100 protein-coding genes and 2 pseudogenes (1 of these 102 cut by a window edge) are annotated in these 109,836 nt (G+C 60.4%); 50 read left to right on the plus strand and 52 right to left on the minus strand.

Going from position 1 to position 109,836, the window contains the following annotated elements; translation table 11 throughout:
• Positions 1-450: the end of an acyl-CoA dehydrogenase gene (locus tag CAF65_RS22760; protein WP_085718289.1), read on the plus strand. 780 nt of this gene lie to the left of the window's left edge; the window shows 450 of its 1,230 coding nt (coding positions 781-1,230); its start codon lies off the left edge, out of view; the stop codon is at positions 448-450.
• Between the two features lie 117 nt (positions 451-567).
• On the opposite strand, the gene CAF65_RS22765 is transcribed toward CAF65_RS22760, so the two are convergent.
• Entirely contained in the window at positions 568-1,908 is a 1,341-nt protein-coding gene (locus CAF65_RS22765; RefSeq protein WP_085718290.1) for a phosphate ABC transporter substrate-binding/OmpA family protein, read from the minus strand.
• Positions 1,909-2,100: 192 nt separating this feature from the next.
• A complete protein-coding gene (xthA, locus tag CAF65_RS22770) occupies positions 2,101-2,913 on the minus strand; it encodes an exodeoxyribonuclease III (RefSeq protein WP_085718291.1) in 813 nt (270 codons plus the stop codon).
• A gap of 297 nt (positions 2,914-3,210) precedes the next feature.
• Here xthA and CAF65_RS22775 point away from each other — a divergent pair, with 297 nt between their 5' ends.
• From CAF65_RS22775 to CAF65_RS22805, 7 genes are all read left to right on the plus strand, one after another.
• Positions 3,211-3,861, plus strand: coding sequence for an N-acetyltransferase (locus tag CAF65_RS22775; protein WP_085718292.1), 651 nt, complete (start codon positions 3,211-3,213; stop codon positions 3,859-3,861).
• Between the two features lie 78 nt (positions 3,862-3,939).
• Positions 3,940-5,667, plus strand: coding sequence for an autotransporter assembly complex family protein (locus CAF65_RS22780; protein ID WP_085718293.1), 1,728 nt, complete (start codon positions 3,940-3,942; stop codon positions 5,665-5,667).
• The gene (locus CAF65_RS22785) at positions 5,664-9,335 is read left to right on the plus strand and encodes a translocation/assembly module TamB domain-containing protein (protein ID WP_085718294.1); all 3,672 of its coding nucleotides are present in this window, start codon (positions 5,664-5,666) and stop codon (positions 9,333-9,335) included. The genes CAF65_RS22780 and CAF65_RS22785 overlap by 4 nt, the downstream gene beginning before the upstream one ends.
• A 745-nt stretch (positions 9,336-10,080) precedes the next feature.
• Positions 10,081-10,554, plus strand: a complete 474-nt coding sequence (locus CAF65_RS22790; protein WP_008020670.1) for a MarR family winged helix-turn-helix transcriptional regulator — start codon at positions 10,081-10,083, stop codon at positions 10,552-10,554.
• Complete coding sequence (locus CAF65_RS22795) at positions 10,551-12,020, plus strand: efflux transporter outer membrane subunit (RefSeq protein ID WP_085718295.1); 1,470 nt, start codon at positions 10,551-10,553, stop codon at positions 12,018-12,020. Before CAF65_RS22790 ends, CAF65_RS22795 begins: the two co-directional genes overlap by 4 nt.
• 15 nt (positions 12,021-12,035) lie before the next feature.
• A complete protein-coding gene (locus tag CAF65_RS22800; protein WP_085718296.1) occupies positions 12,036-13,238 on the plus strand; it encodes an HlyD family efflux transporter periplasmic adaptor subunit in 1,203 nt (400 codons plus the stop codon).
• A gap of 127 nt (positions 13,239-13,365) precedes the next feature.
• On the plus strand, positions 13,366-14,898 hold the full coding sequence (locus tag CAF65_RS22805; protein ID WP_085718297.1) for a DHA2 family efflux MFS transporter permease subunit: 1,533 nt from the start codon (positions 13,366-13,368) through the stop codon (positions 14,896-14,898).
• A 117-nt stretch (positions 14,899-15,015) separates the two neighbouring features.
• Here the strand turns inward: CAF65_RS22805 and lpxH are convergent, their stop codons facing one another.
• A complete protein-coding gene (gene lpxH / locus CAF65_RS22810; protein ID WP_085718298.1) occupies positions 15,016-15,768 on the minus strand; it encodes a UDP-2,3-diacylglucosamine diphosphatase in 753 nt (250 codons plus the stop codon).
• Positions 15,765-16,268 carry a peptidylprolyl isomerase gene (locus CAF65_RS22815; RefSeq protein WP_085718299.1) on the minus strand — a complete coding sequence of 168 codons (504 nt, stop codon included), beginning with the start codon at positions 16,266-16,268 and terminating at the stop codon, positions 15,765-15,767. Before CAF65_RS22815 ends, lpxH begins: the two co-directional genes overlap by 4 nt.
• Positions 16,269-16,520: 252 nt before the next feature.
• On the opposite strand from CAF65_RS22815, the gene CAF65_RS22820 reads away from it, so the two are divergent.
• Positions 16,521-18,221 (plus strand): glutamine--tRNA ligase/YqeY domain fusion protein, encoded by a 1,701-nt coding sequence (locus CAF65_RS22820; protein WP_085718300.1) that lies wholly within the window; start codon positions 16,521-16,523, stop codon positions 18,219-18,221.
• Between the two features lie 15 nt (positions 18,222-18,236).
• Positions 18,237-19,619, plus strand: a complete 1,383-nt coding sequence (cysS, locus tag CAF65_RS22825) for a cysteine--tRNA ligase (protein ID WP_085718301.1) — start codon at positions 18,237-18,239, stop codon at positions 19,617-19,619.
• A gap of 217 nt (positions 19,620-19,836) precedes the next feature.
• Here cysS and CAF65_RS22830 read toward each other — a convergent pair whose 3' ends face one another.
• Positions 19,837-21,675 (minus strand): sigma-54-dependent Fis family transcriptional regulator, encoded by a 1,839-nt coding sequence (locus tag CAF65_RS22830; RefSeq protein ID WP_085718302.1) that lies wholly within the window; start codon positions 21,673-21,675, stop codon positions 19,837-19,839.
• A 387-nt stretch (positions 21,676-22,062) separates the two neighbouring features.
• Between CAF65_RS22830 and CAF65_RS22835 the strand changes: the two genes are divergently transcribed.
• The 9 genes and pseudogenes from CAF65_RS22835 (at position 22,063) to CAF65_RS22875 (ending at position 29,560) form a co-directional block, all read left to right on the plus strand.
• Positions 22,063-23,157 (plus strand): ABC transporter ATP-binding protein, encoded by a 1,095-nt coding sequence (locus CAF65_RS22835; RefSeq protein ID WP_085718303.1) that lies wholly within the window; start codon positions 22,063-22,065, stop codon positions 23,155-23,157.
• A complete protein-coding gene (locus CAF65_RS22840; RefSeq protein WP_085718304.1) occupies positions 23,157-24,293 on the plus strand; it encodes an ABC transporter ATP-binding protein in 1,137 nt (378 codons plus the stop codon). Before CAF65_RS22835 ends, CAF65_RS22840 begins: the two co-directional genes overlap by 1 nt.
• On the plus strand, positions 24,290-25,156 hold the full coding sequence (locus CAF65_RS22845; RefSeq protein ID WP_008020692.1) for a carbohydrate ABC transporter permease: 867 nt from the start codon (positions 24,290-24,292) through the stop codon (positions 25,154-25,156). The genes CAF65_RS22840 and CAF65_RS22845 overlap by 4 nt, the downstream gene beginning before the upstream one ends.
• Before the next feature lie 8 nt (positions 25,157-25,164).
• Positions 25,165-25,965 carry a carbohydrate ABC transporter permease gene (locus CAF65_RS22850; protein ID WP_085718305.1) on the plus strand — a complete coding sequence of 267 codons (801 nt, stop codon included), beginning with the start codon at positions 25,165-25,167 and terminating at the stop codon, positions 25,963-25,965.
• 10 nt (positions 25,966-25,975) lie between these two features.
• Positions 25,976-26,248 carry a DUF2160 domain-containing protein gene (locus CAF65_RS22855; protein WP_085718374.1) on the plus strand — a complete coding sequence of 91 codons (273 nt, stop codon included), beginning with the start codon at positions 25,976-25,978 and terminating at the stop codon, positions 26,246-26,248.
• A 48-nt stretch (positions 26,249-26,296) separates the two neighbouring features.
• On the plus strand, positions 26,297-28,039 hold the full coding sequence (locus CAF65_RS22860; RefSeq protein WP_085718306.1) for an ABC transporter substrate-binding protein: 1,743 nt from the start codon (positions 26,297-26,299) through the stop codon (positions 28,037-28,039).
• 216 nt (positions 28,040-28,255) lie between these two features.
• Positions 28,256-28,456 (plus strand): co-regulatory protein PtrA N-terminal domain-containing protein, encoded by a 201-nt coding sequence (locus tag CAF65_RS22865; protein ID WP_085718307.1) that lies wholly within the window; start codon positions 28,256-28,258, stop codon positions 28,454-28,456.
• A 79-nt stretch (positions 28,457-28,535) separates the two neighbouring features.
• Positions 28,536-28,799: pseudogene (locus CAF65_RS22870) on the plus strand (co-regulatory protein PtrA N-terminal domain-containing protein); the annotation flags it as partial.
• A 296-nt stretch (positions 28,800-29,095) separates the two neighbouring features.
• Positions 29,096-29,560, plus strand: a complete 465-nt coding sequence (locus CAF65_RS22875; protein ID WP_085718308.1) for a GNAT family N-acetyltransferase — start codon at positions 29,096-29,098, stop codon at positions 29,558-29,560.
• A 120-nt stretch (positions 29,561-29,680) separates the two neighbouring features.
• On the opposite strand, the gene nuoN is transcribed toward CAF65_RS22875, so the two are convergent.
• The 23 genes from nuoN to CAF65_RS28520 form a co-directional block, all read right to left on the minus strand.
• The gene (gene nuoN, locus CAF65_RS22880; protein ID WP_085718309.1) at positions 29,681-31,144 is read right to left on the minus strand and encodes an NADH-quinone oxidoreductase subunit NuoN; all 1,464 of its coding nucleotides are present in this window, start codon (positions 31,142-31,144) and stop codon (positions 29,681-29,683) included.
• A gap of 7 nt (positions 31,145-31,151) precedes the next feature.
• The gene (gene nuoM, locus CAF65_RS22885) at positions 31,152-32,684 is read right to left on the minus strand and encodes an NADH-quinone oxidoreductase subunit M (RefSeq protein WP_085718310.1); all 1,533 of its coding nucleotides are present in this window, start codon (positions 32,682-32,684) and stop codon (positions 31,152-31,154) included.
• Positions 32,685-32,723: 39 nt separating this feature from the next.
• The gene (gene nuoL, locus CAF65_RS22890; protein ID WP_085718311.1) at positions 32,724-34,577 is read right to left on the minus strand and encodes an NADH-quinone oxidoreductase subunit L; all 1,854 of its coding nucleotides are present in this window, start codon (positions 34,575-34,577) and stop codon (positions 32,724-32,726) included.
• Positions 34,574-34,882 (minus strand): NADH-quinone oxidoreductase subunit NuoK, encoded by a 309-nt coding sequence (gene nuoK, locus CAF65_RS22895; protein ID WP_007946416.1) that lies wholly within the window; start codon positions 34,880-34,882, stop codon positions 34,574-34,576. The genes nuoL and nuoK overlap by 4 nt, the downstream gene beginning before the upstream one ends.
• 2 nt (positions 34,883-34,884) lie before the next feature.
• Complete coding sequence (gene nuoJ / locus CAF65_RS22900) at positions 34,885-35,388, minus strand: NADH-quinone oxidoreductase subunit J (protein WP_085718312.1); 504 nt, start codon at positions 35,386-35,388, stop codon at positions 34,885-34,887.
• Between the two features lie 9 nt (positions 35,389-35,397).
• Positions 35,398-35,943, minus strand: coding sequence for an NADH-quinone oxidoreductase subunit NuoI (nuoI, locus tag CAF65_RS22905; RefSeq protein ID WP_218191728.1), 546 nt, complete (start codon positions 35,941-35,943; stop codon positions 35,398-35,400).
• A gap of 12 nt (positions 35,944-35,955) precedes the next feature.
• Positions 35,956-36,963 carry an NADH-quinone oxidoreductase subunit NuoH gene (gene nuoH / locus CAF65_RS22910; RefSeq protein ID WP_085718314.1) on the minus strand — a complete coding sequence of 336 codons (1,008 nt, stop codon included), beginning with the start codon at positions 36,961-36,963 and terminating at the stop codon, positions 35,956-35,958.
• Positions 36,960-39,674: an NADH-quinone oxidoreductase subunit NuoG gene (gene nuoG, locus CAF65_RS22915; protein WP_085718315.1), complete on the minus strand. Its 2,715-nt coding sequence runs from the start codon at positions 39,672-39,674 to the stop codon at positions 36,960-36,962. Before nuoG ends, nuoH begins: the two co-directional genes overlap by 4 nt.
• A gap of 136 nt (positions 39,675-39,810) precedes the next feature.
• Positions 39,811-41,166, minus strand: a complete 1,356-nt coding sequence (nuoF, locus tag CAF65_RS22920; protein WP_085718316.1) for an NADH-quinone oxidoreductase subunit NuoF — start codon at positions 41,164-41,166, stop codon at positions 39,811-39,813.
• Positions 41,163-41,660, minus strand: coding sequence for an NADH-quinone oxidoreductase subunit NuoE (nuoE, locus tag CAF65_RS22925; protein ID WP_007970445.1), 498 nt, complete (start codon positions 41,658-41,660; stop codon positions 41,163-41,165). Before nuoE ends, nuoF begins: the two co-directional genes overlap by 4 nt.
• A 2-nt stretch (positions 41,661-41,662) precedes the next feature.
• Complete coding sequence (gene nuoC / locus CAF65_RS22930; RefSeq protein WP_085718376.1) at positions 41,663-43,447, minus strand: NADH-quinone oxidoreductase subunit C/D; 1,785 nt, start codon at positions 43,445-43,447, stop codon at positions 41,663-41,665.
• Between the two features lie 73 nt (positions 43,448-43,520).
• On the minus strand, positions 43,521-44,195 hold the full coding sequence (locus CAF65_RS22935; protein WP_007970441.1) for an NADH-quinone oxidoreductase subunit B family protein: 675 nt from the start codon (positions 44,193-44,195) through the stop codon (positions 43,521-43,523).
• A gap of 10 nt (positions 44,196-44,205) precedes the next feature.
• The gene (locus CAF65_RS22940; RefSeq protein ID WP_003223812.1) at positions 44,206-44,619 is read right to left on the minus strand and encodes an NADH-quinone oxidoreductase subunit A; all 414 of its coding nucleotides are present in this window, start codon (positions 44,617-44,619) and stop codon (positions 44,206-44,208) included.
• A gap of 573 nt (positions 44,620-45,192) precedes the next feature.
• Positions 45,193-46,518, minus strand: a complete 1,326-nt coding sequence (aceA, locus tag CAF65_RS22945; protein ID WP_085718317.1) for an isocitrate lyase — start codon at positions 46,516-46,518, stop codon at positions 45,193-45,195.
• Between the two features lie 476 nt (positions 46,519-46,994).
• Positions 46,995-47,756 (minus strand): secretin N-terminal domain-containing protein, encoded by a 762-nt coding sequence (locus CAF65_RS22950; protein ID WP_085718377.1) that lies wholly within the window; start codon positions 47,754-47,756, stop codon positions 46,995-46,997.
• A gap of 224 nt (positions 47,757-47,980) precedes the next feature.
• Positions 47,981-48,406 carry a GNAT family N-acetyltransferase gene (locus CAF65_RS22955; RefSeq protein ID WP_085718318.1) on the minus strand — a complete coding sequence of 142 codons (426 nt, stop codon included), beginning with the start codon at positions 48,404-48,406 and terminating at the stop codon, positions 47,981-47,983.
• A complete protein-coding gene (locus CAF65_RS22960) occupies positions 48,399-49,568 on the minus strand; it encodes a cupin domain-containing protein (RefSeq protein ID WP_085718319.1) in 1,170 nt (389 codons plus the stop codon). The genes CAF65_RS22955 and CAF65_RS22960 overlap by 8 nt, the downstream gene beginning before the upstream one ends.
• An 86-nt stretch (positions 49,569-49,654) precedes the next feature.
• Positions 49,655-51,025 carry an adenylosuccinate lyase gene (gene purB / locus CAF65_RS22965; protein WP_007940861.1) on the minus strand — a complete coding sequence of 457 codons (1,371 nt, stop codon included), beginning with the start codon at positions 51,023-51,025 and terminating at the stop codon, positions 49,655-49,657.
• Positions 51,026-51,149: 124 nt separating this feature from the next.
• Positions 51,150-51,773, minus strand: coding sequence for a high frequency lysogenization protein HflD (hflD, locus tag CAF65_RS22970; protein WP_085718320.1), 624 nt, complete (start codon positions 51,771-51,773; stop codon positions 51,150-51,152).
• A complete protein-coding gene (gene mnmA / locus CAF65_RS22975) occupies positions 51,770-52,915 on the minus strand; it encodes a tRNA 2-thiouridine(34) synthase MnmA (RefSeq protein ID WP_085718321.1) in 1,146 nt (381 codons plus the stop codon). The genes hflD and mnmA overlap by 4 nt, the downstream gene beginning before the upstream one ends.
• A 59-nt stretch (positions 52,916-52,974) precedes the next feature.
• Positions 52,975-53,421: an NUDIX hydrolase gene (locus tag CAF65_RS22980; protein WP_085718322.1), complete on the minus strand. Its 447-nt coding sequence runs from the start codon at positions 53,419-53,421 to the stop codon at positions 52,975-52,977.
• Between the two features lie 213 nt (positions 53,422-53,634).
• Entirely contained in the window at positions 53,635-55,860 is a 2,226-nt protein-coding gene (locus CAF65_RS22985) for an NADP-dependent isocitrate dehydrogenase (protein WP_085718323.1), read from the minus strand.
• A gap of 327 nt (positions 55,861-56,187) precedes the next feature.
• Complete coding sequence (locus CAF65_RS28520) at positions 56,188-56,355, minus strand: hypothetical protein (RefSeq protein ID WP_178076736.1); 168 nt, start codon at positions 56,353-56,355, stop codon at positions 56,188-56,190.
• Here CAF65_RS28520 and icd point away from each other — a divergent pair.
• Positions 56,354-57,610, plus strand: a complete 1,257-nt coding sequence (gene icd, locus CAF65_RS22990) for an NADP-dependent isocitrate dehydrogenase (protein ID WP_057399856.1) — start codon at positions 56,354-56,356, stop codon at positions 57,608-57,610. The two genes, CAF65_RS28520 and icd, sit on opposite strands and share 2 nt — an antisense overlap.
• An 80-nt stretch (positions 57,611-57,690) precedes the next feature.
• On the opposite strand, the gene cspD is transcribed toward icd, so the two are convergent.
• Positions 57,691-57,957, minus strand: coding sequence for a cold shock domain-containing protein CspD (gene cspD, locus CAF65_RS22995; RefSeq protein ID WP_256578701.1), 267 nt, complete (start codon positions 57,955-57,957; stop codon positions 57,691-57,693).
• A gap of 223 nt (positions 57,958-58,180) precedes the next feature.
• On the opposite strand from cspD, the gene clpS reads away from it, so the two are divergent.
• Positions 58,181-58,543, plus strand: a complete 363-nt coding sequence (gene clpS / locus CAF65_RS23000; RefSeq protein ID WP_033052565.1) for an ATP-dependent Clp protease adapter ClpS — start codon at positions 58,181-58,183, stop codon at positions 58,541-58,543.
• 30 nt (positions 58,544-58,573) lie between these two features.
• On the plus strand, positions 58,574-60,844 hold the full coding sequence (gene clpA, locus CAF65_RS23005) for an ATP-dependent Clp protease ATP-binding subunit ClpA (RefSeq protein ID WP_085718325.1): 2,271 nt from the start codon (positions 58,574-58,576) through the stop codon (positions 60,842-60,844).
• 371 nt (positions 60,845-61,215) lie between these two features.
• Here clpA and infA read toward each other — a convergent pair whose 3' ends face one another.
• The 4 genes from infA to trxB form a co-directional block, all read right to left on the minus strand.
• Positions 61,216-61,434: a translation initiation factor IF-1 gene (gene infA / locus CAF65_RS23010; protein WP_002553999.1), complete on the minus strand. Its 219-nt coding sequence runs from the start codon at positions 61,432-61,434 to the stop codon at positions 61,216-61,218.
• Positions 61,435-61,545: 111 nt separating this feature from the next.
• Positions 61,546-62,253, minus strand: coding sequence for an arginyltransferase (locus CAF65_RS23015; protein ID WP_008015549.1), 708 nt, complete (start codon positions 62,251-62,253; stop codon positions 61,546-61,548).
• Between the two features lie 325 nt (positions 62,254-62,578).
• Positions 62,579-63,259: a leucyl/phenylalanyl-tRNA--protein transferase gene (gene aat, locus CAF65_RS23020; protein WP_085718326.1), complete on the minus strand. Its 681-nt coding sequence runs from the start codon at positions 63,257-63,259 to the stop codon at positions 62,579-62,581.
• 62 nt (positions 63,260-63,321) lie between these two features.
• Positions 63,322-64,281 carry a thioredoxin-disulfide reductase gene (gene trxB, locus CAF65_RS23025; protein WP_085718327.1) on the minus strand — a complete coding sequence of 320 codons (960 nt, stop codon included), beginning with the start codon at positions 64,279-64,281 and terminating at the stop codon, positions 63,322-63,324.
• 305 nt (positions 64,282-64,586) lie between these two features.
• Between trxB and CAF65_RS23030 the strand changes: the two genes are divergently transcribed.
• From CAF65_RS23030 to cysG, 6 genes are all read left to right on the plus strand, one after another.
• Entirely contained in the window at positions 64,587-66,998 is a 2,412-nt protein-coding gene (locus CAF65_RS23030) for a DNA translocase FtsK (RefSeq protein WP_085718328.1), read from the plus strand.
• A gap of 66 nt (positions 66,999-67,064) precedes the next feature.
• The gene (gene lolA / locus CAF65_RS23035) at positions 67,065-67,688 is read left to right on the plus strand and encodes an outer membrane lipoprotein chaperone LolA (protein ID WP_085718329.1); all 624 of its coding nucleotides are present in this window, start codon (positions 67,065-67,067) and stop codon (positions 67,686-67,688) included.
• Between the two features lie 153 nt (positions 67,689-67,841).
• On the plus strand, positions 67,842-69,164 hold the full coding sequence (locus CAF65_RS23040; protein WP_085718330.1) for a replication-associated recombination protein A: 1,323 nt from the start codon (positions 67,842-67,844) through the stop codon (positions 69,162-69,164).
• Complete coding sequence (crcB, locus tag CAF65_RS23045; RefSeq protein ID WP_085718331.1) at positions 69,164-69,538, plus strand: fluoride efflux transporter CrcB; 375 nt, start codon at positions 69,164-69,166, stop codon at positions 69,536-69,538. The genes CAF65_RS23040 and crcB overlap by 1 nt, the downstream gene beginning before the upstream one ends.
• Positions 69,539-69,554: 16 nt before the next feature.
• Positions 69,555-70,835, plus strand: coding sequence for a serine--tRNA ligase (gene serS / locus CAF65_RS23050; RefSeq protein WP_085718332.1), 1,281 nt, complete (start codon positions 69,555-69,557; stop codon positions 70,833-70,835).
• Positions 70,836-72,230, plus strand: a complete 1,395-nt coding sequence (gene cysG, locus CAF65_RS23055) for a siroheme synthase CysG (protein WP_085718333.1) — start codon at positions 70,836-70,838, stop codon at positions 72,228-72,230. It begins immediately after the preceding gene.
• A gap of 106 nt (positions 72,231-72,336) precedes the next feature.
• Here the strand turns inward: cysG and CAF65_RS23060 are convergent, their stop codons facing one another.
• The 7 genes from CAF65_RS23060 to CAF65_RS23090 all read right to left on the minus strand — a co-directional run bounded on the left by CAF65_RS23060 (position 72,337) and on the right by CAF65_RS23090 (position 76,313).
• Entirely contained in the window at positions 72,337-73,338 is a 1,002-nt protein-coding gene (locus CAF65_RS23060; RefSeq protein ID WP_085718334.1) for a glutathione S-transferase family protein, read from the minus strand.
• A 91-nt stretch (positions 73,339-73,429) separates the two neighbouring features.
• The gene (locus tag CAF65_RS23065; RefSeq protein WP_085718335.1) at positions 73,430-74,431 is read right to left on the minus strand and encodes a glycosyl transferase family protein; all 1,002 of its coding nucleotides are present in this window, start codon (positions 74,429-74,431) and stop codon (positions 73,430-73,432) included.
• Positions 74,428-74,763, minus strand: a complete 336-nt coding sequence (locus CAF65_RS23070; protein WP_085718336.1) for a TusE/DsrC/DsvC family sulfur relay protein — start codon at positions 74,761-74,763, stop codon at positions 74,428-74,430. The genes CAF65_RS23065 and CAF65_RS23070 overlap by 4 nt, the downstream gene beginning before the upstream one ends.
• The gene (tusB, locus tag CAF65_RS23075; RefSeq protein ID WP_085718337.1) at positions 74,760-75,053 is read right to left on the minus strand and encodes a sulfurtransferase complex subunit TusB; all 294 of its coding nucleotides are present in this window, start codon (positions 75,051-75,053) and stop codon (positions 74,760-74,762) included. Before tusB ends, CAF65_RS23070 begins: the two co-directional genes overlap by 4 nt.
• Complete coding sequence (gene tusC / locus CAF65_RS23080) at positions 75,053-75,415, minus strand: sulfurtransferase complex subunit TusC (RefSeq protein WP_085718338.1); 363 nt, start codon at positions 75,413-75,415, stop codon at positions 75,053-75,055. Before tusC ends, tusB begins: the two co-directional genes overlap by 1 nt.
• A gap of 1 nt (position 75,416) precedes the next feature.
• Positions 75,417-75,809, minus strand: coding sequence for a sulfurtransferase complex subunit TusD (gene tusD, locus CAF65_RS23085; protein WP_085718378.1), 393 nt, complete (start codon positions 75,807-75,809; stop codon positions 75,417-75,419).
• Between the two features lie 174 nt (positions 75,810-75,983).
• A complete protein-coding gene (locus CAF65_RS23090) occupies positions 75,984-76,313 on the minus strand; it encodes a DUF6388 family protein (RefSeq protein ID WP_085718339.1) in 330 nt (109 codons plus the stop codon).
• A gap of 92 nt (positions 76,314-76,405) precedes the next feature.
• On the opposite strand from CAF65_RS23090, the gene CAF65_RS23095 reads away from it, so the two are divergent.
• The gene (locus CAF65_RS23095) at positions 76,406-76,756 is read left to right on the plus strand and encodes a hypothetical protein (RefSeq protein ID WP_085718340.1); all 351 of its coding nucleotides are present in this window, start codon (positions 76,406-76,408) and stop codon (positions 76,754-76,756) included.
• Between the two features lie 145 nt (positions 76,757-76,901).
• On the opposite strand, the gene CAF65_RS23100 is transcribed toward CAF65_RS23095, so the two are convergent.
• On the minus strand, positions 76,902-77,327 hold the full coding sequence (locus CAF65_RS23100; RefSeq protein WP_085718341.1) for a GNAT family N-acetyltransferase: 426 nt from the start codon (positions 77,325-77,327) through the stop codon (positions 76,902-76,904).
• Positions 77,328-77,473: 146 nt separating this feature from the next.
• Between CAF65_RS23100 and CAF65_RS23105 the strand changes: the two genes are divergently transcribed.
• Together CAF65_RS23105 and CAF65_RS23110 are read left to right on the plus strand one after the other, a co-directional pair.
• Positions 77,474-77,911: a hemerythrin domain-containing protein gene (locus CAF65_RS23105; protein ID WP_085718342.1), complete on the plus strand. Its 438-nt coding sequence runs from the start codon at positions 77,474-77,476 to the stop codon at positions 77,909-77,911.
• Positions 77,912-77,977: 66 nt separating this feature from the next.
• The gene (locus CAF65_RS23110) at positions 77,978-78,571 is read left to right on the plus strand and encodes an NUDIX domain-containing protein (RefSeq protein WP_085718343.1); all 594 of its coding nucleotides are present in this window, start codon (positions 77,978-77,980) and stop codon (positions 78,569-78,571) included.
• Here CAF65_RS23110 and CAF65_RS23115 read toward each other — a convergent pair whose 3' ends face one another.
• Complete coding sequence (locus CAF65_RS23115; RefSeq protein ID WP_085718344.1) at positions 78,572-79,084, minus strand: methylated-DNA--[protein]-cysteine S-methyltransferase; 513 nt, start codon at positions 79,082-79,084, stop codon at positions 78,572-78,574. It abuts the gene before it with no gap.
• 136 nt (positions 79,085-79,220) lie between these two features.
• Between CAF65_RS23115 and ggt the strand changes: the two genes are divergently transcribed.
• Positions 79,221-80,948: a gamma-glutamyltransferase gene (gene ggt, locus CAF65_RS23120; RefSeq protein ID WP_085718345.1), complete on the plus strand. Its 1,728-nt coding sequence runs from the start codon at positions 79,221-79,223 to the stop codon at positions 80,946-80,948.
• A 69-nt stretch (positions 80,949-81,017) separates the two neighbouring features.
• A complete protein-coding gene (locus CAF65_RS23125; protein WP_085718346.1) occupies positions 81,018-81,551 on the plus strand; it encodes a cysteine hydrolase family protein in 534 nt (177 codons plus the stop codon).
• A gap of 43 nt (positions 81,552-81,594) precedes the next feature.
• On the opposite strand, the gene CAF65_RS23130 is transcribed toward CAF65_RS23125, so the two are convergent.
• Entirely contained in the window at positions 81,595-82,500 is a 906-nt protein-coding gene (locus CAF65_RS23130) for a LysR family transcriptional regulator (RefSeq protein WP_085718347.1), read from the minus strand.
• A 199-nt stretch (positions 82,501-82,699) separates the two neighbouring features.
• Between CAF65_RS23130 and CAF65_RS23135 the strand changes: the two genes are divergently transcribed.
• The 6 genes from CAF65_RS23135 (at position 82,700) to CAF65_RS23160 (ending at position 90,754) form a co-directional block, all read left to right on the plus strand.
• Positions 82,700-84,199, plus strand: coding sequence for a cytosine permease (locus CAF65_RS23135; protein ID WP_085718348.1), 1,500 nt, complete (start codon positions 82,700-82,702; stop codon positions 84,197-84,199).
• A complete protein-coding gene (locus tag CAF65_RS23140) occupies positions 84,196-85,023 on the plus strand; it encodes a nitrilase family protein (RefSeq protein ID WP_085718349.1) in 828 nt (275 codons plus the stop codon). The genes CAF65_RS23135 and CAF65_RS23140 overlap by 4 nt, the downstream gene beginning before the upstream one ends.
• 101 nt (positions 85,024-85,124) lie before the next feature.
• Positions 85,125-86,147, plus strand: coding sequence for a helix-turn-helix transcriptional regulator (locus CAF65_RS23145; RefSeq protein ID WP_085718350.1), 1,023 nt, complete (start codon positions 85,125-85,127; stop codon positions 86,145-86,147).
• A 202-nt stretch (positions 86,148-86,349) separates the two neighbouring features.
• Positions 86,350-88,146 (plus strand): amidohydrolase, encoded by a 1,797-nt coding sequence (locus CAF65_RS23150; protein WP_143492155.1) that lies wholly within the window; start codon positions 86,350-86,352, stop codon positions 88,144-88,146.
• Between the two features lie 18 nt (positions 88,147-88,164).
• The gene (locus CAF65_RS23155) at positions 88,165-89,904 is read left to right on the plus strand and encodes an amidohydrolase (protein ID WP_085718352.1); all 1,740 of its coding nucleotides are present in this window, start codon (positions 88,165-88,167) and stop codon (positions 89,902-89,904) included.
• A gap of 109 nt (positions 89,905-90,013) precedes the next feature.
• Entirely contained in the window at positions 90,014-90,754 is a 741-nt protein-coding gene (locus tag CAF65_RS23160) for a TorF family putative porin (RefSeq protein ID WP_085718353.1), read from the plus strand.
• A 228-nt stretch (positions 90,755-90,982) separates the two neighbouring features.
• On the opposite strand, the gene CAF65_RS23165 is transcribed toward CAF65_RS23160, so the two are convergent.
• The 7 genes from CAF65_RS23165 to CAF65_RS23195 all read right to left on the minus strand — a co-directional run bounded on the left by CAF65_RS23165 (position 90,983) and on the right by CAF65_RS23195 (position 98,107).
• Positions 90,983-91,699 carry a L,D-transpeptidase gene (locus CAF65_RS23165; protein WP_085718354.1) on the minus strand — a complete coding sequence of 239 codons (717 nt, stop codon included), beginning with the start codon at positions 91,697-91,699 and terminating at the stop codon, positions 90,983-90,985.
• The gene (locus CAF65_RS23170; protein ID WP_085718355.1) at positions 91,696-92,454 is read right to left on the minus strand and encodes a M15 family metallopeptidase; all 759 of its coding nucleotides are present in this window, start codon (positions 92,452-92,454) and stop codon (positions 91,696-91,698) included. The genes CAF65_RS23165 and CAF65_RS23170 overlap by 4 nt, the downstream gene beginning before the upstream one ends.
• Before the next feature lie 30 nt (positions 92,455-92,484).
• On the minus strand, positions 92,485-93,477 hold the full coding sequence (lipA, locus tag CAF65_RS23175; RefSeq protein ID WP_085718356.1) for a lipoyl synthase: 993 nt from the start codon (positions 93,475-93,477) through the stop codon (positions 92,485-92,487).
• 141 nt (positions 93,478-93,618) lie between these two features.
• Positions 93,619-94,875 (minus strand): serine hydroxymethyltransferase, encoded by a 1,257-nt coding sequence (glyA, locus tag CAF65_RS23180; RefSeq protein WP_085718357.1) that lies wholly within the window; start codon positions 94,873-94,875, stop codon positions 93,619-93,621.
• Positions 94,876-94,904: 29 nt separating this feature from the next.
• A complete protein-coding gene (gene gcvH / locus CAF65_RS23185; protein WP_085718358.1) occupies positions 94,905-95,288 on the minus strand; it encodes a glycine cleavage system protein GcvH in 384 nt (127 codons plus the stop codon).
• 327 nt (positions 95,289-95,615) lie between these two features.
• A complete protein-coding gene (locus CAF65_RS23190) occupies positions 95,616-97,124 on the minus strand; it encodes a sigma-54-dependent transcriptional regulator (RefSeq protein ID WP_085718359.1) in 1,509 nt (502 codons plus the stop codon).
• Between the two features lie 68 nt (positions 97,125-97,192).
• A complete protein-coding gene (locus tag CAF65_RS23195) occupies positions 97,193-98,107 on the minus strand; it encodes a LysR family transcriptional regulator (protein ID WP_085718360.1) in 915 nt (304 codons plus the stop codon).
• Positions 98,108-98,258: 151 nt separating this feature from the next.
• Here CAF65_RS23195 and speB point away from each other — a divergent pair, with 151 nt between their 5' ends.
• The 5 genes from speB (at position 98,259) to CAF65_RS23225 (ending at position 105,001) form a co-directional block, all read left to right on the plus strand.
• Positions 98,259-99,257, plus strand: a complete 999-nt coding sequence (gene speB / locus CAF65_RS23200) for an agmatinase (RefSeq protein ID WP_085718361.1) — start codon at positions 98,259-98,261, stop codon at positions 99,255-99,257.
• 66 nt (positions 99,258-99,323) lie between these two features.
• Positions 99,324-100,835 (plus strand): aldehyde dehydrogenase, encoded by a 1,512-nt coding sequence (locus CAF65_RS23205; protein WP_085718362.1) that lies wholly within the window; start codon positions 99,324-99,326, stop codon positions 100,833-100,835.
• Positions 100,836-101,060: 225 nt separating this feature from the next.
• Positions 101,061-102,635, plus strand: coding sequence for a cytosine permease (locus CAF65_RS23215; protein ID WP_085718364.1), 1,575 nt, complete (start codon positions 101,061-101,063; stop codon positions 102,633-102,635).
• Between the two features lie 2 nt (positions 102,636-102,637).
• On the plus strand, positions 102,638-104,326 hold the full coding sequence (gene betA, locus CAF65_RS23220; RefSeq protein WP_085718365.1) for a choline dehydrogenase: 1,689 nt from the start codon (positions 102,638-102,640) through the stop codon (positions 104,324-104,326).
• 216 nt (positions 104,327-104,542) lie between these two features.
• Complete coding sequence (locus CAF65_RS23225) at positions 104,543-105,001, plus strand: GNAT family N-acetyltransferase (RefSeq protein WP_085718366.1); 459 nt, start codon at positions 104,543-104,545, stop codon at positions 104,999-105,001.
• A gap of 1 nt (position 105,002) precedes the next feature.
• On the opposite strand, the gene CAF65_RS23230 is transcribed toward CAF65_RS23225, so the two are convergent.
• Complete coding sequence (locus tag CAF65_RS23230; protein ID WP_085718367.1) at positions 105,003-105,320, minus strand: NIPSNAP family protein; 318 nt, start codon at positions 105,318-105,320, stop codon at positions 105,003-105,005.
• A 217-nt stretch (positions 105,321-105,537) separates the two neighbouring features.
• Between CAF65_RS23230 and CAF65_RS23235 the strand changes: the two genes are divergently transcribed.
• The 3 genes from CAF65_RS23235 (at position 105,538) to CAF65_RS23245 (ending at position 107,130) form a co-directional block, all read left to right on the plus strand.
• The gene (locus CAF65_RS23235) at positions 105,538-105,873 is read left to right on the plus strand and encodes a hypothetical protein (protein ID WP_085718368.1); all 336 of its coding nucleotides are present in this window, start codon (positions 105,538-105,540) and stop codon (positions 105,871-105,873) included.
• 188 nt (positions 105,874-106,061) lie between these two features.
• Complete coding sequence (locus tag CAF65_RS23240; RefSeq protein ID WP_085718369.1) at positions 106,062-106,724, plus strand: ATPase; 663 nt, start codon at positions 106,062-106,064, stop codon at positions 106,722-106,724.
• Between the two features lie 67 nt (positions 106,725-106,791).
• Complete coding sequence (locus tag CAF65_RS23245) at positions 106,792-107,130, plus strand: hypothetical protein (protein WP_085718370.1); 339 nt, start codon at positions 106,792-106,794, stop codon at positions 107,128-107,130.
• Positions 107,131-107,384: 254 nt separating this feature from the next.
• On the opposite strand, the pseudogene CAF65_RS23250 reads toward CAF65_RS23245, so the two are convergent.
• Positions 107,385-107,621: pseudogene (locus CAF65_RS23250) on the minus strand (polyphosphate kinase 2); the annotation flags it as partial.
• 177 nt (positions 107,622-107,798) lie between these two features.
• On the opposite strand from CAF65_RS23250, the gene CAF65_RS23255 reads away from it, so the two are divergent.
• The 3 genes from CAF65_RS23255 (at position 107,799) to CAF65_RS23265 (ending at position 109,654) form a co-directional block, all read left to right on the plus strand.
• Positions 107,799-108,728 (plus strand): Ppx/GppA family phosphatase, encoded by a 930-nt coding sequence (locus CAF65_RS23255; RefSeq protein WP_085718371.1) that lies wholly within the window; start codon positions 107,799-107,801, stop codon positions 108,726-108,728.
• A gap of 24 nt (positions 108,729-108,752) precedes the next feature.
• Positions 108,753-109,196 (plus strand): arsenate reductase ArsC, encoded by a 444-nt coding sequence (locus CAF65_RS23260; protein ID WP_085718372.1) that lies wholly within the window; start codon positions 108,753-108,755, stop codon positions 109,194-109,196.
• A 62-nt stretch (positions 109,197-109,258) separates the two neighbouring features.
• Positions 109,259-109,654 carry a DUF1801 domain-containing protein gene (locus CAF65_RS23265; protein ID WP_085718373.1) on the plus strand — a complete coding sequence of 132 codons (396 nt, stop codon included), beginning with the start codon at positions 109,259-109,261 and terminating at the stop codon, positions 109,652-109,654.
• The last annotated feature ends 182 nt before the right edge of the window (positions 109,655-109,836 follow it).

The following is a 109,836-nucleotide window of genomic DNA, read 5'->3' on the forward strand; positions in this document are numbered from 1 at the left end:
CATCACTGCATGCGTTCGATCGGCATGGCCGAGCGTGCGCTGGAACTGATGTGCAAACGCTCGGTGAGCCGCACGGCATTCGGCAAACCCCTGGCGCGGCTGGGCGGTAACGTCGACAAGATCGCCGACTCGCGGATGGAAATCGACATGGCACGCCTGCTGACACTGAAGGCGGCGTACATGATGGACACTGTTGGCAACAAAGTGGCCCGCAGCGAGATTGCGCAGATCAAGGTCGTCGCGCCAAACGTTGCGTTGCGCGTGATCGACCGGGCAATCCAGATCCATGGCGGGGCAGGGGTTTCCAACGATTTCCCGCTGGCCTACATGTATGCGATGCAGCGCACCCTGCGCCTGGCCGACGGCCCGGACGAAGTGCACCGTGCGGCGATTGGCAAGTTCGAGATCGGCAAGTATGTACCAAAGGAAATGATGCGTAGCGGGCAGTAACAGAAACCGCGTTATCGTTCATCGCGAGCAGGCTCGCTCCCACAGGTTTAGTGCGACCTATGTAGGAGCGAGCCTGCTCGCGATGGCGTCAGCCGGTTCAACACAGCAACATCTGGCTCAATACACCCAAACCTCAACCCGCCGATTCCTGATCCTTCCCTCATCGGCGCTATTGGCCGCCACCGGCATTTCGGCACCGAATCCACGAATCTCGCGAAACACCACGCCGCTCTTCACCAATTCCCGTCGTACTGCCATGGCTCGCAGTTTCGACAACAGATCGGCGCGCGCCGGGTCGCTCTTGGCGTCGCCAAACCCCACCAGCGTGACCTGTCCATCGGTCTTGCCGTGCTGCTTTATATAGTCGAGCACCCGCCGCAGGTCCTGTCGGGCCTTGTTGTCCAGGGTGGCGCTACCTTCCTCGAAACGGAAGTTCACCGACAGCCGTTGAGCATGTCGACTCAGTGCCTGATAACCCTCGGGCATCAACGCATTGGGTGTCACGGCCATGGCCTGGACGGTTTGGGCAATAAAGCCGTTGGCGGCCACAATGGCTTGACCTTCAGTGCTTTGGGCAAAGGCCACCAGGGCGTTGGCCCAGGGGTTTTTTACGTTGGGTGGCAGGTAGAAGAACAATCGGCGGGACAGCGGATAGTCTTCCGTGGCAATCAGGCTGTTGAGCGGCAGCATGGCTTGCGATTGACCATCGATAATGGCCACGGCCCTGGCCTGGCGCACGTAGGGTAAACCGATGAAACCGATGCCTTGTGGATCTGCGCTGACTGCATCGGACAGTTGTTCGCTGGACTCGAAGCGTTTCGCCGCGCTGCCGAGGGTTTTCCCACGACCACTGAGGACCAGTTGCTTGAAGGTGTCGTAGGTCCCGGACTGATCATCCCGCGCATACAGATGAATCGGCCCGCCACGGCCGCCGATGTCTTCCCAGGTCTTCACCTCGCCACTGAAGATGCGCGCCAGTTGCACAGTGTCGAGTTGGTTCAGCGGATTGTCCGGGTGAAGGATGATCGCCAGGCCGTCGATGGCGATGACCTGTTCGGCGCTTGGGCTTTTCAGGTCACCGAGGGACTGCAGGCTGGCCAGTTCGCTGTCCTTGATCGGTCGCGATGAGGCGGCCAGATCGGCACTGGCTGCTTTTAACGCGGCGAAACCGGTGCTGGAACCATGGGCTGCCACCTCCACCACGATCCGGCGGCCCTGGACGGTTTCGCCGACAATGCGCAGTTCATTGGCGGTGTCCGGGGTTTCGCGGTGAATCCTGCGCAGGCCCTGTGCGCTCAGCAACCCCTCGACCAGTGCCGGGCCCAATGCTGCGCCGATGGTGTTGGAACCCTGAATGCGCAGCACCGGGCCGTGTTCGGGTGTCGGCAAGTCGCCGGCCGAGGCCGCCTGCGGCAAGCCCATGCACAGCATCAACAGGAACAACACGCGCAGCATCATGCCGGCACCTTGCATAGCCAAAGGAGGTGTCGGGAGATTAAGTCAGAAAGGTTTCCGAAAAATGACACTTTGCAAATGTGGGAGCGAGCCTGCTCGCGAAGAGGACATGTCAGTCGACATCATTGTTGAATGACACACCGCTTTCGCGAGCAGGCTCGCTCCCACAATGGTTACATGCGGATGGTTAGGAAATCAGCTCAACTCAAGCCATATCGGCGCATGGTCCGAAGGTTTTTCCATGCCACGCAGTTCGTAGTCCACCCCGGCGGCCTTCACCCGCGGCAGCAAGCCGTGGGAGGCGAGGATCAGGTCGATACGCAGGCCACGCTTGGGCTCGTCTTCGAAGCCACGGCTACGGTAGTCGAACCAGCTGAAGGTGTCGGTCACGTCCGGGTTCAAGTGACGGAAACTGTCGACCAGACCCCAGTTTTTCAGGCGTGCCATCCACTCGCGCTCTTCCGGCAGGAAGCTGCATTTGCCGGTTTTCAGCCAGCGCTTCATGTTGTCCGGGCCGATGCCGATGTCGCAGTCTTCCGGGGAAATGTTCACATCGCCCATCACCACCAGTGGCTGGTCATTCTTGAACTGGCTTTCCAGCAATTGCTGCAAATCGCTGTAGAAGCGTTCCTTGGCCGGGAATTTGGTCGGGTGGTCGCGGTTTTCGCCCTGTGGGAAATAACCGTTCATGATGGTCACCGGCACGCCATTGGCATCGGCGAAGGTGCCCCAGATGAAGCGCCGCTGGGCGTCCTCTTCGTCGGTGGCGAAACCTTTATGCAGGGCCAGCGGCTCCTGGCGCGAGAGCAGGGCGACGCCGTAGTGGCCTTTTTGCCCATGGAAATACACGTGATAGCCCAGCGCCTTGACTTCATCAAGGGGGAACTGGTCGTCGTGGACCTTGGTTTCCTGCAAACCGATCACGTCGGGCTGGTGCTTGTCGATCAGCGCCGCCAGCTGATGGGGACGGGCGCGCAGCCCGTTGATGTTGAAGGAGACGATCTTCATGGTCGGCAGTCCTGGCAAAAGGGCGATGCTAGCTGACATGTGGGAATCGGGCCAGTGTGGGGTGAGGGGATTCGGCTTTGCCTGTCAGCTTTATGTGGGCAGTGATGGCCCCTTCGCGAGCAGGCTCGCTCCCACAGGAAATAGATGTGGTTTGTACCTTTGTGGGAGCGAGCCTGCTCGCGAAGGCGATTTCATTGCCTACACTGATTGCGAATCTGTAAGGAACTGTGTCGGTGCCAATCAGCTTGTAACAACAAGAGCGCAGCCATCCGAGCTGTGCCGGGGAGATCAACCGTCATGCCCGAAACTTCGACCGTCATCGCCGATGTTCACATGCTCGGCAGCGGCTACGCCCGCGAAGCGCGTTCGCTGCTGTACCAGGCTTATCGACACGAGCCGACCTTCGGCTATTTGTTCGAAGCTGAACGCCCCGGCTACGAACAGCGGGTTCGCGCCACCGTGCGCGAACTGGTGACCCAGCATTTTCTCCAGGACCTGCCGGCGATCGGCCTGCTGGTTAACGACCGCCTGATCGGCATCGCCCTGATCGCACCGCCACAACGTCGTCTTGGCATCACCGAAAGTTGGGCCTGGCGCCTGCGGATGGTGCTCAGCACAGGATTTCGCTGTACTCGTCGCTACCTCGAATATCACGCTGCCGTGGAGGCCTGCGTGCCGAACGACTCGATGCACGTCCTGCCATTGCTGGGGGTACATCCGCAGTTCCAGGGCAAACACTTCGGCGAGCAGTTGCTGCAGGCCGTGCACAACTGGTGCGCGGTGGATGAAAACTCTCAGGGCGTGATTCTCGATACCGGCAATCCACGTTATCTGGAGTTCTACAAGCGTCAGGGCTATGAGGAAATCGGCGAGGTCGCCGTAGGACCGGTTCGCGAGCATGTGTTTTTTCACCCCAATCCCCAAGTGTTACACAGCGCATCGGCCTGAGCCGCGAACTTTCTTTGCATGCCAGGCTCTATCACGCTTCCATGTTCATGATCCATGCTCGTGATAGCATCCGCGCCTATGAAGTTTCCAGGAAGAAATACCAGCGGTGTGCTGATGCTGATGATCAGCTGCGCGGCGCTGGCACAAAGTGAATTGGATGTGCGGGTCAAACCGTCCAATGATGAGCTCAAGGCCAATATAGAAGGCTATATCGGCAGCCTCGGCGATCGCGATGAGCAGGCATTGCTGCGCTTCAGCCGTGGCGCCGAAGAGCAGGCGCGCAAGGCCGCCCAGGCCTTGGGTTATTACCAGCCAGACATCGACAGCGAGGTGAAGGGTGGCGACACGCCGCGCCTGGTATTGAAGGTCGACCCCGGCGAGCCGGTGCACCTGCGCAATGTTACGGTGCGTGTCGACGGTCCGGCAGCCTCCCTCAAATCCTTTCGAGTCCCCAAAAGCGACGCGCTCAAGCCCGGTGCCGTGCTCAATCATGGTCACTACGAGGACGCCAAGCGCCTGATCCAGAATCAGGCTTCGCGCTATGGCTTTTTCAGCGGCCACTTCACCCGTTCAAAACTGTCGGTCGACCCGCGGGCCGGCGTTGCCGACATCGAATTGATCTATGAAAGTGGTCCGCGCTATACCCTGGGCAAGGTCAGCTTCGAAGGTGATACGCCGTTCGATGACGAGCTGCTGCAGCGCATGGTGCCTTTCAAGGCCGGCACGCCCTATGACTCGGAATTGATCGCCGAACTCAATCAGAACCTGCAATCGAGCGGCTACTTCGAAGGCGTGCGTGTGGACGCGGCACCCACGGCGTCCAGGGACGATGCGATCCCGGTGGACGTCAAGCTCGAAACCCGCAAGCCACGGACCATGGGCCTGGGCCTGGGTTTCTCCACCGACGTCGGCCCACGGGCCAAGGCCAACTGGACCCGGCACTGGGTCAACGCGCAAGGGCACAGTTACGGCTGGGAGGCCGAAGTTTCGGCACCACGGCAAAACGTCGGGCTGTTCTACGACATTCCGCTGGACCCGCCGCTGACGGACAAACTGCGTTTTGCCGGCGGCTATCAGAATGAAGATCTCGCGGGCACCGACACCCACAGTAAGTTGCTGACTCTCGGCCCCGAGTGGCACAGCAAATTGCCCAGCGGCTGGCAGCGGGTGGTGTCGCTGAAGTGGCAGCGCGAGGATTACCAACTGGGTGACGACTCGGGGCTCAGTAACTTGCTGATGCCCGGCGTGAGCTATTCGTACCTCAAAAGCGACAACCGCATCGACCCGCACAACGGTTATCGCCTGGCATTCGAAAGTAAAGTTGCCAAGGAAGGTCTGGGTTCCGACAGCAACCTGATCTACGGCACGGCGCTGGTCAAAGGCTTGACCACTGTGTTCGACAACCATCGCTTCCTCGGACGGGTACAGGTCGGCGGCAGTGCCACCAACGGTTTCAAATCGATACCGCCGTCGTTGCGCTTCTTCGCCGGTGGCGACCAGAGTGTGCGCGGTTACGACTATCAGAGCCTGTCCCCGGAAAACTCCGACGGTGACCGCATCGGTGGCCGCTACATGGTGGCCGCCAGCGCGGAATATCAGTATTCCATCGCCGAAAAATGGCGGATCGCGACCTTTGTCGATCAGGGCAACTCCTTCAATACACTCGAACTGCCGAACCTCAAGACCGGGGTCGGTATCGGCGTACGCTGGGTATCGCCGGTGGGGCCGATCCGCCTCGACCTGGCCCATGCGCTGGACGACGATGGCGGCATTCGACTGCACTTTTCCATGGGGCCTGAGCTGTGAAGCGTGGTTTGAAAGTAACGCTGCTGGCGATCGCGGCGCTGTTGATGCTGGTTGTCCTGACACTGGCCACGGTGTTGGGCACGGCGATGGGCAGCCGCTGGGCATTGGGCTTCGTCCCGGGCTTGACCCTGGAAAACTTCCAGGGCCGGCTGGGCGGGCAATGGAGTGCCGACCGGGTGTTGTGGCAACAGGACAGCAACCGGGTCGAGTTGAGCCAGGTGATTTTTGCCTGGTCGCCGTTGTGCCTGGCCCGCAGGACCTTGTGCATCGAGCAAGTGCAGGCCGGTCAGGTCAGCCTGACCTTCCCGCCGGGTGCAGAAGAGCCGAGCAGCGGCCCGATCACGCTCCCGGAGCTGAAGTTGCCATTGGCCATCGAGCTTGGAGAGATCAAGGTCGGCCGCCTGCTGTTCAACGGCAGCGAAGAACTCAAGGGGTTACAGCTGGCGGCGCACTGGACGGCGGCCGGTTTGAAGATCGACGCGGTATCGTTACAGCGCGAAGACCTGAGCCTGAACCTGTCCGGCCTGCTGCAACCGAGCGGTAACTGGCCGCTCAGCGCCGAAGGCAAACTGACCCTGCTGTCGACGCCTGAGCCCCTGGCGCTGGCGTTGAAGATCGACGGCGACCTGCTGAAAACCCTGAACCTGAAAGCCGACAGTAGCGGTTACCTCAACGGGCAACTGACAGGCGAACTGCAACCGCTGGTGGAAAACCTGCCAGCCAAGGTGCGAATCACCGCCGATGGCTTCAAGCCCAGTGCCGATCTGCCGGACACCCTGCAACTCAATCAGCTTGAGCTCACGGGTGCCGGTGACTTGAAGAACGGTTACGCGCTGCTCGGCAAAGCCACGTTACCCGCCGAGCAAGGGCCAGTCGCATTGGCGCTGCAAGGCAGGGTCGACGCCAGCGGCGCGCAGATCGCCGCGCTGGACCTGACCGCCAACGACAAGCAAAGCCTCAGGCTCACAGGGCAGCTGGATTGGAGCAAAGGCCTGAGCGCCGAGGCGAAGATCGACTGGCTGGACTTCCCGTGGCACCGTCTCTATCCGTTGATCGACGAGCCGGAGGTGACGTTGCGCCGCTTCAACGGCGAGGTGTCCTACACCGACGGCAAGTACCTCGGTCATTTTGACGCCGCGGCGGATGGTCCGGCCGGCGCCTTCACCCTGGCCAGTCCGTTCGCGGGTGACCTGACGAAAATCTACCTGCAACAGATTCAACTCCAGGCCGGGCAGGGCAAGGCTGAAGGTCACCTGAACCTGCAATTCGCCGACGGCATTGCCTGGGATACCGCGCTGGACTTGTCGGCGATCAACCCGGCGTACTGGGTTGCGGAGCTGCCGGGCACGTTGGCCGGGCCGTTGCGCAGCCAGGGCGAGATGAAGAACGAAACGCTCAGCCTCAATGCCGACCTGGACCTCAAGGGCAAACTGCGCGGTCAACCGGCGGTGATCCAGGCCAAGGCCGATGGCCGTGGTGAGCAATGGAGCCTCAGCGCCCTGCAAGTTCGCCTCGGCGATAACAGCATCAGCGGCAAAGGCAGCCTGCAACAGAAACTCGCCGGGCAGATCGATCTCAAGCTGCCGCATCTGGCCCAGCTCTGGCCGCAATTGCGCGGCCAACTCAATGGCCGCGTGGATGTCGCCGGCACACTCAAGGCGCCCCAAGGCAAGCTTGACCTGCTAGGCTCACAACTGGCCTTCCAGGACCATCGCCTGCAAAGCCTGAACCTCGACGCCACGCTGGACAGTGCGCAACGGGCGAAAGTCGACCTCAAGGGCAGCGGCATCCGGGCCGGCGACACCGCGCTGGGAACGCTGACCGCCGGCGGCCAGGGCGACATCAAAAACCAGAAGCTGAGCCTCGACCTGCAAGGGCCGAAGCTGAAACTGGCCCTGGGCCTGGACGGTACGCAGGACAAAGGCAATTGGCGCGGACGTCTGGCCAGCGGGGATATCCAGGCCGGTGGCCAGGACTGGAAGCTGCAAGGGCCGGCGAAACTCGAACGCCTGGCGGACGGCAAAATCAACTTTGGCGCCCATTGCTGGGCATCCGGCCAGGCCAGCCTGTGCGGTGAAGACTCGCGCCTGATGCCCGACCCTAAACTGCGTTATCACCTCAAGCAATTCCCGATCGACAGCCTCGCGCAGTGGTTGCCGAAGGATTTCGCCTGGCAGGGCCGGCTCAATGCCGACCTGCAACTGGACCTGCCGGCCAGTGGCCCGAACGGTCAGATCAGCGTCGATGCCGGTGGCGGCACGTTGCGTATCAAGGAAAAGGACCAATGGCTGGACTTTCCGTACCAGACCCTGAAACTCACCAGCAAACTCACGCCTAAACGCATCGACACCGAACTCGATTTCGTCGGTGGCAAACTCGGTGAACTGATGGCCCAGGCGCAGCTCAATCCGTTGCCTAAAAACAAGCCGCTAAGCGGCTCGTTCCGCTTGAGCGGGCTGGACCTGTCGGTGGCGCGGCCGTTTGTGCCCATGGTCGAAAAGCTGGCCGGGCGCCTGAATGGCAGTGGCACGATTTCCGGTGGGCTGTTGGCGCCACAGGTCAATGGCAGCCTGCAACTCAGCGACGGCGTGGTGGCAGGGCCCGAGTTGCCGATGGAGCTGCAAAATCTGCACGTTCAAGCGCTGATCGCCGGTGAAAGCGTACAGCTCAATGGCGGCTGGAGCAGCGGCAAGGCCGGGCAGGGCAGCCTGAACGGCAACATCGCCTGGGGCCAGGCACTGGTGGTGGATCTGGCGCTCAAGGGGGCGCAGTTGCCGGTCACCGTCGAGCCTTACGCCAAGCTAGAAGTCGCACCGGACCTGAAGATTTCGATGAAGGGCGACGAACTGGCCATCGCCGGCAAAGTGCTGGTGCCCAAAGGTGAGATCACCATTCGCGAGTTGCCGCCGTCGACAGTCAAGGTCTCCGATGACACGGTGATCGTTGGCCAGCAAACCGAGCAAGGCAAGCCGCCGCTGGCCATGAAGATGGACATCGAAGTGCTGGTCGGCGAGGACAAGCTGAGCTTTGCCGGGTTTGGCCTGATGGCCAATGTGCAGGGGCATGTGCACATCGGCGACAACATGGACACCCGTGGCGAGCTGTGGCTCAACGACGGCCGCTATCGCGCCTACGGCCAGCGGCTTTCGGTGCGTCGGGCACGCTTGCTGTTTGCAGGTCCCATCGACCAGCCGTACCTGGACATTGAGGCCATTCGCAAGACCGACGACATCATCGCCGGCATTCGTTTGAGTGGCAGCGCCGAGCAGCCGACCACACAGATCTTCTCCGAACCGGCCATGAGTCAGGAGCAGGCCCTGTCTTATCTGGTGCTCGGGCGTCCGCTGAGCAGCAACGGCGAAGACAACAACATGCTCGCCCAGGCGGCTCTCGGTCTGGGCCTGATGGGCAGTGCCGGGGTGACTGGCGATCTGGCGAAGAACCTGGGGATCCAGGACTTCCAGCTCGACACCCAAGGCAGCGGCACCACCACCAGTGTGGTGGCCAGCGGCAACCTGTCCGAGAAGCTCAGCCTGCGCTATGGCGTTGGTGTGTTCGAACCGGCCAATACCATTGCCTTGCGCTACAAGCTGAGCAAAAAGGTCTACCTCGAAGCCGCCAGCGGCGTGGCCAGTTCGTTGGACATCTTCTACAAGCGGGATTTCTAATTCTCAATCAAGCGGCGGTTCGGCAATCCGGTTTGCCTGCTCAGGCGGCCTGATAGCCGGCCTTTGCTTTGTTGACTGAGTACATATCCGTTTCTTCGGTAACGGCCACTTAGGGTTTCGCCCTTACGGCGAGTCCCTTTTGTCAAACGCCCGGTGTGCCGGCCCAGCCAAAAGGAACCAAAAGGTCTCGCCCCTTACGTACGGCCCCTCGCTTGGGCTCGGGGTTCCTTCGCTGCGGTATTCATCCAGGGGCATTGCCCTCCGGTCGGCTTCGCGCGACCTACATGCAATGAGTTCGGCTGCGCCGAACGGCGCTGCGCGCCCATCCCCGGATGAACACCTCCACTCAGCCTGCCGAGGGGGCGGGTGGATCAAGATCAAGAGCGGCAGGCGAGCTAACGCTCGGCCTGTTGAGTGGTGAGAAGCGTGGGTGTACGCCGATCTGCTTTTGATCTTCTTGCCCCCTCGATACACCGAACGTCAGGGGCAAGAGCCCTTGGTTACTTGGGGCTTTTCCAAGTAACCCGCTGTAAGAGCGGAACCAATAGTCGCCGTTACCGCAGCAATGGATATGTACACCATCAACAATAAGGTCAGAAAAGCGGTGACATCCGTCTATGACCACAAAACCCGACACCACCGGTCAACTACTTACCAAGCCTGCTAACTATTACGTTGACATTCGCTGCCTAGGCAGTAATATCTCGACACACATTCACTGCCTAGGCAGCTAACTGGTGGTCAGATGAAACATTTCTCTCCAGACGATTTCCACAATTGCCATCTCGGCCTGCTGCTCGGACGTGCTGCGCTGCTCAAGGACCGGATCCTCGACACCCGCATGGAACCCCACGGCATCACCGCCGCGCAGTTCAAGGTGTTGATCATCATGGCCCAGTACGGCGTCGATTCGCCGGGCGAGTTGTGCCGTCACCTGTCCCTCGACAGCGGTTCGATGACACGCATGCTCGATCGTCTGGAACAGAAAGGTTTCCTTGCCCGCCAACGCTCCGATGCGGATCGCCGTCAGGTGCAGCTTGTACTCACGGAAGAAGGCCAGAAGCTCGCCGGGCTGCTGCCACACATCGGCGCCGAAGCCATGAATGAACTGGCCGGTGCCATCACTCCGGAAGAGTTGAAAACCCTGGAGCTGATCCTGAAGAAAATTTTGCTGGCAGCCGGTGACCCGATCACCCTGCTGCGGGTAGGTGACAAATGAGCAGTAAACCCTTGCGTACCGGCCTTGGCCTGGTGTTGTTGGCCATGAGTCTGGCCGGTTGCGCCAGCTACAGCGGCCTGAAGACCGAAGGTGTCAGCCTCGACGCGAAGAGCCTCAAGACCGGGCAATCCCTTGGCGGCGTGACCCTGTCGCCGGCCGCCTGGCCGAAAAGCGACTGGTGGAAAAGCCTCGGCGACCCGCAACTCGATGGGTTGATCCGCGAGGCCTTGCGCGACAGCCCGGACATGCAAATTGCCGACGCCCGTGCCCATCAGGCCAGTGCCGCTGCCTACGCCGCCGACGCCGCACGGATGCCGACCCTGGATGCCAGCGCCGGTGTCAGCCGCTCGCGCCTGGCCCGGGACCAGGACCCGCTCGGGCAGGGTGATGCCTACGCCACCATTCGCAACATCAGCGCCGGTTTCAACTACAACTTCGACCTGTGGGGCGGTCAGCGCGATGCCTGGGAAGCCGCCCTCGGCCAGGCCCGTGCCGCCGAAGTCGACCAGCAGGCTGCGCAACTGACGCTGGCCGCCGATGTCGCCCGGGCCTATAGCGATCTCGGTCAGGCGCACATCGTCTACGACCTGTCCGACGCAGACCTCAAGCGCACCCGGCAAATGCTCGAGCTGAGCCAGCGGCGCCTGACTGCCGGGATCGACAGCCAGTACCAGTTCCAGCAGACCGAAAGCCTGGAAGCCACCGCCCAGGCCAACCTGATCGACGCGCAAAAGCGCCTGAACAGCGCGAAAATCGCCCTCGCGGTGCTGCTCGGCAAAGGCCCTGACCGCGGCAATGAAATTGCCCGCCCCAACATTCTTCAGCCGAGCGCGGTAGCGCTACCTTCGGTGCTGCCGGCCGAACTGCTCGGGCGTCGCCCGGACCTGGTGGCCGCGCGCTGGCGGGTCGAGGCGGCGAGCAAGAGCATCGACGCCGGCAAGACCCGGTTCTATCCCAACTTGAACCTCAGCGCCGCCGCCGGTGCCGAATCCTTGCTGGGAGATGCGATGTTTGGTTCGGCCAGCCGCTTCTTCAACATTGCACCGACGATCTCTGTGCCGATCTTCGACGGTGGCCGTTTGCGCGCCGACCTCGATTCGCGTGACGCCGATTACGACCTCGCCGTGGCGCAGTACAACAAAAGCCTGGTGAAGGCGCTGGGCGATGTCAGTGACAGCATCAACCAGTTGCGCGATATCGGCCGACAAATCGCTGCCCAGCAGCACGCCACCGACATCGCCCAGGATTCCTACAACACCGTGGTCCAGCGTTACGGTTCCGGCATCGGCAACTACCTGGACGTGCTCAGCATCGAGCAGCAATTGCTCCAGGCCCAGCGTGAGCTGGCCAACCTTAATGCCGAGCAGATTGACCTGTCGATCCAACTGATGCAGGCGCTGGGCGGCGGTTTCCAGCCTGAGGTCATAGCCTCGGCCGATGCCACTCCAGCCACGCTGACTCACTAATTCAAGGTACTTGTCATGGCCACTGCCGATACAACTCAACCTCCGGAAAACACCCAGGGCAACCCCAACTCGGGCAAGCGCAAGTTCATGCTGTTGGTGCTGGCTGTCGCCGTCGCGCTCAGCGGCGCGGGCGTCTGGGCCTACCACGAGTTTTACGGGCGCTGGAGCGAAAGCACCGACGACGCCTATGTGAATGGCAACGTGGTGGAAATCACGCCGCTGGTCACCGGCACCGTGGTCAGCATCGGCGCCGATGACGGCGATCTGGTGCATGAAGGCCAGGTGCTGGTGAACTTCGACCCGAACGACGCCGAAATCGGCCTGGAAAATGCCCAGGCCAATCTGGCTCGTACCGTGCGTCAGGTGCGTGGTCTGTACAGTGACGTGGATGGCATGAAAGCCCAGGTCAACGCCCAGAAAGCCGAAGTGCAAAAGGCCCAGGACAACTTCAGCCGGCGCAAGAATCTCGCCGCCGGCGGGGCGATTTCCCAAGAGGAACTGTCCCATGCCCGCGACGACCTGACCTCGGCGCAAAACGCCCTGGCCAACGCTGAACAAAAGCTCAAGACCACCAGCGCGCTGGTCGATGACACCGTGGTTTCATCGCATCCGGACGTGATGGCCGCCGCTGCGCAACTGCGCCAGGCTTACCTGAACAACTCACGCAGTGTCCTGATCGCACCAGTCACCGGTTATGTGGCCAAGCGTTCTGTACAACTGGGTCAACGCGTTCAACCGGGTACCGCGCTGATGGCGGTGATTCCGCTGGATCAGCTGTGGATCGACGCCAACTTCAAGGAAACCCAGTTGCGTGACATGCGCATTGGCCAGCCGGTTGAGATCGAAACCGACCTTTATGGCAGCGACGTCAAATACAGCGGCACCATCGACAGCCTCGGCGCCGGGACCGGCAGCGCTTTTGCCCTGCTGCCGGCGCAGAACGCCACCGGCAACTGGATCAAGATCGTTCAGCGCGTGCCGGTGCGGATCCACGTCAACGCCGAAGAGCTGGCCAAGCACCCGTTGCGGGTCGGCCTGTCGACCATGGTCGATGTGAATCTGCGCGACCAGAGCGGACCGGTATTGGCGCAACAGCCGCCGCAGAAGGCTTCGTTCAGCACCAACGTCTACGACCGTCAGTTGGCCGAGGCCGACGCGATGATCACCCAATTGATCCACGACAACAGCGCCGCGGTCAGCAAAACCGCGCAACGCTGATATGCCATCACATCGACCCTGTGGGAGCGAGCCTGCTCGCGAAGGTGTTGTATCTGACACTCCGCATTCGCGAGCAGGCTCGCTCCCACAGGGTTAGCGGCGCTAGCCGAGTTTCAAAGGATTCGCGATGAGCAATAACGCGTCTTTCACACCGCCCAGCCTGTTGCTCAGCACCATTGGCCTGTCGCTGGCGACCTTCATGCAAGTGCTCGACACCACCATCGCCAACGTGGCGTTGCCAACAATCTCCGGCAACCTGGGCGTGAGTTCGGAGCAGGGCACCTGGGTGATCACCTCGTTTGCGGTGAGCAACGCCATCGCCTTGCCGCTGACCGGTTGGCTCAGTCGGCGTTTTGGCGAGGTGAAGCTGTTTATCTGGGCGACACTGCTGTTCGTGCTGGCCTCGTTTTTGTGCGGGATTTCCACGTCGATGCCCGAGCTGGTGGGCTTCCGGGTGCTGCAAGGGGTTGTAGCCGGGCCGCTGTACCCAATGACCCAGACCCTGCTGATCGCGGTTTATCCCCCGGCGAAACGGGGGATGGCCCTGGCGTTGCTGGCGATGGTCACGGTGGTCGCGCCGATTGCCGGGCCGATCCTTGGCGGCTGGATCACCGATAGTTACAGCTGGCCATGGATTTTCTTCATCAACGTGCCGATCGGCCTGTTCGCGGCCTGGGTGGTGACGCAACAGATGAAAAAGCGCCCGGTGGTCACCAGCCGTCAACCGATGGATTACGTCGGTTTGATCGCGCTGGTCATCGGCGTCGGGGCCCTGCAGATCGTGCTCGACAAGGGCAACGATGCCGACTGGTTCGAATCGAGTTTCATCGTGATCGGTTCGGTGATTTCGGTGGTGGCCCTGGCGTTCTTCGTGATCTGGGAAATGACCGACGAGCATCCAGTGGTCAACCTGCGCCTGTTCGCCCACCGCAACTTCCGTTACGGCACCATCGTGCTGATTCTGGGGTATGCCGGGTTCTTCGGGATCAACCTGATCCTGCCGCAATGGTTGCAGACCCGACTAGGCTACACCGCGACCTGGGCCGGTTTTGCCGTTGCGCCGCTGGGGATCCTGCCGGTACTGCTGTCGCCGTTTGTCGGCAAGTACGCACCGCGCTTCGACATGCGCATGCTGGCGGGCGGGGCGTTCCTCGCCATCGGCTTGAGCTGTTTCATGCGCGCCGGGTTCACCAATGAAGTGGACTTCCAGCACATCGCGCTGGTGCAGTTGTTCATGGGCATCGGCGTGGCGCTGTTCTTCATGCCGACCCTGACGATCCTGTTGTCGGACCTGCCACCGAGCCAGATTGCCGATGGTTCCGGGCTGGCGACGTTTTTGCGGACCCTGGGCGGCAGTTTCGCGGCGTCGTTGACCACCTGGATCTGGATTCGCCGGGCCGATCAACACCATGCCTACCTGACCGAAAGCATCACCCCGTTCGATCCGGCGACTCGCGAAGCGCTGACCCAGTTGGGCGGGGCAGGGGCCAAGGCATACACGCAGCTGGAGCAGACAGTGATCAGCCAAGCGTACATCCTGTCCACGGTGGATTACTTCACCTTGCTGGGCTGGATGTTCCTGGGACTGATCCTGATCGTCTGGCTGGCCAAGCCGCCGTTTACTGCCAAGGCCGGGCCTGCGGCTTCTGCCGGGCACTAAGCACCGCAAAACCATTGTGGGAGCGAGCCTGCTCGCGAATGCGGACTGACATTCAACATTGGTGTTGACTGACACGACGCTTTCGGGCTCGCTCCCACAGGTTTTTGTGTTCGGCTGTCAGTTGGCAGGTGCGGCGAGTTGCGGCGGCGGAGTGAAATCAAACGGCGCCAGTGCAAACCCTTGTTCGTCGACCTGCAATGCCCAGCCCTGACGATCCCAATCCCCCAGCACAATGCGCCGGGCCGCCTGCTCGCCAAGCTGCAACTTGTGAATCGCGGGACGGTGGGTATGCCCGTGGATCAGGGTTTTCACCCCGAATTCCTGCATGATCCGCGGAATCTCTTCGGGCGTGACATCGACGATGTCATTGGCCTTCATCCGTGTTTGCACGCGGCTTTCACTGCGCAGCTTGCGCGCCAGCTTGTGCCGGGTGCGCAGCGGTAGATTGCGCAGGATGAACAGGGTGATCGGGTTGCGCAGGTAGCGGCGCAGCTTCATATAGCTTTCGTCGCGGGTGCAGAGGCTGTCGCCGTGCATCAGCAGCACCGGCTCGCCGTTGAGTTGCACGACACTCGGATCCTTCAACAATGTGCAGCCGGCTTCTTTGCAGAACGCCTTGCCGAGCAGGAAGTCGCGATTGCCGTGCATCAGGAAAATGGCCGTGCCACTGTCGCTGAGGTCGCGCAGGGCCTGGCAGATGGAACGCTGGAAGGGCGTCATGGCGTCGTCGCCAATCCACACCTCGAAGAAGTCGCCCAGAATGTACAACGCACTCGCCGAGCGGGCGCGTCCGGCGAGCAAATCCAGAAACGCCCGGGTGATGTCCGGGCGCTCCTCTTCCAGATGCAAGTCTGAAATCAGCAGTATCACTCAATGATCTCGGCTTTCTCGATGATCACGTCGTCTGCCGGTACGTCCTGGTGGCCGGCCTTGGAAGTGGTGGCCACGCCTTTGATCTTGTCGACAACGTCGGTGCCGGCAGTCACTTTACCGAATACCGCGTAGCCCCAGCCTTGAACGTTCTTGCCGCTGTGGTTCAGGAAGCTGTTGTCCGTCACGTTGATGAAGAACTGTGCCGAAGCCGAATGCGGCTCCATGGTGCGGGCCATGGCGATGGTGTATTTGTCGTTGGAAAGACCGTTGTCGGCTTCGTTCTGGATGCTTGGACGCTTGTCTTTCTTTTCTTTCATGCCTGGCTCGAAACCGCCGCCCTGGATCATGAAGTTACCGATGACACGGTGGAAAATGGTGTTTTCGTAGTGACCGGCTTTGACGTACTCGACGAAGTTGGCCACGGTGATCGGGGCTTTTTCGGCGTTCAGTTCCAGAACGATTTCGCCAAAGTTGGTAGTCAGTTTGACTTGGGTCATGATCGGTACTCTTTATAGGGAATTCGTGGGTATTGGAGCATTTTGCTCCGCTACCGGTTCAGCCTGATCGGCCAAGGTGCGCAGTTTAGCGTGACAGGCACGAATTTCGAGGCTGTTTTTTCATTTACGGCCTATTAAATGCGACGGTTTACAGAGCACGCTCTGTCAGGCACTTGACAGCATCGGCTATGATAGCGGCTTTGTTTTGTCCGGCCTTCATTACGGCCATGCACTTGTACGTTCAAGGATCCTATGAGCAAGCCCACTGTCGACCCTACCTCGAATGCCAAGACCGGCCCTGCCGTGCCGGTCAACTTCCTGCGGCCGATCATCCAGGCAGACCTGGACTCGGGCAAGCACACGCAAATCGTTACCCGTTTCCCGCCTGAACCCAACGGCTACCTGCACATCGGTCACGCCAAGTCGATCTGCGTGAACTTCGGTCTCGCCCAGGAGTTCGGTGGCGTCACGCACCTGCGTTTCGACGACACCAACCCGGCCAAGGAAGACCAGGAATACATCGACGCGATTGAAAGCGACGTCAAATGGCTGGGCTTCGAGTGGTCCGGTGAAGTGCGCTACGCCTCGCAGTATTTCGACCAACTGCACGACTGGGCCGTCGAACTGATCAAGTCCGGCAAGGCCTACGTCGATGACCTGACCCCTGAACAGGCCAGGGAATACCGTGGCACCCTGACCGAACCGGGCAAGAACAGCCCGTTCCGCGACCGTTCGGTGGAAGAGAACCTCGACCTGTTCGCCCGCATGAAGGCCGGTGAGTTCAAGGACGGCGCACGCGTGCTGCGGGCCAAGATCGACATGGCCTCGCCGAACATGAACCTGCGCGACCCGATCATGTATCGCATCCGCCACGCTCACCACCACCAGACCGGCGACAAGTGGTGCATCTACCCGAACTATGACTTCACCCACGGTCAGTCGGACGCCATCGAAGGCATCACTCACTCGATCTGCACCCTGGAATTCGAAAGCCACCGTCCGCTGTACGAGTGGTTCCTCGACAACCTGCCGGTACCGGCCCACCCGCGCCAGTACGAGTTCAGTCGCCTGAACCTGAACTACACCATCACCAGCAAGCGCAAGCTCAAGCAGCTTGTGGACGAGGGCCACGTCAACGGCTGGGACGACCCGCGCATGTCCACGCTGTCGGGCTTCCGCCGCCGTGGCTACACACCGGCGTCGATCCGCAACTTCTGCGACATGATCGGCACCAACCGTTCCGACGGCGTGGTCGACTTCGGCATGCTCGAGTTCAGCATCCGTCAGGACCTGGACGCGAACGCCCCGCGCGCCATGTGCGTGTTGCGTCCGTTGAAAGTCGTGATCACCAACTACCCGGAAGACCAGGTCGAAAACCTCGAACTGCCGCGTCATCCACAGAAAGAAGAACTCGGCGTGCGCAAGCTGCCGTTCGCCCGTGAAATCTATATCGACCGCGATGACTTCATGGAAGAGCCGCCAAAGGGCTACAAGCGCCTGGAGCCAAACGGCGAAGTACGTCTGCGCGGCAGCTACGTGATCCGTGCCGACGAAGCGATCAAGGACGCCGATGGCAACATCGTCGAACTGCGCTGCTCGTACGATCCGGACACCTTGGGCAAGAACCCGGAAGGCCGCAAGGTCAAAGGCGTGATCCACTGGGTGCCGGCCGCTGCCAGCGTCGAGTGCGAAGTGCGCCTGTACGATCGTCTGTTCCGTTCTCCGAACCCGGAGAAGGCCGAAGACAGCGCCAGTTTCCTGGACAACATCAACCCTGACTCACTGCAGGTACTCACTGGTTGTCGTGCCGAGCCTTCGCTGGGCAACGCACAGCCGGAAGACCGTTTCCAGTTCGAGCGCGAAGGTTACTTCGTCGCGGATCTCAAGGACTCGAAACCAGGTCAGCCGGTATTCAACCGTACCGTGACCCTGCGTGATTCGTGGGGCCAGTGATTCAAGGAAGTTAACGTGCTTACGATTTACAACACGCTCACCAAGAGCAAAGAAGTCTTCAAGCCGCTCGATGGCAACAAGGTGCGCATGTACGTGTGCGGCATGACCGTGTACGACTACTGCCACCTCGGCCACGGCCGCAGCATGGTCGCCTTCGACCTGGTGACGCGCTGGCTGCGCTTTAGCGGCTACGATCTGACTTATGTGCGCAACATCACCGACATTGACGACAAGATCATCAACCGGGCCAACGAGAACGGCGAGTCGTTCGAAGCCTTGACCGAGCGCATGATCGCGGCGATGCACGAAGATGAGGCGCGCCTGAACATCAAGAAGCCGGACATGGAGCCGCGTGCCACTGACCACATCCCGGGCATGCACGCGATGATCCAGACCCTGATCGACAAGGGCTACGCCTACGCCCCGGGCAATGGCGACGTGTACTACCGCGTCGGCAAGTTCATGGGCTACGGCAAGCTGTCGCGCAAGAAGATCGAAGACCTGCGTATCGGCGCCCGCATCGAAGTCGACGAGTCGAAACAGGACCCGCTGGACTTCGTGCTGTGGAAAGCCGCCAAGCCGGGCGAGCCGAGCTGGGAATCGCCGTGGGGCGCCGGGCGTCCGGGCTGGCACATCGAATGCTCGGTGATGTCCACCTGCTGCCTGGGCGAGACCTTCGACATTCATGGCGGCGGCAGCGACCTTGAGTTTCCGCACCACGAAAACGAAATCGCCCAGAGCGAAGCGGCCACCGGCAAGACCTACGCCAACGCGTGGATGCATTGCGGCATGATCCGGATCAATGGCGAGAAGATGTCCAAGTCCTTGAACAACTTCTTCACCATCCGTGACGTGCTCGACAAGTACCACCCGGAAGTCGTGCGTTACCTGCTGGTGTCGAGCCACTATCGCAGCGCCATCAACTACTCGGAAGACAACCTCAAGGACGCCAAGGGCGCCCTGGAGCGTTTCTACCACGCGTTGAAAGGCCTGCCGAACGTGGCTCCGGCTGGCGGCGAAGCCTTCGTCGAGCGCTTCACCCAGGTGATGAACGACGACTTCGGTACGCCGGAAGCCTGCTCGGTGCTGTTCGAGATGGTCCGCGAGATCAACCGCCTGCGCGAGAGCGATCTGGACGCGGCGGCCGGTCTGGCAGCCCGTTTGAAAGAACTGGCCAGCGTGCTGGGTGTGTTGCAACTGGAGGCCGATGACTTCCTGCAGGCCGGCGCCGAAGGGCGGGTGGATGCCGCGCAAGTCGAGGCGCTGATTGCAGCGCGCCTGGCGGCACGTGCCGGCAAGGACTGGGCCGAATCCGACCGCATCCGCGACCAGCTCACCGCCATGGGCGTGGTGCTGGAAGACGGCAAGGGCGGCACGACCTGGCGTCTGGCTGACTGACAGCTGTAGTGCTTAAAAACAAAACCCGCCTTGTGCGGGTTTTTGTTTTTAGGTGGGGTGTAAGTATGACAGCGCCCCAGTTGGCGCTTTCGCGAGCAGGCTCGCTCCCACATTGGATCATTGTGATGTTTGAATTTTATACGCGACGCAGATCCCCTGTGGGAGCGAGCCTGCTCGCGAAGGTCTCAAACCGAACATCGCCTGTGCGGAACGCTCGTCATTCCGCCTGGCGCAACCGCTTGTAAAGGGTATTACGGCTTACTCCGAGCCTGCGCGCCAAATGGGAAATATTCCCCCCGACCGCCTGTAACTGCCGATTCAACTCCTCGGCATCATCAAGATCAACCGCCAGTGGCTCCTGCGACTCCACCGGTTCCATCTCCAGATCGACAAAAAAATCATCCGGCAAATGCTCCGGCCGTACCGGCTGTTCCTCGGCCATGGCCAGGGCCACCTGAATCACGCTGCTGACCTGACGCAGGTTGCCCGGCCAGGGGTGGCGGTCGAACAACTCCAGCACCTCCCGGCTCAAACCGGCCCACTGGCTCGGTTCGCGGTGTTGCTCCCACAATCGCTTGAACAGCGCCTGCTTGTCGCTGCGCTCGCGTAGCGCTGGCAGCTCCAGGGTCAAGCCGCCGATGCGGTAGTACAAATCTTCGCGGAAACGTCCCAGTTGTACCTGTTCGCGCAAGGAGCGGTTGGTCGCGGAAATGATGCGGATGTCCACCGGGAACAACTCACTGCTGCCCACCGGTTGCACGCAACGCTCCTGTAACACGCGCAGCAGGCGGGCCTGGGTCGGCAACGGCATGTCACCGATTTCGTCGAGAAACAGCGTGCCTCTGTCAGCCTTGCGGATCAGGCCGATGCTGCCTTTCTGGTTGGCCCCGGTGAACGCGCCTTTCTCGTAGCCGAACAGCTCGGATTCCACCAGTTCGGCGGGGATCGCTGCACAGTTTACGGCGATCAGCGCCTGTTTGTTTCGTGAACTGGCGTGGTGCAAGGCTTTGACAAATACTTCCTTGCCGACCCCGGTTTCGCCGTGGATCAACAGCGGGATGTCTTTTTCCAGCAGGCGTTCGGCCTGGCGCACGGCTTTTTCCACGCGGCTGTCGCCAAAGTGCAGGGTGTTGAGGCTGATCGCCGCTGGTGTCGGGTGCGTCACGGCAGGTTCGACGAACAGTCGCGGCTGGATCGGAACCTGCTTCGGCCTTTTCAGCAGGCACTGGAAGCGATTGCGTCCCGAGGCTTGCAGGGAGAAGGGCAGGCCTTCGGGTTGATTCAACAATTCCAGCAACGAGACCTTGAACAGGCTCTCGACACTGACCCGGGACAGACGCACCCCCAGCAGATTGTCGGCGCGGCGGTTGGCCGACAGCACCTGACCGGTTTCATCGAAAATCAGCAAGCCAGCCCATTGGCTGTCGAGGTTGTTCAGGCCGGTGTTGAACGTCAGTTGGAAATGTTGGCCATGGAACAGATTGAGGATCAGCCGATTCTCCACGGTCTGGCTCATCATCTTGACCATGCCCAGGGTGTGGGATGGCGGCAGATAGCTGTCACTGGACACGTCCAGCACCGCGATCACCTTGCGCTCGGCATCGAAAATCGGCGCGGCGGAACCGGTCATGAAGCGGTTGGCCTTGAGGAAGTGTTCGTCGTGCTCAATGTGCACGGCTTGTTCGCAGGCCAGGGCAGTGCCTATGGCGTTGGTCCCGGTGCAGCGTTCCATCCAGCTGGCGCCGGCGCTGAAACCCCGGGCCAGTTTGGGTTCGATGAAGCGCTGTGTTCCCCATGACGTGAGCACCTGGCCCTGATGGTCGGCGAGCATGATCAGGCAATTGGAATTGCTCAGGATATTCTCGTAGTAGGGCAGCACTTCCTGATGGGTGGTTTGCACCAGTGAATGCTGGCTTTCCAGCAGTTGCGCGATGCCCGCGGTCGGCAATTGGTCGAAGGCCGGCGTGCTCTGATGACTGAGGCCGAACGCGCGACAACGGGACCAGGAGTCCTGGATGATGGCGTCGTGGGATAACGTGGGGGCAGGTGCGGCCATTCAAGTCAGCCTCTGAAAAACACATTTATTGTTGTTATAGGTATTTCCCTGTGGGAGCGAGCCTGCTCGCGAAGCGGTGGGTCAGGCAACTTAATGTTGACTGACACTCAATCTTCGCGAGCAGGCTCGCTCCCACAGGTTTTGCAATTCAGGCTTTGCTCCAATGGAGGCAAAAAGCATCCGTAGAGTGTTGTTCACTAATGTTCATTGTCAACCGTTCGAGTGTTCAGTTGTTCAATCCCGATTGTTCATTTGTGTTCAGCAATGAACGTGACTCCCTAGTCATTTTCAGGAATTTCAAACTGAATCAATCGTTTGCAATTTCTGGCACAAATGTCGCTATACAGCTCCGGTCGCTTGATTCCAAAAATAAAAAAAGGCCGAGCCATGTCATTAACCCTGGAGCATGTCAGCCGCACCGTCGAGGGCCAGACCTGGATCGACGATGCCAACCTGAGTTTTGAACCCGGTTCCTTCAACGTTTTGCTCGGGCGCACGCTGTCTGGAAAAACCAGCCTGATGCGCTTGATGGCCGGGCTGGACAAGCCCGACAGTGGTCGCATTCTGATGAATGGCGTCGACGTCACCCAGCGCCCGGTGCGCTTGCGCAACGTGTCGATGGTGTATCAGCAGTTCATCAACTACCCGACCATGACCGTTTTCGAGAATATCGCCTCGCCGCTGCGCCAGGCCGGTGTGTCCAGCGAGCTGATCCAGAGCAAGGTGCTGGAAACCGCGAAGATGCTGCGCATCGAGAAGTTCCTCCAGCGCCATCCCCTCGAACTCTCCGGCGGCCAGCAACAACGCACGGCCATGGCCCGGGCGCTGGTCAAGGATGCCGAGCTGATCCTGTTCGACGAGCCGCTGGTCAATCTCGACTACAAGCTGCGCGAAGAGCTGCGTCAGGAAATGCGCGAGCTGTTCAAGGCGCGCCATACCATCGCGATCTATGCCACCACCGAGCCCAACGAGGCCCTGGCCCTGGGCGGCACCACGACCATTCTTCACGAAGGCCGGGTGATCCAGAGTGGCCAGTCTTCCTCGGTCTATCACCAGCCGCAATCGGTGCTGGCGGCGGAGCTGTTCTCCGAACCACCGATCAACCTGATGCCGGGGCGCATCGCCGGCAACGAAGTGAGTTTCGCCAATTTCGTGCACTTTCCGCTGAACGTGGATCTGCACCCGGTGGGTGAGGGCGAGTTCCGTTTCGGCGTGCGCCCGAGCCACATCTCGCTGGTGCCGAGCAACGATGACGACCTGGAACTGGCGGTGACCGTCGAGGTGGCGGAGATCAGCGGTTCGGAAACCTTCCTGCACGTACGCAACGAGCATTTCCTGCTGGTGCTGCACTTGCCGGGCGTTCACGAATACGACGTCGATGCGCCAATCCGCATCTACATCCCGACCCATAAACTGTTTGTGTTCGATACGCTGGGGCGGCTGGTGCAGGCGCCGGGCCGGCGTGTCGCGAGGGTTGCCTGATGGCCGAAATCCGTTTGCAGAGCCTCGCCCACAGCTACACCAGGACCCCGGTGGGACCTGAGGACTATGCGATTCGCGAGATGGACCACATTTGGGAGCAGGGTGGCGCCTACGCGTTGCTCGGTCCATCGGGCTGCGGTAAGTCGACCTTGCTCAACATTATTTCCGGGTTGCTCAGCCCGTCCCAGGGTCATGTGCTGTTCGACGGCAAAGCAGTCAACAACCTGACCCCGGAGAAGCGCAACATTGCCCAGGTTTTCCAGTTTCCGGTGGTCTACGACACCATGACGGTGTTCGATAATCTGGCCTTTCCGTTGCGTAACCAGGGCATGGCCGAGGCGAAGATTCACACCAAGGTGCAGGAAATTGCCGAAGTCCTCGACCTTCAGAATCTGCTGAGCAAAAAGGCTCGCAACCTCACCGCCGACGAAAAGCAGAAAGTCTCCATGGGCCGTGGACTGGTGCGAGATGACGTGTCGGCGATCCTGTTCGACGAACCGCTGACGGTGATCGACCCGCACCTGAAGTGGAAACTGCGGCGCAAGCTCAAGCAGATTCACGAGCAGTTCAACATCACCATGGTCTACGTCACCCACGATCAACTGGAGGCCTCGACCTTCGCCGACAAGATCGCGGTGATGTATGGCGGGCAGATCGTGCAGTTCGGCACGCCAAGGGAATTGTTCGAGCGGCCGAGCCACACCTTTGTCGGCTACTTCATTGGCAGTCCGGGGATGAATCTGATCGAAGTGCAGCCGCAACCGGGGGGCGTCGGGTTCGCCTCGACCCACCTGCCGCTGTCCGAGGCCATGCAACAGTGTATCGCCGAATCCGAATGGAAAACCCTGAAGGTCGGCATTCGCCCGGAGTTCGTCCATGTGTGGGACGAAGCCTTCGATGACGCGCTGCGGGCACAGGTCGTACACGTCGAAGACCTGGGCACCTACAAGATCATGACCCTCAACCTCGACGGCGTGCCGCTGAAGGTGCGCCTGGCCGAAGACAAACCGGTGCCGAAAGGCACGGCCTTCATCAGTTTTCCGGCGCAATGGCTGATGGTCTACGCCGACGAATTCCTTTTGGAAACCCAAAGCATTAATGAAGCGTCTGCCAACAAAAAAGAGGCACAGCCATGAACAAGGTGCAGAACAACAAGGCCTGGTGGCTGGTGCTGCCGGTGTTCCTGCTGGTGGCGTTCAGTGCGGTGATCCCGATGATGACCGTGGTCAACTATTCGGTGCAGGACATTTTCGACCAGTCCAGCCGCTATTTCGTTGGCGCCGACTGGTACAAGCAGGTACTGCTCGACCCGAGGCTGCATGACTCACTGCTGCGTCAGTTCATCTATTCCGCCTGTGTGCTGCTGATCGAAATTCCTTTGGGCATCGCCATAGCCCTGACCATGCCGACCAAGGGTCGCTGGTCTTCGGTGGTGTTGATCGTGCTGGCGATCCCGTTGCTGATCCCGTGGAACGTGGTGGGTACCATCTGGCAGATCTTCGGCCGTGCCGATATCGGCCTGCTAGGTTCGAGCCTCAATGCCATGGGCATCAGCTACAACTATGCGGCAAGCACCATGGACGCCTGGGTCACCGTGCTGGTGATGGACGTCTGGCACTGGACCTCGCTGGTGGCGCTGCTGTGTTTCTCCGGGTTGCGGGCGATTCCGGATGTGTATTACCAGGCGGCGCGGATCGACCGTGCTTCGGCCTGGGCGGTGTTCCGGCATATCCAGTTGCCCAAGCTCAAGAGTGTGCTGCTGATCGCCGTGATGCTGCGGTTCATGGACAGTTTCATGATCTACACCGAGCCGTTCGTACTCACGGGCGGCGGTCCGGGCAATGCCACCACCTTCCTCAGCCAGACCCTGACCCAGATGGCCGTAGGGCAATTCGACCTGGGGCCGGCAGCGGCATTCTCGCTGGTGTACTTCCTGATCATCCTGTTGGTGTCCTGGCTGTTCTACACCGCCATGACTCACTCTGACGCCAACCGCTGAGGCCCGCCATGAGCAAGAGAAAGCTGGTTCCGTTGCTGCTCTATATCCTGTTCCTGCTGGTTCCCATCTACTGGCTGCTGAACATGTCTTTCAAGAGCAATACCGAAATCCTTGGCGGCCTGACGCTGTTTCCGCAGGATTTCACCTTCCACAACTACAAGGTGATCTTCACCGACCCGAGCTGGTACACCGGCTACCTCAACTCGCTGTACTACGTGAGCCTGAACACGATCATTTCCCTGAGCGTGGCACTGCCGGCGGCCTATGCGTTCTCGCGTTATCGCTTCCTCGGTGACAAGCACCTGTTCTTCTGGCTGCTGACCAACCGCATGGCGCCGCCGGCGGTGTTCCTGTTGCCGTTCTTCCAGTTGTATTCATCGATCGGGTTGTTCGACACCCACATTGCCGTGGCCCTGGCCCACTGCCTGTTCAACGTTCCGCTGGCGGTGTGGATTCTCGAAGGCTTCATGTCCGGCGTGCCCAAGGAAATCGACGAAACCGCCTACATCGATGGCTACAGTTTTCCCAAGTTCTTCGTGAAGATTTTCATCCCGCTGATCGGCTCCGGCATCGGCGTCACGGCGTTCTTCTGCTTCATGTTTTCCTGGGTCGAACTGCTGTTGGCGCGCACCCTCACTTCGGTGAACGCCAAACCGATCGCAGCGGTGATGACCCGCACTGTCTCGGCATCCGGTATCGACTGGGGCGTACTGGCGGCGGCGGGGGTGTTGACCATCCTGCCGGGCATGCTGGTGATCTGGTTTGTTCGCAACCACGTGGCCAAGGGCTTTGCCCTGGGCCGGGTATGAGGAACTGATGATGGAATGGATGAGTTGGACCGTCCCCACGATGGCGTTCTTCGGCGTCATTGCCTTGATCCTGGTGGGCATGACCACCTGGGAGTTGCGTTCGCCGAGTGTGCTTCGGCGAGGTTTCCTGCCGATTGCCACCACCCGTGGCGATCGCTTGTTTATCGGTCTTCTCGGCAGCGCCTACCTGCATTTGCTGGTAATCGGCGTCACCGACTGGAGCATCTGGGTCGCTTTCGCGTTGTCCCTGGTGTGGCTGTTGGCTGTGATGCGTTGGGGCTAGTCGAGTCGCTCGGCAATGTTGCTCCGAAATCCCATACAGGAGGTCTCTATGTTCGACAAAAACAATAAGCTGCGACATAGCATTTCATTGGCAGCCATGCTGGCACTCAGTGGGTTGAGCGCAGCGGCCTGGGCCGATGCCTATGAAGACGCTGCGAAGAAATGGATTGGCAGCGAGTTCAAGCCATCCACCCTGACGGCCGATCAGCAACTGGCGGAATTGAAGTGGTTCATCAAGACCGCCGAGCCGTTTCGCGGGATGGACATCAAGGTCGTCTCGGAAACCATCGCCACCCACGAGTACGAGTCCAAGGTGCTGGCCAAGGCCTTCACCGAGATCACCGGGATCAAAGTCACCCACGACCTGCTGCAGGAAGGCGATGTGGTGGAAAAGCTGCAGACCGTGATGCAATCGGACAAGAGCATCTATGACGGCTGGGTCAACGACTCGGACCTGATCGGTACGCACTTTCGCTACGGCAAGACCGAAGCGATCACCGACCTGATGGCCAATGAAGGCAAGGACTTCACCTCGCCGACCCTGGACCTCAAGGACTTCATCGGCATTTCCTTCACCACCGCACCGGACGGCAAGATCTACCAGTTGCCCGACCAGCAGTTCGCCAACCTGTACTGGTTCCGCGCCGACTGGTTCGAACGCGCGGACCTCAAGGCCAAGTTCAAGGAAAAGTACGGCTATGAGTTGGGCGTGCCGGTGAACTGGTCGGCCTATGAAGACATCGCGAAATTTTTCAGCGAAGACGTCAAGGAAATCGACGGCAAGCGCGTCTACGGGCACATGGACTACGGCAAGAAAGATCCGTCCCTGGGCTGGCGCTTCACCGATGCCTGGTTCTCCATGGCCGGTGGCGGCGACAAGGGTATTCCCAACGGCTTGCCGGTGGACGAGTGGGGCATTCGAGTCGAGGACTGCCACCCGGTGGGTTCCAGCGTGACCCGCGGCGGCGACACCAACGGTCCGGCGGCGGTGTTCGCCACCACCAAGTACGTCGACTGGCTGAAGAAGTACGCGCCACCGGAAGCGGCGGGCATGACCTTCTCCGAATCGGGTCCGGTGCCATCCCAGGGCAGCATCGCCCAGCAGATTTTCTGGTACACCGCCTTTACCGCCGACATGACCAAACCGGGCCTGGCGGTGATGAACGCCGACGGCACGCCGAAATGGCGCATGGCGCCGTCGCCGCGTGGTCCGTACTGGGAAGATGGCATGAAACTGGGCTATCAGGACGTGGGCTCCTGGACCTTCATGAAGTCTACGCCTGAGAAGCAGAAACTGGCGGCCTGGCTGTACGCGCAGTTCGTGACCTCGAAAACCGTCTCGCTGAAGAAAACCATCGTCGGCCTGACCCCGATCCGCGAGTCGGACATCAACTCGCAGGCGATGACCGACCTGGCACCGAAACTTGGTGGTCTGGTGGAGTTCTACCGCAGCCCGGCCCGTGTGCAATGGACCCCGACCGGGACCAACGTGCCGGACTATCCTCGCCTCGCGCAGTTGTGGTGGAGCCACATCGCCGAAGCCGCCAGCGGCGACAAGACCCCGCAACAGGCACTGGACGGGCTGGCCAAGGATCAGGATGCAATCATGACCCGACTGGAGCGTTCGAAGGCGCAAGCCACCTGCGCACCGAAAATGAACCCCGAGCGCGACGCGCAGTACTGGTTCGATCAGCCGGGCGCACCGAAGCCGAAACTGGCGAACGAGAAACCGAAAGGCGAAACCGTGAGCTACAACGAACTGCTGAAATCGTGGGCGGATGCGCGTAAGTAAGTATTTGGGACTGTGAAAGGCGAACGGCACCGGAAGGTGCCGTTTTTATTTGTGCCTGATGGACCGCTTTCGTGAGCAAGCGACCCCGCGGGAGCAAGCTCCCTCGCCACAGATTCCTTTCAGGCTACATAACGGATATGTAATTTGCGCGCCACTGTCATGAAAGGTTCGGATTGTTACCTTGACCTCGTTAGTAAATTAAACGAGGAATCAAACATGAAACTTGCAGAACTGAGTGCGTTTGTAGCGGCGTTGGTGATGTCTTCTGTTGTTTTGGCAGAAGGTGGCGGTGACAAGGCGTTCGAAAAAATGATGGCGGCCAATGACCGCTCGGTGGAGATGTTTGTCGCGAAGGAACAGACGCGTACTCCCGTTGTATTGAATGAAAAAAAGGACGACAAGACCAAAGACTTGTAAGCGTGTCGCGCTGGAACTAGCCCGTCATCGAATGCCGATGGTGGGCTTTTTTTTGAGCCTGGATTTGAAAGTATTGGATATGAAAGTTTTTAAGTTGATGGCGTTCGTCGGTGTGATGGCGATGTCGTTGAATGCGCTGGCAGAAGGCGGCGGTGACAGGACGTTTGAGAAGGCGTTCAGTGCCAATGGCAAAGCCATGGAGCAATACGCGGCCGACCAAGGCAAACCTGCGCCAGTGTCGAAAGACTACGAATACGGGATGAAACTGGATGTGGTTAAAGTGGTGAGCGTTGTGCGGCCGCAAGTTGCTTGTGCCGTGGTGCCTACTGCCATGACCTATGAAGCGTAGAAGGTCGCAAATTCTCGCGCATGTGCAGGTATAGGATGACGCGACCAGTCCGGCAAGAATTTTCGAGTAATGCAAGGGGAGGGGACTTCGCAATTGACTCATCGGCTCACCCGCAGCACTATCTACCGATGAATGATCAATGCCGAATGAACATGATGTGTTCCTCTATGACCGCTTTCGGCGGGCCATAAGGTCATACGTGCTCGGCATTTGACGTGTTACCCAAAGCCCCGCCAGAGATGGACGGGGCTTTTTGATTCTCCGTCTGCACATGGCTGATGGAGAGTGAAATGTTCGAAATTGGAAAAGCCACCCAAAGCGACGCTCAGACTGCATTCGACATACGGCTGCTAGCCATTCGACATCAATGCATCGGTGCCTATACCGAAAAGCAAATGCTGACCTGGACATCGGGACCAGCTGAGGACGGTTACTGCGCACTGATGGAAAAGTGTTTCTATCTGGGCAGCGTTCGGAGTGAGCCCGTCGCGACAGGCATGCTGGATCTGGAGAACCGCGAAATCGGTGCGATCTTTATACATCCTGACTTTATGCAACGAGGCTTGGGCAAGCGCATTGTGAGCTTTCTTGAAGATCTGGCGCGGGATCTTGGCCTGATGGAAGTTCGTCTGGATGCGACTTTGAATGCCGCCGACTTTTATCGACGCTGTGGTTACATTGGGGAGGAGCCTGCGGTTTACCATTCCCCCTCCGGTCTTCAACTGGCCTGCGTTCCTATGGTGAAGAAACTGTGATGGCTTCGGGGCCGGCCTGAGTAGCACCGCATAATTCGGCGCCTGAAAGCTCCGATCTAAAAACGCAAAAACGGCACCCGAAGGTGCCGTTTTTGTTTACTACCGGGTATCGCTAAGCGATCAACCCGCCAGGCCCGACTGTTGAACCAGGTTCAGCAGCGGTTGTGGGTACAGGCCGAGGAAGAAAGCCAGTACCGCGATGGCCAGCAGCATCACGCCGCCCGCACGCTGTTCCCAGTGCAGTTGAGCATCGACGCGGCGCAGGTTCGGTTCGATCAGGTACAGGGTGACCATCACGCGCAGGTAGTAGAACACGCCGATGGCGCTGCCCAGAACCAGCGAGCCGACCAGCCACCATTGGTGCGATTCGACACCGGTGGCGATGATATAGAACTTGCCGATGAAGCCCGCGGTCAGCGGGATACCGGCCAGGGACAGCATCATCACGGTCAGCACGGCGGTCAGGTACGGACGGCGCCAGAACAGGCCGCGGTATTCGTACAGGGCGTCTGCGTCACGGCCTTTGTATGGCGAGGACATCAGGGTGATCACGCCGAAGGCGCCGAGGCTGGTGATCACGTAGGTGACCAGGTACACGCCGATGGCTTCCACGGCCAGACCCTTGCTCGCCACCAGGGCGATCAGCAGGTAACCGAAGTGGGCGATGGACGAGTAACCCAGCAGACGCTTGAGGTTGCTCTGGGTCAGGGCCAGCAGGTTACCGAACAGGATCGACGCGATGGCGATGATGGTCAGCACGTTGCTCAGCACGCCGCTGCTCGCCGCTGGCGAGATCTGGAACAGACGCACCATCACCGCGAACACGGCAACCTTGGAAGCAGTCGCCAGGAACGCTGCGACTGGCGCCGGAGCACCTTCGTAGACGTCCGGAGTCCAGAGGTGGAAGGGTACCAGCGACAGCTTGAACGCCAGGCCGATCAGCATCATGCCCAGGCCCAGTTGTGCCAGCGAGCTTGGCAGACCGGTAGCCGCCAGCGCTTGGCCGATGCCGACGAAGCTCAGGGAGCCGGCGTCAGCGTAGAGCAGGGCCATACCGAACAACAGGAACGCGGAACCGGCCGCCGACAGCACCATGTACTTGATACCGGCTTCCAGCGAGCGCTTGTTGAAGAAGGCATAGGCCACCAGACCGTAGACCGGCACCGACAGCAGTTCCAGACCGACGAACAACCCGGCCAGGTGCTGTGCGCTGACCAGCACCAGGCCACCGGCGGCGGACATCAGGATCAGCAGGTACAGTTCTTCACGGTTGCCCGGGTAACCTGTGCCACCATCGCCGAGGTAGGCGTGGGCGAGGGTGACACAAGCGAGGGTGGCGACCAGGATCAGCGCCATGTACAAGCAAGCGAAGCTATCGATTTGCAGCAGTGGGGTCACAGCCAATGGCGCGACCTTCAAGGCTGGCAGGATCGACAGCAACGCCAGGTTCAGACCTGCCACCGAAATCAGGAAGGTCTGCGAGTGGTTGCGGCGCCAGGCGATCGCCAGCATCACCACGATGATCGTGGCGCTGGTAATCAACAGCGGCGCTAGCGCGATAAAGTGTTGAGTCGTGAATTCCATAGCGCTCTTACCGGGCCGAAGCGAGTTGAGTGAAGGCGGTGCCGAGCCATTGCTGCACGCCATGCATCGTAGCGGCAGAGGTATCGAGGAACGGTTGCGGGTAGATGCCGATGTAGGCCAGCAACGCGGCCAGACCGACCACCATGATCATTTCGCGACCGTCCATGCCATGCATCACCGCGTCCGACCTGGCCGGGCCGAAGTAGGCACGATGGATCATGATCAGCGAGTAGACCGAACCGAACACCAGACCGGACGTCGCGATGATGGTGACCCATGGGGCGATCGGGAAAGTGCCGATCAGGATCAGGAACTCACCGACGAAGTTGCCGGTACCCGGCAAGCCCAGCGACGCGGCGGCGAAGAACAGGCTGAGGGCCGGCAGGTAAGCGATCTTCGACCACAGGCCACCCATCTCGCGCATGTCGCGGGTATGGGTGCGTTCGTACAGTTGGCCACTCAGGATAAAGAGTGCCGCCGCCGACAGGCCGTGCGCCAGCATCTGCATCACCGCGCCCTGCAGTGCCAATTGGCTGCCGGAGTAGATGCCGATCAGTACGAAGCCCATGTGGGAAACGGACGAGAAGGCAATCAGACGCTTGATGTCGGTTTGCGCGAACGCCAGGAATGCACCGTAGAAAATCCCGATCAGACCCAGGGTCATGGCGAACGGCGCGAACTCGGCCGAGGCATTCGGGAACAGCGGCAGGGCGAAACGCAGCAGACCGTAGGCCGCTGTCTTCAGCAAGATACCGGCGAGGTCGACGGAACCTGCGGTCGGCGCCTGGGCGTGAGCGTCAGGCAACCAGGAGTGGAACGGCACCACGGGCAGTTTCACCGCGAAGGCGATGAAGAAGCCGAGCATCAGGATGTACTCGGTGGTGGTCGACATCTTGGTCTTCAACAGGTCGGCGTAGTTGAAGGTAATCACGCCGGTGTCGTTGAAGTTGACCAGTACCAGACCCAGGATCGCCACCAGCATGATCAGGCCGGAAGCCTGAGTGAAGATGAAGAACTTGGTCGCCGCGTAGATCCGGGTTTTCTTGCCGTCCGAAGAACTGTGACCCCAGAGCGCGATGAGGAAGTACATCGGCACCAGCATCATTTCCCAGAAGAAGAAGAACATGAACAGGTCGAGGGCGAGGAACACGCCGACGACGCCGCCCAGGATCCACATCAGGTTCAGGTGGAAGAAGCCAACGTGACGCTGGATCTCTTTCCACGAGCAGAGTACCGAGAGGACACCCAGCAGGCCGGTCAGCATGATCATCAACAGCGACAGGCCGTCGAGGGCCAGGTGTACGTTGATGCCAAAGCGCTGGATCCAGACGTGCTTGAACTCAAGCGCCCAGGTCGGATCGGCACCCGGTGCCGGAGCAAACGAATAGTCACCGTTGGCCCACAGCCAGAGGCCGAGGGAGAGCAGCAGGGACATGGTGATCAGCGCAATCCAGCGGGGGAGGGTGGCGCCGAAGCGCTCACCCATCCAGCACAGCAGGCCGCCGATGAAGGGGATCAGGATTAGCCAAGGCAGAATCATGACGGGCTCAATTCCTTTCGCAAGTTCGCAAGGTTCATATCAGACCGCTACCAGCACGACGGCGCCGATAACCAGTACGGCACCAGCAGCCATCGAGGCGGCGTACCAACGCAGTTGACCGGTCTCGGTACGGCTCAGGGCGGTGTGACCGCCTTTGGCCATACGCGGGATCAGACCGATGGTCTGGTCCAGCGGGTCTTTGCGCAGGATGTGGTTGATCGCCAGGTATGGCTTGACGAACAGTTTGTCGTAGATCCAGTCGAAGCCCCAGGCAGCGAACCACCAGGCCGACAGGATACGGCCGATGCCGCTGTTGGCGATGGCGGTGACGAAGCGACGCTTGCCGAGGAACAGCAGTGCGGCCAGCAGGATGCCGGAAAGGGCGATGGCGCCCGAGGCGATTTCCAGGCTGTGCTTGGCTTCGCCGCCGGCATGGCCGACGCTTTCCGGCAGTACGCCGTGAAGTGGTGGAACGATCATCGCGCCGATGGCGGTGGACAATACGATCAGCACCGACAGTGGCAGCCAGTGGGCGATGCCGTGACCGGCGTGGGCTTCGGTCTTCGCTTCACCGTGGAACGCGATGAAGATCAGGCGGAAGGTGTACAGCGAGGTCATGAACGCGCCGACCAGGCCCGCATACAGCAGACCGTGGTTGCCGCTGGCGAACGCTTCCCAGAGGATTTCGTCCTTGGAGTAGAAGCCTGCGGTTACAAGAGGCAGGGCCGCGAGGGCCGCGCCGCCGACGATGAAGCTGGCGTAGGCCAGTGGCAGTTTCTTCCACAGACCGCCCATCTTGAAGATGTCCTGCTCGTGGTGGCAGGCAACGATCACCGCACCGGAAGCAAGGAACAACAGGGCCTTGAAGAAGGCGTGGGTCATCAGGTGGAAGATCGCGCCATCCCAGGCACCGACGCCCAGGGCCAGGAACATGTAGCCGATCTGGCTCATGGTCGAGTAGGCGAGGATACGCTTGATGTCGGTCTGAACCAGAGCCGCGAAGCCGGCCAGAACCAGGGTCACGCCACCGACGATGCCGACCAGATGCAGGATTTCCGGCGCCAGGGTGAACAGGCCGTGGGTACGGGCGATCAGGTAGACACCCGCGGTCACCATGGTTGCAGCGTGGATCAGTGCCGAAACCGGAGTAGGGCCGGCCATCGCGTCCGCCAGCCAGGTTTGCAGCGGCAGTTGCGCGGATTTACCGACAGCGCCGCCCAGCAGCATCAGGGTGGCCAGGACCATCCAGATATTGCCGGCCTGGAATTTCTGCGGTGCCAGCACCAGCAGTTCCTGAACGTTCAGCGTGCCCAGTTGGGCAAACAGGATGAACAGGCCGATGGCCATGAACACGTCACCGATACGGGTCACGATGAAGGCCTTGAGTGCCGCGTTACCGTTGTTGCGGTTGCTGTAGTAGAAACCGATCAACAGGTACGAGCACAGGCCCACGCCTTCCCAGCCGAAGTACAGGAACAACAGGTTATCGCCCAGCACCAGGAACAGCATGCTGGCGATAAACAGGTTGGTGTACGCGAAGAAACGCGAGTAGCCGTCTTCACCGCGCATGTACCAGGAAGCGAACAGGTGGATCAGGAAGCCGACGCCGACCACCACACCAAGCATGGTCAGGGACAGACCATCCAGGTACAGCGCGAAGTTCGGCGTGAAGCCTTCCACCGCCATCCACTGCCACAACACCAGGGTGTAGTGACCGCCTTCCGGTGGTGCGACGTTGAATTGCCAGATCACGTAAGCCGCGACGATGGCAGACAAGCCGACGGAACCGACGCCGATCAGCGCCGACAGGTTTTCCGAGAGGCGGCCGCGAGAAAACGCCAGCAGCAGGAAACCTATGAGAGGGAACAGGAAAGTCAGATAGAGAAGATTCATCCGCGCATCTCACTGGCAGCGTCGATATCGAGCGTGTGGAAGCGGCGATACAGTTGCAGCAGGATCGCCAGGCCAATACTGGCCTCGGCGGCTGCCAGGCTGATCACCAGGATGAACATGATCTGTCCATCCGGTTGCGCCCAGCGGCTACCGGCAACGATGAACGCCAAAGCGGAGGCATTCATCATGACCTCCAGGCTCATCAGCACGAAGAGGATGTTGCGGCGGACCATCAGGCCGACCAGGCCGAGGCAGAACAGGATGCCGGCAACCGCCAGACCATGCTCCATGGGGATAGCAGGCATCGTCATTGCTCCTTGGCTTCGTTACGGCCCAGATGGAACGCCGTGACGGCTGCGGCGAGCAGCAGCATCGAGGCGAGTTCGACCACCAGCAGGTAAGGACCGAACAGGCTGATGCCCACGGCCTTGGCGTCTACGGTGGTGTGACCGACGGCCTGGCCGCTCTGGTGGGAGAACAGCACATACAGCAGTTCCACCAGCAGCAGCGCGGCGAGGGCGACCGGGCCGCCCCAGATACCGGGCTTGAGCCAGACGCGCTCTTGCTGAACCGAGGCCGGGCCCAGGTTCAGCATCATTACCACGAACACGAACAGCACCATGATGGCGCCAGCGTAGGCGATCACTTCCAGTACACCGGCAAACGGCGCGCCGAGGGCGAAGAACGTCATCGCCACGGCGATCAACGAAATGATCAGGTAGAGCAGGGCGTGCACAGGGTTGGTGTTGGTGATCACGCGAAGCGTGGACACCACAGCGATACCCGATGCGAAATAGAAAGCGAATTCCATCTTTCTTCCTTAAGGCAGCAAGCTCTTCACGTTGACCGGTTCGGCTTCATTTTGCGCGGAGCCTTTCGGCTTCCCGGCAATCGCCATACCTGCAACACGATAGAAGTTGTAATCAGGGTTTTTGCCGGGGCCGGAGATCAGCAGATCTTCTTTCTCGTAAACCAGGTCCTGACGTTTGAACTCGGCCATTTCGAAATCCGGTGTCAGCTGGATTGCGGTGGTCGGGCAGGCTTCCTCGCAGAGGCCGCAGAAAATGCAGCGCGAGAAGTTGATGCGGAAGAAGTCCGGGTACCAGCGACCGTCTTCGGTTTCAGCTTTCTGCAGCGAGATGCAACCGACCGGGCACGCCACGGCGCACAGGTTGCAGGCTACGCAACGCTCTTCGCCGTCGGGGTCGCGGGTCAGGACGATACGCCCACGGTAGCGCGGCGGCAGGTAGACCGGTTCCTCCGGGTACTGCAGCGTGTCACGCTTGCGGAAGGCGTGGCCGAAGATCATCACCAGGCTGCGAAGCTGGGTGTAGAGGCCATGCACGATGTCAAAAATGTACTTCATGATTCTCTATCCTCACTGAGCCGCGACGGCGGGCGTGTCGAGCAACACGATCGCAGCGGTCACCAGCATGTTGACGAGGGTCAGCGGCAGGCAGAACTTCCAGCTGAAATCCATCACTTGGTCATACCGTGGGCGCGGAATCGAAGCGCGCAACAGGATGAAGATCATGATGAAGAACGCGGTTTTCAGTGCGAACCAGATGAACGGGATCTGTGGCAGGATGCCGAACGGACCGTGCCAGCCACCGAAGAACAAGGTCACCAGCAGTGCCGAAATCAACACGATGCCGATGTACTCACCCACGAAGAACATGCCCCATTTCATGCCGGCGTATTCAATGTGGTAACCGTCGGCCAGTTCCTGTTCCGCTTCCGGCTGGTCGAACGGGTGACGGTGAGTCACGGCCACGCCAGCGATGAAGAAGGTCAGGAAACCGAAGATCTGCGGAATGATGAACCACAGATGCTGGGCCTGGTAGTCGACGATGTCGCGCATGTTGAACGAGCCGGCCTGGATCACGATGCCCATCAGCGACAGGCCCATGAACACTTCGTACGACACGGTCTGTGCCGAGGCACGCAAGCTGCCCAGCAGGGCGAACTTGTTGTTGCTCGACCAACCGGCGAACAGCACCGCGTAGACCGACAGACCGGCCATGGCGAAGAAGAACAGGATACCGATGTTCAGGTCCGCCACGCCCCAGGTCGGGGTGATCGGGATGATCGCGAAGGCAATCAGCAGGGCGCTCATGGCCACGACTGGTGCCAGGGTGAAGATCATCTTGTCGGCGAACGGCGGCGTCCAGTCTTCCTTGAAGAACATTTTGATCATGTCGGCAGCGATCTGGAACGCACCGAACGGACCCACGCGGTTCGGGCCGTAACGGTCCTGCCAGAGGGCGAGCAAGCGACGCTCGACCCAGCTGAGCAGGGCGCCGCAGATCACCACGGCAAGCAGGATCACCACGGCCTTGAGGACCGCGATGATGATGTCGATCACTTCAGGAGTGAACCAGGTCATTGAGCTGCCTCCTGCAGACCGTCAACGGATTTGCCAAAGATTGCTGGCGGAATGCCGGCGATGCCCGCAGGCAGTGCCACCAGGCCGGCGCCCAGCTCTTCATTGATGCGCAGCGGCAGACGCAAGGTCTGGCCGGCCACGTTGAAGCTCAGCATGGCACCGTCGTTGACGCCCAAGCGGTCAGCTTCGGACTTGGCCAGTGCGACGTAGGCAGCTGGAATGCGTTCCTGAACCGGAGCGGCTTTCGAAGAGTTCTCTTCGCTGCCGAACAGGTGGAAGAACGGCACGACCTGCCAGGTGCCCTGGGCCGGATTGAACGCGCGCGGAACACTGGCGAACCAGTTCAGCGAGTCTCCGGTGCTTTCGATCAGGCGGGTGCCCGGGTCGCCAGCGCGGATGTGACCACCGACTTCGTCCTGGAACTTGTTCCAGGCTTGCGGCGAGTTCCAGCCTGGAGACCAGGCGAATGGCACTTGCTGACGCGGTTCGGCCGAACCCGAGTAACCTTCCATCGAGAAGGCGAACGCGGTGTCCTTGTCCTGCGGGGTACGCGGTTCGTGCACGCTGATGTCGGCGCGCATGGCGGTACGACCGGAGTAACGCAGCGGTTCGCGGGCCAGTTTCAAGCCTTTGATACGGAACGCGGAGGACGGTGCAGCGTCGACGATGGCCGCCAGCTGGGGAGTGCTCGAAGCCACGGCTGCAGTGACGTGGTCCAGTTGGGTCCAGTCGATCGGCTGATTCAGCAGGGTGGCGCGCAGGGCGTGCAGCCAGCGCCAGCCTTCGTGAACCAGGATACTGGCGTCCATGTACTGCGGGTCGAAAACCTGGAAGAAGCGCTGGGCGCGGCCTTCCTGGCTGACCAGGGTACCGTCGCCTTCAGCGAAGCTGGCGGCTGGCAGGACCAGGTGCGCGCGATCGCTGGTGGCGGTCTTCTGATGGTCGGCGACGATGACCACTTTCGCAGCGGTCAGGGCGGCATCGACACGGGCTTTGTCGGTACGGGTGTACAGATCGTTTTCCAGCACGACGATGGCGTCGGCACGGCCGTCGATCACCGCTTGCAGCGCGGCGTCGACCGATTCACCACCGAGCATGGCCAGGCCGAGGCTGTTGGCCTCCGGCACGATCAGGCTGATGGAACCGTTCTTCTCGCGCAGCTTCAGGGCTTTCGCAATGTTGGCAGCGGCTTCGATCAGCGCTTTGGAGCCCAGGGAAGTACCGGCGATGATCAGTGGGCGCTTGGCCGCGAGCAGGGCGTCGGCAATGCGCTTGGCCAGCTCGAGGGCCTCGGCGTCCAGGCCTTCGACGGCTGGAGCGCTGGCATCGAGGGCGTGAGCCACGGCGAAACCGATGCGGGCCAGGTCGTCGGGAGCTGCGTGAACGCACTCTTCGGCCACGTCGTCGAGTTTGGTTTCAGCCAGGCTGGCGATGAACAGCGGGTTCAGCGCGTGCTGACCGATGTTTTTCACCGCGGCGTCGAGCCAAGGCTGGACACGCATGGCGTCGGCCATGTCTTCGGCCTTGCCCTTGACCGATTGACGCAGGGCCAGGGCCATGCGCGCAGCGGTCTGGGTCAGGTCTTCACCGAGGACGAACACGGCGTCGTGGTCTTCGATGTCGCGCATGTTCGGCACAGGCAGCGGGCTGTCCTTGAGCACTTGCAGGACCAGGCGGATGCGCTCCAGCTCGGAAGCTTCGATACCCGAGTAGAAGTGTTCGGCACCGACCAGTTCGCGCAGCGCGTAGTTGCTTTCGAGGCTGGCGCGTGGCGAACCGATACCGACGATGTTGCGGCCGCGCAGCAGGTCGGCGGCTTTATCCAGTGCTTCGTCCAGACTCAGTTTCGCGCCGTTGGCCAGCAGTGGCTGACGTGGGCGATCCTTGCGGTTGACATAGCCATAACCGAAACGGCCACGGTCGCACAGGAAGTACTGGTTCACCGAACCGTTATAGCGGTTTTCGATGCGACGCAGTTCGCCGTAACGCTCGCCCGGGGAGATGTTGCAACCGCTGGAGCAGCCATGGCAGATGCTCGGCGAGAACTGCATGTCCCACTTGCGGTTGTAGCGCTCGGAGTGCGTCTTGTCGGTGAACACGCCGGTCGGACAAACCTCGGTGAGGTTGCCGGAGAACTCGCTTTCCAGGGTGCCATCTTCAACGCGACCGAAGTACACGTTGTCGTGGGCGCCGTACACACCGAGGTCGGTGCCGCCGGCGTAGTCCTTGTAGAAGCGCACGCAGCGGTAGCAAGCGATGCAGCGGTTCATTTCGTGGGAAATGAACGGGCCCAGTTGCTGGTTCTGGTGGGTACGCTTGGTGAAACGGTAGCGGCGCTCGTTGTGGCCGGTCATTACCGTCATGTCTTGCAGGTGGCAGTGACCGCCTTCCTCACAGACCGGGCAGTCGTGAGGGTGGTTGGTCATCAGCCATTCAACAACACTGGCGCGGAATGCCTTGGACTCTTCATCTTCGATGGAGATCCAGGTGTTGTCGGTGGCAGGGGTCATGCAGGACATGACGATACGACCACGGGTGTCGTTCTCGTCGGTGTACTGCTTGACCGCGCACTGGCGGCAAGCGCCAACGCTGCCAAGGGCAGGGTGCCAGCAGAAATAAGGGATATCGAGGCCTAGCGACAGACATGCCTGTAACAGGTTGTCTGCCCCATCGACTTCGAGCTCTTTGCCGTCTACGTGGATAGTGGCCATGGTTCAAAGTTCTTCGTTGGCCCGGTGTCAGCGGGCGTGGCTAATGGAATCTTGTCATTCGCGTGAATCAACACAGCCGCTTGCGGCGTCATCACACGAAAGGCGAAGGGCACGGACCCTTCGCCTTTTTAAGCATTTACGCGCCGACTACGATCGGCCTTGCCAGAGGCGGGACGGCGGCGCTGACAGGCGCGATGCCGGCTTCGAACTCTGGACGGAAGTATTTGATTGCGCTGCCCAACGGCTCCACGGCGCCCGGTGCGTGAGCACAGAAGGTCTTGCCCGGGCCGAGGAAACCGACCAGACCCAGCAGGGTCTCGATGTCGCCTGGCTGGCCTTCGCCGTTCTCGATGGCCATCAGGAGCTTGACGCTCCATGGCAAGCCATCACGGCACGGGGTGCAGAAACCACAGGATTCGCGAGCGAAGAATTGCTCCATGTTGCGCAGCAGGGACACCATGTTGATGCTGTCGTCCACCGCCATCGCCAGGCCAGTACCCATACGGGTGCCTACCTTGGCGATGCCGCCGGCGTACATTTGAGCGTCCAGGTGCTCCGGCAACAGGAAGCCGGTACCGGCGCCACCAGGCTGCCAGCACTTGAGCTTGTAACCGTCGCGCATGCCACCGGCGTAGTCTTCGAACAGCTCGCGAGCGGTGACGCCGAATGGCAGTTCCCACAGGCCCGGGTTCTTCACCTTGCCGGAGAAGCCCATGAGCTTGGTGCCCATGTCGTCGCTGCCTTCGCGGGCCAACGATTTGTACCAGTCCACGCCGTCGGCAATGATCGCCGGGACGTTGCAGAGGGTTTCAACGTTGTTCACGCAAGTCGGCTTGCCCCACACGCCCACGGCGGCAGGGAAGGGCGGCTTGGAGCGCGGGTTGGCGCGACGGCCTTCGAGGGAGTTGATCAGTGCGGTTTCTTCACCGCAGATGTAACGCCCGGCACCGGTGTGGACGAACAGCTCGAAATCGAACCCACTGCCCAAAATGTTTTTACCCAGCAGCCCCGCTGCCTTGGCTTCTTCCACGGCACGGTTCAAGTGCCTGGCGGCGGTGGTGTATTCGCCACGCAGGAAGATGTAGCCACGGTAGGTTTTCAGTGCGCGGGCACTGATCAGCATGCCTTCGATCAGCAGATGGGGCAGTTGCTCCATCAGCATGCGGTCTTTCCAGGTGTTCGGCTCCATTTCATCCGCGTTGCACAGCAGGTAGCGGATGTTGATGGATTCGTCCTTGGGCATCAGGCCCCATTTCACGCCAGTGGGGAAGCCGGCACCGCCGCGACCCTTGAGGCCGGAATCCTTCACGGTCTGGACGATGTCGTCCTGGGCCATGTCGGCGAAGGCCTTGCGCGCTGCGGCGTAACCGCTCTTGGCCTGGTACTCGTCAAGCCAGACGGGTTCGCCGTCGTCACGCAGGCGCCAGGTGAGCGGGTGAGTCTCGGCCGAACGCTTGATGCGGTTGGCAGGACCGAAGGAAGTCAGGGTCATACGTAGCCCTCGAGCAATTTGGCAACGCCTGCTGGCTGAACATCACCGAAAGTGTCGTCGTCGATCATCAACGCCGGTGCCTTGTCGCAGTTGCCGAGGCAGCAGACCGGCAGCAGGGTGAAACGACCGTCGGCGGTGGTCTGACCCAAGCCGATGCCCAGTTTGCTCTGGATTTCGCTGACCACCGACTCGTGCCCGCCGATGTAGCAGACCATGCTGTCGCAGACGCGAATGATGTGGCGGCCGACCGGCTGACGGAAGATCTGGCTGTAGAACGTCGCCACGCCTTCAACGTCGCTGGCCGGGATGCCGAGGATCTCGCCGATGGCGTACAGGGCGCCGTCCGGCACCCAGCCGCGCTCCTTCTGGACGATCTTCAGGGCTTCGATGGACGCCGCGCGCGGGTCTTCGTAGTGATGCAACTCGTGCTCGATGGCCGAGCGCTCGGTTTCGCTCAAGGCGAAACGGTCTGTCTGGATAAGCGTGCTGTTCATGCTTAGCGGTCCACGTCGGCCATAACGAAATCGATACTACCCAGGTACGCAATCAAGTCCGCGACCATGCTGCCTTTGATCACCGAAGGGATCTGCTGCAGGTGGGCGAAACTTGGGGTACGAATCCGGGTGCGGTAGCTCATGGTGCCGCCATCGCTCGTCAGGTAATAACTGTTGATGCCCTTGGTCGCTTCGATCATCTGGAAGGATTCGTTGGCCGGCATGACCGGGCCCCACGAAACTTGCAGGAAGTGTGTGATCAAGGTTTCGATGTGCTGCAGGGTGCGTTCTTTCGGCGGCGGCGTGGTCAGCGGGTGATCCGCCTTGTACGGGCCTTCCGGCATGTTGCGCAGGCACTGGTCGATGATCCTGATGCTCTGGCGCATCTCCTCGACACGCACGATGCAGCGGTCGTAGGCATCGCCATTGGCAGCCAGCGGCACTTCGAATTCGAAGTTCTCGTAGCCCGAGTACGGACGCGCCTTACGCACGTCGAAATCGCAACCGGTCGAACGCAGGCCGGCACCGGTGATGCCCCATTCCAGGGCCTCTTTGGTGTTGTAGTCGGCGACGCCGATGGTCCGGCCACGCAGGATGCTGTTGTCCAGGGCAGCCTTCTGGTATTCGTCCAGACGCTTGGGCATCCACTCGACGAAATCCTTGACCAGTTTTTCCCAGCCGCGAGGCAGGTCGTGGGCGACGCCGCCAATACGGTACCAGGCCGGGTGCAGACGGAAACCGGTGATGGCTTCGATCACGGTGTACGCACGCTGACGGTCGGTGAAGGTGAAGAACACCGGGGTCATGGCGCCGACGTCCTGGATGTAGGTACCCAGGAACAGCAGGTGGCTGGTGATCCGGAAGAACTCGGCCATCATGATGCGGATGACGTCGACCTTCTCCGGCACCTTGATGCCGGCCAGCTTCTCGACCGAGAGCACGTACGGCAGGTTGTTCATCACGCCGCCGAGGTAGTCGATACGGTCGGTGTACGGGATGAAGCTGTGCCAGGACTGACGCTCGGCCATTTTCTCGGCACCACGGTGGTGGTAGCCGATGTCCGGTACGCAGTCGACGATCTCTTCACCGTCCAGTTGCAGGATGATGCGGAACGCACCGTGCGCGGACGGGTGGTTCGGGCCGAGGTTGAGGAACATGTAGTCCTCGTTCGGGCCGGAACGCTTCATGCCCCAGTCTTCAGGCTTGAAGCGCGCAGACTCTTCCTCGAGCTGTTGCTTGGCCAGGTTCAGGGTGAACGGGTCGAACTCGGTGGCGCGGGCCGGGAAGTCCTTGCGCAGCGGGTGACCTTCCCAGGTCGGCGGCATCATGATGCGCGACAGGTGAGGGTGGCCTTTGAAGTCGATGCCGTACATGTCCCAGACTTCACGCTCGTACCAGTTGGCGTTCGGCCAGATGCTGGTGACGGTCGGCAAGCTGAGGTCGCTCTCGGACAAGGCGACCTTGATCATCACGTCACTATTACGTTCGATCGACATCAGGTGGTAGAACACGGAGAAGTCGACGCCGTTCGGCAGTCCTTGACGTTTGGTACGCAGGCGCTCGTCCACGCCGTGCAGGTCATAGAGCATGACGTACGGCTTGGGCAGGTTACGCAGGAAAGTCAGGACTTCGACGAGTTTGGCGCGGGCAACCCAAAGCACCGGCATGCCGGTGCGGGTAGGCTGGGCGGTGAACGCCTCCGGGCCAAAACGGTTGTTCAGTTCGACGACCACATCCTGGTCGTCTGCCTTGTAAGGCGGGATGTACAGAGCACTGCCTGTAGTCATGGTCATTTATCGCTTTCGGTCAACGTAAAGAATGAAGCCAGGTTCTCGTTCTATGAAAAGAAACAGATCTGGATCAGACTTCGTCGGGGCTGCGCAGGTTGGTTACCTGAATACGCTGTTCGCGGCGCTTTTCCTTCTCGGAAGGCATCTCGGCGCGGTACACGCCTTGATCGCCAACGACCCAGGAAAGTGGGCGACGCTCCTGGCCAATCGACTCCTGCAACAGCATCAGGCCTTGCAGGAAAGCTTCAGGGCGGGGCGGGCAGCCAGGCACGTAGACGTCCACGGGCAGGAACTTGTCCACCCCTTGAACGACGGAGTAGATGTCGTACATGCCACCGGAGTTGGCGCACGAACCCATGGAAATGACCCATTTAGGCTCGAGCATTTGCTCGTAGAGACGCTGAATGATCGGCGCCATCTTGATGAAGCAGGTACCGGCGATAACCATGAAATCCGCCTGACGCGGCGATGCCCGGATAACCTCGGCGCCAAAGCGCGCGATGTCGTGGGGCGCCGTGAAGGCGGTGGTCATTTCCACGTAGCAGCACGAAAGACCGAAGTTATACGGCCACAGGGAGTTCTTGCGCCCCCAGTTGATCGTGCCGTTGAGCACGTCTTCGAGCTTGCCCATGAAAATGTTTTTGTGGACTTGATCTTCTAACGGATCGGAAACGGTTTCCCGTTGGCCAATCGGATACTGCTCGTTAGGAGCATCGGGGTCGATCCTGGTGAGATTGTATTGCATTGCCAAAGCCTCATTGTTTCAGCTTCGCTTGCCGCTTGCGCCGAGCTTCCGGAGCCCAGTCAAGGGCGCCCACTCGGAATAGGTAGACAAGGCCTGCCAACAGAATTGCTATGAAAACGAGAGCTTCGACGAATCCGGTCCAGCCGCTTTCGCGGACGGACACAGACCATGCAAAGAGAAAGAGGGCTTCGATATCGAAGATCACGAAGAGCATCGCGACCAGATAGAATTTGGCTGAGAGCCGCAAGCGGGCGCCACCTGTAGGTAGCATGCCGGACTCGAACGGTTCGTTTTTGCTGCGGCCCCAGGCTTTTGACCCGAGTAGGCTGGAAACGCCCAACATGAAGGCACAGAGGCCGACAACGCCTAGAAGGAAAATGGCAAAGCCCCAGTTGTGGGCCATGAGTCCTGTCGCTTCGGGCATGCTGGTAATCCTTAACAGAGAGCAAAGGTCTCTGAGCTTGAAAAGAAACAAAGCAGTGACGATATGTCGCAGCAATCAATCCCGCTGATTTTATGGCTAAACACCCGGCAAGTAAAATTCCTATAGCGAAATTATTTATAGGAATAAGGACATAACGAGTCTGCAGAACCCGGTAGCCCTTGCGTTGCGGGCATTAGGGGTCTTTTCGCAAATAATGTTTTGTAGGGAATGTAACGAACATAGCTGTGTCTAAATGATAATCAATATTGTTTGTGGTGGTTTTTAAACTGTTTGCCCCTCGGATACTCGGGAAGTTGTCTTGTTTGAACGTTACAGCAAGTAGCAGGGGTGTGCGTTTTAGAGGATTTTTCTGACGTTGATACCGCTCTGGATCAATGTTTTCGCTTGAGGTCACCACCAACCCTGTGGGCTTGCCCGCTCCCACGGGAATCTACGGTGATTTCGAAATCACGCGCAAAAAAAACGCCCCGAACCAGTCGGGGCGTCAGATGTGCAGCGTTGCGGTTAGCTTTTTATCCGGTCCGCAGCGGCTGATATTTCAAGCGAAGCAGATCAGTGGAACTGTTCTTCTTCGGTCGAACCGGTCAGTGCGGTTACCGAAGACGAGCCACCCTGGATCACGGTGGTCATGTCGTCGAAGTAGCCGGTGCCCACTTCCTGCTGGTGAGCCACGAAGGTGTAACCCTTGGCAGCGTCGGCGAATTCCTGCTCTTGCAGCTTCACGTAGGCAGTCATGTCGTTGCGGGCGTAGTCGTGCGCCAGGTTGAACATGCTGTGCCACATGTTGTGAATGCCGGCCAGGGTGATGAACTGGTGCTTGTAGCCCATGGCGGACAGTTCGCGCTGGAACTTGGCAATGGTCGCGTCGTCCAGGTTTTTCTTCCAGTTGAAGGAAGGCGAGCAGTTGTACGACAGCAGTTGGTCCGGGTATTCCTTCTTGATCGCTTCGGCGAAGCGACGAGCTTCTTCCAGGTCCGGCTTGGCGGTTTCGCACCAGATCAGGTCAGCGTACGGCGCGTAGGCCAGGCCGCGAGCGATGGCTTGATCCAGGCCGGCGCGAACCTTGTAGAAACCTTCCTGGGTACGTTCGCCAGTCACGAATGGCTGGTCGTACGGGTCGCAGTCGGAAGTCAGCAGGTCAGCAGCGTTGGCGTCGGTACGAGCCAGGATGATGGTCGGGGTGCCGGCAACGTCAGCCGCCAGGCGGGCAGCGATCAGCTTCTGTACGGCTTCCTGGGTAGGAACCAGTACCTTGCCGCCCATGTGGCCGCATTTCTTCACGGAAGCCAGCTGGTCTTCGAAGTGAACGCCGGCGGCGCCTGCTTCGATCATGCTCTTCATCAGCTCGTAAGCGTTCAGTACGCCGCCGAAACCGGCTTCAGCGTCAGCCACGATGGGTGCGAAGTAGTCGATGTAGCCAGCGTCGCCCGGGTTCTTGCCGGCTTTCCACTGGATCTGGTCGGCGCGACGGAACGCGTTGTTGATACGCTTGACCACGGTTGGAACCGAGTCCACCGGGTACAGCGACTGGTCCGGGTACATCGATTCGGCGGAGTTGTTGTCCGCAGCCACTTGCCAGCCCGACAGGTAGATCGCCTGGATACCGGCTTTGACTTGTTGTACAGCCTGGCCGCCGGTCAGGGCGCCCATGCAGTTGACGAAATCTTTCTCAGGACGGAAGGCCGGCTTGGCACCCTGGGTGACCAGGTTCCACAGCTTCTCGGCGCCCATTTTTGCAAAGGTGTGCTCAGGTTGAACCGAGCCACGCAGGCGGACGACGTCAGCAGCGGAGTAAGTGCGTGTCACGCCTTTCCAGCGCGGGTTTTCAGCCCAGTCTTTTTCGAGGGCTGCAATTTGCTGTTCGCGTGTCAGTGCCATGGGAGATAAACCTCGTCGCGTCTTTATGAAAAGTTGTTCTGCGGTGGAAAATTCCTGCGCTCGCTGACCAGAAGCTTAAGCGGTCAAGTCGGATTCGGCGGGGAGGGCGACGGGATGAACGATCGGCTCGAGGGGAAGTGAGCAGGTAAAGGCGAACTGCGGGCGCATTCGGGCGTCGTGGGCCTTGGTACGAACATCAGTGTGCTGCCGGGTTACCTAATTACGCTTCCGTCCCTCGGGACAACTTCGTTCCAGTCGACAACCTCGTCAAACACACCTTGTGGGCGGTACAGACACGATGCGGTTCGCGGGGGTAGGTTGCGAACATCGCCTCGAAGGCCCTTGCCAGGGCCCCTGATTAGCGGGAGCGAGGCCATCATGCCTTCGCTTTTTTGGCTCGTCAAACGTTTTGTAGTGCTTTTTTTGTGGCACTACATCTTTGGTCTAATACGACTCGGCAGTCAGTTTTTGGTGCTTTAGTCCAGGGTGTCGACTTTCACCCGCAAAGTCATGTCATTGCGGCTCTGGGTCGAGTAGCTGCGGCTCAGGCCCTGTTTGTCGGCCTGGGTCTGGCCATTGACCCCGGCCAGCAGGATCCACTCACCGAGGTGCCCGGTGACGGTTGTGTCGGTGCTTTGTACGTTCACTACATCGGGACGTTCCTGGCTCATGCGGTCACGGTTGGTGCTGATCGACAGGTGAACGATCTCACCGGTGACGTTTGCAGTGACGTAGAAACCCTGGGTGACATTGCGATACTCGGTCTGGCTGCTGTAACCGCCATAGGAGTCACTCTGGCTGCTGGTGATCGGCACGCTCTGGCCGACCTGGATCAGTGCCGGTGCGCCTTCGCTGGCCTGCACTTGCTGAATGCCGCCGTCGCGGCTATCGGTGCTGTAGTTGATGATGCGGGTCTGGCTTGGCTTCGCGCCGTTCACCGCGTAACCCTGGTCACCCTGGAAGTTGTTGTCGCTGGTATCGACGGTGATCAGCAGTCGTTTGGGTGCCGTATCGAGTTGCGAAAGAAGGGCTTTAAGTTCGTCGATCTTGCGTTGATCGGCGTTGACGATCAGTTGACTGCCATAGGCGCTGACCTGGCCTTCCTTGCCAACGAAATCCTGCGCCACCGACAGCAGGTCGGCGCTGGTGTGGTATTTGAGGGGGATGATTTCTGTGGCTGCCATCACCGAAAAACTGCAGCCGAGCAGCAGGGTGGTAAGCAGGGTGCGTAGGGACATGTCCATTATCTCCGCGTTCTAAAGGCTTGATATTGCCACTTTGTCGGCCTTGGATGGGGCAAGTTGAATCGTAGACAGCAAAACGCCCCGGTATCCGAAGATAACAGGGCGTTTTGTGGTGTTCTTCAGGCCGCCATCGCGAGCAAGCTCGCTCCCACAGGGGGCGATGGCGGTGCTGAAATTATCCGTCGCTCACCAATCTGATGCGGGAGCGAGCCTCGGTCTCAAGCCGAATGGCGAACCATGTCCACATGCGGAATCCCGGCTTCCAGGAACTCCTCACTGACCATGTTGAAGCCCAGGCGCTCATAGAACGCCGTGGCTTGCACTTGAGCGCTGAGCATCTGCTGCTTCAGGCCGCGCTCTTCGGCTTCGCCAATCACTGCTTGCATCAGCGCGTCGCCGACTTTCAGGCCGCGCCAGTCCTTGAGTACCGACACTCTGCCGATGTGACCATCGGGCAGCAAGCGGGCGGTGCCAATCGGAAAGTCGCCTTCGAACGCGAGGAAGTGCACGGCAGTTGCATCGTCGGCATCCCATTCCAGTTCGGGTGGAACTGACTGTTCGGCGACGAACACCGTTTCACGAATGCGCCGGATCTCGGCGTTGTCCTTCTGCCAGTCTGCGACACGTACGTGAATCTTATTCATCGGCGAACCCCAGGCTTCCTTGCTTGACCAGTTCGCACAGCAGGCCGCGGCCGTCTTCGTCGCTCAGCCATTCGCCGAGGTTGTCGGCGTGCAGCGCGTCGGCGGCGCAGATCATCTTCAGCAGTTCGCGCAGTTTGCCCGGCAAATAGCGGCTCTGGCCGCTGGCGAACAGCAGCAGGTCGTCGTCGACTTCGGACCACGCCAGGCGCGCGCTCGGGTTGCGAATCAGGATTGCGCCTTGCTCCAGTTCGTTCATGAAGTCGTCTTCTTCGACGTCTTCCGGGCCCACCACCAGTTCCGGGTAGCGTGGCTCGGTCATGAACTGGCCGAACCAGGTCAGCAGCAGGCGCTCGTCGCTCATGTGTTCGGCCAGCAGGCCTTTCAAGCGGTCGAGTGCGTCGCGCTGGATCTGGTGAGGATCGGCTGTCGGTACGGCGTCGGCGTCGGTGTAGCGTTCTTCGTCCGACAGGAACTGGCTGAGGAAGTCGGTGAAGTGGGTCAGCACTTCAGCGGCGCTCGGCGCGCGGAAGCCGACCGAGTAGGTCATGCAGTCATCGACAGCGACGCCGCAGTGGGCCAGGCGTGGTGGCAGGTAGAGCATGTCGCCCGGTTCCAGCACCCATTCGTCGGTGGCTTCGAAGTCAGCGAGGATGCGCAGGTCGGCGTGGGCCAGCAGCGGGCTTTCGGTGTTGCACATCTGGCCGATCTTCCAGTTGCGCTTGCCGTGGCCTTGCAGCAGGAATACGTCGTAGTTGTCGAAGTGCGGACCAACGCTGCCACCCGGTGCGGCATAGCTGATCATCACGTCGTCGATGCGCCAGCTCGGCAGAAAACGGAAGTTTTCCAGCAGTTCGCTGACTTCCGGCACGAATTGATCCACGGCCTGCACCAGCAGGGTCCATTCGCGCTCTGGCAATTTGCTGAATTCGTCTTCGGCGAACGGACCGCGACGCAATTCCCAGGGGCGCTCGCCGTGCTCGATGATCAGGCGCGATTCGACTTCTTCTTCCAGTGCCAGGCCGGCCAACTCGTCGGCGTCGATCGGGCTTTCGAAATCAGGAATCGCCTGACGGATCAACAGCGGCTTTTTCTGCCAGTAGTCGCGCAGGAATTCCCGTGCCGTGATGCCGCCCAGAAGTTGAAGAGGAGTATCAGGATTCATGTGTAACCTATTGAAAAAATGCACTTTTCAGACGGGAATAAAAACGCCCGGCGCGGCCGGGCGTCTTAAAAGGGTCTAGCGGTCGATCAGATGCGTTTGGCTTGTGCTACAGCGTTGCCGATGTAGTTGGCCGGGGTGAGCAGTTTCAGCTCGGCCTTGGCGGCAGCTGGCATGTCCAGGCCGTCGATGAAAGTCTGTAGCGCTTCAGGGCTGATGCCCTTGCCGCGGGTCAGTTCTTTCAGCTTTTCATATGGGTTTTCGATGTTGTAGCGACGCATCACGGTCTGGATCGGCTCGGCCAATACTTCCCAGCAGGCGTCCAGGTCAGCGGCAATCTTCTGCTCGTTGAGCTCCAGTTTGCTGATGCCTTTGAGGCTGGCTTCGTACGCGATCACGCTGTGGGCGAAGCCGACACCGAGGTTGCGCAGCACGGTGGAGTCGGTCAGGTCGCGCTGCCAGCGGGAGATCGGCAGCTTGCTCGCCAGGTGCTGGAACAGTGCGTTGGCGATGCCCAGGTTGCCTTCGGAGTTTTCGAAGTCGATCGGGTTGACCTTGTGCGGCATGGTCGACGAACCGATTTCGCCAGCGATGGTGCGCTGTTTGAAATAACCCAGGGAGATGTAGCCCCAGATGTCACGGTCGAAGTCGATCAGGATGGTGTTGAAGCGTGCGATCGCGTCGAACAGCTCGGCAATGTAGTCGTGGGGTTCGATCTGCGTGGTGTACGGGTTGAAGCCCAGGCCCAGCTCATCTTCGATGAAGGCGCGGGCATTGGCTTCCCAGTCGATCTCCGGGTAGGCCGACAGGTGTGCGTTGTAGTTGCCGACAGCGCCGTTGATCTTGCCCAGCAGCGGAACGGCAGCGACCTGGGCGATCTGACGCTCCAGGCGGTAGACCACGTTCGCCAGTTCTTTGCCCAGGGTGGTCGGCGAGGCCGGTTGGCCGTGGGTGCGCGACAGCATCGGCACGTCGGCGAAGCGGATGGCCAGTTCGCGGATGGCATTGGCGGTCTGGCGCATCAGCGGCAGCATCACGTCATCACGGCCTTCGCGCAGCATCAGGGCGTGGGACAGGTTGTTGATGTCCTCGCTGGTGCAGGCAAAGTGGATGAACTCGCTGACTTTGGCCAGTTCCGGCAGCTTGGCCGCTTGCTCTTTGAGCAGGTATTCGATGGCTTTGACGTCGTGGTTGGTAGTGCGCTCGATCTCTTTGACGCGCTCGGCGTGCTCCAGAGAGAAGTTTTCCGCCAGGGTATTGAGCACAGCGTTGGCTTCGGCGGAGAACGCCGGCACTTCGCTGATGGCAGGGTGAGCGGCCAGGCGCTGGAGCCAGCGTACTTCAACCAGGACGCGGGCGCGGATCAGGCCGTACTCGCTGAAAATTGGGCGCAGGGCCTGGGTTTTGCCGGCGTAGCGGCCGTCAACAGGGGAAACCGCAGTGAGCGAAGAGAGCTGCATGGGGTGTTCTCGGACAGTCGGGCAACGAAATGGGGCGCGTATCATACATGAAAAAATCCGCCGGTCCGTCGCCAACTGACCGGCGTATTACGCGTATTGCTAGGTTCGGTTCTGTCGATGCGGGTTATTCGTTACGCATCAATGGGTAAAGCTCTTTCAGCAATTTGCGGCGGCTGATCACCAACTGCCAGCGATGACCGCCCAATTGCCGCCACAGGCGCGCCGAACGAATGCCAGCCAGCAGCAGGGCGCGAATTTTCGAGGCATTGCTCGGTTGTTGCAGGTTGCGCATGTCGCCGTGCACCTGGATGCGTTGACGCAGGGTGCTCAGGGTGTCCTGGTACAACGCGCCGCACGCGGCGATCACGTTTTCGTGCGCCGGGCCGAAGTGTTCGACCTGGGACTGAATCTGCGGCAAGCGTAAACCGATCACGTCGAGCATATCGTCGCGCTTTGCCAGTTGGCGCTCAAGACCGAGCATGGCCAGGGCATAGCGCAGCGGCTCGCGCTGCAGGGCGCTTGGGTCGCGTTCGAGGGCGCCGATCAGGGCGCGATAACCTTCACGCAGGTTGATGTCATCGCCGCCATAGACTTCCAGAGTGTCTTTGGGGTCGCGAATCAGCAGGCTGCCGAGCATGCAAGTCAGGCCGGCCTCGTTGGTCTGGCCGGTCTTGGCAATCCTGTCCACCAGCACGGCGGCGAGAAACACGCCGCCCAGTGCTGTCAATTGCTCCTGAATGGGGCTCATTGTTGCTCGCCTTTGGGAGTGTCCTTGCTGGTCCATGGCTCAGCCACTTCAATCACACCGCCGCCGAGGCAGACTTCGCCGTCATAGAACACCACGGACTGGCCCGGAGTGACCGCGCGTTGCGGATCATCGAAGGTTGCGCGATAACCCGTGGCGGTCTTTTCCAGGGTGCAGGGCTGGTCGCCCTGGCGATAACGGACCTTGGCGGTCAGCTTGCGCGGCTGGCTCAGATCGATCGGGTTGACCCAGTAGATATCGGAAGCGAGCAGGGCGCGGGAGAACAGCCACGGGTGATCGTTGCCCTGGCCGACGATCAGTTCGTTGTGTTCCAGGTCCTTGATCAGCACGTACCACGGCTCATCGCTGGCATCTTTCAGTCCGCCAATGCCCAGGCCCTGGCGCTGGCCGATGGTGTGATACATCAGGCCGTGGTGACGGCCGATGATTTCGCCTTCGGTGGTCTTGATCTCGCCCGGTTGCGCCGGCAGGTACTGCTTGAGGAAATCGCTGAAGCGGCGTTCGCCGATAAAGCAGATCCCGGTGGAATCCTTTTTCTTCGCGGTCGCCAGCTCGTATTTCTCGGCAATGGCGCGCACTTGCGGTTTTTCCAGCTCGCCGACCGGGAACAGGGTCTTGGCGATCTGCTCGCCGCCGACGGCGTGCAGGAAGTAGCTCTGGTCCTTGTTCGGGTCCAGGCCCTTGAGCAGCTCGGTGCGGCCGTCGATGTCGCGGCGACGCACGTAGTGACCGGTGGCGATCAGGTCGGCGCCGAGCATCATGGCGTAGTCGAGGAACGCCTTGAACTTGATTTCGCGGTTGCACAGGATGTCCGGGTTCGGCGTGCGTCCGGCCTTGTATTCGGCCAGGAAATGCTCGAACACGTTGTCCCAGTACTCGGCGGCGAAGTTGGCGGTGTGCAGCTTGATGCCAATCTTGTCGCATACGGCCTGGGCGTCCGCCAGGTCATCCATGGCGGTGCAGTATTCCGTTCCATCGTCTTCTTCCCAGTTCTTCATGAACAGGCCTTCCACCTCATAACCCTGCTCGATCAGCAGGAGGGCGGAAACGGAAGAGTCCACGCCGCCGGACATGCCGACAATAACGCGCTTCTTTTGTGTGTCAGAAGGGGCTGGATCACGCATAGGGATTCAATGAGTGTCTTGAAAAAGGACGCGATTCTAACAGGCTGGAGCCCGCAAGGCTAAAGAGAAGGACGGATCAATTCGAGGCCGAAGTGTTTACCGTCCAGATAATCATCGATGCAGCGGATGATCAGCTCGCTGCGCCAGTTGGCACGTTGTTCGATTAATTCTTCACGGGTCAGCCACTTGGCGCCGACAATGCCGTCGTCCAGTTGGTAGTCGGGATGGTGTTTCAACGCTTTGGCGATGAAGCAGACCCGCTGGTATGTCACGCCGTTGCTGGGGGCGGTGTAGAGGTAAATGCCCAGTACGCCGGTCGGTTCGACGTCCCAGCCGGTTTCCTCGAGGGTTTCACGGATAGCGGCTTCGGTCAGGGTTTCGTTCGGATCCAGATGGCCGGCGGGCTGGTTGAGCACCGTTCGTCCGTGTTTGGATTCTTCGACCATCAGGAAGCGACCGTTGTCTTCGACGATGGTGGCGACGGTGATGTGGGGTTTCCAGTCCATGAAGCGTCCTCGGATTAAGTTTGGAATGCGATCAATGTGGGAGCGAGCCTGCTCGCGAAAGCGGTGGGTCAGTCAGCATTGATGTTGAATGATCAACCGCTTTCGCGAACAGGCTCGCTCCCACAGGGGTTAGTGTCCACATTTGAGTTGTAGCAAACACCAAAAACACAAACCCCGGCACTTGGCCGGGGTTTGTGATGTTCCCTTACAGCCTTAAGCCAGCGCAGCGACAGCCGCGTTGAAGGTTGCGCTTGGGCGCATGGCCTTGCTGATCAGCTCGGCGTCGGCGTGGTAGTAACCACCGATGTCCACTGGCTTGCCCTGAACGGCGTTGAGCTCGGCAACGATGGTCGCCTCGTTCTCGGTCAAGGTCTTGGCCAGGGTCGCGAACTGCGCTTGCAGTGCAGTGTCTTCGGTCTGGGCAGCCAGGGCTTGAGCCCAGTACAGCGCCAGGTAGAAGTGGCTGCCGCGGTTGTCGATGTTGCCGACTTTGCGCGATGGCGACTTGTTGTTGTCCAGGAACTGGCCGGTGGCCTGGTCCAGGGTCTTGGCCAGAACCAGCGCCTTTGGATTGTTGTAGGTCACGCCCAGGTGTTCCAGGGACGCAGCCAGGGCCAGGAATTCACCCAGCGAATCCCAGCGCAGGAAGTTTTCTTCCAGCAATTGCTGAACGTGCTTCGGAGCCGAACCGCCAGCGCCGGTTTCGAACAGGCCACCGCCGTTCATCAGCGGCACGATCGACAGCATCTTGGCGCTGGTGCCCAGTTCCATGATCGGGAACAGGTCGGTCAGGTAGTCACGCAATACGTTGCCGGTCACCGAGATGGTGTCTTTGCCTGCGCGGGTGCGCTGCAGGGTGTACTTCATGGCGTCGACCGGCGACATGATCTGGATGTCCAGGCCGGCAGTGTCGTGATCCTTCAGGTAAGCCTGAACTTTCTCGATCACCACGCCATCGTGGGCGCGCAGCGGGTCCAGCCAGAAAATCGCCGGAGTGCTGCTGGCGCGAGCGCGGTTGACGGCCAGTTTGACCCAGTCCTGGATCGGCGCGTCTTTGGTCTGGCACATGCGGAAGATGTCGCCGGCTTCAACCGACTGCTCCAGCAGCAGGTTGCCCTTGCTGTCGGTGACGCGAACAACGCCGTCAGCCTTGATCTGGAAAGTCTTGTCGTGGGAGCCGTACTCTTCGGCCTTTTTCGCCATCAGGCCAACGTTTGGCACGCTGCCCATGGTGGTTGGATCGAAGGCGCCGTTGACCTTGCAGTCTTCGATCACTGCCTGGTAGATGGTGGCGTAGCAGCGATCCGGGATCACGGCTTTGGTGTCGTGCAGTTGGCCATCGGTGCCCCACATCTTGCCGGAGTCACGGATCATGGCCGGCATCGAGGCGTCGACGATCACGTCGCTCGGCACGTGCAGGTTGGTGATGCCTTTGTCGGAGTTGACCATCGCCAGGGAAGGGCGAACGGCGTAGACCGCCTGGATGTCGGCTTCGATGGCGGCTTGCTGCTCGGCAGGCAATGCCTTGATGCGAGCGTACAGGTCGCCAATGCCGTTGTTCAGGTTGAAGCCGATCTGTGCCAGTACGTCAGCGTGCTTGGCCAGTGCGTCCTTGTAGAACTCGGCAACGATCTGGCCGAACATGATCGGGTCGGAGACCTTCATCATGGTGGCTTTCAAGTGAACCGACAGCAGCACGCCTTGTGCCTTGGCGTCTTCGATTTCGGCCGCGATGAAGCTGCGCAGGGCGTTTTTGCTCATGACTGCGCAATCGAGGATCTCACCGGCTTGTACGGTGGTCTTTTCTTTCAGGACGGTGGAGGTGCCGTCCTGAGCAATCAGTTCGATTTTCACGGCGTCAGCGGCGTCGATCAGGGCGGCTTTTTCGCTGCCGTAGAAATCGCCGGTGCTCATGTGCGCAACGTGGGACTTGGAGTCCTTGGCCCAGGCGCCCATTTTGTGCGGGTGCTTGCGTGCGTAGTTCTTGACCGACAGCGGAGCGCGGCGGTCGGAGTTGCCTTCACGCAGAACCGGGTTCACGGCGCTGCCCTTGACCTTGTCGTAGCGCGCCTTGGCTTCTTTGTCGGCGTCGCAGGTCACGGTTTCCGGGTAGTCCGGCAGGTTGTAGCCCTGGGCTTGCAGTTCTTTGATCGCCGCTTGCAGCTGTGGAACCGAAGCACTGATGTTCGGCAGCTTGATGATGTTGGCTTCAGGCGTAACGGCCAGGGCGCCCAGTTCGGCGAGGTGGTCGGCTACGGCTTTGTCGCCCAGTTGCTCGGGGAAGCTGGCCAGGATGCGCCCTGCAAGAGAGATATCGCGGGTTTCAACGGCGATATCGGCCGAAGCGGTGTAGGCCTCGATGATAGGCAACAGAGAATAGGTGGCGAGGGCTGGGGCTTCGTCGGTGAAGGTATAGATGATCTTCGAGCGGGTGGGCATATTCGGATTAACTCTCTCTTCTTTGCTAAAGCGTGCGCAGAAACTCGAGGGCGCCGGGTAAGCGCGTTCGTTCAAAGTCATCCATGAGCCGAATATCGAGGTTTCGTTGCTGTGATGTTGGGTGCATCAGTAGGGTGTCAAGTAGCGGGGCTGCGGTAACAGACCAGCTTATCGGGCGTAAACACTCATCGTAGAGCTGTTCAGCCCGTCGTGACCCTTTAGTCAGCGGCGGCATTATACATAGGTAGCTGGCAATCTGCCGATGGTTCATACGCAACGAATGTCGTCCATTGGTCTAAAGGTCGCAGGGGCCGGCAGGGCGTAAGGTCATTCGTCGTGCTTGAGTTTGGCGCTTTTCCCTTTGCTTTCAGGCTTGTAGCGCGCGAGTTGCAAGGCTTTGCGGCAGTTGAATGGAACATAGGGTTTGCGCGCCGATTCAACTGGGTTACGCTCGAACCAAGCCAGATGTTCAATCCAATCAATGGAGTTCAGCATGGGTTACAAGAAGATTCAGGTTCCAGCCGTCGGCGACAAAATCACCGTCAATGCAGACCATTCTCTCAATGTTCCTAATAACCCGATCATCCCCTTCATCGAAGGCGACGGCATTGGTGTCGACATCAGCCCGGTCATGATCAAGGTTGTCGATGCTGCTGTTAAGAAGGCTTATGGTGGCGAGCGCAAGATTTCCTGGATGGAAGTGTACGCCGGGGAGAAAGCGACTCAGGTTTACGATCAGGACACCTGGCTGCCTCAGGAAACCCTGGACGCGGTCAAGGATTACGTGGTTTCCATCAAAGGCCCGCTGACCACCCCCGTCGGTGGCGGCATCCGCTCCCTGAACGTGGCCCTGCGTCAGCAACTCGACCTGTACGTCTGCCTGCGCCCGGTGCGCTGGTTCGAAGGCGTGCCCAGCCCGGTCAAGAAGCCGGGCGATGTCGACATGACCATCTTCCGCGAGAACTCCGAAGACATCTACGCCGGCATCGAGTGGAAGGCCGGTACGCCGGAAGCCACCAAGGTCATCAAGTTCCTCAAGGAAGAAATGGGCGTTACCAAGATCCGTTTCGACGAGAACTGCGGTATCGGCGTCAAGCCGGTGTCCCTGCAAGGCACCAAGCGTCTGGCGCGCAAGGCCCTGCAATATGTGGTCGACAACGATCGCGATTCGCTGACCATCGTGCACAAAGGCAACATCATGAAGTTCACCGAAGGTGCCTTCAAGGAATGGGCCTACGAAGTGGCGGCTGAAGAGTTCGGCGCGACCCTGCTCGACGGTGGTCCGTGGATGCAGTTCAAGAACCCGAAAACCGGCAAGAACGTTGTCGTCAAGGATGCCATCGCCGACGCCATGCTCCAGCAGATCCTGCTGCGCCCGGCCGAGTACGATGTGATCGCAACCCTGAACCTGAATGGCGACTATCTCTCCGACGCCCTGGCGGCGGAAGTGGGCGGTATCGGTATCGCACCGGGCGCCAACCTGTCCGACACCGTGGCCATGTTCGAAGCCACCCACGGTACGGCGCCGAAGTACGCAGGCAAGGACCAGGTCAACCCGGGTTCGCTGATCCTGTCCGCTGAAATGATGCTGCGCCACATGGGCTGGACCGAAGCGGCCGACCTGATCATCAAGGGCACCAATGGCGCGATTTCCGCCAAGACCGTGACCTATGACTTCGAGCGTCTGATGGAGGGCGCGAAACTGGTGTCGTCTTCCGGTTTCGGTGACGCGCTGATCTCGCATATGTAAGAAAACGCAGGCATATGAAAACCGCCTGATTCAAGCATTTGAGTCAGGCGGTTTTTTTATGGCGGGATGGTGGTGTGGACTTACACCGTAACGGTCTGTTGCACGGGGGTGGATGTCGCTTTCGAAGTGTCCACCGGGTTGCCGATGTTGATTGCGTGCAGACCTTTGGGGCCCTGGATGATGTCGAATACGACAGCTTGCCCGGCTTTCAGGGTTTTATAACCTTCCATCTGGATGGCGGAGTAGTGGGCAAACAGGTCTTCTGTCTTGCCGTCCTCAACGATGAAACCGTAACCCTTGGCATTGTTGAACCATTTGACCTTGCCACTGATCTTGCCGCCTGACATACCCATATCCCTCTGCAACAGACTCCATCACTGGAGTATCATCCAGTACATCCGCAGTCGAATCTGTAAATAAGATTGACTCCGCGGACCTTTTTTACCCACTGTGGGCTCTATTGGTTGTAACACCGTTTTGCCGATAGTCAAGCTGACCGGCAGTCGGAGTTGAAAACGCTGATAGCCGCCCCCACCACTGTATTTGAACCACTGACGAACCTTTCTTTCCATGCATGCAATCAGCCAGATTCGACTAACATTCAATCAGGATCACCCTGATTTACACGACGACGATTCCACAGGCATTGCTGTTCAGGAGGCAAAGCCTGCACTACAGGCGCCGCCGATGTACAAGGTGGTTTTGTTCAACGATGACTACACACCGATGGATTTCGTCGTCGAAGTGCTCGAGGTGTTTTTTAACCTGAATCGCGAGCTGGCGACCAAGGTCATGCTGGCCGTCCATACGGAAGGACGGGCAGTATGTGGAGTGTTTACCCGCGACATCGCCGAGACCAAGGCCATGCAGGTCAACCAGTACGCCAGGGAAAGCCAGCATCCGCTACTCTGTGAAATCGAGAAGGACGGTTAATCGCCGGACACTTGGGTATGAGGTGAAGCTATGTTAAACCGCGAGCTCGAAGTCACCCTCAATCTTGCCTTCAAGGAGGCCCGTTCGAAGCGTCATGAATTCATGACCGTCGAGCATCTCCTGCTGGCCCTATTGGACAATGAGGCTGCCGCCACCGTTTTGCGTGCCTGCGGCGCAAACCTCGACAAACTGAAGCATGACCTGCAGGAGTTCATCGACTCCACCACGCCATTGATCCCGGTTCATGACGAGGATCGCGAAACCCAGCCAACCCTGGGCTTCCAGCGTGTACTGCAGCGTGCTGTGTTTCACGTACAGAGCTCGGGCAAACGCGAAGTGACTGGTGCCAACGTGCTGGTCGCGATCTTCAGTGAGCAAGAGAGTCAGGCAGTGTTCCTGCTGAAACAGCAGAGCGTTGCCCGTATAGATGTCGTCAACTACATCGCCCATGGTATTTCCAAGGTGCCGGGGCATGGCGATCATTCTGAAGGTGAGCAAGATATGCAGGACGACGAGGGTGGTGAGTCTTCTTCCTCGGGCAACCCCCTGGATGCTTATGCCAGCAACCTCAACGAGCTGGCGCGCCAGGGGCGTATCGATCCGTTGGTGGGTCGTGAGCTGGAAGTCGAGCGTGTCGCGCAGATCCTGGCGCGTCGTCGTAAAAACAATCCGCTGCTGGTGGGCGAGGCGGGCGTGGGTAAAACCGCGATTGCCGAAGGCCTGGCCAAGCGCATTGTCGATAACCAGGTGCCGGATCTGCTGGCAAACAGCGTTGTTTATTCCCTCGATCTTGGTGCTCTGCTCGCGGGCACCAAGTATCGTGGTGATTTCGAGAAGCGCTTCAAAGCGTTGCTCAATGAACTGAAAAAACGTCCGCAGGCGATCCTGTTCATCGACGAGATCCACACCATCATCGGGGCGGGTGCCGCGTCCGGTGGTGTCATGGATGCCTCGAACCTGCTCAAGCCGCTGTTGTCCTCGGGTGATATCCGTTGCATCGGTTCGACCACCTTCCAGGAATTCCGCGGCATTTTCGAGAAGGACCGTGCTTTGGCCCGGCGCTTCCAGAAGGTCGATGTATCGGAGCCTTCGGTGGAAGACACCATTGGCATCCTGCGCGGCCTGAAAGGGCGTTTCGAAAGTCATCACAATATCGAATACAGCGATGAAGCCCTGCGCGCCGCCGCCGAACTGGCCTCGCGCTATATCAATGACCGGCACATGCCGGACAAGGCGATCGATGTGATCGACGAGGCGGGTGCCTATCAGCGCCTGCAACCGGTCGAGGTGCGCGTCAAGCGTATCGAAGTGCCTCAGGTCGAGGACATCGTTGCGAAAATCGCGCGGATTCCGCCCAAGCACGTCACCAGTTCCGACAAGGAGCTGTTGCGTAACCTCGAGCGCGACCTGAAGTTGACCGTGTTCGGTCAGGATGCCGCGATCGACTCGCTGGCAACCGCGATCAAGCTGTCCCGTGCCGGCCTCAAGTCCCCTGACAAGCCTGTCGGTTCGTTCCTGTTCGCAGGGCCTACCGGCGTCGGTAAAACCGAAGCGGCGCGTCAGTTGGCCAAGGCGCTGGGTGTCGAGTTGATTCGTTTCGACATGTCCGAGTACATGGAGCGCCACACCGTATCGCGCCTGATCGGTGCGCCTCCGGGTTATGTTGGGTTCGATCAGGGCGGTCTGCTCACCGAAGCCATCACCAAGCAGCCACACTGCGTGCTGTTGCTCGATGAGATCGAGAAGGCGCATCCGGAAGTCTTCAACCTGCTGTTGCAGGTCATGGATCACGGTACGTTGACCGATAACAACGGGCGCAAGGCGGATTTCCGTAACGTTATCGTCATCATGACGACCAACGCCGGTGCCGAGACTGCAGCTCGCGCTTCGATCGGTTTCACCTATCAGGATCACTCCTCCGATGCGATGGAAGTGATCAAGAAGAGCTTCACGCCGGAATTCCGCAACCGTCTGGACACCATCATCCAGTTTGGTCGCCTCAGCCATGAGGTCATCAAGAGCGTGGTGGACAAGTTCCTTACCGAGCTTCAGGCGCAGCTGGAAGACAAACGAGTGTTGCTGGAAGTCACCGATGCGGCCCGCAGCTGGCTCGCCGAAGGTGGCTACGACGCGGCAATGGGGGCTCGCCCAATGGCGCGCCTGATCCAGGACAAGATCAAGCGTCCGCTGGCGGAGGAGATTCTCTTTGGCGAACTGGCCGAACATGGCGGTGTGGTGCACATCGACATCAAGGACGGCGAACTGACCTTCGAGTTTGAGACCACGGCCGAGATGGCCTGACGTTAAAAAGCAAAACAGAAAGGCGCCGAGAGGCGCCTTTTTGCTGTCTGTTGATCGGCATATCCGCTGTCTGTAGGGGCAACCGGTCGACGCTCGACTGCTCGCGATGGTCGTCAACGATGATGCGGGAAGTTTGACTTGATCCGGTGTCCTCGGGTTTTTCGCGAGCAGGCTCGCTCCTGCAGGGGGGGGGCAAATCGCAGGCAAACAAAAACGCCCGGCATAAGCCGGGCGTCTTGTATTGACTTGCTTCGTGAGCGGGCTCTATCTCTGTAGGAGCGAGCTTGCTCGCGATGGTCGTCAACGATGATGCGGGGAGTCTGACTTGACGCGCTGCCCTCAGGTTTTTCGCGAGCAGGCTCGCTCCAACCTTAGCGTGCGCGGTAGGTGATGCGCCCTTTGCTCAAGTCATAGGGAGTCAGCTCGACGCGCACTTTGTCGCCGGTAAGAATACGGATGTAGTTCTTGCGCATCTTGCCGGAGATATGCGCGGTTACGACGTGCCCATTTTCCAACTCCACACGAAACATGGTGTTGGGCAGGGTGTCGACGACAGTGCCTTCCATTTCGAAGCTGTCTTCTTTCGACATGCAGTAAAGCCCTCGGTGTCCAATGAATGGCCCGGTGCAACTGCGCCAGGCAAAAGCGGCGTGCATTGTGCCCGAAAAGTGGGGTTTAAGCCAAGGGGTTTAGGGCTGGCTCTAGTTTAGAACCACCCAGCGCTGATTAATCAGCAACTCAATGGGGCGATATTGAGTCTTGTAGTTCATTTTTTTGCAGTTTTTGATCCAGTAGCCGAGGTAGACCGCTTCCAGCCCAAGCCGGCTGGCCTCGGCGATTTGCCAGAGGATTGCGTAGCGCCCAAGGCTGCGACGCTCTTCGGCAGGCTCGTAGAAGGTGTAGACCGCCGAAAGACCGTTCGGCAGCAAATCGGTGACGGCGACGGCCAGCAGCCGGCCGTTAAGGCGGAACTCATAAAAACGTGAAAACGGCAGGTCCCGCACCAGGAATGTCGAAAACTGGTCGCGACTTGGCGGGTACATATCGCCATCCGCGTGACGCTGTTCGATATAGCGCTGGTAAAGGTCGAAGTACTCTTCGTTGAAGCCGGGCTTGGCCGGGCGCACCTGCAGGTCCGTATTGCGCTTGAATATGCGTTTCTGTTGCCGATTGGGCGTGAACTGCCCCACGGGAATGCGCGCCGGAACGCACGCATTGCAGTTCTGGCAATGCGGCCGGTAGAGATGATCGCCGCTGCGACGAAACCCCATCTCTGACAGGTCTGCATAGACATGCACATCCATGGGCTGGCTAGGGTCGAGGAACAGGGTCGTAGCCTGCTCGTCGGGCAGATAACTGCAAGAGTGCGGCTGAGTGGCATAGAACTTCAAGCGCGCCAACTCGGTCATGATCAACCCTCGGGATAATGCTTTTGATTAGGGGGCGTTCTCAGTTAATTTCACCGTCGCGTTGTCGCCTTAAAGCGAGCCATGCAAGGCGCAGGCCGCTGGGAATGGTTGTTCCCTTCCCAAGGTCTGCAACGCGGCCTGGCTCGCTTTAAGGCACAACCCGAAGGGCCGGGCCTGCTGTTGTGCAGGGCTGCGTTACTCGAAGCTTGTTTGGAATGACCAAACCACGCTTCTCGTGCCTTGCCCTGCACAACAGCAGACCCGGCGCGGCGGTGAAATTAACTGAGAACGCCCCCTAAGTGTAAGCCACGTGCGCAAAAGACGCTCAGCAAACCCAGGTGGCAGTGTTGGGCTGGTCCAGATACCTGGCCAGATAGCCGGCAAACTCGTGGCGGGGTATCGCCCGGGCTCCGAGGCTGTGCAGGTGATCGGTGGGCATCTGGCAATCGATCAGTACAAACCCCGAGTCTTTCAGATGTCGAACCAGTGTGGCAAAGCCGAATTTCGAGGCGTTGTCGACGCGGCTGAACATGGACTCGCCGAAAAACAACCGGCCCATTGCCAGGCCGTACAACCCGCCGACCAGTTCGTCCCCGTCCCACACTTCCACCGAGTGCGCGTGACCACGCCTGTGCAGTTCGATGTAGGCATCTTGCATCGCCTCGGTGATCCAGGTGCCGTCGGCATAATCCCGGGGGGCCGCACAGGCGCGGATGACGGCGGCAAAATCCGCGTCGAAGGTCACTTGATAGCGTTGCTGGCGCAGCAGTTTGTTCAGGCTGCGCGAGACGTGCAGTTCGTCGGGAAACAAAACCGTGCGCGGGTCCGGGGACCACCAGAGGATCGGCTGACCTTCGGAGAACCATGGGAAGCAGCCGTGGCGATAGGCCGAGACCAGCCGATCGGCGGACAGATCACCGCCGGCAGCCAGGAGTCCGTTGGGGTCGCGCATGGCCTTTTCCAGCGGTGGGAAATGCAAGGTATTGCGTTGTAACCAAGTCAGCATGGCATCCGGGCTTGCAGAAGGGGAGGGCAGTGGTGGGTGTTGGCTCGCTATAAAGTTTGCCTTCAAACGGCAGGAATGTCGTCGAGGTATTTTTCAGCGTCCAGCGCCGCCATGCAACCGGCCCCGGCAGACGTAACGGCCTGGCGATAAACGTGGTCGGCCACGTCGCCGGCGGCAAACACGCCTGCTATCGCCGTAGCGGTGGCATCGCCTTCGCTGCCACCCTTGACCAACAGATACCCGTTGCGCATTTCCAGTTGTCCCGTAAACAGGTCGGTGTTGGGCTTGTGACCGATGGCGATAAACACCCCGGCCAGCGGCAGTTCCCTGGTTTCGCCGGTGTGGCTGTCCCGCAGGCGGGCGCCGGTCACGCCACTGGCATCACCAAGCACTTCGTCCAGATTCTGGTTCCAGTGCAGGCGGATATTGCCATTGGCAGCCTTTTCGAAGAGTTTGTCCTGGAGGATTTTCTCCGAGCGAAGTTTGTCGCGCCTATGGATCAGGTGCACTTCCTTGGCGATGTTCGACAGGTACAACGCTTCTTCGACCGCCGTGTTGCCACCACCGACTACCGCAACCACCTGATTGCGATAGAAGAATCCATCACAGGTCGCGCACGCCGAAACCCCTTTGCCGGCAAAAGTTTCTTCCGACGGCAGGCCCAGATATTGCGCAGAAGCGCCGGTGGCAATGATCAGCGCGTCGCAGGTGTAAGTTCCGCCATCGCCGATCAGTTCGAACGGCCGTTGTTGCAACTTGGCAGTATGGATGTGGTCGTAAACGATCTCGGTGGCAAAGCGTTCGGCGTGTTTTTGCATGCGGTCCATCAGGACCGGCCCGGTCAGGCCTTCGACGTCACCTGGCCAGTTATCGACTTCGACGGTGGTGGTGAGCTGGCCACCTGCCTGTATGCCGGTGATGACAACGGGCTTGAGGTTGGCGCGAGCGGCATAAACGGCTGCGCTGTAACCGGCAGGGCCGGAGCCCAGGATAATCAGGCGGGAATGCTTCGCTTCGCTCATAAAAACACCTCATAAGCCTTTGTCACAAAAGAGAATGCATGCTCAAATTGAACAGCATGTCATGTGCTGTTGACTATGCTACACCCAAGGGTCTCAAGCATGGCGTCGTGCGTACAAACCCGTACAATGTCGTGCGTGCTACATATATTCAGTGCGCGCTGTATTTATAAATGCCGGGGCGCAGTGTTAAAAGTAGTCCCGGTTACGCGTGTTAACTTTTTTACCTGCCTGGATTGGGCAGTTTTTGTCAGTTTTTATAGACATTCACCAGATGGACGCGCCCATGGCGCAGGAAAAGAAGCGTTTTGAAGAAATCCACCGCAGCACCTAAACCAGCCGTCGTTCCGCTCTGGCGCCAGCACTTGCACTACCGACTCAAGGAAGGTGCGCTGATCGCCATCGGTGCCTTGTGCCTGTTCCTGATGATGGCCTTGTTGACCTATGGCAAGGATGATCCGGGCTGGAGCCATAACAGCAAGATCGACGACGTGCAGAACTTCGGCGGGCCAGCGGGCTCCTACAGCGCCGATATCCTGTTCATGGTGCTGGGTTACTTCGCCTACATCTTCCCGTTGCTGCTGGCGATCAAGGCGTACCAGATCTTCCGCCAGCGTCACGAACCGTGGCAGTGGAGCGGTTGGCTGTTCTCCTGGCGCCTGATCGGCCTGGTGTTCCTGGTACTGTCGGGCGCCGCGCTGGCCCATATCCATTTCCATGCCGCGACCGGTCTGCCGGCTGGTGCGGGCGGTGCGCTGGGCGAAAGCCTCGGTGACCTGGCCCGGAACGCCCTGAATATCCAGGGCAGCACCCTGCTGTTCATCGCGTTGTTCCTGTTCGGCCTGACGGTGTTTACCGATCTGTCTTGGTTCAAGGTGATGGATATCACCGGCAAGATCACCCTCGACCTGTTCGAACTGTTCCAGGGCGCGGCCAATCGCTGGTGGGCGGCCCGTACCGAGCGCAAACAGCTGGTCGCCCAGTTGCGTGAAGTCGACGACCGTATGGATGAAGTGGTTGCGCCAACCGTCACCGACAAGCGCGAGCAGGCCAAGGTCAAGGAGCGGCTGATCGAGCGTGAGCAAGCCCTGAGCAAGCATATGTCCGAACGCGAGAAGCAGGTGCCGCCGGTGATCGCGCCCGCGCCACCAAAGCCTGCCGCACCGAGCAAACGCGTCGAAAAAGAGAAACAGGCGCCTCTGTTCGTCGACAGCGCCGTGGAAGGCACCTTGCCGCCGATCTCGATTCTCGATCCCGCAGAAAAGAAACAGCTCAATTACTCGCCTGAATCCCTGGCTGCGGTTGGCCACTTGCTGGAAATCAAGCTCAAGGAATTCGGCGTTGAAGTCGCGGTCGATTCGATTCATCCGGGGCCGGTGATTACCCGTTACGAAATTCAGCCGGCCGCCGGCGTCAAGGTCAGCCGCATCGCCAACCTGGCCAAAGACCTGGCCCGCTCCCTGGCCGTGACCAGCGTGCGCGTGGTGGAAGTGATTCCGGGCAAGACTACGGTCGGTATCGAGATTCCCAACGAAGACCGCCAGATCGTGCGATTCTCCGAGGTGTTGTCGACCCCCGAGTACGACAACTTCAAATCCCCGGTCACCCTGGCCCTGGGCCATGATATCGGCGGCAAACCGGTCATCACCGACCTGGCGAAGATGCCGCACCTGCTGGTGGCCGGTACGACCGGTTCCGGTAAGTCGGTGGGCGTGAACGCGATGATCCTGTCAATCCTGTTCAAGTCCGGCCCGGAAGACGCCAAGCTGATCATGATCGACCCGAAAATGCTGGAACTGTCGATCTACGAAGGCATTCCGCATCTGCTGTGCCCGGTGGTTACCGACATGAAGGACGCCGCCAACGCCCTGCGCTGGAGCGTTGCCGAGATGGAGCGCCGCTACAAGCTGATGGCCAAGATGGGCGTGCGCAACCTGTCGGGCTTCAACGCCAAGGTCAAGGAAGCCCAGGACGCCGGCGAGCCGTTGAGCGATCCGCTGTACAAGCGCGAGAGCATTCACGACGAAGCGCCGCTGCTGAGCAAGCTGCCGACCATCGTGGTGGTGGTCGACGAATTCGCCGACATGATGATGATCGTCGGCAAGAAGGTTGAAGAGCTGATTGCCCGTATCGCGCAAAAGGCTCGTGCGGCCGGTATTCACTTGATCCTCGCGACCCAGCGTCCGTCGGTGGATGTGATCACCGGTCTGATCAAGGCCAACATCCCGACCCGCATGGCGTTCCAGGTATCGAGCAAGATCGACTCCCGGACCATCATCGACCAGGGTGGCGCCGAGCAACTGTTGGGCCACGGTGACATGCTCTACATGCCGCCGGGTACCAGTCTGCCGATTCGTGTTCACGGTGCTTTCGTGTCCGACGATGAGGTTCACCGCGTGGTGGAAGCCTGGAAGCTGCGTGGCGCGCCGGAATACAACGACGACATTCTCAATGGCGTCGAAGAGGCGGGTAGCGGCTTCGAAGGCAGCAGCGGTGGCGGCGACGGTGACGATCCCGAGGCCGACGCGCTGTACGACGAAGCGGTCCAGTTCGTGCTGGAAAGCCGTCGCGCCTCCATTTCCGCGGTTCAGCGCAAGCTGAAGATCGGCTACAACCGCGCTGCGCGCATGATCGAAGCCATGGAAATGGCCGGGGTCGTGACGTCCATGAACACTAACGGTTCGCGTGAAGTCCTGGCCCCGGGCCCGGTGCGCGACTGACCCGAGTATGAAAGGAGTGGTGCCTTTGGCACCGCTCGCACTCCCACGAATGTTATGAGGACTCCCATGCGTCTGATCCGCATGCTGTTGCTGCCGGTACTGGCTTTGACCACGCTCTCGGCCCACGCCGATGACAAGGACGTGGCACGCCTGACCCAATTGCTGGAAAAATCCCAGACCCTCACCGCACGTTTCTCTCAGTTGACCCTGGATGGCACCGGCACCCAGTTGCAGGAAACCGCCGGCGACATGTCGTTGCAGCGTCCGGGCCTGTTCTACTGGCACACCGATGCGCCAGCCGAGCAGACCATGGTCTCCGATGGCAAGAAGGTCACCCTGTGGGACCCGGACCTGGAACAGGCCACCATCAAGAAACTCGACCAGCGCCTGACCCAGACGCCCGCGTTGCTGCTGTCCGGTGACGTGTCCAAGATCAGTCAGAGCTTCGACATCAGTGCCAAGGAAGCCGGCGGCGTGATCGACTTCACCCTGAAGCCGAAAACCAAGGACACCTTGTTCGACAGCCTGCGCCTGTCGTTCCGTAACGGTCTGGTTAACGACATGCAGTTGATCGACAGCGTTGGTCAGCGCACCAATATCCTGTTCACCGGGGTGAAGGCCAACGAGCCGATCCCGGAGTCCAGGTTCAAATTCGACATCCCCAAGGGTGCCGATGTGATCCAGGAATAAAAGGACGACAAAAATCCTGTGGGGGCGAGCCTGCTCGCGAAGAGGGCGCGTCAGTCGCAATAATTGTTATCTGATGCACCGCATTCGCGAGCAGGCTCGCTCCCACAAGGACCGCGGCGTTCATAAAGACCCAGTGAGGTTTCACAAGTAGTCATGGATCTGTTTCGCAGCACCCCGATCGCCCAGCCATTGGCCGCCCGTCTGCGCGCGACCAACCTGGACGAGTACGTCGGTCAGGAACACGTGCTCGCTCGCGGCAAGCCCTTGCGCGAAGCGCTGGAGCAGGGTGCCCTGCATTCGATGATTTTCTGGGGACCGCCGGGCGTAGGCAAGACCACGCTGGCGCGATTGCTCGCTGAAGTTTCGGATGCGCACTTCGAAACGGTCTCGGCGGTGCTCGCCGGCGTGAAGGAAATCCGTCAGGCGGTGGAAATCGCCAGGCAGCAGGCCGGGCAATACGGCAAGCGCACCATCCTGTTCGTCGATGAAGTGCACCGTTTCAACAAGTCCCAGCAGGATGCGTTCCTGCCCTATGTCGAAGACGGAACGCTGATTTTCATCGGCGCCACCACCGAGAACCCTTCGTTTGAATTGAACAACGCGTTGCTGTCACGGGCACGGGTCTATGTGCTCAAGAGCCTTGACGAAGCGGCTCTGCGCAAGCTGGTGCAGCGTGCGCTGACCGAGGAACGTGGCCTTGGCAAGCGCAACCTGACCCTCAGCGATGAGGGCTTCCAGATGCTGCTGTCCGCCGCCGATGGCGATGGCCGGCGCCTGCTGAATCTGTTGGAGAACGCCTCGGATCTGGCCGAAGACAACAGCGAGATGGGCACCGACCTGCTGCAAAGCCTGCTCGGCGACACCCGCAGGCGTTTCGACAAGGGCGGCGAAGCGTTCTACGACCAGATTTCCGCGCTGCACAAGTCGGTGCGCGGCTCCAACCCCGACGGCGCGCTGTACTGGTTTGCGCGGATGATCGACGGTGGTTGCGACCCGCTGTACCTGGCCCGGCGCGTGGTGCGCATGGCCAGCGAAGACATCGGCAATGCCGACCCGCGCGCCCTGAGTTTGTGCCTGGCGGCCTGGGAAGTGCAGGAACGCCTTGGCAGCCCCGAGGGTGAGCTGGCGGTGGCCCAGGCCATCACTTATCTGGCCTGTGCACCGAAAAGCAACGCGGTGTACATGGGTTTCAAGGCCGCATTGCGCGCCGCCGCCGAACACGGCTCGCTGGAGGTGCCGCTGCACCTGCGCAACGCGCCGACCAAGCTGATGAAGCAGTTGGGCTATGGCGATGAATACCGTTATGCCCACGATGAGCCGGACGCCTATGCCGCCGGGGAAGATTACTTCCCGGAAGAGCTCGAACCGATTCCGTTCTATCAGCCGGTGCCCCGCGGCCTGGAATTGAAAATCGGCGAAAAACTCAATCACCTGGCGAAACTCGACCGTTTAAGCCCCCGGCAGCGGAGAAAATAGTGCTTCCTTTGATCGTTGCGGTATCCGTTGGCGGGGTAGCCGGTACATTGTTGCGCTTTGCCACGGGCAACTGGATCAACGCGAATTGGCCGCGGCACTTCTATACCGCGACGCTGGCCGTTAATATCGTGGGCTGTTTGCTGATCGGCGTTCTATACGGTCTGTTTTTGATACGCCCGGAGGTGCCTGTCGAGGTGCGTGCCGGGTTGATGGTCGGCTTCCTCGGGGGGCTGACGACTTTTTCATCCTTTTCACTGGATACGGTGCGCCTGCTGGAAAGCGGGCAGGTGCCGCTGGCCCTGGGCTATGCGGTGCTCAGCGTATTCGGCGGGCTGCTTGCCACCTGGGCTGGCCTGTCCTTGACCAAACTTTGATAAACGAGAAACCGACATGCTCGATTCCAAACTGTTACGTAGCAACCTTCAGGACGTAGCGGACCGCCTGGCATCCCGTGGCTTTGTGCTGGATGTTGCGCGCATCGAAGCGCTGGAAGAACAGCGCAAGACCGTCCAGACCCGCACCGAAGCACTGCAGGCTGAACGTAATGCGCGCTCCAAATCCATCGGTCAGGCCAAGCAGCGCGGCGAAGACATCGCGCCGTTGATGGCGGACGTCGAGCGCATGGCGGGCGAGTTGAGCACCGGCAAAGTCGAACTGGACGCGATCCAGACCGAACTGGACTCGATCCTGCTGGGCATTCCGAACCTGCCGCACGAATCGGTGCCGGTTGGCGATGACGAAGAAGGCAACGTTGAAGTGCGCCGTTGGGGCACGCCGAAGGCTTTCGACTTCCCGGTGCAGGACCACGTGGCCCTGGGTGAGAAGTTCGGCTGGCTGGACTTCGAAACCGCCGCGAAACTGTCCGGCGCCCGTTTCGCCCTGCTGCGCGGCCCGATTGCCCGTCTGCACCGCGCGCTGGCGCAGTTCATGATCAACCTGCACGTTACCGAGCACGGTTATGAAGAGGCCTACACGCCTTATCTGGTCCAGGCGCCGGCGCTGCAAGGCACCGGCCAGTTGCCCAAGTTCGAAGAAGACCTGTTCAAGATCGCGCGTGAAGGCGAAGCCGATCTGTACCTGATCCCGACCGCCGAAGTGTCGCTGACCAACATTGTCGCCGGCGAAATCGTCGATTCGAAACTGCTGCCGATCAAGTTCGTTGCCCATACCCCGTGCTTTCGCAGTGAAGCCGGTGCATCGGGTCGTGACACCCGCGGCATGATCCGCCAGCACCAGTTCGACAAGGTTGAAATGGTGCAAATCGTCGAGCCGTCGAAGTCGATGGAAGCACTGGAGGGCCTGACCGCCAACGCCGAGAAAGTCCTGCAACTGCTGGAACTGCCTTATCGCACCCTGGCGTTGTGCACCGGCGACATGGGCTTCAGCGCGGTCAAGACCTACGACCTGGAAGTGTGGATCCCGAGCCAGGACAAATACCGCGAAATTTCGTCGTGCTCCAACTGCGGCGACTTCCAGGCCCGTCGCATGCAAGCACGCTTCCGCAACCCGGAAACCGGCAAGCCGGAACTGGTGCACACCCTGAACGGCTCCGGCCTGGCGGTAGGCCGTACCCTGGTCGCGGTGCTCGAGAACTATCAGCAGGCCGACGGTTCGATCCGTGTGCCGCAAGTCCTCAAGCCGTACATGGGTGGTCTTGAGGTCATTGGTTAAATGAACTATCTGCCGCTGTTTCACAACCTTCGCGGCAGTCGTGTGTTGGTCGTCGGTGGGGGGGAGATTGCCTTGCGCAAATCCCGCCTGCTGGCCGATGCCGGTGCGCTGCTGCGGGTGGTTGCACCTGAAATCGAAGCGCAACTGCGCGAACTGGTTGCCGGTAGCGGTGGCGAGTGCCTGTTGCGTGGCTACGTCGAAACGGATCTGGACGGTTGCGGGCTGATCATTGCCGCCACCGACGACGAAGCGCTGAACGCGCAGGTCTCCGCCGATGCCCATCGGCGTTGCGTACCGGTCAACGTGGTGGACGCGCCGGCCCTGTGCAGTGTGATCTTCCCGGCAATCGTCGACCGTTCTCCGCTGATCATCGCGGTGTCCAGTGGCGGCGATGCGCCGGTGCTGGCACGCTTGATCCGCGCCAAGATCGAAACCTGGATTCCTTCCACCTACGGCCAATTGGCCGGGTTGGCGGCGCGTTTCCGTCATCAGGTCAAAAGCCTGTTTCCGGATGTGCAGCAGCGTCGGGCGTTCTGGGAAGATGTTTTCCAGGGCCCGGTTGCCGACCGGCAACTGGCCGGGCAGGGCGCTGAAGCCGAGCGTTTGTTGCAAGCGAAGATCGATGGCGAAGCGCCAGTTGCTACCGGCGAAGTCTATCTGGTGGGCGCCGGCCCGGGCGATCCTGACCTGCTGACCTTCCGCGCCTTGCGCCTGATGCAGCAAGCCGACGTGGTGCTGTACGACCGCCTGGTGGCGCCGGCGATTCTCGAACTGTGTCGTCGCGACGCCGAGCGGGTTTACGTCGGCAAGCGTCGTGCCGATCACGCGGTGCCGCAGGATCAGATCAACCAGCAATTGGTGGATCTGGCCAAACAGGGCAAGCGCGTGGTGCGACTGAAGGGCGGTGATCCGTTCATCTTCGGTCGTGGTGGTGAAGAGATCGAAGAGCTGGCGGCCCAGGGCATTGCGTTCCAGGTGGTGCCGGGGATTACGGCGGCCAGTGGTTGTGCGGCCTATGCCGGGATTCCGCTGACTCACCGCGATTATGCGCAATCGGTGCGTTTCATCACCGGCCACCTCAAGGACGGCTCCAGCGATCTGCCATGGGCCGACCTGGTCGCGCCGGCGCAAACCCTGGTGTTCTACATGGGACTGGTGGGCTTGCCGATCATTTGCGAGCAGTTGATCAAGCATGGTCGCGGTGCTGATACCCCGGCAGCGTTGATCCAGCAGGGCACCACGATCAACCAGCGGGTGTTTACCGGCACCCTGGCGAACTTGCCACGGCTGGTGGCGGAGCATGAAGTGCATGCGCCGACATTGGTGATTGTCGGTGAAGTGGTGCAACTGCGCGAGAAACTGGCGTGGTTCGAAGGGGCTCAGGGGCAGGTCTGAAGACCGCGTCGCCCTCATTCGCGAGCAGGCTCGCTCCCACATTGGAATGCATTCCCTTGTGGGGGCGAGCCTGCTCGCGAAAGGGCCCTCAAAACCTGCACAAATCTCAGGCCTTGCGCCAAACCCCTTTCCCGCTCAACCGCTCCCGGTCATGGGGCGCGGTGAAGTCCTGTGCCGGCCCTTTCGGCACCACTCCGGTCGGGTTGATGGTGCGGTGGCTGGCGTAGTAGTGGTGCTTGATGTGGGTGAAATCCACCGTTTCGGCAATCCCCGGCCACTGATAGATTTCCCGTAGCCAGTTCGACAGGTTCGGGTAATCCGCAATCCGTCGCAGGTTGCACTTGAAGTGCCCGTAGTACACTGCATCGAAGCGAATCAGCGTGGTGAACAGGCGGATGTCCGCTTCGGTCAGGTACTCGCCAGCCAGGTAGCGGTTGGCGCCCAGCAGCAGCTCCAGTCGGTCCAGTTCGGCAAACACCTCATCGAACGCTTCTTCATAGGCCTGTTGCGACGTGGCAAACCCGGCGCGGTACACGCCATTGTTCACCGCCGGATAAATCCGCTCGTTCAACGCATCGATCTCTGCGCGTAACGGCGCCGGGTAGAAGTCCAGGTCGTTACCGGTCAAATCGTCGAAGGCACCATTGAACATGCGGATGATTTCCGATGATTCATTATTGACGATGCGCTTGAGCTGTTGGTCCCACAGTACCGGTACGGTGACGCGGCCGGTGTAGTCGGCAGTGTCGGCGGTGTAGCGCCGGTGCATGAATTCGAAGTGGTCGAGCTTGTCGCCGGTCGAACCCAGGTTCCGGTCGAAGGTCCAGCCGTTTTCCAGCATCAACCAACTGACCACCGACACGTCGATCAGGTTTTCGAGGCCTTTGAGCTTGCGCAGGATCAGCGTGCGATGGGCCCACGGACAGGCCAGGGACACGTACAGGTGATAGCGCCCGGGTTCGGCCGCAAAACCACCGACACCGGTCGGTCCCGGCTTGCCGTCTGCGGTCAGCCAGTTGCGACGCTGTGCCTGTTCACGCTGGAACGCGCCGTCCTTGCTGCTTTCGTACCACTTGTCCTGCCAGCGGCCATCCACTAATAAACCCATGTTCAAGACTCCAGAAACCCATAATCGTTGGGGGTGAGTCTATTCCGATGAGTTCGAACAAAAAGCGCAAAGATCGGGCGCGAATGATCGGTTAAATCGATTTGTTGCGAGCGGCCCAGTATTGCTCGGCGGTTTCGAAGGCTTGTTCGCGGCTCTGTCCGAGGCCACGCAGTGCCAGGGCCATGGTCGAAATCAAGGCCATTTGCGGGTAGCTGTCGACCACGTCACCACGCCACACCGCTTTCAAGTGCCCAGGATCGAGCGCGGCGGGTTTGACATGACGCTGCGCGGACAACTGCGGCCATTCCTCATCCCAGCTCTCGCCGCCGGTGGTGCCGTACAGGTGGCTGTCGGCATCCGGGTTGATCTCGATTTCGCCGCCATCGCCCTTGATCACGATGGCGGTATCACCGAGTAGTCCGCTGGCATCGCGATGCACCGCCTGATAGCCAGGGTGGAAAATGCTCTGCAGGCCGCAACGCGCACCCAGCGGATTGAGAATCCGCGCCAGCGAGTGGATCGGCGAGCGCAGGCCGAGGGTATTGCGCAGGTCGATCATCCGTTGCAGCTGCGGTGCCCAGTCCACCAGCGGCATGAAGGCCAGGCCGCCGTTATCCAGTGCCGAGCCGACCTGTTGCCAGTCGCGGCACAGCGGGATGTTCAATTCGCCCAGCAGTTGCTCGGTGTACAGGCGACCGGCCGTGTGGGCGCCGCCGCCGTGCATGAAAATCCGCACGCCGTTCTGTGCCAGGCACCTGGCCGCCAACAGATACCACGGTAAGTGCCGCTTCTTGCCGGCATAGGTCGGCCAATCCAGGTCTACCGCCAGCGCCGGAGGATTCAGGCGTTCGCGCAATGCCTCGGTGAAGCCCGCCATCTCTTCTGCGCTTTCTTCCTTGTGCCGCAATAGCATCAGGAAGGCGCCGAGCTGGGTTTCCTCGATCTTTTCATCGAGCACCATGCCCATGGCCTCGCGGGCCTCGATCCGGGTCAGGTCACGGGCGCCGCGTTTGCCTTTGCCAAGGATCCGCACGAATTGGGCGAACGGATGCTCTGCGGGCGTTTCGAGTGTCAGTGCTGGGTAATCGGTCATAAGCAATTCGTCGGTTTGGGCAGGCCCGCCAGTTTCGCGGCGAGTTTGGCGGGAGTGCCTTTGAACAGTCGGTTCAGGTGCAGGCTGTTGCCTTTTTCCGGGCCGAGTTTCAGGGCCGTGTACTTGATCAACGGGCGGGTGGCCGGTGACAGCTGGAATTCGGCGTAGAAGCTGCGCAGCAGTTCGAGGATTTCCCAGTGTTCGGGCGTCAGCTCGATGGCTTCGGCAGCCGCCAGGGCACTGGCCACATCGGCAGACCAGTCACTCAGTTCGACCAGGAAACCGTCCTTGTCCAGCTCGATGGCGCGGGCGCCGACCGTCAATGCATTCATAGCCAACTGTTGACCTTGTCGTAGTGAATCGACAGTTCGACGAAGGCCGGGTAATCGATGGCCTCGGCCCAGTCTGGAACCGCAAGCGCACGGGCCTGGGCATCTTCGGCCAGAACGAACAGCTTCAGGCCACGGGCGCTGAGCGCAGCGAACGCCGCGGTGCCAGGCTGCAACGCATAGGCCGCATCACCGGACAGCAGCAAGCCGTCGTTTGCGCCGATCACGCGCAGGCAACTGGTCAGGCGTTCGTCGCCGAACGGGGAATGAGACAACACATGCAAAGTCGACATCAGAGGGTGATCACCTGGTCGTAACGGTCAATGAGGGCGGTGATTTCGTGGGCGGCCAACACCCGGGCTTCTTCCAGCGACAGGCCGTTGGGGTCCAGGCCGCGCCGGGTGATGCTGTCGCCGCAGGCAAACAGTTCCTCGACACCGAACATCGGCAGGGCTTGCAGGTTGGCGCTCAGGTCTTTCTGTTGCAGGACCCTGGCGTCCTGACGGGCGGCCAGCTGGAACACGCCGTCATCGAGAAACAACAGGCCAATCGGCAGATCGAAGGCCCCCCCGGCCAGTACGATATCCAGCGCTTCCCGCGCGCCCGGGCCGGACCACGGTGACTGACGGCTGATGATCAACAAGGATTTGGCCATGTCATGCGCCTCCGAAACAGATCAGGCGGTCGGCATCCTGCGCCGCGTCATGCAATTGGCCGAGGCCGGACAATTCCCACGGCGCATCGACGGCAACAGCTTCGCGTTGATAGCGCCTGGCTTCTTCCTCGTTCAACACGCCACGACGCAGGGCGGCGGCGATGCACACTACGCCATCGAGTTGATGGTCGCTGACAAAGGTGCGCCATTGCCTGGGCAAGTCCGGTTCATCCTGGGGCGTGACCACGCTGGTGGAGGCGTTGTAGACGCCGTCCTGATAGAAAAACAGCCGGACAATCTCGTGCCCGCCGGCCAGCGCCGCTTGGGCGAACAGCAAGGCGCGGCGCGAGGAGGGCGCATGGGCGGCGGAAAACACGGCGATGGCGAACTTCATGACGGACTCGATCAGCAAGACTGCGGCCATGATAATGCTTTCTGGACGGGGCGGCTAAATGGATGTTGGCTGCACTGGCCTTCGCGAGCAAGCCCGCTCCCACACAATAGTGGAGATCAAATGTGGGAGCGGGCTTGCTCGCGAAGGCGATCTGAAGTGCAGACTTGAACCCGGCTACGGCGCTATCCCATACAAATCGCAGTATTCCAGCCAATCCATCCCGGCCATCTCCGCCACTTCGCGGTGCACTTCACGGCGCTGGATTTCATAGTCCTGCGGCGTGGCAGCAGTCAATTGCAGGGTCAGCTCCCAGGCAAACAAACCTTGCCGTTCTGCCTCGGCCTCGAAGGCCTCATGCAAACGCTCGTCGCGGTACTGCGCCGGGGTTTCACCCTTGGCCTGCGCCTGCAGCGGGTTGAGGTTGTCGAGTTCGTCGCGCAACTCGGGGCGTTCGTCGAGAAACCGCTTCAGTGCCTGCTCATGTTGCTGCTCGGTTGCCGCCATGGTCGTTCCTTTGCTGGGGTTTGTTGCAGTAAAGCAGAACGATGCAGCTTGCCACAGTGATAAAGTCCGCTTTTTCCTGATGAGTGAATGCAATGCGAATTCTGATGGTGGCGCTGGCCGTGACTTTGCTGGCGGGATGCGCTGGCTCGGCAATGAACGATGCCCGCACCAAGGCCCCGTACAAGACCCTGAACTCGGAAAAGCCGGCAAAAGACGTCGCCCGGTGCGTGCAGTTTTCCTGGCAGGACGAGGCCGTGTTCGGAGTCGATGCCGCTGCCTATCTGCAAGCTGGCGAGAAGGGCGGCACGACCGTTTACACCCGTTCGGCGGAGTCCTTCGTCGACGTGACCAGCGATGCCTCGGGCACGGTATTGAGCTATTACGCACAGAAGGATGATTTCGTGGCCAAGCGCCGGCTGGCGGCGTTGGCGACCTGTCTGTGACCTGAAAGCTCGATGCATTGCTCTTGTGGGAGCGGGCTTGCTCCGGGCGGCGATCCGACGAAGGCGGTCGAATAGTCGACATGGATTTTGAATGTTCCGGCCTCATCGCGAGCAAGCTCGCTCCTACAGGGGGGATTTGTGTTGATCAGTAAGTCAGGCGCTTCTGGAAGAAAAAATGCTTGTGGCCCGGCGGATAGTCGGCAATGTGCCCGAACTCGCTGTAGCCACACTTCCTGTAGAACGCCGGCGCCTGGAATTCAAAGGTGTCGAGCCAGAGCCCGACGCAGCGCCGTTCCCGCGCCAGGTCCTCGGCCATCCGCATCAGTTTCGAACCCAGGCCCTGTCCTCGCGACTGTTCCGGCACCACCAGCAAGTCGATGTACAACCACTGGTAAAACAATCGACCATGCAGGCCGCCGAGGATTTCGTCGTTGTCGTCGCGCACCAGCAAGGCGATGTGCTCGGGCACGTTGCCTTCGGCCTTCGAGCCGTTGTACGCGCGCAATGGCTTGAGGATGGCCTGGCGTTGTTCTTCCGTGGGGTTTTGCGACAGTTCGATACGCAGGTTCATGGCTATATCCATATGGCATTGAAGCCGCAGCCTATCCCGGTTGCAGCGATTGTTCCATCCCCGGAAAAGTTGAACCGTCGCCAGCGCCCAGCTGTCCTTCCTTAAGACGCGTCACCCCAGGACGCAGCTGATGAGGACATTGCCCTGTGAACATTTTTGAAGCCTTGCGCGAAAGCCATGAACGCCAACGGACCTATGCCAGGGCGCTGATCCATACCAGCGGCGATACGCCTGAGCGGGTCGAGGCGTACAAGCAACTCAAGTCTGAATTGCAGGCTCACGCCACCGCCGAAGAGCGGCATTTCTACATTCCGCTGATGGCGTTCGACAACGGTGTCGACCTCAGCCGTCATGCCATCTGCGAACATCACGAAATGGACGAAATGATGGAGGCGCTGGACGACACCGAGATGTCCAGTGCGGCCTGGCTGGCGACCGCTAAAAAGCTCTCGGAGAAGGTTCATCACCATCTACGGGAAGAAGAACAGAAGTTCTTTCAAATGGCCGGCAAACTGCTCGACGACAAACAGAAAGAGGCGTTGGCCGGACAGTATGAGAAGGAGTACAAGGCGCAGCTTGCTTGAGGGGGCAAACGCTGTTCTTTTTCACTTATCATGTGCACCCTCAGACCAATAACAGGATGTGTTGTCATGTCGAACACGGCCGAACGGGTCAACATCGTCGAGTCTCAGGTGTTGTCCCACGACTGGTACCTGCTCAAGAAAATCACCTTCGATTACCAACGCAACAACGGCGAGTGGCAACGCCAGACCCGGGAAGTCTACGACCGTGGCAATGGTGCGGCGATTCTCCTCTACAACCGCGAAAAGCGAACCGTGGTACTGACCCGGCAATTTCGCCTGCCGGTGTTCGTCAACGGTCACGACGGGCTGTTGATCGAAGTGGCAGCGGGGCTGCTGGAAGGCGCGGCGCCTGAAGACCGCATCCGCGATGAGGCGGAGGAGGAGACGGGGTATCGCGTGCACCATGTGCAGAAGGTATTCGAGGCGTACATGAGCCCGGGATCGGTGACGGAAAAGTTGCACTTCTTCATTGCCGAATACGACGCGAAGTCGAAGGTCAGCGCCGGCGGCGGGCTGGAGGCGGAAACCGAGGAGCTCGAAGTGCTGGAGTGGGCGTTCGGGGACGCGCTCGAAGCGTTTTACCGTGGCGAGATCTGCGACGCCAAGACCATCATGCTGTTGCAGTATGCGGCGATGAAAAACCTCTTCTCCCAGGCATGATCAAAAGCCTGGCAGGCGTGCCGTGCCGGGCCATTGTCCACCTTCCAGCGTCAGCAACAACTCCTTCGCCTCAAGTCCACCGGCAAACCCGGTGAGCTTGCCCGATGCGCCAATCACTCGGTGACACGGTGCCACGATCGAAATCGGGTTCTTGCCATTCGCCGCACCCACGGCCCTGACCGCCGCCGGGTTGCCGATCTGTTCGGCGATCTGGCTGTAGCTGCGGGTCTCGCCGAACGGGATGGTCAGCAGCGCCGCCCAGACCTGCTTCTGAAATTCCGTGCCGGCAAAATCCAGTTCCAGTTCGAAGCGTTCGCGGGTGCCGGAAAAATATTCGCGCAACTGCGCAGCCGTGCGCACCAGGATCGGGTTGTCCGGCGCTTCGCTCATCGGACCGAGGCGCACCCGGCCGGGTTTGTCGTTTTCCCAGAGGATGGCCGCCAGTCGTGAGCCGTTCGCGACCAGCTTCAACTCGCCGACCGGGGAAGCCACGGTGATGCAGGTATAGGTCATGTCAGGGCTCGCGCGAAATGGCTTAACAGGCGTTAAGGATACTGTCTCGACGGGGAGGCGCAATACGTAATCCCGACCATACTTGGCTACGGCTTTTGAAGCGTTTTCCTACGAAATAACAAGAAGAGACCGACTCATGAAGTACGAACCTTTTGCCAAGTCGCTGATTGCGACCTCATTGGCACTCAGCTGCCTGACCACCCATGCCGCTTCCGTGGCCCCGGCTACCGGGGAAAACGGCATGGTGGTCACGGCCCAGCACCTGGCCAGCCATGTGGGCGTGGATGTGCTCAAGAACGGCGGCAACGCCGTCGATGCGGCGGTCGCGGTCGGCTATGCGCTGGCGGTGGTCTATCCCGCTGCCGGCAACCTCGGTGGCGGCGGTTTCATGACCATTCAACTGGCGGACGGGCGCAAGACCTTCCTCGACTTCCGTGAAAAAGCGCCGCTGGCCGCCACCGCCAACATGTACCTGGACAAGGAGGGCAACGTCGTTCCCGATTTGAGTACCCGTGGCCACCTGGCCGTGGGTGTGCCGGGCACGGTGTCGGGCATGGAACTGGCGCTGTCCAAGTACGGCACCAAACCGCGCAAGGAAATCATCGCCCCGGCCATCAAACTCGCTGAAGACGGTTTCGTGCTGGAGCAGGGCGACGTCGATCTGCTGGACTACGCCACCGACATGTTCAAGAAGGACATCAAGGATTCCGGCTCGATCTTCCTCAGCAACGGCGAACCGATGCAGGTCGGCCAGAAACTGGTGCAAAAGGACCTGAGCAAGACCCTGCGGGAAATCTCCGAGAAGGGTGCCGACGGTTTCTATAAAGGCTGGGTGGCTGACGCCATCGTCACCTCCAGCCAGGCCAACAAGGGCATCATCACCCAGGCCGACCTCGACAAATACAAGACCCGCGAACTGGCGCCCATCGAGTGTGACTACCGTGGCTACCACGTGATCTCGGCACCACCGCCAAGCTCCGGTGGCGTGGTGATCTGCGAGATCATGAACATCCTCGAAGGCTATCCGATGAAGGACCTGGGCTACCACTCGGCCCAGGGTATGCACTATCAGATCGAGGCGATGCGCCACGCCTATGTGGACCGCAACAGCTACCTCGGCGATCCGGATTTCGTGAAGAACCCGATTGCCCACCTGCTGGATAAAAACTACGCGACCAAGCTGCGCGAAGCGATCAAGCCGCAAAAGGCCGCGGTATCCAGCGAACTCAAGCCCGGTGTAGCCCCCCATGAAGGCAACAACACCACGCATTACTCCATCGTCGACAAATGGGGCAACGCGGTGTCGGTGACCTACACCCTCAACGACTGGTTCGGTGCCGGCGTGATGGCGAGCAAGACCGGGGTCATCCTCAACGATGAAATGGACGACTTCACCTCGAAAATCGGCGTGCCGAACATGTACGGCCTGGTGCAGGGCGAGGCCAATGCCATCGCACCCGGCAAGGCGCCGCTGTCGTCCATGAGCCCGACCATCGTCACCAAGGACGGCAAAGTGGTGATGGTGGTCGGCACTCCGGGGGGCAGCCGCATCATCACCGCGACCTTGCTGACCATGCTTAACGTGATCGACTACGGCATGAACATCCAGGAAGCGGTGGATGCGCCGCGTTTCCATCAACAGTGGCTGCCGGAGGAGACCAATCTGGAAGCCTTCACCACCAGCCCGGACACGGTGAAAATCCTCGAAAGCTGGGGGCACAAGTTTACCGGTCCGCAGGACGCCAACCACCTGGCGGCGATCCTGGTCGGCGCGCCATCCCTGGGTGGCAAACCGGTAGGCAAGAACCGTTTCTATGGGGCCAACGATCCTCGGCGCAATACCGGGTTGTCGCTGGGTTATTGAGGGTTGTGTCTGGAGGGGGACGGGCTTATGTTCGTCCCCTGATCCCTCGACATATCAAGGAAAGAAATCATGACCACTGCGTTATTGATCATCGACGTCCAGCAGGCTTTATGTTCCGGTGAGTACGAGTGCTTCGAGATCAGGCGCGTCATCGACACCATCAACGCTCTCAGTGCCCGGGCTAGAAAGTCCGGCGTTCCGGTGGTGCTCATCCAGCACGAAGAAGAGGGTGATCTGTTGAAACACGGTGCCCCAGGCTGGCAACTGGCCGAAGGGCTGGAAACGTCGCCCAAGGATCATCGCGTGCGCAAGACTGCCGGCGATTCGTTCTATCAGACCAACCTGCAACGGTTGTTGCCGGTACAGGACTTCGAAAGGCTGGTCATCTGCGGCCTGCAAACCGATTACTGTGTGAATGCAACCCTGCGTCAGGCGCATCAAATGGGGTATGACGTGGTGCTGGCCGCCGACGCGCATTCCACCATCGACAATGGCAATACCACTGCCGAAGACATCATTGCCCAGCACAACAAGGATTGGGCCGACCTGAGCGGTTCGGTGGCGCGGATCGATGTGGTCCCGGCTGCTGAAATCCGCTTCTGATAACACCATTACGCCCCCCTTGTAGGAGCGAGCAGGCTCGCTCCTACAAGGGTGAACCGAAAATCTCGATCAGCTCGTTCAGGAACGCACTCACCAGATCTCGCTGCCGCGAGGAATGCCGCACCGCCGCATGAAAGCTCACTTCATAGCGCAGCAGATCCGGGTTCAGCGGGTGCAACTGCCCCAGCTGTTCATGGCGAGTCGCGTAGTGCTGCGGCAGAAATCCCAGGTGCTGGCCGGATAGAATCAGCAGGGCCGCGCCGTCCATGCTGTCGGTGAGCACAGTCAGGCGCTCGATGGAGGTGGGGGCCGGCATTTCCGGCAGCGGATGGCTCGGCCAGACCCAGTCAAACCCGCTGACATCTTCGCGGGTCAGCGCGCCGACCTGGTCGAACAGCGGGTGCGAGGTCGCGCAGTACGCAATCTGGGTTTCCGGGAACAGCGGGAAATAATCGATGCTGGGCAAGCGGTGCCAGAAGTAACCGATGGCCAGGTCGATATGGCCGTTGATGATTTTTTCTTCCAGCAGGGATGACGACAGCTCGGTGAAATGGAAGTACAGCCCCTCGTGCCGAGCCCGCAAACGGGCAATGGCCAGGCCGATTTTCCTGTTCGCCACCGGGTCGATTTGCCCTAGCAAACCGATGTTGATATTGCCCGAGACTTTGCGGTTGATGTGCTGCACTTCAACCCGGAAACCCTCGGCCGCCGCCAGCAGACGTCGGGCCGCCTCAATGAACTGAGTGCCTTTGGGCGTGACCGAAAACCCGCCGCGTCCGCGTTCGCACAAGCGGAAACCGACCCGCGCTTCCAGCGTCGCCAGTTGCGCGCTGATCGTGGGTTGCGTGGTGTTGAGGGCGGTTTGGGCCGCCGAGATGCCGCCTGCTTCGACGACGGTCAGAAATACCCGGATCAGACGCAGATCCAGCTCCGTTACAGTTCCCAGCATGGGGGCTCCCGATTTTCGTTCACATAGATGCTGATCTATGTGAACAGTGTGCCTGCGATATTTTACTGCCAGAACTCACGCCCTACATTGCCGTGAAACCAGCGTCATCGTCAGCTTTTTCTGGAGTTTCACCTGAACTGGACGTCGTAGCGAGCGCTGTATCCACAAAAACAACAAACAACAGCATAGGAACAATCGTATGTCAGGTTCCCCAGTGTCTGCGCACGCCGCCGAGGCGAGCGGCGGGTTGGCCATCGAAGGCCACTCCATCGACTACATTCCGGAAAACGAACGCCACGCCAGACTTGGCAGCCAAGGGCCATTCTGGTTCCTGGGTAATTTCCACTTCTTCACCATCTCCATCGGCTTTGTCGGCCCGAGCCTCGGCTTGTCCGCCCTGTGGACCATGCTTGCCGGTGCCCTGGGCATTATGTTCGGTACTATTTTCATGGCGTTTCACGGCTCCCAGGGCCCGGAAATGGGTCTGCCGCAAATGATCCAGTCCCGTGCGCAGTTCGGTTATCGCGGGGTGATCCTGGCGTTGATGGCGACGATGTTTGTGTTCGTCGGTTTCAACGTGGTGAACATCTCGCTGATCATGAACGGCCTTGAACATGTGTTCGGCATTGACCCGACCATCGTCGCCGTGGCCGTGGTGTTGATCGGCGCGCTGTTGTCGATCTACGGCCACGACCTGATGCACAAGGCCTTCAAGTGGGCCTTGCTGGCGACCTTGCCGCTGTACGCACTGGTGACCATCGCCCTGATGTTCGGTGCGGGTCAGGAAGGTGTCACGCCGGCGACTGATCTGGGCTTCAACTGGGTGGCCTTCGCCACGTTGTTCGCCATCGGTGCCAGCTACAACATTTCCTATGCGCCCTACGTGTCCGACTATTCCCGTTACCTGCCGAAAAACACCAGCCGGGCAAAACTGATCGCGGCGGTGTTCATCGGCGCCTCGTTGTCGGGCAGTTGGATGATCGGCCTCGGTGCCTGGCTGGCGCAGCAATTGAAAGCGGCGGATGCGCTGGTGGCGTTGAATCAGGTCGGTTCCTCGATGATGCCGGGGCTGGGCAATCTGCTGGTGATCGTCTCGGTGGCGGGCTTCCTGCCGATCATCGCGCTCAATACCTACAGCGCCATGCTGACGCTGCTGACCGGCGTCGACTCGATCAAAAAAATCACCCCGACACCCCGCGCTCGTGTGCTGTCGATCAGTGTGATCAGCGTCATTCTGTTGACCTGCGTGCTGTCGATCAAAGGTGACGGCATCGCTCTGCTGAACACCTTCCTGGTGTTGTTGCTGTACTTCCTCGTGCCGTGGACCGCCGTCAACCTGGTGGACTACTTCTTCGTGCGCAAGGGCCGTTATGCGATTCCGCATTTCTTCACGCCAAAAGGCATCTACGGTGCCTGGCAATTTCGCGGCATCGTTTCGTACCTGATCGGCTTCGCCGCGATGGTGCCGTTCTTCTACATCTTTGACGCAGCGGCCAACAAGGAAGTGTTTGTCGGCCCGTTGGCGCGGATGCTGGAAGGCGTGGACATCGCCTGGCTGGTGGGTCTTGTGGTGTCGGGGCTGACCTACTACCTGCTCAGTCGCTCGATTGATCTGGCCGCCGAACGCCGGGTGATCGACGCGCTGAGCGAAAGCGACATCGTCGCCATGACCCATTTATCTGCGGAGACAGTGCGTTGAACAGCGCAAAAAATACCGTGGTCGCCTGCTGCCAACTGGCACCGAAAATAGGCGACCTGGCCTACAACCGCACGCTCACCGAACGCGCGATTCGCCAGGCAGCCTTTCAGGGCGCGCAAGTGGTCGTGCTGCCCGAACTGGTGCAGAGCGGCTATCTGTTTGCCGACCGCGATGAAGCGCTCAGCCTGGCGGAAACCGTTGAGGGGCCGACCTTGCAGCTGTGGCAGGCCCTGGCCCGTGAGCTGAACCTGGTGATCGTCGGCGGATTCTGCGAGTGCCTGTCTGGTGACGAACTGGCCAACAGCGCGGCGATGATCGACGCCAATGGCCTGCGTGCGGTATACCGCAAGGCGCATTTATGGGACGCCGAGAAGGACATCTTCAGCGCTGGTGATGCGCCACCGCCCGTGGTCGAAACGCTGCATGGACGGCTCGGCATGCTGATTTGCTATGACCTGGAATTCCCCGAATGGGTGCGTCTTCCGGCGCTGGCCGGGGCCGAGCTGCTGTGCGCGCCGGTCAATTGGCCCGACGGTCCGCGACCGCAAACCGAGCGCCCGGCCGAAGTGCTGCGGGTGCAGGCCAATGCCTCGGTCAACCGCATGTTCATCGCCGCCTGCGATCGCTATGGCCATGAACGTGGAGTCGGCTGGGTCCAGGGCTCGGTCATCGTCGATGTCGACGGCTACCCGCTGGCCGGGCCGGCGGAGCAGGGCGGCGAGCAGATGTTGCTGGCCACGCTGAACCTCGCCGAGGCACGCAACAAGCGCATCAGCGCCCGCAATGACCTGCATAAGGACCGGCGGCCGCAGTTGTACGGTTGAGCGGCTGTTTGTAACTGTGGATGTCACGGCGCGCTGGACGCCATTCCCGGCGCTATGGCATCGTCCAGGCAACAGACCATGCCGTGAACGGGATCGCAATGATGGAGGAGGGAAAGGAGGTCGACGACAACAGGTCGCTGGCCACGCTGAAGGCGTTCAATCATTGCGTGTTGCATTTGGGGCGGCTGGCGCGGGAAAGCGGGGCGTCGCGGTTCATCGCCGATGGTCTGCAGGCATTCGCTCAACTGGTGCCCTTCGCGTCTGCCTGGTGGGGCGAAATGTCTTCACCCGGTCCCAATGTACCTCCGCAAAGCTGGATGCATGGAAGCATCAATCTCCCCGAATCCTTTGTCGCCGAATGGCATCCGGTGGCGGCAAACGATCAGTTCTCCCACGCCACGCTCAATCGTCCCGGTGAGGTGGTGCGTGACAGTGGTTTCAACGACCCTTGCGAGGCGGTTAACGATTTCGCCCGGCGTCACGATCTCTATCACTTGATGAGCATCACCTTTGAGCTACCCGAAAGCGGCATGATGTTTTTCGTCTGTCTTTACCGTGGCCAGGATGAACAGGCGTTCGAGGGGAACGAGGCCGAGCTGTTTTCGGCGTTCTGCGATCACCTGTTCCAGCTGTGGCGGTTTCAGGTACAGGACATGATTCGCTTCGACAGCGAAAACGGCGCGAGTGACTTTGGCGTCGCGCGCATGGACGGCAGCCTGCTGTATGTCGGGGCCAGGCTGTGTGCCGCCATTCAACGTGAATTACCGGGCTGGAGCGGTTCGATGCTGCCGGGCGAGGTGATCGCACAACTGCCAAAGGCACCCTGCGTGATCCGCCTGGGCCGCTGCGCCCTGACCCTGAGCCCCAACGCCGAACACGTCATCCTGTCCCTTGAAGCACCCTCGGGCGGGGACGGCCTGGCGCCACGGGAGCGCACGGCGGCGATGCTGTTTGCCGCCGGTCACTCCTACAAAGAGATCGCCAAAATCCTCGCCCTGAGCCCCGCGACCGTGCGCACCTATTTGCGTAACTGCTACTTGCAGCTCGGCGTGAAAAGCAAGGTGGAGCTGGGTTCTGTCCTCCGTTCGCCGGGTGCGCTGGCGGAGTCCGCGCGCCGGGACTGATCCCGGCAGTTTCAATTATTTGCCTGACCCCTCCTCATTTGCAGAGGTCCATTCGCGTGCTGCGCCCTATAGGGTAGGCCCTGTCTATACAAGGGCTTGTGCAGTCGCTTCGGGCCGCTTCAAAACAATAAGAACAGGGGTGAGGCATTTGAGACTTTCCAGGTTGTTTATCGCTGTTGCGTCGACAACGGCATTTTCCAGCATGGCGTTGGCGGCGACACCCGCCGACACGGTCATGCGCAATGGCTACGTTTACACTGTCGATGGCCAGAATTCAGTGCAACAGGCCATCGCCATTGCGGGTGGCAAGATCGTCTATGTCGGCAGCGATGCCGGGGTCGATGGCTACATCGGCAAGCAAACACAATTGATCGACCTGGCCGGACGCATGCTGATGCCGGGCTTCGTCGATGCGCACATGCATCCGGGGGATGGCGGTCGCGCCATGACCTTGTGTGACCTGAAATACCAGACCATGACCCGCGCGCAGTTTCAGGCGAGCATTCAGGCCTGCCTCGATGCCGACAAGGACAAGGGCCCGGACGTCTGGCTGGAGGTCGGCAGCTGGGACCGCATGGGCATGACCGGGCTCGACGGCGATGCCGACAAATCGACCCTGGACGCGCTCAAGACCCGGCGCCCGATTCAGGTGCGCTCCACCGACTTCCACACCGTGCTGACCAACTCTCGCGGTCTGGAACTGGCCGGGATCAGCAAGAACACCGCCGATCCCGAAGACGGTAAATACCGACGTGACAGCGCTGGCAACCCGAACGGTATCTGCGAAGACGGCGCCGCCGAATCGATGGCCGCCGCAGTGCCACCCGCAACCGACGCGGAAAAACTCAATCAGGTTCGAGCGGCCCTCGATGCCATGCGCCAGCAAGGCATCACCAGTTTCTTCGATGCACTGTCGGGGCCGGAAAACGGCAAAGCCTTCACCCGCCTGCAACAGTCCGGCGAGCTGACCGCCCGGGCCTTGTTGGCAATCAAGCTGGACCCGGCCGCCGCTGCCGCCGACCCGGTGAAGACCATCGCCGAGGCCAGGGCCATGGCCAACACCTATGACCAGGGCGAAGTGAAGGTCGTGCCGGGTGTGAACATGCGCCACGTCAAACTGTTCATGGACGGCATCATCAATGCCCCGGCGGACACTGGCGCCATGTTGACGCCGTATCTGCACAACAGCGGCACCGATCAGGCGCCGAAGTGGACGCCGGGCAAAAACCTGGGTGAACTGTACTTCCCGCCGCAGGTGCTCAATCCGCTGTTGCTGCAAGCGGTCAAGGCCGGTTTCGATCCGCACCTGCACGCTACCGGCGAGCGCGCAGTACGGGACGCGCTGGACAGCGTCGCCTACGTGCGTCAGCAACTGCCCGGTCAAGACTTCCGCCCGGCCATCGCTCACGCCGAGTCAGTCGATCCTGCCGACTATTCGCGTTTCAAGGCACTGGACGTCACGGCCACCATGTCGTTCCAGTGGGCGCAGCAGGCACCGTCCACGGTCGACGGCACCAGCGATCACCTCGGCGCCGAGCGATTCGAGCGCATGGAGCCCTCGGGCAGCATCGCCCATGCCGGCGGCCGGGTGGCGTTTGGCAGCGATTGGCCGGTCGATCCCCTCGATGAGTTCCTGGCGCTGAAAGTCGGTGTCACCCGTTCCGGCGACCCCAGCAATCCACACAGCTATGGGCCGAAGTATGCCGGGCGACTCAATGCCGATCCGACGCTGTCGCGAGCCGAAGTGCTGCGCAGCATCACCCTCAATGCCGCCGAACAGCTGAAGCTGGACGCGGTGCTGGGTTCGGTCGAAGTCGGCAAGTTCGCTGACCTGATCGTGCTCGACAAGAACTTCATGCAGGTGCCCGAGGAGGAGCTGGGGCGTAACGACGTGCTGCTGACGCTGGTCGGCGGCAAGGTCGTGTGGGCCAAGGCGCCGTTCCTGGGGCTTGCGCCACAGGTGGTTTCCCAAGTCGTCAGCTCCCGATCCGTCCAATAAAAATCAGAGGGCGTTCCGATGCGATTCATTCCAAACCTGTTGGCCGCCGCGCTGGCCTTGTCCTCGGTACAGGCAATGGCCGCCGCCGACCTGGTGTTGTTCAATGGCAAGGTTTTTACCGCCGAACCCGGCCAGGCGCTGGTGCAAGCGGTGGCGGTGCAGGACGGCAAGATCCTCAAGGTCGGCAGCGATGCCGAAATCAATGCCCTGGCCGATGCCGGGACCCAACGTATCGACCTGGCGGGCAAGGTGCTGATGCCAGGCATGATCGACACCCACAGCCACCCGGTGGTGGGAGCGTTCGACAGCATGAGGGCCAACCTGCTGGACGAGGTCAAACCCTTGCCGGAACTGGAGCAATGGTTGATCGAAGAAGACAAGGCCGGGCGTGCCCGCTCCGGCGATGTGATCAGCGTGGCCGGGGTCAGTTCGGCCTACTGGGAGAAAAGCCGTGAACTGGGCAAGGTGTTCAACCGGGGGCGCTGGGCCGATCAGCCGATTGTCTTCAGCGGCATCGACGGGCACACCGGTTGGGCCAACAACGCGATGCTCAAACGTCTGAACATCGATGCGGCACTGGTCAAGAGCCTGCCGGAAAAACAGCGCGGTTACATCGGGCATGAACAGGACTTCACGCCCAACGGCTACTTTGCCGAATCCCGCTGGGACGTGGTGCGTAACGCAATTCCTGCGCCCGACCCGCAGACCATGCTCAAGGCCGCGAAAGAGGCGGTGCGGGTCAACAATCAATATGGCGTCACCGCCTGGATGGACGCGGCGGCGAACGGCGGCAGTGAAGATTCGCTGTTTGACTTCAAAGCCACCACGGAAAGTGTCGGTGTACTGCCGCTGTACAAGGCGCTGGCGCAGAACGGCGAACTCAGCGCTCACGTCGCCGCATTGATGGTCACCAACCCGAAGAGCAAACCTGCCGACCTGGAAGTGATCGCCACGGTGATGAAGCAGTTCGAGGGCGTGCCCAACCTGACGTTCCCCGGCATCAAGGTATTTGTCGACGGCATTCTCGAATTCCCGGGGCAAACCGCTGCGGTCATCGTGCCGTACAAGAACAGCCACAAGGACGGTCAACTGCTGACCGACCCGGCGCACTTCGGCGAGCTGGTGGTGGCGGCGGAAAAACACGGCTGGATTGTGCACATGCATGCCGTCGGCGACCGTGCCGTGCGTGAGTCGCTCAACGGCGTGGCTTATGCGCGCAAACTCAGCCCGACGCCGGTGCCCCACAGCATCGCCCACCTGCAACTGGTCAATCCCAAGGAGTTTCCACGCTTCAAGCAGTTGGGCGTTATTGCCTCCATGCAGCTGCTGTGGGCTACCGGCGAGTCTTACACCGTCGAACTGGTCAAACCCTACATCAGCGCCTTTGCCTACGGTTACCAGTATCCGGCGCGGTCCCTGCATAACGCTGGCGCGACGATTGCCGGTGGCAGCGACTGGCCGGTGTCCAGCCCGAATCCGTTCAACGCCATCGCCCAGGCCAGCACACGCAAGGGGCCATTGGGCGTACTCAATGCCAAGGAGAGCATCGACCGCCAGACCATGTTCTACGCCTACACCCTCAATGCCGCCAAAACCCTGCGCCTGGAGAAACAGATCGGTTCGTTGGCGCCGGGCAAGCAGGCTGACCTGATCATCCTCGACCGCGATGTGTTCAAGGTCAGCGATGACGAGCTGTTCGAAACCAAAGTCCTGAAAACTTTCTTCGCCGGCAAGCAGGTCTACGCCCCCGCGTCCTGACCTGCGTACACCCGGTACACGCAAAAAACCAGCCAGCCCCTCGTAGCACGAGGGGTGTGGCATCGCCATGCCTGAAATTCCCCGTACGCCATAACAACAAGAGAACTGTATGAACGCACTTTCAGCATTGACCGTCGCTGCGCTGGCCTTGGTTCCTTTGACCAGCCAGGCCCTGGCCCTCAACGATGATTTCAGCCTGGACATGACCCTGGGCGTCGTCAGCGACTACCGTACCCGCGGCATCTCGCAAACCCAGGGCGATCCGGCCGTGCAGGGTGGCGCGACACTGATGCACGGCAGCGGCCTGTACATCGGTGCCTGGACCTCCAACGTGGATTTCGGCGGTGGCTTCGATACTCGCCAGGAGCTTGAGTACTACGCCGGTTACTACTGGCAGGCCACGGACGCGATCAGCCTCGATCTGGGCTACATCAAGTACGACTATCCGAAGAATTCCGAATTCAACCTGAGCGAGATCTACGCCATTCTCGATGTCTATGGCGTGAAGCTCGGCGCCTATTACTCGAACGATACACCGAACGTTTTCGGTGAAGACCAGGACACGCTCTACACCTATGTCGGTTACAAGTTCATACTGCCGGCCGATGTCGGCCTGGAGTTGCGGGTGGGGCGTAACGACGTGAAGGACCCGGCTTTCTGGTCGGCCAATGGCGAAAATCGCGAGGCATATTACGAGTGGGAAGCCAAGTTGACCCGCGACTTCGTCGGCGTGACCTGGGGCCTGAGCTATGTCGACACCGACCTGACGAAAAGCGAATGCAGTGGTTGGTATGGCTATGACGACCTGTGCTCGGCCACGGTCGTGGCGAGCGCCACCAAGACCTTTTAAGTTCTATCCCTGACAACAAAAACAGTTCCTCAAAGGAAACACGGTATGACTCACCCACATAGGTAACAAAACAGTTCAAGCACATGGGTAACAGTTTTTAATTGACACTGGTCGATTCCGAGGATTTGACCATGCCGGGCGTGATCTATTACGCGCTGGCCAAACCGTCGATGAGTGCGGTGGCGGTAGAGCGGGGTTGATACCTGAAGTACCTAGGGAAGCATTTGATTAACGCTTCGGCAGGTTCCAGCGCTGGCGCAACTGTTCGTACTGCGCTTCGGGCAGTTGCACCAGCACCGGGGATTTGCCCGGGTCCAGCCAGTTCAACAACCGCGCGATATCCGCCGGGGCCATGGCGGTGCAGCCGCGAGTCGGCGCCGTGGGGCCGCGCCAGATGTGGAAAAAAATGCACGATCCGGCGGCGGGAGTGGCCAAGGTGTTGTGCCGGATGAAAATGCCCTGGCGGTACAAGTCATCACTGCGGCGCATGCGCTCGGAACTGCTCCAGTCTCTTGCAACGGCCGAGCTGTCGACCAATTCGTTGTAACGAGCCGATTGGCCGTCGTCCACGCATTCGATGGTCGCTGTCAGCGGCAGGTAGGGCAGGCGGGTATTGGCCGAAGGTTCGTAGCCAAACGCCGTGCCCAGGCTGAATACTCCAGCCGGGGCCTTGCCGTCGCCTTCCTGTTTGACCGGCCCTTCAGGTCGCCCGGGGTTGAGTTGGCCCTTGCCCCAGCCCATGCCGTTCTTGCCGAGCACCACCGCAAAGGGGGCTTCGAACTTTTCAAACGACTTGCCGTGCCGCTCATAGCGCTGGGCAGTGGCCTGGATGTCATCCCAGTCTTTGCTGGTGACCACGATCAGTTGATCGCTGTCGTCGAGCCCCTGAGCCAGGGCGATCAGTGGAAACAACAGCAGCAACAGGGTCTTGATCAGCTTGTTCATGGTGCCAACGGCGTGATGGGGAAGTTCATGACGTCCGGCTTCTGTGGATTCCCGCTGTACGTGAAGTGCCACCACTCGGCCGAATAACCCACAAAGCCCTGTTTTTGCATCGCGTCATTGAGCCGCTGTCGATTCGCTTTGGCTGTCGCACTGATCTGCGCCGAGTCCGTATGCGCACGCTCATCGAAGCAATCGAAACCGGTGCCCATGTCGAGCGCGCCGTCGTGCCAGCGCTGATCGTAAGGTGCGGTGCAATCCACCGGCGTGGCCGAAGGTGTCCAGGTGTCGGCGGGCAGGGCGCCGGGGCCGGTCAGGGTCAGGTCGACAGTGTTGCCCCGGGAATGATTGGACACCCGGGCTACATAACCCAGGCGCCAGAAGTCTTGCTTGTCGACACGTGGATAGAACTCGGTCTTGAGCGGGTCGCCGGGTTCGGTGGCAAAGCGGCCCATGTCCGCCACCGCACGCTGGGGTCGATAGCAATCGAACACCTTCAAACCGTAGCCCTCGGTTTCAAGCGTCGCTTGCACCCGGGCCAGGGCGTTGGCGGCATCCGCCGACAGCAAGCATTCTGCCGCCTCGTAGCCGTCGAGCGGGTGGCCGGTGAAGTTGTGGGCGCTGGCGTAGCGGATGTCCTGCCTGATGCCCGGGGCAATACTGCGCACATACACCATGTGCCCGGGTTTCGGCTCGTCGGCCATGCACGGCAGGGCAAGGCTCAGGCACAGCATCGACAGACAGGGTGAACGAAACATCGGGAACGGCTCCATGCATGACCAGTCGTCTCATGATGGCTTGAAACCGTCTGTACCTCCATGAAGTTGTTGATCGGCGTGATAGGACGAACGCACCAGCGGCCCCGACGCCACGTTCCTGAAGCCCATGCGCGTGCCTTCCTCGGCGAACCAGGCAAAGGTGTCCGGATGCACGAAGCGTTGCACCGGCAAGTGACTGCGCGAGGGTTGCAGGTACTGGCCGAGGGTCAGCATGTCAATGTCGTGCTCGCGCATGCGCTGCATGACCTCAATGACTTCCTCGTCAGTCTCGCCCAAGCCCAGCATCAGACCGGATTTGGTCGGTACGCGGGGCACGGCGAGCTTGAATTTTTGCAGCAGGTCCAGCGACCACTCGAAGTCCGAGCCCGGCCGCGCGGCCTTGTACAGGCGCGGTACGGTTTCCAGGTTGTGGTTGAACACATCCGGTGGCTCATCGGCGGTGATCGCCAGGGCCACGTCCATGCGTCCACGATAATCCGGCACCAGGGTTTCCAGTTGAATGCCGGGGGACAGCTTGCGGATCTCGCGCAGGCAATCGACAAAGTGCCGGGCGCCACCGTCGCGCAAATCGTCGCGGTCCACCGAGGTGATCACCACGTACTTCAGGCGCAGTTCGGCGATGGCCACGGCCAGGTTCAGCGGCTCGTTGGCGTCCAGCGGCTTGGGCCGGCCATGGCCGACATCGCAGAACGGGCAGCGACGGGTGCAGATGTCGCCCATGATCATGAACGTCGCGGTGCCACCGGAGAAACATTCACCGAGGTTCGGGCACGAGGCTTCTTCGCAGACGCTGTGCAGTTTGTGCTTGCGCAACAGTTGCTTGATCCGCTCGACCTCGGGAGAGACCGGCATGCGCACGCGAATCCAGTCGGGTTTGCGCGGGAACTCATCCGTGGGAATGATCTTCACCGGAATCCGCGCCACCTTTTGCGCGCCGCGCAGTTTGGTGCCGACCTCCACTTTGGCCAGGCTGTTGCCGGTCGATTCGACAATGGCGTTCATCGTTTTTTCCTTGTGCAACAGGACGCGTTACCTGTGGGAGCGAGCCTGCTCGCGAATGCGGTGTGCCAGCCAGAATTGAAGGTGACTGACACTCCCTCTTCGCGAGCAGGCTCGCTCCCACAAGGGTTTTGTGTTGTGTAGTCAGTCGCGGTAGACCGGGAAGTCCGCGCACAAGGCAGCCGCTTGTTGAGCAACCTGAGCTTCCACCTCGGCATCGCCGAGGTGATCGAGGATGTCGCAGATCCACCCGGCCAACGCAATGCTCTGCGGCTCCTTGAAGCCACGGCTGGTGATCGCCGGCGTACCGATGCGCAGGCCGGACGTCACGAACGGCGATTGCGGATCGTTGGGCACGGCGTTCTTGTTCACGGTGATGCCGGCACGCCCGAGGGCGGCGTCGGCGTCTTTGCCGGTCAGGCCCTGGCGGATCAGGCTGACCAGGAACAGATGGTTGTCGGTGCCGCCGGATACCACGTCATAACCGCGCTCGATAAACACCTGCGCCATGGCCTGGGCGTTACGGATCACTTGCGTCTGATAGGTCTTGAAGCCTGGCTCCAACGCCTCTTTGAAGCACACGGCCTTGGCGGCGATCACGTGCATCAGTGGGCCACCCTGACCGCCGGGGAACACGGCAGCGTTGAGCTTCTTTTCCAGTTCCGCATTGGCCCTGGCCAGAATCAGACCGCCACGCGGACCGCGCAGGGTCTTGTGCGTGGTGGTGGTGACCACGTCGGCGTAGGGCAGGGGATTGGGGTACAGACCCGTGGCCACCAGGCCGGCGACGTGGGCCATGTCGACGAAGAAATACGCGCCGACCTTGTCCGCGATCTGGCGGAAGCGCGGGAAGTCCAGGGTTTTCGAATAGGCCGAGAATCCGGCGATGATCATCTTCGGCTTGTGCTCGACAGCCAGGCGCTCGACTTCGTCGTAATCGATCAGGCCGGTGGTGGTGTCGATGCCGTACTGCACGGCGTTGTACAGCTTGCCGGAAAAACTCACCTTGGCGCCATGGGTCAGGTGGCCGCCATGGGCCAGGCTCATGCCGAGCACGGTGTCGCCGGCCTGCAGCAGGGCCAGATAAACCGCCGCGTTGGCCTGGCTGCCGGAGTGCGGCTGGACGTTGGCGTAATCAGCGCCGAACAGCTGTCTGGCGCGGTCGATGGCCAGTTGCTCGACCACATCGACGTGCTCGCAGCCGCCGTAGTAGCGCTTGCCCGGATAGCCTTCGGCGTACTTGTTGGTCAGGCCGCTGCCTTGCGCTTGCATCACCCGTTGGCTGGTGTAGTTTTCCGAGGCGATCAACTCGATATGGTGTTCCTGCCGCGCATCTTCGGCGTTCATCGCCGCCAGCAGTTCGTCGTCATAGCCTTGGATCTGGTCGTGCTTGCTGAACATGGTGTGGTCCTTGTGTGGAGGGGTGGGCTTCAGGCGTCGGCGTGGTCTGCGGTCAGGCGCTCATAGGCGTCCTGATCCAGCAAGTCGCTCAACGCCTCGACATCGAGCGGTTTGAAGCGAAAGAACCAGCCTTCGCCCAAGGGGTCTTCGTTGACCAGTTCCGGAGTGCTCTCAAGCGTCGCGTTGATCTCGACCACTTCACCGTCCAGCGGCATGCCGATACTGCTGGCGGCCTTCACCGATTCCAGCACCGACACCTCAGCGCCTGCAGCGAAGGCCCCCAGTTCAGGCACCTGAACGAATACCACATCCCCCAGTGCCTGCTGGGCGAACGCGGTGATGCCGACGGTGACCAGGCCATTGCTCTCAAGGCGCAACCATTCATGTTCGACGGTAAAACGCAATTGGCTCATATCAACTCCTTATTGTTTTAAGGCTCGAGGCGGGGCGACGAGCGGGGTTGGAGGAGTGATAGCAAGGGCGGTGCCAAGGTTACTTAGTTCTTATAAATCAATGGCTTGATGGATTTTTGTGATATTCGTGGCATTTCGCTCGTATTGAAATCAATACAGACAGGCAAGACCTCGGATGCAGGCACCGCGATTGCTGGCAGGGAAGGGCGTGTCTTGATTCCGATACGCTGTATCGATTTGCAGACGCCGAATTCAGCTACGACACAATCCACTGTGGGAGCGGCGGTGCGGCGATCCCACAGGGTTCAGGGCTGTCAGGGAGGATCCTTAGGCCTTGCCGGGAATCCCGTATTTGCGCAACCGAATCGCAATCGCGCTATGGGACGTCTGCAACCGTGCAGCGAGCAACCGGCTGGACGGGTAGCTGCGATAAAGCTGTTCCAGCAGGTTCTTTTCAAAGTCGCCCACCGCCTCTTCCAGGCTGCCGACTTCGCCGTCGTTTTGCCGTTCAACGGCGGTGCGGGCGATGTCGAGGTCGTCGATGTCCACCAGCGGATTTTCGCAAATCGCCGCCGCGCGAAAGATTACGTTTTGCAGTTGCCGCACGTTGCCGGGCCAGCGATTGCCGAGCAGGGCGCTGAAGGTGCTCGGTGCCAAACGACACGCCGGTCGCTGGATCTGTGCACAGGCCTGTTGCATGAAGTGATTGGCCATCAACAGGATGTCGTGACCGCGCTCGCGCAGCGGCGGTACTTGCAGGTTGAGCACGTTGAGGCGGTAGAACAGGTCTTCGCGAAAACGCCCCTCGGCGACCATTTTTTCCAGGTCACGGTGGGTCGCGCTGAGTACCCGCACATTGACCCGGACTTCCTTGTCGCCACCCACTCGACGGAAGCAGCCATCGCTCAGAAAACGCAGCAGTTTGGCTTGCAGGTAGGGCGACATTTCCCCGACTTCATCGAGGAACACCGTGCCCTGATCAGCCAGTTCCAGCAGGCCGAGCTTGCCGCCCCGTTGCGCGCCGGTGAAGGCGCCGGGGGCGTAGCCGAACAGCTCGCTTTCGGCCAGGCTCTCCGGCAGTGCCGCGCAGTTCAGGGCCAGAAACGGCGCATCGTGCCGTGGGCTGATGGCGTGGCAGGCGCGGGCCACCAGCTCCTTGCCGGTGCCGGTTTCACCCTGGATCAGCAAAGGCGCATCGAGGGCCGCGACGCGCTGGGCACGTGCCTTGAGCGCTCGGATCGGCGGAGATTCGCCGAGCAGCGCATCGAAGCCTTCGGCATGGTCATGGTGCAGCGCCGACAGGCGTTCACCGATGCGATTGGGTTGATACAGGGTGAGCAGGGCGCCAGCGTCGGTGATCGGCATTGCATCGAGGAGAAACGTCTGGCCACCGAGGCTGACCTCGTGCATGGGCAGGCGGAAATGGTGATCGATCAGGGTGCGTTGCAAGTCGGCATCGTCGAACAGCGCGGTCAGCGATTCACCGGCCGGTTCGTGCCCGCAGAGGGCGATCAGCGCCGGGTTGGCCAGCAGCACATGACCACGGTCATCCACCGCCAGCACCGGGTCGGAACTGGCGGCCAGCAAGGCGTCCAGCTGCAGGCGCCGGCGTTGCCCCGGAAGGATGTCGACCATGGTCACCGCTTGCACGCCGCGTACGTCGAAAAGCGCCTCCCGCAGTTCTTCGAGCACGTCGGCGCCGAGGGTCGGGGCGTCGATGTAGACGTTCGGCGGCACCATCTCGACGGCGTCCAGATTGAAACTGCGTCCACCGAGCAGGGCCAGCACTTCCTGGGTGATTCCGACGCGGTCGATGAAGGTGACGTGGATGCGCATGACAGGCCTGCAAGGTTGGCGAACCGAATCAGTATGCCCGGCAAATTTTCAATTTGGCGAGTGTCACATCACGGTTTTGCGGTTTTGCGGGCGCTGGCGGCCAGGTCCTCGAGGAACGCCTGGAGGATCGGCGGCGGTGCCACGCCGCGTCGGGTGATTACGTCGAACGGCGACTTCAGGCGCAGGCTCGCGGGCGCCAGTTGATGCATCTCGCCGCTCTTCACCCACTGGCTGGCGAAGTGCTCGGGCAGGAAGCCCACATAGGCGCCGGAGATGATCAGGATGGCCGACGCCTCGATGTTGTCCACGGTGGCCGCCGCCTTGGTGATACCCAGGTGTTCCAGATCGTATTGCTGCATGTAGCCACGCACGACGATGCGCCCTGCGCCAACCTCTTCGAGCAGTTCGGCACCCTCGGCCTGGCTGCCGAACAACGGGTGTCGCCGGCCGCAATACAAGCCCAGGGCTTCCTGGTACAGCGGCGCTTGCAACAGGCCCGGCACATGGATCGGGAAGTGCCCGATGGCCAGGTGCAAGCGACCGTCGAGCACCCGTTCTTCAAGTTCTGCCGGGGTGCCGACGTATACGTTCAGGTGCACGTCATGCCCGCGGGAGACAAAGCGTTGGGTGGTGCGCGGAATCGGCGAGTCGGGGTCGGTAATCGTGGTGTCGATGATCCCCAGGTTGAGCTTGCCGCTGATGTGCTGCTTGAGCACGTCGGCGTCCATGCAGAAATTCTCCACCGCCGACAGCAGGCGCTGGGTGGCTTCATGAATCGCCACGCCTTGTTCGGTCAGGCGAAAGCCGCTTCGACCTCGCTGACAGAGTTTGACCCCGAGCCGGGTTTCCAGGTGGGTCATCTGCTCGCTGATGGTCGACTGCCCGGCGTTCAATGCCGCCTGCGCGGCCGAGAAGCCACCGCAGCGCACAATCGTGGCAAACACCCTGAGCAGTTTCAGGTCGACATCGTGCAGCTGGATCATCTGGGACCTCCGGCATGGGGATGCATCGGGAATACCGATATGAGTATCTGATGTTTAGCATTTTTTCCACGAAAACCTGCGCCCATAGTCTTTCCAACGGCGGTCGCCTTGCAGTCCGCCAGGCCGATAACAAGAAGTGGAGAGGCTAGAAATGTCGAACAACGGTTATGAATCCGGTCGCCTGAACCTGCCATTCGTGGGTCATTGCACCTTTGGCAAATCCCCGGTGTGCACCGATTGGGATGCACTGGATGCCGACGTCGCGGTGCTTGGCGTGCCCAACGACATGGGCACCCAGTGGCGCTCCGGCGCACGCTTCGGACCACGCGGGATTCGTGAAGCATCGACGCTGTTTTCCTTCGGCCACGCCGGCGCCTACGATCACGAAGATGACGTGATGTACCTCACTGCATCGGACGTGCGCATGGTCGACGTCGGTGATGCCGACATCGTCCACACCGACATGGCCACCAGCAACAAGAACACCGAATACGCCGTGCGCAAGATCCTCGATGCCGGCGTGATGCCGGTGGTGCTCGGCGGCGATCACTCGGTGCACGCGCCAGTGATCAAGGCCTTCGAAGGGCGTGGCCCGATCCACATCATTCACTTCGATGCGCACCTGGACTTCGTCGACGAACGCCACGGTGTTCGCTACGGCCACGGCAACCCGCTGCGCCGTGCTTCGGAAATGAACCACATTGTCGGCATGACCCAGATGGGCATTCGCAACGTGTCGTCATCCAACCGCGATGACTATGAGGCCGCCCACGAAGCCGGCTCGAAAATCCTCTCGGTGCGCGACGTGCGTCGCCTCGGCGTCGAGGGTGTGCTGGCGCTGATCCCGCAGAACATCAACTACTACATCACCATCGACATCGACGGTTTCGACCCGTCCATCGCCCCCGGCACCGGCACCCCGAGCCACGGCGGCTTCCTCTACTACGAAGTGCTGGAAATCATCCAGGCCCTGGCCAAGCGCAGCAAGGGCAACATCGTCGGCATGGACCTGGTGGAAGTGGCGCCGGTGTACGACCCGACCGGCATGACGTCGATTCTCGCCGCGCAATTGCTGCTCAACAGCATCGGCTTCATCTTCCATGAGCGGGGCAAGGTGCGGGCGGCCGAAAGTGAAACCACTGCGGCCTGACAGCCATTTCCGATCATCGAAACCAGTGACCCGGCAGGACCTGACTGCCGGGCAGAGAGAATAAAAATGGACACGATCGTCAAAAGTTACCTGCAGAAATTCGGCGTCAGCGAAGCCACCCAGACCTTCCTCAGCAAGGTCCAGAAGATGTTCATCGGTGGCGCTTGGGTCGAAGCCAGTGACGGCCAGACTTCCGAGGTGATCGAACCCTCGACCGAAGGCCTGATCACCCGTATTCCCATGGGCACCACCGACGACCTGGACCGCGCCGTGCAAGCAGCCCGCGCCCAGTTCGACGGCGGCGCCTGGCGTCAGGCCAAACCGGCCGAACGCGAACGCATGATTCAACGCCTGGCCGACCTGATCGAACAGAACGCTGCTGAACTGGCGGAAATCGAATCCATCGACATGGGCAAATCGGTTGCCTTCGCCAAGGACGTGGACATCCAGGGCACCGTGGATACCCTGCGTTACTTCGCCGGCTGGGCCACCAAGCTGCACGGCCGTACCGTCGAACCCTCGCTGCCGGGCAATTACCTGGCCTATACCCGCAAGGAAGCGGTGGGCGTCGTCGGCGCCATCGTGCCGTGGAACTTCCCGCTGCAGACCATGGCCTGGAAGCTCGGCGCGGCGCTGGCCACGGGTTGCACCGTGGTGGTCAAGCCTGCCGAGCTGACCTCGTTGTCGGCCCTGCGCTTCGCCGAGCTGGTGCAGGAAGCGGGCATCCCTGACGGCGTGATCAACATCGTCACCGGGCGTGGCAGCGTGGTCGGTGCGGCCATGGCCACCCACCCCGGCATCGACAAACTGACCTTCACCGGATCGACCCCGGTAGGCCGTACCGTCGGTCGTGCCGCGCTGGACGAGATGAAGCGCCTGACCCTCGAACTCGGTGGCAAATCACCGGTCATCGTCTTCGCCGATGCCGACATCCCGGCCGCCGCCCAGGCGGTCGCCAACGGCGTGTTTTTCAACTCCGGGCAGGTATGCGACGCCGGTACGCGGGCCTATATTCATAGCAGTGTCTACGACGAATTTCTGCGTGAGCTGATCGCCTACACACGCACCCTGAAAATGGCCCCGGGCCTGGACCCGGACTGCTTCATCGGGCCGCTGGTTTCGGCCCTGCAAAAGCAGCGCGTGACCGAGTACATCGAAACCGGCAAGGCCGAAGGCGCCGAGCTGGTCTACGGCGGCCAACCGGTCGATGGCCCTGGCTTCTTCGTCGAGCCGACCATCTTCGCCCATTGCCGCAACGACATGCGCATTGTCCAGGAGGAGATCTTCGGCCCGGTGCTGGTCACCGCACCGTTCGACGATGAAGAAGAGGCGCTGGCCCTGGCCAACGACTCGCCTTACGGCCTGGCTGCCGCACTGTATTCCAACGACCTTGGCAAAGTGCACAGCCTGATCCCGCGCCTCAAGACCGGTTCGGTCTATGTCAACGCCCACGGCACCCTTGATCCGTCGATGCCGTTCGGTGGCTACAAGCAGTCCGGATTCGGCAAGGACCTGGGCGCCGAGCAGCTCGATTACCTGCTTGAAACCAAGGCAGTCTGGATCACGCTGCCGAGCTGACACTAGCCCTTTGTGGGAGCGAGCCTGCTCGCGAAGAGGTCGGCACATCCGACATCTGTGTTGCCTGACCCACCGCTTTCGCGAGCAGGCTCGCTCTCACAGGTTTTGCGTCATTTGCACCATTGGCAAATTTGAAATTCGGGAACGGCAAGGAGGCTCCCGGGCGTCGTTCACCCGAAAGAACGCGGTTATCTCGTCATGATCTTCCAACAATAAGAGTCCGTCATGAACACTAACGCCAAGTCCGCCACGAGCGTGTCCACCCTCGACGAAAAATCCGTCGTCGAGGGGCATTCGATCGACTTCATCCCCGAGAACGAGCGCACCGACAAACTGTCGAGTCAGGGCCCGTTCTGGTTCCTCGGCAATTTCACCTTCTTCACCATGACCATCGGCTTCGTTGGCCCGAGCGTCGGCCTGACCGCGCTCTGGACCACGCTCGCCGGCACGCTGGGCATCATGTTCGGCACGCTGTTCATGGCGTTTCACGGCTCACAAGGCCCGCACCTTGGCCTGCCGCAGATGATTCAGTCCCGTGCGCAGTTCGGTTATCGCGGGGTGATCCTGGTGCTGCTGGCGACGCTGTTCGTGTTTGCCGGCTTCAACATCGTCAACCTGGTGCTGATGATGCAGGGGCTGCACACGCTGTTCGGGTTCAACCCGGCGGTGATCGCTGTGGCAGTGACCATACCGGCGGCGGTGCTGGCGATCCTCGGCCATGACTGGATGCACCGCAGCTTCAAATGGGCGTTGTTCCTGTCATTGCCGTTGTATGGCCTGGTGACCGTGGCGGTGTTGATGGGCTGGGTGCCGGACGCGGCCATGCCGGCGCTGGCGGCGGGCGAAGCGGCCCCGGCGCCACTGGGTTTCAACTGGACCGGTTTCATTGCGCAGTTTGCGGCGGCCGCCAGTTACAACATCGCCTACGCCCCGTACGTGTCGGACTACTCGCGCTACCTGCCGAAGAACACTTCCAGCGGCAAGCTGATCGCGGTGGTGTTCCTCGGGGCTTCGCTGTCCGGTGCGTGGATGATCTCCGTGGGTGGCTGGCTGGCCGATCACCTGCACTCCACTGACGTGCTGGTCGCCCTCGGACAAGTCGGCAACACCGTGTCGCCGCTGGTGGGCACGGCGGTGGTGGTCGTCACCATCCTGGCGTTCCTGCCGGTGATCGCGATGAACATCTACAGCGCCAAGCTGACCACGCTGACTTGCGTCGATTCGATCAGGCACATCGAACCAACGCGCAAGGCACGCATTCTGGCCATCGGTTTCGTGATCCTGCTGCAACTGGGCGTGGCCCTGAGCATCCAGAGTTCCGGCAAAGGCCTGTCGGTGCTGGGGATCTACCTGGTGGTGATGCTGTACTTCCTGGTGCCCTGGACTTCGGTCAACCTCACCGACTACTTCTTCGTGCGCAAGGGCCGCTATGCCATCCCGCACTTCTTCATGCCCCACGGCAACATCTATGGCAGCTGGGGACTGCGCGGTATCGCAGCCTATGCCATCGGTTTTATCTCGATGATCCCGTTCTTCTACATCTTCGATGGCGTTGAACAGCGTGAGGTGTATGTCGGCCCGCTCGCCAAGGCGTTGGGCAGCATCGACATCGCCTGGCTGGTCGGGCTGATCGTGTCGGGACTGGCGTACTACTGGCTGAGCCGCTCGATCGACCTCAAGCGCGAAGAGGCGGTTATCCAGCAGATCGAAAAAGCCTCCCCGCAATACACCACCGGCGACACGCTGACCCACAAGCAGCAACCACTGCCGGTATTCACTGAATCGACGGTCGGGAGATGACCATGGCTACGCAAAAATACGACTACATCATCATTGGCGCAGGCTCGGCAGGTTGTGTGTTGGCCAACCGCCTGAGCGAAGATCCGGCCACCTCGGTGCTGGTCCTGGAATTCGGCGGCAGCGACAAGAGTGTAGTGATCCAGATGCCCAGTGCCTTCTCGATCCCGATGAACACCAAAAAGTACAACTGGCGCTACGAGACCGAGCCGGAGACTTACCTCAACGGCCGGCGCATTCACTGCCCTCGGGGCAAGGTGCTGGGCGGCTCGTCGTCGATCAACGGCCTGGTGTACATCCGTGGCCACGCGCTGGACTTTGACGAGTGGGAATCCCTGGGTGCCGAAGGCTGGGGCTATCGCAACTGCCTGCCGTACTTCAAGCGTGCCGAGAGCTACGAGTCGGGTGGCGACAGCTACCGCGGGCAGACCGGGCCGCTGCACACCACCAACGGCAACCACATGAAAAACCCGTTGTACGGTGCCTGGGTCGAAGCCGGCGCGGAGGCGGGCTACATCAAGACCGAAGACTGCAACGGCTACATGCAGGAAGGTTTCGGTGCCATGCACATGACTGTGAAGAACGGCGTGCGCTGCTCCACTGCCAACGCCTATCTGCGCCCGGCCATGGGCCGTCCGAACCTGACGGTGATCACCCATGCGATGACGCGGCAGGTCATCCTCGAAGGCAAACGTGCGGTCGGGGTCATGTATGACCACGGCGGTCAGACCCACCAGGTGTATTGCAACCGCGAAGTGCTCATTTCGTCCGGGCCGATCGGCTCGCCGCACCTGCTGCAGCGTTCGGGCATCGGCCCGGCGCAAGTCCTGCGCAAGGCTGGGATCGGCGTGCGCCATGACTTGCCGGGAGTCGGGGAGAACCTGCAGGATCATGCCGAGGTGTACATCCAGTTCGGCTGCAAGGAACCGGTGACCCTCAACAGCAAGATGGACCCGCTGAGCAAACTGATGATCGGTTTGCGCTGGCTGTTGTTCAAGGACGGCCTGGGCGCCACCAACCACTTCGAAGCCGGTGGTTTCATCCGCTCCGAGAAGGGCCTGCGCTGGCCGGACATCCAGTTTCACTTTCTGCCGGCAGCGATGCGCTACGACGGCAACAAGCCGATCAAGGGCCACGGCTTCATGGTGCTCACCGGGCCGAACAAACCGAAAAGCCGTGGCTACGTGCGCGTGCGCTCGGCCGACCCGTACGAGCATCCGGAAATCCGTTTCAACTACCTGGAGCGGGAAGAGGACCGTGAAGGCTTCCGCCGCTGCATCCGCCTGACCCGCGAAATCATCGGTCAGAAAGCCATGGACCGTTTCCGCGACGGCGAAATCGCCCCGGGCGCGCAGGTCACCAGCGACGAAGACCTCGACGCCTTCGTGCGCGATAATCTGGAAAGCACCTACCATCCCTGCGGTTCGTGCCGCATGGGCGAGGACGACATGGCGGTGGTCGATTCCCAATTGCGCGTACGTGGCATCGCCGGTCTGCGGGTAATCGATTCGTCGGTGTTCCCGACCGAGCCGAACGGCAACCTCAATGCACCGACCATCATGCTCGCCGAGCGCGCCGCCGATCTGGTGCGTGGCGTGCAGATGCTGCCGGCGTCGGATGTGCCGGTGGGGCTGGTCGAGGGCTGGGAGCACAGCCAGCGTACTTCGTTGCCGGGGCGTAACGTGCGGGTTTGACGGCGACTGGCAATCTAATGCGGGGATCTGGATCTAATGTGGGAGCGAGCCTGCTCGCGAATGCGATCTTCCCATCAACATATTTGTTGAATGTGAAGCCGCCTTCGCGAGCAGGCTCGCTCTCACAGGGGCCGCGGTGTTTTCAGAAAATTTTACCTCGCAGGTCCAATGCCATTGCTAGTCTGTAACTCCTTGAGACCGCAATGGAGCACCCTCATGGCTATTCAGGCCCTGCGCGCCGACGCATCGCATATCGACCAGGTCGCCCCTTTGTTTGACGCCTACCGGATGTTCTACGAGCAGCCGTCGAACCTGGCACAATCGCGCGCCTTCATCGCCGAGCGTATTGCCCGGGACGAATCGGTGATCTTTCTTGCCCGGGACAGCAACGGCGAAAACCTCGGCTTCGTCCAGCTCTTTCCGACTTTTTCTTCCATCGACGCCCACCGCACCTGGCTGCTCGGTGACCTGTTCACTACGCCAGCCGCCCGGGGCAAAGGCGTCGGCACGCTGCTGATGAACACCGCCCGGGATTTTGCCAGGCTGGCCGGCGGCAAAGGCATGACCCTGGAAACCGCCACCGACAACTTCACCGCCCAGCGCTTGTACGAATCCCTGGGCTGGGTGCGCGACCCCGGTTACTACACCTATTGTCTGGATCTGAAAAAAGACTGAATCAGCGATCCTGTTCGCCAAATACCGGCCGCATGAATGAACGCTCGTAGCTGAGGATGAATTTCCTCTCTTCGGCGTATTTGAACGCCGCGAGGCACTCCGGATCGTTCATTGACTGCTGCCGGTAATGCTCATACGCCGCCAGGCTCGGGAAGGTAAACAAGGCCATGGCGATGTTGTTGGCGCCTTCCGACGGCAAAAAGTAGCCATGGTGCTGGCCGCCGAACTTTTCCACCAGGGGAATCCACAATTTGCCGTAGTGCTCGAAGGCATCGAGCTGGTAGGGATCGAGCACGTATTTCAGGTAGCAAGTGACCATTTTTCTCTCCTTGATTGTGGCGCTCAGGACTGTCGTCACTCTAACTGTACCGCCGGTGCGCGGCACAGCAGCGAACGCGACATTGACCGGTGAATATTCGCCGGATGCCTTGGGTGGACAGTTTTTATCACGGGATTAATGTCAATAAGCCATCATTCTCGTTAGAATGCCCACCGTCCGAGAGATGGATCCCGGGCGTTTTCCAATGGAGTTTTCAGTGAAATACCTCAGTAAAGTGGCCGCGGTAACCCTGTTCGGTCTGGTGCTTGCCGGTTGCAACAGTGCCCCGATGAATACCCAGCATTACGACAGCAGTCAGTACACCGTCCTGGGCCATAGCGAAGCGAGCGCCACTGGCCTGTTGCTGTTCGGCGTTATTCCGATCCGTCAGAACAGCCGTTTCGTACGTGCGCAGGACGAGGCGATCAAGGCCAGGGGCGGTGACGCCATGATCAATACTCAAGTGCAGGAACGCTGGTTCTGGGCGTGGGTCCTGACCGGTTACACCACCAAAATCTCCGGCGATGTGGTCAAGCTGAAGAACGTTCAATAAGCACACGAACCTGCCCTTTGTGGCAGGGGAGCAAGCTCCCTTGCCACAAAGGGCTTGTCGCTGGTTGACGCCGGCGGCCCCGCACTATCGGTTCAGTCAATAGTCACCATCAAGAATCGCAAGTTCTGTTTTTTGTGCAAAGGCGGAAAATCGCCTGCATTGAATACGCTGCTCAAGGAACCTGCGCGATGAAAATGTTGACCCGACTGGCTGTGATTGCCCTGTTGCTGGGCAGTGTTGCATCCACCGCATCGGCCTATGCCGAGGACGCGAGCGCCTGCCATCTGTCGCCCATCACCGGGAGCCAGGGCGGGTTGCAATACGGGCAGACGGTCGGGGTGCTCTACAGCGAAAACACCCTGGAAAATCTGCAATACCTTGAGCAATACCACTCGGTCGCGGTGAACGGCGCGAAGAACGCACTGGATGCGCGGATTCGCCAGGCGTTCGTCAACAGCTCCGATCCGGACCTGGCCATCGACTGGCTGATGAGTTCGCTGCACCACACCTTTCTGTCAGTGACGGTCTACGACAACCTCGATGCCCTGGTGCAGGCCCACCCGGATGTGGTGGTGATGCTCGATACCCACAATCAGTTGCTGACCCAGCGTAACGACCGGGTCGAGGCGCGTTTCGCCGCGCGGTTCTACGATGCGAGCCTGCAATACATCGGCAAGGCCGAAGGCTCGGTGGAAAAACAACTGCCGTCGGTGTGGGTGCACGACAAGGCCGCGTCCGAGATTGCCGCGCAAATCGAACAGCAACGCGACCTGCAACTGACTGCATTGAAACAGTTCGATGCGTCGTTGAAGGCGCTGGTAAACGCCAGATTAACCGCAACAACAAATTAATCAGCCCGGCGTTCATTGAGCGGCGGGCAACCCGATCCACCGTGGATTTCTATTCAGGACCTGATACATGCGCACTGTTTTTGCCCCGAGCCTGTTATTCGCCCCGTTGCTGCTGGCCGGTTGTGCCACACCGAACGATCCGACGCTGACCTTGCAGACCACCAAGTCGCCGGAGGAATACACCCATTGCGTGGTGCCGAAGTTGCAGCACGATGCGCTGGCGCCCACGGTGTCGCAGACCCAGCGCAGCTACCGGATCGTCGTTTCCAGCAAAGTGGCGGCGGACAACGTGCTCGAAACCTATAAGGCCTCCAATGGCGGCAAGGTGTTCCTGTACGAGCGCAAGCTGCTGGCGTCGGCGTTCATGCCGTCCACGTTCGAGCGTGCGGCGCAGGAATGCCTGTAAGCGCAATTTCAGGCAAAAAAAAGCCGCCGGGAGAGGCAGCGCAAAGATAAAGCACGCATTGGATGGCCTGAGTATGGCGCCCGGTACATGACGATTCGATGACGGCTTGATGGCCTTTCATCGGGTAACCCTGTTCATCGTCAGGCAGGGCACCACTGGCGCACGCGCTGCGGCAATTCGATCGCGGGCAGCTCGACTTCTTCATAAGGCATCTGGCTGAGCAGGTGATGAATGCAGTTGAGTCGGGTCTTCTTCTTGTTGTCGACCTGCACCACCCAGCCCTGCAATTTCACCAGTTCGCCCTGCAGGTGAAACAGTTCGGCGAAGTAACGGCGCCGGGCTTCTTTCTCGCTGCCATCCTCGATGTGTTCATCGAACAGCGCATCCAGGTTGTGTCCGTCTTCCGATAATTCCAGTTCCAGCTCTTCGTCACTGATATCGAGCAACTCGCGGTGGATACGCTGGATCAAGGTGTCCTGATTGGAAAGCATGGTGAGACACTCGCGTCATGGGTGACACAGTCGACGTTAGTCACAGTTTGTTATGAAGTGGTGATGCCCGGTGGTGTCATCCTGGTGTCATCGAAGCAATGGCAAGATCCTCGCAATCCGTCTTGAGTGCCCGGCGAGCGCCAGCCTGCCGGCAGATGAGTGTGCAAGGAACCCCGTATGAAAGACGCCCCGCTGTTTGCCGCCATCGATCTGGGCTCCAATGCGTTTCGCATGATGATTGGCCAGTCGGTGAGACGGAACCAGCAGATGGTCATCCAGGAAGTGAAGACCCTGCGCGAACCGGTGCGTCTGGCCGAAGGCCTGCAGGGAGGGGCACTCGATGAGTTGGCGCTGGACCGGGGCTGGCAGGCGCTGGCGCGATTCGGCAAGAAGCTGCGCGGTTTCGAGGCCGGGCGCGTGCGGGCGGTGGCCACCAGTGCCGTGCGCGAAGCGGACAACGCGCCGCTGTTCCTGGCCAGTGCCGAGCGCCACCTGGGGTTTCGCATCGACGTCATTTCCGGTCACGAAGAGGCGCAACTGGTCTACGCCGGCGTGGCCCACACCTTGCCGGCGCAAAACATGCGGCTGGTGGTGGATATCGGCGGCGGCTCCACGGAAATGATCATCGGCCGTGGTGACCGGTTGCTGGTCACCGAGAGCATTGCCATCGGCAGCGGAACCTTCGGTGCGCATTACTTCCACGGCGGGCGGATCATCGCCGAAGCGCTGCTGGAGGCCGAACGCGCGGCCACGGTGCAGTTCGAGCGCATTGCCCGCCGTTACCGCGCCATGGGCTGGCAGCAGGCGATCGGCTCTTCAGGGACGGCGCGGATGCTGGCCAAGGTGCTCAAGGCCAATGGCCTCAATGACGACGGTCAAAGCGGCATCACCTACGGCGGCCTGTTGCGCCTGTCGTTGCGCCTGCTGGAAGTCAAACATGTGAAACACCTCAAGTTGGCGGGGCTGCCCACCCATCGCCTGAGCATCTTGCCCGGCGGTCTGGTGGTGATGCTGGCGGCGTTCAAGGTGTTCGGCATCACGCATATGATTGCGTCTGAACCGGGTTTGCGGTTCGGCGTGTTGCATGGATTGATGAGCAAACACTAAAGACTTGCCAGCCGAGGTAAACCCATGACCGACCCCCGTCGAGTGCTGTTCGTCTGCGCCAGAAACGATGTCCGCTCACCCATGGCCGAAGCTTTGCTTCGCCACACCGACCCTGGCGACTTCCAGGCCTTCAGCGCCGGGCTTGAGGCCACCGTGATCGACCCGCGCACCTTCGAATCCCTCGAGCACATCAATGTCGATGCCAGCGGCCTGCGCAGCAAGTCCCTCGAGGATTTCGAAGGTCAGGCGTTCGACTACCTCATCACCCTGTGCGACAAATCCTCCGAAGAGGCCTCGCGCATGCCGTTTAGCGGTGAGGTGATCGTCTGGAGTTTCGAAGATCCGACCACCAGCGAAAGGCATGACCCGTTCCGCCATACCCTTCAGGAAATCGGCGATCGCATCAAAATGTTCGTCACGGTGAAAACCCGGCACGTGACCCAGACGCCGTCTGTCAGCGATTGCTGACAAGCCTCGAACACCGTCTACCCTCATCGGTCACAACCCTCATGAAGAAGGTGGAGGCGGGTATGCAAACGGACAAGGTTGACTCAAACCAAGCCTCGGCGCTGATCGACGAGCGAATCCGCGAGCTGGCTGACTGGCGCGGCGAAACCCTGGCCCACATCCGCCAGATCATCTGCCAGGCCGACCCGCAAGTGATTGAAGAGTGGAAGTGGCGGGGTGTGCCGGTGTGGTCCCGTGCCGGCATCATTTGCACTGGCGAGACCTACAGGCAAGTGGTGAAAATGACCTTCGCCAAGGGCGCTTCGCTGGACGATCCGTCGAAGCTGTTCAACGCCAGCCTTGAAGGCAATACCCGGCGTGCGATTGATATCCGCGAGGGTGAGATGATCGATGAAAAGGCGCTGAAGGCGTTGATCCGGGCGGCAATCGAGCTCAATACATCCCGCACCAAAAAATAAGGTTCATCACGGATTACCGGGGAAGATTGGCGTTGGCGTTGGCGTTGGCGTTGGCGTTGGTTTTGTGAGTTGTGAGTTGTGAGTTGTGAGTTGTGAGCTTATCCATTTGCCGAGGTGACGCTGAATCACCTTTGCGCCCTTACGGCGCCTTACTTTTTTCAGTCGAAAAAAAAGTAAGCAAA

The organism is Pseudomonas sp. B28(2017) (genome assembly GCF_002113025.1).
Lineage (GTDB): Bacteria > Pseudomonadota > Gammaproteobacteria > Pseudomonadales > Pseudomonadaceae > Aquipseudomonas.

Coding starts and splice junctions, on each gene's coding strand:
- cysG (WP_085718333.1), top strand. CDS start 70,836: ATGAACTATCTGCCGCTGTTTCACAACCTTCGCGGCAGTCGTGTGTTG.
- CAF65_RS23115 (WP_085718344.1), bottom strand. CDS start 79,084: ATGACCTATACCTGCATCACCGTGGCTTCCCCGGTCGGCGAGTTGAAG.
- CAF65_RS23170 (WP_085718355.1), bottom strand. CDS start 92,454: ATGTTTCGTTCACCCTGTCTGTCGATGCTGTGCCTGAGCCTTGCCCTG.
- CAF65_RS22775 (WP_085718292.1), top strand. CDS start 3,211: ATGCCCGAAACTTCGACCGTCATCGCCGATGTTCACATGCTCGGCAGC.
- CAF65_RS22800 (WP_085718296.1), top strand. CDS start 12,036: ATGGCCACTGCCGATACAACTCAACCTCCGGAAAACACCCAGGGCAAC.
- CAF65_RS22830 (WP_085718302.1), bottom strand. CDS start 21,675: ATGGCCGCACCTGCCCCCACGTTATCCCACGACGCCATCATCCAGGAC.
- CAF65_RS22935 (WP_007970441.1), bottom strand. CDS start 44,195: ATGCAATACAATCTCACCAGGATCGACCCCGATGCTCCTAACGAGCAG.
- CAF65_RS23095 (WP_085718340.1), top strand. CDS start 76,406: ATGCGAATTCTGATGGTGGCGCTGGCCGTGACTTTGCTGGCGGGATGC.
- glyA (WP_085718357.1), bottom strand. CDS start 94,875: ATGTTCAGCAAGCACGACCAGATCCAAGGCTATGACGACGAACTGCTG.
- tusD (WP_085718378.1), bottom strand. CDS start 75,809: ATGAAGTTCGCCATCGCCGTGTTTTCCGCCGCCCATGCGCCCTCCTCG.
- nuoL (WP_085718311.1), bottom strand. CDS start 34,577: ATGAATCTTCTCTATCTGACTTTCCTGTTCCCTCTCATAGGTTTCCTG.
- xthA (WP_085718291.1), bottom strand. CDS start 2,913: ATGAAGATCGTCTCCTTCAACATCAACGGGCTGCGCGCCCGTCCCCAT.
- CAF65_RS22795 (WP_085718295.1), top strand. CDS start 10,551: ATGAGCAGTAAACCCTTGCGTACCGGCCTTGGCCTGGTGTTGTTGGCC.
- CAF65_RS22765 (WP_085718290.1), bottom strand. CDS start 1,908: ATGATGCTGCGCGTGTTGTTCCTGTTGATGCTGTGCATGGGCTTGCCG.
- CAF65_RS23090 (WP_085718339.1), bottom strand. CDS start 76,313: ATGGCGGCAACCGAGCAGCAACATGAGCAGGCACTGAAGCGGTTTCTC.
- aat (WP_085718326.1), bottom strand. CDS start 63,259: ATGCTGACTTGGTTACAACGCAATACCTTGCATTTCCCACCGCTGGAA.
- CAF65_RS22960 (WP_085718319.1), bottom strand. CDS start 49,568: ATGAATCCTGATACTCCTCTTCAACTTCTGGGCGGCATCACGGCACGG.
- CAF65_RS23260 (WP_085718372.1), top strand. CDS start 108,753: ATGACCGACCCCCGTCGAGTGCTGTTCGTCTGCGCCAGAAACGATGTC.
- serS (WP_085718332.1), top strand. CDS start 69,555: ATGCTCGATTCCAAACTGTTACGTAGCAACCTTCAGGACGTAGCGGAC.
- tusC (WP_085718338.1), bottom strand. CDS start 75,415: ATGGCCAAATCCTTGTTGATCATCAGCCGTCAGTCACCGTGGTCCGGC.
- tusB (WP_085718337.1), bottom strand. CDS start 75,053: ATGTCGACTTTGCATGTGTTGTCTCATTCCCCGTTCGGCGACGAACGC.
- purB (WP_007940861.1), bottom strand. CDS start 51,025: ATGCAGCTCTCTTCGCTCACTGCGGTTTCCCCTGTTGACGGCCGCTAC.
- CAF65_RS22845 (WP_008020692.1), top strand. CDS start 24,290: ATGAACAAGGTGCAGAACAACAAGGCCTGGTGGCTGGTGCTGCCGGTG.
- clpS (WP_033052565.1), top strand. CDS start 58,181: ATGCATGCAATCAGCCAGATTCGACTAACATTCAATCAGGATCACCCT.
- CAF65_RS23040 (WP_085718330.1), top strand. CDS start 67,842: ATGGATCTGTTTCGCAGCACCCCGATCGCCCAGCCATTGGCCGCCCGT.
- nuoM (WP_085718310.1), bottom strand. CDS start 32,684: ATGATTCTGCCTTGGCTAATCCTGATCCCCTTCATCGGCGGCCTGCTG.
- nuoH (WP_085718314.1), bottom strand. CDS start 36,963: ATGACCTGGTTCACTCCTGAAGTGATCGACATCATCATCGCGGTCCTC.
- CAF65_RS28520 (WP_178076736.1), bottom strand. CDS start 56,355: ATGCTGAACTCCATTGATTGGATTGAACATCTGGCTTGGTTCGAGCGT.
- CAF65_RS23155 (WP_085718352.1), top strand. CDS start 88,165: ATGCGATTCATTCCAAACCTGTTGGCCGCCGCGCTGGCCTTGTCCTCG.
- CAF65_RS23245 (WP_085718370.1), top strand. CDS start 106,792: ATGCGCACTGTTTTTGCCCCGAGCCTGTTATTCGCCCCGTTGCTGCTG.
- trxB (WP_085718327.1), bottom strand. CDS start 64,281: ATGAGCGAAGCGAAGCATTCCCGCCTGATTATCCTGGGCTCCGGCCCT.
- CAF65_RS22985 (WP_085718323.1), bottom strand. CDS start 55,860: ATGCCCACCCGCTCGAAGATCATCTATACCTTCACCGACGAAGCCCCA.
- CAF65_RS22835 (WP_085718303.1), top strand. CDS start 22,063: ATGTCATTAACCCTGGAGCATGTCAGCCGCACCGTCGAGGGCCAGACC.
- nuoJ (WP_085718312.1), bottom strand. CDS start 35,388: ATGGAATTCGCTTTCTATTTCGCATCGGGTATCGCTGTGGTGTCCACG.
- CAF65_RS22875 (WP_085718308.1), top strand. CDS start 29,096: ATGTTCGAAATTGGAAAAGCCACCCAAAGCGACGCTCAGACTGCATTC.
- cspD (WP_256578701.1), bottom strand. CDS start 57,957: ATGTCAGGCGGCAAGATCAGTGGCAAGGTCAAATGGTTCAACAATGCC.
- CAF65_RS22855 (WP_085718374.1), top strand. CDS start 25,976: ATGGAATGGATGAGTTGGACCGTCCCCACGATGGCGTTCTTCGGCGTC.
- CAF65_RS22865 (WP_085718307.1), top strand. CDS start 28,256: ATGAAACTTGCAGAACTGAGTGCGTTTGTAGCGGCGTTGGTGATGTCT.
- nuoK (WP_007946416.1), bottom strand. CDS start 34,882: ATGCCTGCTATCCCCATGGAGCATGGTCTGGCGGTTGCCGGCATCCTG.
- betA (WP_085718365.1), top strand. CDS start 102,638: ATGGCTACGCAAAAATACGACTACATCATCATTGGCGCAGGCTCGGCA.
- lipA (WP_085718356.1), bottom strand. CDS start 93,477: ATGAACGCCATTGTCGAATCGACCGGCAACAGCCTGGCCAAAGTGGAG.
- CAF65_RS22940 (WP_003223812.1), bottom strand. CDS start 44,619: ATGCCCGAAGCGACAGGACTCATGGCCCACAACTGGGGCTTTGCCATT.
- gcvH (WP_085718358.1), bottom strand. CDS start 95,288: ATGAGCCAATTGCGTTTTACCGTCGAACATGAATGGTTGCGCCTTGAG.
- CAF65_RS23205 (WP_085718362.1), top strand. CDS start 99,324: ATGGACACGATCGTCAAAAGTTACCTGCAGAAATTCGGCGTCAGCGAA.
- CAF65_RS23190 (WP_085718359.1), bottom strand. CDS start 97,124: ATGCGCATCCACGTCACCTTCATCGACCGCGTCGGAATCACCCAGGAA.
- CAF65_RS22820 (WP_085718300.1), top strand. CDS start 16,521: ATGAGCAAGCCCACTGTCGACCCTACCTCGAATGCCAAGACCGGCCCT.
- lolA (WP_085718329.1), top strand. CDS start 67,065: ATGCGTCTGATCCGCATGCTGTTGCTGCCGGTACTGGCTTTGACCACG.
- infA (WP_002553999.1), bottom strand. CDS start 61,434: ATGTCGAAAGAAGACAGCTTCGAAATGGAAGGCACTGTCGTCGACACC.
- nuoC (WP_085718376.1), bottom strand. CDS start 43,447: ATGACTACAGGCAGTGCTCTGTACATCCCGCCTTACAAGGCAGACGAC.
- CAF65_RS23225 (WP_085718366.1), top strand. CDS start 104,543: ATGGCTATTCAGGCCCTGCGCGCCGACGCATCGCATATCGACCAGGTC.
- CAF65_RS23165 (WP_085718354.1), bottom strand. CDS start 91,699: ATGAACAAGCTGATCAAGACCCTGTTGCTGCTGTTGTTTCCACTGATC.
- CAF65_RS23070 (WP_085718336.1), bottom strand. CDS start 74,763: ATGAATGCATTGACGGTCGGCGCCCGCGCCATCGAGCTGGACAAGGAC.
- CAF65_RS23100 (WP_085718341.1), bottom strand. CDS start 77,327: ATGAACCTGCGTATCGAACTGTCGCAAAACCCCACGGAAGAACAACGC.
- CAF65_RS23125 (WP_085718346.1), top strand. CDS start 81,018: ATGACCACTGCGTTATTGATCATCGACGTCCAGCAGGCTTTATGTTCC.
- CAF65_RS23215 (WP_085718364.1), top strand. CDS start 101,061: ATGAACACTAACGCCAAGTCCGCCACGAGCGTGTCCACCCTCGACGAA.
- CAF65_RS23265 (WP_085718373.1), top strand. CDS start 109,259: ATGCAAACGGACAAGGTTGACTCAAACCAAGCCTCGGCGCTGATCGAC.
- CAF65_RS22850 (WP_085718305.1), top strand. CDS start 25,165: ATGAGCAAGAGAAAGCTGGTTCCGTTGCTGCTCTATATCCTGTTCCTG.
- CAF65_RS22815 (WP_085718299.1), bottom strand. CDS start 16,268: ATGACCCAAGTCAAACTGACTACCAACTTTGGCGAAATCGTTCTGGAA.
- CAF65_RS23145 (WP_085718350.1), top strand. CDS start 85,125: ATGGAGGAGGGAAAGGAGGTCGACGACAACAGGTCGCTGGCCACGCTG.
- CAF65_RS22840 (WP_085718304.1), top strand. CDS start 23,157: ATGGCCGAAATCCGTTTGCAGAGCCTCGCCCACAGCTACACCAGGACC.
- CAF65_RS23255 (WP_085718371.1), top strand. CDS start 107,799: ATGAAAGACGCCCCGCTGTTTGCCGCCATCGATCTGGGCTCCAATGCG.
- CAF65_RS22805 (WP_085718297.1), top strand. CDS start 13,366: ATGAGCAATAACGCGTCTTTCACACCGCCCAGCCTGTTGCTCAGCACC.
- CAF65_RS23195 (WP_085718360.1), bottom strand. CDS start 98,107: ATGATCCAGCTGCACGATGTCGACCTGAAACTGCTCAGGGTGTTTGCC.
- nuoG (WP_085718315.1), bottom strand. CDS start 39,674: ATGGCCACTATCCACGTAGACGGCAAAGAGCTCGAAGTCGATGGGGCA.
- nuoI (WP_218191728.1), bottom strand. CDS start 35,943: ATGAAGTACATTTTTGACATCGTGCATGGCCTCTACACCCAGCTTCGC.
- mnmA (WP_085718321.1), bottom strand. CDS start 52,915: ATGCGTGATCCAGCCCCTTCTGACACACAAAAGAAGCGCGTTATTGTC.
- clpA (WP_085718325.1), top strand. CDS start 58,574: ATGTTAAACCGCGAGCTCGAAGTCACCCTCAATCTTGCCTTCAAGGAG.
- CAF65_RS23135 (WP_085718348.1), top strand. CDS start 82,700: ATGTCAGGTTCCCCAGTGTCTGCGCACGCCGCCGAGGCGAGCGGCGGG.
- CAF65_RS23130 (WP_085718347.1), bottom strand. CDS start 82,500: ATGCTGGGAACTGTAACGGAGCTGGATCTGCGTCTGATCCGGGTATTT.
- nuoF (WP_085718316.1), bottom strand. CDS start 41,166: ATGACCCTGACTTCCTTCGGTCCTGCCAACCGCATCAAGCGTTCGGCC.
- speB (WP_085718361.1), top strand. CDS start 98,259: ATGTCGAACAACGGTTATGAATCCGGTCGCCTGAACCTGCCATTCGTG.
- CAF65_RS23230 (WP_085718367.1), bottom strand. CDS start 105,320: ATGGTCACTTGCTACCTGAAATACGTGCTCGATCCCTACCAGCTCGAT.
- nuoN (WP_085718309.1), bottom strand. CDS start 31,144: ATGGAATTCACGACTCAACACTTTATCGCGCTAGCGCCGCTGTTGATT.
- CAF65_RS22955 (WP_085718318.1), bottom strand. CDS start 48,406: ATGAATAAGATTCACGTACGTGTCGCAGACTGGCAGAAGGACAACGCC.
- CAF65_RS23240 (WP_085718369.1), top strand. CDS start 106,062: ATGAAAATGTTGACCCGACTGGCTGTGATTGCCCTGTTGCTGGGCAGT.
- hflD (WP_085718320.1), bottom strand. CDS start 51,773: ATGAGCCCCATTCAGGAGCAATTGACAGCACTGGGCGGCGTGTTTCTC.
- CAF65_RS23060 (WP_085718334.1), bottom strand. CDS start 73,338: ATGGGTTTATTAGTGGATGGCCGCTGGCAGGACAAGTGGTACGAAAGC.
- CAF65_RS22780 (WP_085718293.1), top strand. CDS start 3,940: ATGAAGTTTCCAGGAAGAAATACCAGCGGTGTGCTGATGCTGATGATC.
- CAF65_RS22860 (WP_085718306.1), top strand. CDS start 26,297: ATGTTCGACAAAAACAATAAGCTGCGACATAGCATTTCATTGGCAGCC.
- CAF65_RS23160 (WP_085718353.1), top strand. CDS start 90,014: ATGAACGCACTTTCAGCATTGACCGTCGCTGCGCTGGCCTTGGTTCCT.
- nuoE (WP_007970445.1), bottom strand. CDS start 41,660: ATGAACAGCACGCTTATCCAGACAGACCGTTTCGCCTTGAGCGAAACC.
- CAF65_RS23015 (WP_008015549.1), bottom strand. CDS start 62,253: ATGACCGAGTTGGCGCGCTTGAAGTTCTATGCCACTCAGCCGCACTCT.
- ggt (WP_085718345.1), top strand. CDS start 79,221: ATGAAGTACGAACCTTTTGCCAAGTCGCTGATTGCGACCTCATTGGCA.
- CAF65_RS22790 (WP_008020670.1), top strand. CDS start 10,081: ATGAAACATTTCTCTCCAGACGATTTCCACAATTGCCATCTCGGCCTG.
- CAF65_RS22950 (WP_085718377.1), bottom strand. CDS start 47,756: ATGTCCCTACGCACCCTGCTTACCACCCTGCTGCTCGGCTGCAGTTTT.
- icd (WP_057399856.1), top strand. CDS start 56,354: ATGGGTTACAAGAAGATTCAGGTTCCAGCCGTCGGCGACAAAATCACC.
- CAF65_RS23150 (WP_143492155.1), top strand. CDS start 86,350: ATGGCGTTGGCGGCGACACCCGCCGACACGGTCATGCGCAATGGCTAC.
- aceA (WP_085718317.1), bottom strand. CDS start 46,518: ATGGCACTGACACGCGAACAGCAAATTGCAGCCCTCGAAAAAGACTGG.
- CAF65_RS23065 (WP_085718335.1), bottom strand. CDS start 74,431: ATGACCGATTACCCAGCACTGACACTCGAAACGCCCGCAGAGCATCCG.
- CAF65_RS22980 (WP_085718322.1), bottom strand. CDS start 53,421: ATGGACTGGAAACCCCACATCACCGTCGCCACCATCGTCGAAGACAAC.
- CAF65_RS23110 (WP_085718343.1), top strand. CDS start 77,978: ATGTCGAACACGGCCGAACGGGTCAACATCGTCGAGTCTCAGGTGTTG.